Annotated in this window: 95 protein-coding genes; 47 read left to right on the top strand and 48 right to left on the bottom strand. The window is 70.9% G+C overall.

Annotation, left to right across the window (positions count from 1 at the left end; translation table 11 throughout):
* Positions 1-40 precede the first annotated feature (40 nt).
* Positions 41-601, bottom strand: coding sequence for a fasciclin domain-containing protein (locus AC2D9U_RS23060; RefSeq protein ID WP_484753657.1), 561 nt, complete (start codon positions 599-601; stop codon positions 41-43).
* Positions 602-721: 120 nt separating this feature from the next.
* Here AC2D9U_RS23060 and AC2D9U_RS23055 point away from each other — a divergent pair, with 120 nt between their 5' ends.
* From AC2D9U_RS23055 to ppk2, 3 genes are all read left to right on the top strand, one after another.
* Positions 722-2,170, top strand: a complete 1,449-nt coding sequence (locus tag AC2D9U_RS23055; RefSeq protein WP_484753655.1) for a cryptochrome/photolyase family protein — start codon at positions 722-724, stop codon at positions 2,168-2,170.
* Positions 2,167-2,898, top strand: coding sequence for a metallophosphoesterase (locus tag AC2D9U_RS23050; protein ID WP_484753654.1), 732 nt, complete (start codon positions 2,167-2,169; stop codon positions 2,896-2,898). The genes AC2D9U_RS23055 and AC2D9U_RS23050 overlap by 4 nt, the downstream gene beginning before the upstream one ends.
* 109 nt (positions 2,899-3,007) lie before the next feature.
* A complete protein-coding gene (gene ppk2, locus AC2D9U_RS23045; protein ID WP_484753652.1) occupies positions 3,008-3,985 on the top strand; it encodes a polyphosphate kinase 2 in 978 nt (325 codons plus the stop codon).
* A 3-nt stretch (positions 3,986-3,988) separates the two neighbouring features.
* On the opposite strand, the gene AC2D9U_RS23040 is transcribed toward ppk2, so the two are convergent.
* The 3 genes from AC2D9U_RS23040 to AC2D9U_RS23030 are packed head-to-tail and all read right to left on the bottom strand — an operon-like array spanning position 3,989 to position 6,827.
* Positions 3,989-5,512 (bottom strand): cryptochrome/photolyase family protein, encoded by a 1,524-nt coding sequence (locus AC2D9U_RS23040; RefSeq protein WP_484753649.1) that lies wholly within the window; start codon positions 5,510-5,512, stop codon positions 3,989-3,991.
* Positions 5,509-6,108, bottom strand: a complete 600-nt coding sequence (locus tag AC2D9U_RS23035) for a DUF6134 family protein (protein ID WP_484753647.1) — start codon at positions 6,106-6,108, stop codon at positions 5,509-5,511. Before AC2D9U_RS23035 ends, AC2D9U_RS23040 begins: the two co-directional genes overlap by 4 nt.
* Positions 6,108-6,827: an SDR family NAD(P)-dependent oxidoreductase gene (locus AC2D9U_RS23030; protein WP_484753645.1), complete on the bottom strand. Its 720-nt coding sequence runs from the start codon at positions 6,825-6,827 to the stop codon at positions 6,108-6,110. The genes AC2D9U_RS23035 and AC2D9U_RS23030 overlap by 1 nt, the downstream gene beginning before the upstream one ends.
* A gap of 121 nt (positions 6,828-6,948) precedes the next feature.
* Between AC2D9U_RS23030 and AC2D9U_RS23025 the strand changes: the two genes are divergently transcribed.
* The 3 genes from AC2D9U_RS23025 (at position 6,949) to AC2D9U_RS23015 (ending at position 9,688) form a co-directional block, all read left to right on the top strand.
* Positions 6,949-7,506 (top strand): SixA phosphatase family protein, encoded by a 558-nt coding sequence (locus AC2D9U_RS23025; protein ID WP_484753643.1) that lies wholly within the window; start codon positions 6,949-6,951, stop codon positions 7,504-7,506.
* Between the two features lie 68 nt (positions 7,507-7,574).
* Positions 7,575-9,035, top strand: a complete 1,461-nt coding sequence (locus AC2D9U_RS23020; RefSeq protein WP_484753641.1) for a CHAD domain-containing protein — start codon at positions 7,575-7,577, stop codon at positions 9,033-9,035.
* 152 nt (positions 9,036-9,187) lie between these two features.
* Positions 9,188-9,688 carry a thermonuclease family protein gene (locus AC2D9U_RS23015; RefSeq protein WP_484753639.1) on the top strand — a complete coding sequence of 167 codons (501 nt, stop codon included), beginning with the start codon at positions 9,188-9,190 and terminating at the stop codon, positions 9,686-9,688.
* 76 nt (positions 9,689-9,764) lie between these two features.
* On the opposite strand, the gene AC2D9U_RS23010 is transcribed toward AC2D9U_RS23015, so the two are convergent.
* From AC2D9U_RS23010 to AC2D9U_RS22930, 17 genes are all read right to left on the bottom strand, one after another.
* Positions 9,765-11,336 (bottom strand): TRAP transporter large permease, encoded by a 1,572-nt coding sequence (locus AC2D9U_RS23010; protein ID WP_484753637.1) that lies wholly within the window; start codon positions 11,334-11,336, stop codon positions 9,765-9,767.
* The gene (locus AC2D9U_RS23005) at positions 11,333-11,881 is read right to left on the bottom strand and encodes a TRAP transporter small permease subunit (RefSeq protein WP_484753635.1); all 549 of its coding nucleotides are present in this window, start codon (positions 11,879-11,881) and stop codon (positions 11,333-11,335) included. The genes AC2D9U_RS23010 and AC2D9U_RS23005 overlap by 4 nt, the downstream gene beginning before the upstream one ends.
* On the bottom strand, positions 11,881-12,972 hold the full coding sequence (locus AC2D9U_RS23000) for a TRAP transporter substrate-binding protein (protein ID WP_484753633.1): 1,092 nt from the start codon (positions 12,970-12,972) through the stop codon (positions 11,881-11,883). The genes AC2D9U_RS23005 and AC2D9U_RS23000 overlap by 1 nt, the downstream gene beginning before the upstream one ends.
* 73 nt (positions 12,973-13,045) lie before the next feature.
* Complete coding sequence (locus AC2D9U_RS22995) at positions 13,046-13,819, bottom strand: ABC transporter ATP-binding protein (RefSeq protein WP_484753631.1); 774 nt, start codon at positions 13,817-13,819, stop codon at positions 13,046-13,048.
* Positions 13,820-14,033: 214 nt separating this feature from the next.
* Positions 14,034-16,385 (bottom strand): calcium-binding protein, encoded by a 2,352-nt coding sequence (locus AC2D9U_RS22990; protein WP_484753629.1) that lies wholly within the window; start codon positions 16,383-16,385, stop codon positions 14,034-14,036.
* A gap of 118 nt (positions 16,386-16,503) precedes the next feature.
* On the bottom strand, positions 16,504-17,343 hold the full coding sequence (locus AC2D9U_RS22985; RefSeq protein ID WP_484753627.1) for an ABC transporter ATP-binding protein: 840 nt from the start codon (positions 17,341-17,343) through the stop codon (positions 16,504-16,506).
* Complete coding sequence (nikC, locus tag AC2D9U_RS22980) at positions 17,340-18,242, bottom strand: nickel transporter permease (RefSeq protein ID WP_484753625.1); 903 nt, start codon at positions 18,240-18,242, stop codon at positions 17,340-17,342. Before nikC ends, AC2D9U_RS22985 begins: the two co-directional genes overlap by 4 nt.
* Positions 18,239-19,267: an ABC transporter permease gene (locus AC2D9U_RS22975; RefSeq protein ID WP_484753623.1), complete on the bottom strand. Its 1,029-nt coding sequence runs from the start codon at positions 19,265-19,267 to the stop codon at positions 18,239-18,241. Before AC2D9U_RS22975 ends, nikC begins: the two co-directional genes overlap by 4 nt.
* 1 nt (position 19,268) lies before the next feature.
* Complete coding sequence (locus AC2D9U_RS22970) at positions 19,269-20,876, bottom strand: ABC transporter substrate-binding protein (RefSeq protein ID WP_484753621.1); 1,608 nt, start codon at positions 20,874-20,876, stop codon at positions 19,269-19,271.
* A gap of 63 nt (positions 20,877-20,939) precedes the next feature.
* Entirely contained in the window at positions 20,940-22,979 is a 2,040-nt protein-coding gene (locus tag AC2D9U_RS22965; RefSeq protein WP_484753619.1) for a TRAP transporter permease, read from the bottom strand.
* 11 nt (positions 22,980-22,990) lie between these two features.
* Complete coding sequence (locus AC2D9U_RS22960) at positions 22,991-24,019, bottom strand: TAXI family TRAP transporter solute-binding subunit (protein WP_484753617.1); 1,029 nt, start codon at positions 24,017-24,019, stop codon at positions 22,991-22,993.
* Between the two features lie 63 nt (positions 24,020-24,082).
* Positions 24,083-24,826 (bottom strand): ATP-binding cassette domain-containing protein, encoded by a 744-nt coding sequence (locus tag AC2D9U_RS22955; protein ID WP_484753614.1) that lies wholly within the window; start codon positions 24,824-24,826, stop codon positions 24,083-24,085.
* 3 nt (positions 24,827-24,829) lie between these two features.
* Positions 24,830-25,783 carry a sugar ABC transporter substrate-binding protein gene (locus AC2D9U_RS22950; protein WP_484753612.1) on the bottom strand — a complete coding sequence of 318 codons (954 nt, stop codon included), beginning with the start codon at positions 25,781-25,783 and terminating at the stop codon, positions 24,830-24,832.
* Positions 25,784-25,799: 16 nt separating this feature from the next.
* Entirely contained in the window at positions 25,800-26,747 is a 948-nt protein-coding gene (locus AC2D9U_RS22945; RefSeq protein WP_484753693.1) for an ABC transporter permease, read from the bottom strand.
* Positions 26,748-26,793: 46 nt separating this feature from the next.
* The gene (locus AC2D9U_RS22940; RefSeq protein WP_484753610.1) at positions 26,794-28,221 is read right to left on the bottom strand and encodes a xylulokinase; all 1,428 of its coding nucleotides are present in this window, start codon (positions 28,219-28,221) and stop codon (positions 26,794-26,796) included.
* Positions 28,221-31,361, bottom strand: coding sequence for a calcium-binding protein (locus tag AC2D9U_RS22935; RefSeq protein WP_484753608.1), 3,141 nt, complete (start codon positions 31,359-31,361; stop codon positions 28,221-28,223). The genes AC2D9U_RS22940 and AC2D9U_RS22935 overlap by 1 nt, the downstream gene beginning before the upstream one ends.
* Before the next feature lie 7 nt (positions 31,362-31,368).
* Positions 31,369-42,186 carry a hypothetical protein gene (locus AC2D9U_RS22930; protein WP_484753606.1) on the bottom strand — a complete coding sequence of 3,606 codons (10,818 nt, stop codon included), beginning with the start codon at positions 42,184-42,186 and terminating at the stop codon, positions 31,369-31,371.
* Between the two features lie 321 nt (positions 42,187-42,507).
* Between AC2D9U_RS22930 and AC2D9U_RS22925 the strand changes: the two genes are divergently transcribed.
* The 10 genes from AC2D9U_RS22925 (at position 42,508) to AC2D9U_RS22880 (ending at position 51,734) form a co-directional block, all read left to right on the top strand.
* The gene (locus tag AC2D9U_RS22925) at positions 42,508-43,146 is read left to right on the top strand and encodes an invasion associated locus B family protein (protein ID WP_484753604.1); all 639 of its coding nucleotides are present in this window, start codon (positions 42,508-42,510) and stop codon (positions 43,144-43,146) included.
* 52 nt (positions 43,147-43,198) lie between these two features.
* Positions 43,199-44,038, top strand: coding sequence for a sulfotransferase family protein (locus AC2D9U_RS22920; RefSeq protein WP_484753602.1), 840 nt, complete (start codon positions 43,199-43,201; stop codon positions 44,036-44,038).
* A gap of 94 nt (positions 44,039-44,132) precedes the next feature.
* Positions 44,133-45,173: a TRAP transporter substrate-binding protein DctP gene (gene dctP / locus AC2D9U_RS22915; protein WP_484753600.1), complete on the top strand. Its 1,041-nt coding sequence runs from the start codon at positions 44,133-44,135 to the stop codon at positions 45,171-45,173.
* A 52-nt stretch (positions 45,174-45,225) separates the two neighbouring features.
* Complete coding sequence (locus AC2D9U_RS22910) at positions 45,226-45,741, top strand: TRAP transporter small permease (RefSeq protein WP_484753598.1); 516 nt, start codon at positions 45,226-45,228, stop codon at positions 45,739-45,741.
* 3 nt (positions 45,742-45,744) lie between these two features.
* Positions 45,745-47,040 (top strand): TRAP transporter large permease, encoded by a 1,296-nt coding sequence (locus AC2D9U_RS22905; protein ID WP_484753596.1) that lies wholly within the window; start codon positions 45,745-45,747, stop codon positions 47,038-47,040.
* Between the two features lie 48 nt (positions 47,041-47,088).
* Entirely contained in the window at positions 47,089-47,727 is a 639-nt protein-coding gene (locus AC2D9U_RS22900) for a 4Fe-4S dicluster domain-containing protein (protein ID WP_484753594.1), read from the top strand.
* Positions 47,724-49,337, top strand: a complete 1,614-nt coding sequence (locus AC2D9U_RS22895) for an FAD-binding protein (protein WP_484753592.1) — start codon at positions 47,724-47,726, stop codon at positions 49,335-49,337. The genes AC2D9U_RS22900 and AC2D9U_RS22895 overlap by 4 nt, the downstream gene beginning before the upstream one ends.
* A complete protein-coding gene (locus AC2D9U_RS22890; RefSeq protein ID WP_484753590.1) occupies positions 49,334-50,530 on the top strand; it encodes an NADH-ubiquinone oxidoreductase-F iron-sulfur binding region domain-containing protein in 1,197 nt (398 codons plus the stop codon). The genes AC2D9U_RS22895 and AC2D9U_RS22890 overlap by 4 nt, the downstream gene beginning before the upstream one ends.
* A complete protein-coding gene (locus tag AC2D9U_RS22885; protein WP_484753588.1) occupies positions 50,527-51,351 on the top strand; it encodes a class I SAM-dependent methyltransferase in 825 nt (274 codons plus the stop codon). The genes AC2D9U_RS22890 and AC2D9U_RS22885 overlap by 4 nt, the downstream gene beginning before the upstream one ends.
* Positions 51,348-51,734 carry a cupin domain-containing protein gene (locus AC2D9U_RS22880; protein WP_484753586.1) on the top strand — a complete coding sequence of 129 codons (387 nt, stop codon included), beginning with the start codon at positions 51,348-51,350 and terminating at the stop codon, positions 51,732-51,734. The genes AC2D9U_RS22885 and AC2D9U_RS22880 overlap by 4 nt, the downstream gene beginning before the upstream one ends.
* On the opposite strand, the gene AC2D9U_RS22875 is transcribed toward AC2D9U_RS22880, so the two are convergent.
* The gene (locus AC2D9U_RS22875) at positions 51,727-53,166 is read right to left on the bottom strand and encodes an anion permease (RefSeq protein WP_484753584.1); all 1,440 of its coding nucleotides are present in this window, start codon (positions 53,164-53,166) and stop codon (positions 51,727-51,729) included. The two genes, AC2D9U_RS22880 and AC2D9U_RS22875, sit on opposite strands and share 8 nt — an antisense overlap.
* A gap of 94 nt (positions 53,167-53,260) precedes the next feature.
* Entirely contained in the window at positions 53,261-54,721 is a 1,461-nt protein-coding gene (locus AC2D9U_RS22870; protein ID WP_484753581.1) for a sulfatase family protein, read from the bottom strand.
* A gap of 109 nt (positions 54,722-54,830) precedes the next feature.
* Here AC2D9U_RS22870 and AC2D9U_RS22865 point away from each other — a divergent pair, with 109 nt between their 5' ends.
* From AC2D9U_RS22865 to AC2D9U_RS22845, 5 genes are all read left to right on the top strand, one after another.
* Positions 54,831-55,781 carry an SPFH domain-containing protein gene (locus tag AC2D9U_RS22865; protein WP_484753579.1) on the top strand — a complete coding sequence of 317 codons (951 nt, stop codon included), beginning with the start codon at positions 54,831-54,833 and terminating at the stop codon, positions 55,779-55,781.
* On the top strand, positions 55,766-56,194 hold the full coding sequence (locus tag AC2D9U_RS22860; RefSeq protein ID WP_484753577.1) for an NfeD family protein: 429 nt from the start codon (positions 55,766-55,768) through the stop codon (positions 56,192-56,194). Before AC2D9U_RS22865 ends, AC2D9U_RS22860 begins: the two co-directional genes overlap by 16 nt.
* A gap of 86 nt (positions 56,195-56,280) precedes the next feature.
* On the top strand, positions 56,281-57,258 hold the full coding sequence (locus AC2D9U_RS22855; protein WP_484753574.1) for a tripartite tricarboxylate transporter substrate binding protein: 978 nt from the start codon (positions 56,281-56,283) through the stop codon (positions 57,256-57,258).
* A gap of 31 nt (positions 57,259-57,289) precedes the next feature.
* On the top strand, positions 57,290-57,748 hold the full coding sequence (locus AC2D9U_RS22850; RefSeq protein WP_484753572.1) for a tripartite tricarboxylate transporter TctB family protein: 459 nt from the start codon (positions 57,290-57,292) through the stop codon (positions 57,746-57,748).
* A 10-nt stretch (positions 57,749-57,758) separates the two neighbouring features.
* Positions 57,759-59,258: a tripartite tricarboxylate transporter permease gene (locus tag AC2D9U_RS22845; RefSeq protein WP_484753570.1), complete on the top strand. Its 1,500-nt coding sequence runs from the start codon at positions 57,759-57,761 to the stop codon at positions 59,256-59,258.
* Here AC2D9U_RS22845 and AC2D9U_RS22840 read toward each other — a convergent pair.
* Entirely contained in the window at positions 59,246-60,169 is a 924-nt protein-coding gene (locus tag AC2D9U_RS22840) for a tripartite tricarboxylate transporter substrate binding protein (RefSeq protein ID WP_484753568.1), read from the bottom strand. The genes AC2D9U_RS22845 and AC2D9U_RS22840 overlap by 13 nt on opposite strands.
* 70 nt (positions 60,170-60,239) lie before the next feature.
* Positions 60,240-60,848, bottom strand: coding sequence for a CatB-related O-acetyltransferase (locus tag AC2D9U_RS22835; protein WP_484753566.1), 609 nt, complete (start codon positions 60,846-60,848; stop codon positions 60,240-60,242).
* 136 nt (positions 60,849-60,984) lie between these two features.
* Here AC2D9U_RS22835 and AC2D9U_RS22830 point away from each other — a divergent pair, with 136 nt between their 5' ends.
* Positions 60,985-61,704, top strand: coding sequence for a class I SAM-dependent methyltransferase (locus AC2D9U_RS22830; RefSeq protein ID WP_484753562.1), 720 nt, complete (start codon positions 60,985-60,987; stop codon positions 61,702-61,704).
* 19 nt (positions 61,705-61,723) lie between these two features.
* On the opposite strand, the gene AC2D9U_RS22825 is transcribed toward AC2D9U_RS22830, so the two are convergent.
* Together AC2D9U_RS22825 and fusA are read right to left on the bottom strand one after the other, a co-directional pair.
* Entirely contained in the window at positions 61,724-62,803 is a 1,080-nt protein-coding gene (locus tag AC2D9U_RS22825) for a glycosyltransferase family 61 protein (RefSeq protein WP_484753560.1), read from the bottom strand.
* Positions 62,804-62,890: 87 nt separating this feature from the next.
* Positions 62,891-64,975, bottom strand: a complete 2,085-nt coding sequence (gene fusA / locus AC2D9U_RS22820) for an elongation factor G (protein WP_484753691.1) — start codon at positions 64,973-64,975, stop codon at positions 62,891-62,893.
* 208 nt (positions 64,976-65,183) lie between these two features.
* Between fusA and AC2D9U_RS22815 the strand changes: the two genes are divergently transcribed.
* The 8 genes from AC2D9U_RS22815 to AC2D9U_RS22780 are packed head-to-tail and all read left to right on the top strand — an operon-like array spanning position 65,184 to position 72,809.
* On the top strand, positions 65,184-66,485 hold the full coding sequence (locus AC2D9U_RS22815) for a DUF1800 domain-containing protein (RefSeq protein ID WP_484753557.1): 1,302 nt from the start codon (positions 65,184-65,186) through the stop codon (positions 66,483-66,485).
* Positions 66,482-67,681 (top strand): DUF1501 domain-containing protein, encoded by a 1,200-nt coding sequence (locus tag AC2D9U_RS22810; RefSeq protein ID WP_484753555.1) that lies wholly within the window; start codon positions 66,482-66,484, stop codon positions 67,679-67,681. Before AC2D9U_RS22815 ends, AC2D9U_RS22810 begins: the two co-directional genes overlap by 4 nt.
* A gap of 40 nt (positions 67,682-67,721) precedes the next feature.
* A complete protein-coding gene (gene queA / locus AC2D9U_RS22805; RefSeq protein WP_484753553.1) occupies positions 67,722-68,804 on the top strand; it encodes a tRNA preQ1(34) S-adenosylmethionine ribosyltransferase-isomerase QueA in 1,083 nt (360 codons plus the stop codon).
* Positions 68,801-69,931 carry a tRNA guanosine(34) transglycosylase Tgt gene (tgt, locus tag AC2D9U_RS22800; protein WP_484753551.1) on the top strand — a complete coding sequence of 377 codons (1,131 nt, stop codon included), beginning with the start codon at positions 68,801-68,803 and terminating at the stop codon, positions 69,929-69,931. Before queA ends, tgt begins: the two co-directional genes overlap by 4 nt.
* A complete protein-coding gene (gene queF / locus AC2D9U_RS22795; protein WP_484753549.1) occupies positions 69,928-70,395 on the top strand; it encodes a preQ(1) synthase in 468 nt (155 codons plus the stop codon). The genes tgt and queF overlap by 4 nt, the downstream gene beginning before the upstream one ends.
* Positions 70,382-71,440 (top strand): tRNA epoxyqueuosine(34) reductase QueG, encoded by a 1,059-nt coding sequence (gene queG / locus AC2D9U_RS22790; protein ID WP_484753547.1) that lies wholly within the window; start codon positions 70,382-70,384, stop codon positions 71,438-71,440. Before queF ends, queG begins: the two co-directional genes overlap by 14 nt.
* The gene (queC, locus tag AC2D9U_RS22785) at positions 71,437-72,135 is read left to right on the top strand and encodes a 7-cyano-7-deazaguanine synthase QueC (RefSeq protein WP_484753545.1); all 699 of its coding nucleotides are present in this window, start codon (positions 71,437-71,439) and stop codon (positions 72,133-72,135) included. Before queG ends, queC begins: the two co-directional genes overlap by 4 nt.
* Complete coding sequence (locus tag AC2D9U_RS22780; RefSeq protein WP_484753543.1) at positions 72,132-72,809, top strand: type 1 glutamine amidotransferase; 678 nt, start codon at positions 72,132-72,134, stop codon at positions 72,807-72,809. Before queC ends, AC2D9U_RS22780 begins: the two co-directional genes overlap by 4 nt.
* On the opposite strand, the gene AC2D9U_RS22775 is transcribed toward AC2D9U_RS22780, so the two are convergent.
* The 8 genes from AC2D9U_RS22775 to AC2D9U_RS22740 form a co-directional block, all read right to left on the bottom strand.
* On the bottom strand, positions 72,781-73,446 hold the full coding sequence (locus AC2D9U_RS22775; RefSeq protein ID WP_484753541.1) for an RraA family protein: 666 nt from the start codon (positions 73,444-73,446) through the stop codon (positions 72,781-72,783). The genes AC2D9U_RS22780 and AC2D9U_RS22775 overlap by 29 nt on opposite strands.
* A gap of 9 nt (positions 73,447-73,455) precedes the next feature.
* A complete protein-coding gene (locus tag AC2D9U_RS22770; RefSeq protein WP_484753539.1) occupies positions 73,456-74,424 on the bottom strand; it encodes a tripartite tricarboxylate transporter substrate-binding protein in 969 nt (322 codons plus the stop codon).
* 27 nt (positions 74,425-74,451) lie between these two features.
* Complete coding sequence (locus AC2D9U_RS22765; RefSeq protein WP_484753537.1) at positions 74,452-75,402, bottom strand: substrate-binding domain-containing protein; 951 nt, start codon at positions 75,400-75,402, stop codon at positions 74,452-74,454.
* Positions 75,396-77,549, bottom strand: a complete 2,154-nt coding sequence (locus AC2D9U_RS22760; RefSeq protein ID WP_484753535.1) for a xanthine dehydrogenase family protein molybdopterin-binding subunit — start codon at positions 77,547-77,549, stop codon at positions 75,396-75,398. Before AC2D9U_RS22760 ends, AC2D9U_RS22765 begins: the two co-directional genes overlap by 7 nt.
* The gene (locus tag AC2D9U_RS22755; RefSeq protein ID WP_484753533.1) at positions 77,546-78,004 is read right to left on the bottom strand and encodes a (2Fe-2S)-binding protein; all 459 of its coding nucleotides are present in this window, start codon (positions 78,002-78,004) and stop codon (positions 77,546-77,548) included. Before AC2D9U_RS22755 ends, AC2D9U_RS22760 begins: the two co-directional genes overlap by 4 nt.
* A complete protein-coding gene (locus AC2D9U_RS22750; RefSeq protein ID WP_484753531.1) occupies positions 78,004-78,969 on the bottom strand; it encodes a tripartite tricarboxylate transporter substrate binding protein in 966 nt (321 codons plus the stop codon). Before AC2D9U_RS22750 ends, AC2D9U_RS22755 begins: the two co-directional genes overlap by 1 nt.
* Positions 78,970-79,036: 67 nt before the next feature.
* Entirely contained in the window at positions 79,037-79,618 is a 582-nt protein-coding gene (locus tag AC2D9U_RS22745) for an NAD(P)H-dependent oxidoreductase (protein ID WP_484753527.1), read from the bottom strand.
* The gene (locus AC2D9U_RS22740) at positions 79,618-80,052 is read right to left on the bottom strand and encodes a cupin domain-containing protein (RefSeq protein WP_484753524.1); all 435 of its coding nucleotides are present in this window, start codon (positions 80,050-80,052) and stop codon (positions 79,618-79,620) included. Before AC2D9U_RS22740 ends, AC2D9U_RS22745 begins: the two co-directional genes overlap by 1 nt.
* 95 nt (positions 80,053-80,147) lie before the next feature.
* On the opposite strand from AC2D9U_RS22740, the gene AC2D9U_RS22735 reads away from it, so the two are divergent.
* The gene (locus tag AC2D9U_RS22735; RefSeq protein ID WP_484753522.1) at positions 80,148-80,720 is read left to right on the top strand and encodes an NAD(P)H-dependent oxidoreductase; all 573 of its coding nucleotides are present in this window, start codon (positions 80,148-80,150) and stop codon (positions 80,718-80,720) included.
* A gap of 160 nt (positions 80,721-80,880) precedes the next feature.
* Here AC2D9U_RS22735 and AC2D9U_RS22730 read toward each other — a convergent pair whose 3' ends face one another.
* From AC2D9U_RS22730 to AC2D9U_RS22715, 4 genes are read right to left on the bottom strand one after another with little or no spacing between them, the layout of a single operon-like run.
* Positions 80,881-82,209, bottom strand: coding sequence for a cytosine deaminase (locus AC2D9U_RS22730; protein WP_484753517.1), 1,329 nt, complete (start codon positions 82,207-82,209; stop codon positions 80,881-80,883).
* Positions 82,206-83,066: an ABC transporter permease gene (locus AC2D9U_RS22725; RefSeq protein ID WP_484753514.1), complete on the bottom strand. Its 861-nt coding sequence runs from the start codon at positions 83,064-83,066 to the stop codon at positions 82,206-82,208. Before AC2D9U_RS22725 ends, AC2D9U_RS22730 begins: the two co-directional genes overlap by 4 nt.
* The gene (locus tag AC2D9U_RS22720) at positions 83,063-83,812 is read right to left on the bottom strand and encodes an ABC transporter ATP-binding protein (protein ID WP_484753511.1); all 750 of its coding nucleotides are present in this window, start codon (positions 83,810-83,812) and stop codon (positions 83,063-83,065) included. Before AC2D9U_RS22720 ends, AC2D9U_RS22725 begins: the two co-directional genes overlap by 4 nt.
* A 25-nt stretch (positions 83,813-83,837) precedes the next feature.
* Positions 83,838-84,857: an ABC transporter substrate-binding protein gene (locus tag AC2D9U_RS22715; protein ID WP_484753508.1), complete on the bottom strand. Its 1,020-nt coding sequence runs from the start codon at positions 84,855-84,857 to the stop codon at positions 83,838-83,840.
* A gap of 272 nt (positions 84,858-85,129) precedes the next feature.
* Here AC2D9U_RS22715 and AC2D9U_RS22710 point away from each other — a divergent pair, with 272 nt between their 5' ends.
* From AC2D9U_RS22710 to AC2D9U_RS22700, 3 genes are read left to right on the top strand one after another with little or no spacing between them, the layout of a single operon-like run.
* Entirely contained in the window at positions 85,130-86,209 is a 1,080-nt protein-coding gene (locus tag AC2D9U_RS22710; RefSeq protein WP_484753504.1) for an ABC transporter ATP-binding protein, read from the top strand.
* Entirely contained in the window at positions 86,206-87,246 is a 1,041-nt protein-coding gene (locus tag AC2D9U_RS22705; RefSeq protein WP_484753501.1) for an extracellular solute-binding protein, read from the top strand. Before AC2D9U_RS22710 ends, AC2D9U_RS22705 begins: the two co-directional genes overlap by 4 nt.
* Before the next feature lie 28 nt (positions 87,247-87,274).
* Positions 87,275-88,981 carry an ABC transporter permease subunit gene (locus tag AC2D9U_RS22700; protein WP_484753497.1) on the top strand — a complete coding sequence of 569 codons (1,707 nt, stop codon included), beginning with the start codon at positions 87,275-87,277 and terminating at the stop codon, positions 88,979-88,981.
* Between the two features lie 3 nt (positions 88,982-88,984).
* Here AC2D9U_RS22700 and AC2D9U_RS22695 read toward each other — a convergent pair whose 3' ends face one another.
* From AC2D9U_RS22695 to AC2D9U_RS22680, 4 genes are read right to left on the bottom strand one after another with little or no spacing between them, the layout of a single operon-like run.
* Complete coding sequence (locus AC2D9U_RS22695; protein WP_484753495.1) at positions 88,985-90,646, bottom strand: DEAD/DEAH box helicase; 1,662 nt, start codon at positions 90,644-90,646, stop codon at positions 88,985-88,987.
* Positions 90,647-90,680: 34 nt separating this feature from the next.
* Complete coding sequence (locus AC2D9U_RS22690) at positions 90,681-91,514, bottom strand: HpcH/HpaI aldolase/citrate lyase family protein (RefSeq protein WP_484753493.1); 834 nt, start codon at positions 91,512-91,514, stop codon at positions 90,681-90,683.
* Positions 91,511-92,743 (bottom strand): CaiB/BaiF CoA transferase family protein, encoded by a 1,233-nt coding sequence (locus tag AC2D9U_RS22685; RefSeq protein WP_484753491.1) that lies wholly within the window; start codon positions 92,741-92,743, stop codon positions 91,511-91,513. Before AC2D9U_RS22685 ends, AC2D9U_RS22690 begins: the two co-directional genes overlap by 4 nt.
* Positions 92,740-93,825 carry a 4-oxalomesaconate tautomerase gene (locus AC2D9U_RS22680; RefSeq protein WP_484753489.1) on the bottom strand — a complete coding sequence of 362 codons (1,086 nt, stop codon included), beginning with the start codon at positions 93,823-93,825 and terminating at the stop codon, positions 92,740-92,742. The genes AC2D9U_RS22685 and AC2D9U_RS22680 overlap by 4 nt, the downstream gene beginning before the upstream one ends.
* A gap of 119 nt (positions 93,826-93,944) precedes the next feature.
* Between AC2D9U_RS22680 and AC2D9U_RS22675 the strand changes: the two genes are divergently transcribed.
* Genes AC2D9U_RS22675 through AC2D9U_RS22665 form a run of 3 tightly spaced genes read left to right on the top strand, consistent with a single transcriptional unit; the run spans position 93,945 to position 96,738 of the window.
* The gene (locus tag AC2D9U_RS22675) at positions 93,945-94,916 is read left to right on the top strand and encodes a Bug family tripartite tricarboxylate transporter substrate binding protein (protein WP_484753487.1); all 972 of its coding nucleotides are present in this window, start codon (positions 93,945-93,947) and stop codon (positions 94,914-94,916) included.
* An 11-nt stretch (positions 94,917-94,927) separates the two neighbouring features.
* Positions 94,928-95,710, top strand: a complete 783-nt coding sequence (locus AC2D9U_RS22670) for a class II aldolase/adducin family protein (RefSeq protein ID WP_484753485.1) — start codon at positions 94,928-94,930, stop codon at positions 95,708-95,710.
* A gap of 5 nt (positions 95,711-95,715) precedes the next feature.
* Positions 95,716-96,738, top strand: a complete 1,023-nt coding sequence (locus tag AC2D9U_RS22665) for a C-terminal binding protein (RefSeq protein WP_484753483.1) — start codon at positions 95,716-95,718, stop codon at positions 96,736-96,738.
* On the opposite strand, the gene AC2D9U_RS22660 is transcribed toward AC2D9U_RS22665, so the two are convergent.
* From AC2D9U_RS22660 to AC2D9U_RS22645, 4 genes are read right to left on the bottom strand one after another with little or no spacing between them, the layout of a single operon-like run.
* Positions 96,739-98,055, bottom strand: a complete 1,317-nt coding sequence (locus AC2D9U_RS22660; protein ID WP_484753481.1) for a TRAP transporter large permease — start codon at positions 98,053-98,055, stop codon at positions 96,739-96,741.
* A complete protein-coding gene (locus AC2D9U_RS22655) occupies positions 98,052-98,549 on the bottom strand; it encodes a TRAP transporter small permease (RefSeq protein WP_484753479.1) in 498 nt (165 codons plus the stop codon). Before AC2D9U_RS22655 ends, AC2D9U_RS22660 begins: the two co-directional genes overlap by 4 nt.
* Positions 98,546-99,592: a TRAP transporter substrate-binding protein gene (locus AC2D9U_RS22650; protein WP_484753477.1), complete on the bottom strand. Its 1,047-nt coding sequence runs from the start codon at positions 99,590-99,592 to the stop codon at positions 98,546-98,548. Before AC2D9U_RS22650 ends, AC2D9U_RS22655 begins: the two co-directional genes overlap by 4 nt.
* 23 nt (positions 99,593-99,615) lie before the next feature.
* Positions 99,616-100,551, bottom strand: coding sequence for a fatty acid desaturase (locus tag AC2D9U_RS22645; RefSeq protein ID WP_484753475.1), 936 nt, complete (start codon positions 100,549-100,551; stop codon positions 99,616-99,618).
* Between the two features lie 218 nt (positions 100,552-100,769).
* Here AC2D9U_RS22645 and AC2D9U_RS22640 point away from each other — a divergent pair, with 218 nt between their 5' ends.
* Positions 100,770-102,203 carry an NAD(P)-binding domain-containing protein gene (locus tag AC2D9U_RS22640; protein WP_484753473.1) on the top strand — a complete coding sequence of 478 codons (1,434 nt, stop codon included), beginning with the start codon at positions 100,770-100,772 and terminating at the stop codon, positions 102,201-102,203.
* Between the two features lie 5 nt (positions 102,204-102,208).
* On the opposite strand, the gene AC2D9U_RS22635 is transcribed toward AC2D9U_RS22640, so the two are convergent.
* Entirely contained in the window at positions 102,209-102,895 is a 687-nt protein-coding gene (locus AC2D9U_RS22635) for a GntR family transcriptional regulator (protein ID WP_484753471.1), read from the bottom strand.
* A gap of 73 nt (positions 102,896-102,968) precedes the next feature.
* Between AC2D9U_RS22635 and tcuA the strand changes: the two genes are divergently transcribed.
* The 9 genes from tcuA to kce all read left to right on the top strand — a co-directional run bounded on the left by tcuA (position 102,969) and on the right by kce (position 113,345).
* Positions 102,969-104,366, top strand: a complete 1,398-nt coding sequence (tcuA, locus tag AC2D9U_RS22630) for an FAD-dependent tricarballylate dehydrogenase TcuA (RefSeq protein WP_484753469.1) — start codon at positions 102,969-102,971, stop codon at positions 104,364-104,366.
* Positions 104,353-105,471 (top strand): tricarballylate utilization 4Fe-4S protein TcuB, encoded by a 1,119-nt coding sequence (gene tcuB, locus AC2D9U_RS22625; RefSeq protein WP_484753467.1) that lies wholly within the window; start codon positions 104,353-104,355, stop codon positions 105,469-105,471. Before tcuA ends, tcuB begins: the two co-directional genes overlap by 14 nt.
* A 75-nt stretch (positions 105,472-105,546) precedes the next feature.
* Entirely contained in the window at positions 105,547-106,539 is a 993-nt protein-coding gene (locus AC2D9U_RS22620) for a Bug family tripartite tricarboxylate transporter substrate binding protein (protein WP_484753465.1), read from the top strand.
* Positions 106,540-106,553: 14 nt separating this feature from the next.
* Complete coding sequence (locus tag AC2D9U_RS22615; RefSeq protein ID WP_484753463.1) at positions 106,554-108,089, top strand: sulfatase family protein; 1,536 nt, start codon at positions 106,554-106,556, stop codon at positions 108,087-108,089.
* Between the two features lie 4 nt (positions 108,090-108,093).
* On the top strand, positions 108,094-108,726 hold the full coding sequence (locus AC2D9U_RS22610; RefSeq protein WP_484753461.1) for a glutathione S-transferase family protein: 633 nt from the start codon (positions 108,094-108,096) through the stop codon (positions 108,724-108,726).
* Positions 108,727-108,840: 114 nt separating this feature from the next.
* On the top strand, positions 108,841-111,138 hold the full coding sequence (locus AC2D9U_RS22605; RefSeq protein ID WP_484753459.1) for a DUF3141 domain-containing protein: 2,298 nt from the start codon (positions 108,841-108,843) through the stop codon (positions 111,136-111,138).
* 126 nt (positions 111,139-111,264) lie between these two features.
* Complete coding sequence (locus AC2D9U_RS22600; protein ID WP_484753457.1) at positions 111,265-111,411, top strand: hypothetical protein; 147 nt, start codon at positions 111,265-111,267, stop codon at positions 111,409-111,411.
* 63 nt (positions 111,412-111,474) lie between these two features.
* A complete protein-coding gene (locus AC2D9U_RS22595) occupies positions 111,475-112,425 on the top strand; it encodes a 3-hydroxyacyl-CoA dehydrogenase (protein WP_484753455.1) in 951 nt (316 codons plus the stop codon).
* Positions 112,422-113,345 (top strand): 3,5-dioxohexanoate:acetyl-CoA acetone transferase, encoded by a 924-nt coding sequence (gene kce / locus AC2D9U_RS22590; protein ID WP_484753453.1) that lies wholly within the window; start codon positions 112,422-112,424, stop codon positions 113,343-113,345. Before AC2D9U_RS22595 ends, kce begins: the two co-directional genes overlap by 4 nt.
* Positions 113,346-113,580 lie beyond the last annotated feature (235 nt).

Below are 113,580 nucleotides of genomic sequence, written 5' to 3'. Positions count from 1 at the left end.
GCGCCGCGACCCATCTGAAGGCATATCGCTCCAGCAGGACTCAGGGCACGATGATGCCGGTCATCACATGGATGATGCCGTTCGCGGCCTCGACATCCGGCCGCTGGATGCGCGAGGAGCGCAGGCCGACACTCGCCACCCCCGCGCCCTGACCGCCGCCGCCGGCGGATTCGACGCTGGGCCGCTCGGCATTGCGCGGATCCACCGTGATCCGGCTGCCGTTGCGGGTGGTGAAGGTCTTGGGCGCGCCGCCCATGCTCGCGATGGTGTGCCGCCCTTCGACGATCAGGTGGTTCATCACGGCGGCAAGGCGCGTGGGTTCCGTGCCCGACATCAGCGAATCGCGGGTGAAGACCGGCAGGTCGCCCCAGCCGGAATTGGTGAAGGCGAAGACCGTAAAGGGCCCCGGCTGCCGCAACGTCTGCAGCGCACCACTCGGCCCCGCGGCGGCGAGGAAGCGTTCGAAGGAACTGTCCGTGGACAGCACGTCGACGATGCTGCGGTTCGGCTGGCTGACCACATCCGGTGCGCTGCCGCAGGCGGCGACAAGGCCGGTGAGACCGAAGGCAAGCAGGCCCCGGCGGTTTGGCGAAAGATTCATGTTGCTTGACCTCCCCCCGGGATGATTCCCGGTGTCGGAGCCTAGGTTGTCTCTCGCCCGCGGATCAATGGCGGCGCCCTGCATGCTCGCCTTTCCCGCCCGGCGCGCTACATCTGCGCCATGACCTCTTCCACCATCCTCTGGTTCCGCCAGGACCTTCGCCTTGCCGACCATGCCGCGCTGGCGGCGGCCCTGGCCGAGAAGGCCCCGATCCTCCCGGTCTTCGTGCTCGATGAGCCCGCGCAGGGCGACCATGCCCCGGGTGCGGCGACCCGCTGGTGGCTGAAACAGAGCCTCGCGCGGCTGGGTGAGGCCCTGGCCGCGCGCGGCGCGCCGCTGCTGCTGGCGCGCGGGCGGGCGGAGACCGTGCTGCCCGCACTCGCCGCGCAGATCGGTGCCACGACCATCCATGCCGGCCGCTGCACCGAGCCGGGGCTGCGCGCCCAGGCGCAGCGCGTGCATGAGGCGCTGGAAGCCGCTGGCCGCAAACTGCGCCTGCACACCACCATGATCCTGCAGGAGCCGCACCGCATCGCCTCGGGCAGCGGCAAGCCCTATGCGGTCTATTCGCCCTTCGCCAAGGCGATCTTCGCCCTCGGCGACCCGCCCGCCCCCCTCCCCGTGCCGGCGGCGATTCCGGGCCTGCCCCTGCCCGCGGGGGGTGAGACGCTGGACTCGCTGCGCCTCTACCCGGTGCCGGGCGAGCCCGACTGGGCGGCGGGCTTCACCGGGATCTGGCAGCCGGGCGAGGCGGGCGCGGCCGAACGGCTCGCCCGCTTCGTCGCCCGCGCGCTCGGCCGCTACGATGCGGATCGCAACGCGCCGGGCATCGAGGGCTCCTCGGGCCTCTCGCCGCATCTGCGCTGGGGCGAGGTCTCGCCCCGCCAGGTCTGGCACGCCGCGCGCGCCGCGGGCGCCCCGGCGGGCGCCACCGAGACCTTCCTGAAGGAGATCCTCTGGCGCGAATTCGCGCATCATCTGCTCTGGCACCGCCCCGAGATGCCCGACCGCGCGCTGCGCAGCGAGTTCGATGCCTTCCCCTGGGTCGAGGACGCGGCGGCGCTCACCGCCTGGCAGCGCGGGCAGACCGGCTATCCCATCGTCGATGCCGGCATGCGCCAGCTCTGGCGGACAGGGTGGATGCACAACCGCGTGCGCATGATCGCGGCGAGCTTCCTGGTGAAGCACCTGATGCAGCCCTGGCAGGCCGGCGAGCGCTGGTTCCGCGACACGCTGGTGGATGCGGACCTCGCCTCCAACAGCGCCTCCTGGCAGTGGGTGGCGGGCTGCGGCACCGACGCCGCGCCCTATTTCCGCGTCTTCAACCCGGTGCTGCAGGGCGAGAAATTCGATGCCGGCGGCGCCTATGTGCGGCGCTTCGTGCCCGAACTCGCGAAGCTTCCCGACGCCTATGTCCACAAGCCCTGGGAGGCCCCGCCCGTGCTGCTGGCCGGGGCGGGCGTGGCGCTCGGGCGCAGCTATCCGCGCCCGGTCGTCGAGCATGGCGCGGCGCGGGCGCGGGCGCTGGCGGCCTTTGCGGGGTTGCGCAAGGGGCCGGAGGCGGCGTGAGCATCCCGCACTCCAATCACTGGCGCGGCTTCGCGGGCCTGCGCGTCATCGCCGATGTGCATGGCGATGCGCAGGCCTTCGAGCATGCGGTGGCGGGCGCGCTGGCCGAGGACATGTTCGTGCTCCAGCTCGGCGATCTCACCGATCACGGCCCGGACAGCCCGGGCGTGCTGCGGCGCATGTTCGCGCTGATCGACGAGGGGCGCGGGCTGTTCCTGCTGGGCAATCACGACCACAAGCTGCGCCGGGCGCTGACCGGCCAGCGCGTGCATGTCCCACCCGAGGGGCTGGGGCGCACCCTCGCGCAGCTCGAGGCCGCACCGGACCGCGAGGCACTGGTCACGCGCGCGGTGGCGGAGATCGCCCGCGCCCCGGCCTGGATCCGCGATGGCGGGCGGCTCTTCGTGCATGGCGGCTTCCATCCAGGGATGATGCACAGCCCGCCCCCGCCCGAGGCCGGCGCGGGCAAGGCGCATGGGCTGCTGACGCGCGCGCTCTACGGTCAGGTGACCGGGCGTATCCGCAGCGATGGCTACCCCGACCGCGTGCATGACTGGGTGGACCGCATCCCGGACGGGATGATGGTGGTCTGCGGCCATGACCGGCGCAGCACCGATGGAAGGCCCTTCATCGCCGAGGGGCGCGGCGGCGGGCGCTGCGTGTTCCTCGATTGCGGCGCGGGCAAGGGCGGGCACCTCGCCTGGCTCGACCTGCCGGCCTGGGCGTGAGGCCGGCCGGTTCATCACGGCTTCGTGAGGCCTGTCACCGAATTGACATGGATCGTTTTTTCCCCGCGTCGGCGGCGCCACCTTGGCACCGAGCGCAAGGAGAAGAGCCATGATCGACGAGATCCGCCCGCCGCAGCCCGAACTGGCCGAGGGCCCGGAAGCCGCGCGCAGCATCGGCGGTGCCGCAGCCGAGCTGACCCGCCCCGCGCGCCGCCCGGCCGCGCTGCGCCATGACCCCGAGGCCGTGCGCCGTGCCTTCGAATCCGGCGAATACCCCTACGCCACCATGCTCACCGAGAAGGAATACATGGCGCGCGTGCGGCCGCTGCAGGTGGAGCTGCTGAAGGCGCAGGCCTGGGTGCGCGAGAGCGGCGAGCGCATCATCACCCTCTTCGAAGGGCGCGACGCCGCCGGCAAGGGCGGCACGATCAAGCGCTTCATGGAACATCTCAACCCGCGCGGCGCGCGCATCGTCGCACTCGAGAAGCCCTCGGACCGCGAGCGCACGCAATGGTACTTCCAGCGCTACATCGAACGCCTGCCCGCCGGCGGCGAGATCGTGTTCTTCGACCGCTCCTGGTACAACCGCGCGGGCGTGGAGCGCGTGATGGGCTTCTGCAGCCCTTCCGAATACCTCGAATTCATGCGCCAGGCGCCGGAGCTGGAACGCATGCTCACGCGCGCGGGGCTGCGCCTGTTCAAGTTCTGGTTCAGCGTGACACGGGACGAACAGGCCAAGCGCTTCAAGGCGCGCGAGACGGACCCGTTGAAGCAGTGGAAGCTCTCGCCGATCGACACGGCGAGCCTCGACAAATGGGACGACTACACCGAGGCGAAGGAGGCGATGTTCTTCTACACCGACACCGCCGACGCGCCCTGGACCATCGTGAAGTCGAACGACAAGCGCCGCGCGCGGCTGGAGGCGATGCGGCACTTCCTGCATGCGCTGCCCTATACGGGCAAGGATGAGTCCGTGGTGCATGCGCCCGATCCGTTGATCGTGGGTGGCGCGGCGCATGTGGTGAAGCGCCACGCGCATATCCTCGGCGCCGCGCTGCACCCGGAGCAACGCCGCGCGGCAAGGTGAACTCTACAGCGCGTCGAGGAACCTCGCCGCCTCGGCGCGCATCGCCGCGACCTTCGCGCGGTCCATCTTCGCAAGCGTGCGCAGCGGCATCGCCATGCGGGGATTGCGCGCGAAGCGCTCGGCATGGCGCGCCATGAAATCCCAGTAGAGGAAGTTGAAGGGGCAGGCCTTCGGACCCGTCGCCTGCTTCACGTCATGCGCGCAGCCGCGGCAATGGTCCGACATGCGGTTGATATAGGCCCCCGAGGCCGCATAGGGCTTGGAGGCCATGATGCCGCCATCGGCATGCAGCGCCATGCCATGTGTGTTGGGCAGCTCCACCCACTCATAGGCGTCGGCATAGACCACCATGTACCACTCGTTCACCGCCGCCGGGTCGAGCCCGGCGAGCAGCGCGAAATTGCCGGTGACCATCAGCCGCTGGATGTGATGCGCATAGGCGAGGTCACGCGTCTGCGTGATCGCCGCGCGCAGGCAGGCCATGGAGGTGCGGCCGGTCCAGTAGAAATCGGGCAACGCGCGCTGCGCCGCCAGCGCGTTGGTCTCCGCGTAGTGCGGCATCTTCAGCCAGTAGAGGCCGCGCACATATTCGCGCCAGCCGAGGATCTGGCGGATGAAGCCCTCCACCGCATTGAGCGGCGCATGGCCCTGGCGGTAGGCGCGCTCCGCCGCGCGGCAGGCCGCCATGGGGTCGAGCAGCCCGCAATTCAGCGACGTGCCGATCAGCGCGTGGAAGAGTGTGGGCTCGCCCTCCGCCATCGCATCCTGGTAGTCGCCGAAGCGCGGCAGGCGATGCGCGATGAAATCGGCCAGGGCCTGCTCGGCCTGCGCGGCGGTCACGGGCCAGCCGAATTTCGTGGTCGTGCCGAAATGATCGGGGAATTCGCGCTCGACCAGCGCGATCACCTCCTGCGTGATGGCGTCGGGTGCGAAGCGCAGGGGGCGGGGGGGAAAGACGTCGCGCGGCAGGGCGGCGCGGTTGTCGTGGTCGTAGTTCCACTGCCCGCCCGTCGGCTCTTCCGGCCCTTCCATCAGCAGCCGCGTCGCGCGGCGCATCTCGCGGTAGAAATACTCCATGCGGAGTTGCTTCTTCTCGCCCGCCCAGGCGCGGAAGCGATCGAGCGTGCAGAGGAAGCGGCTGTCGTCGCGGATCTCCACGGGCAGGCCGGTGGCGGCGGACCAGCCGCGCATATCCTCCAGCACGCGCCACTCGCCCGGATGGGTGCAGATGATGCCCCGCGCCCCATGCAAGCGCGCGGCGCGCGCCACCTCGCCGGCCAGGGACTGCGTGTTCGCCGGATCGTCGAGCCGCACATAGGCCACCGTGAGGCCGCGCGCGCGCAATTCATCCGCGAAATGGCGCATCGCCGAGAGCACCAGCGCGATCTTCTGCTTGTGGTGCGGCACATAGGTGCATTCGCGCCGCACCTCGGCCATCAGCACCACGTCGCGCGCCGGGTCGAGCCCCTCCAGCGCGGAGAGCCCCGCGCTGCACTGGTCGCCCAGCACCACCCGAAGCAGCGTCATGCGCGCTCGTAGCGCACGGCCGAGCCATCCTCGCCCGTCGTGGCGAAGCCGATCCAGGTACCGCCCGGATCGTAGAGCACCTCCGCCCCCTCGCCGCCGATCAGCCTGACCTGCGTGCCGCCGGCCACCGCGCTGCGACGCAATTCGGGCGCCACGGGCTCGCCGCGCCGTGGGTCGAAGAGCGGCACGCTCTCGGTCAGCGTCGCGGCGCGCCACCAGGTCAGGGGCGCGGCGTTCACGGGCAGCCGTGCCTCGCCCGCCGTGCCACGCAGCAGCAGCGCATTGCCCTCGGCGCGCGCCTCGCAGAAGCCGGGCGTGCCGTTGCGGTCCAGCCGCGAGGTCAGACCCAGCAGCCGCGCGCCCTGCCAGCGTTCCTGCGTGTCATGCGCGTAGCGGAAGACGGTGAAGCCGGCGAGGCGGACGGTGATCCGCACCTCGCTCTCCGCCACCAGCACCGGGCCGTCGTCGCGGAAGCGCACGACATGCGTGCCCACGGCGCTGCCGCCGCGGATCACGCGGAAACTAAGGCCCCCGGGCGCGGCCTGCACCAGGGAAGGCAGGCCGAGCAGCCCCGCCACCAGCGCGCGCCGGCGCATCACCCGCGCCCCGCGAGGCTGCCGCGCCCGCCATCGACGCCGATCACCTGCCCGGTGATCCAGCCCGCCGCCTCCGACAGCAGGAAATCCGCCAGGGCGGCGGAATCCTCGGCCTCGCCGAGGCGCGGGATCGGGTGCTGCTTCGCGATCGCCTCGGCCATCTGCGGGCTTTTCGTCAGCGGCTCCGCGATGCCGGTGCGGGTCAGGCTCGGGGCGATGCAGTTCACCCGCACGGCCGGTGCGAGTTCGGCGGCGAGAGCGACGGCCAGCCCCTCCACCGCCGCCTTGGCCATGCCGATCGCGACATGGTTGCCGAAGCCTTTGCGCGCCGCGACTGAGGAGAACAGCACGACAGCCCCCTTCCCCGCCACCAGCCCTGGCGCCGCCGCCTGCACCGAAAGCGCCGCCCCCAGCGCGTTCAGCCGGAAGGTGTCGTCCATCTCGGCGGCGCTGAGCCGGGCGAGCGGCTTCATCAGGATCGACCCGACGCAATAGGCGAGCCCCGCCAGCGGGCTGCCCGCCGCCTGGATCGCCGCCTTCAACGCCGCCGCGTCGGTCGCATCCGCCACCGCATGCCCCGCGCCGAGTTCCGCCGCCAGGGTGGCGAGCCGCGCGCCATCCCGCCCGACCAGGAAGGGCTCACCGCCCCTCGCAGCGATCCGCCGCGCCAGCGCCGCGCCGATCCCCCCCGTCGCCCCGACAATCACATAGCGCGCCATGCCTGATCCCGATCCGAATACCGCTGCCAAGGTGGGATACTCCCGCCCGCTGCAAAGGGGGATTCCCCGGCGCCGCGGATGGGGAGACAGCCGCGCCCCGCCATGCCACACTGGCCCCGCCATGCGCCAATTGCTGTTGCTCCGGCACGCGAAATCCTCCTGGGATGATCCGCGCCTTTCGGACCACGCGCGGCCGCTCAATGCGCGCGGCAAGCGCGCCGCCTTGGGCATGGCGGCGGCGATGCGCGAACTCGGCCTTTCGCCCGACATCGTGCTGGTCTCCTCCGCCCGGCGGACGCTGCAGACGCTCGAGGCCCTCTCGCCGCTCGAGGGCTCGCCGCTGATCGAGCCGATGGACGACCTCTACCTCGCCAACTGGCCCTCCCTGCTCAGCGTGCTGCGCGGCCTGCCGGAGACGGCGCGCAGCGTGCTGCTGATCGGGCACAATCCCGGCCTGCATGAGCTGGCGATGGCGCTGACCGGCCCCGCCGGCATGGCCTCGGGCCGGCCCGAGACGCAGCGCCTGGCCGAGGGCTACCCGACCGCGGCGCTGACCGAGTTCGGCGTTGCCCTGCCCTGGCGCGCGCTCGAGGCCGGCGGCGGCCGGCTTGTGCGTTTCCTCACCCCGGCCGATCTGCCCTCCGCCGAGGCCGGCGACACGACGGAGATATCCGCCTGAACGCCCCGCCCCCCGCCGCCCAAGAGAAGGACGCGGCGGAGGCCGCCGCGACACCCCGCGACCTGACGTTGGAGGCCGATCTGCCGCCGGCGCTGGCGGAGCGCCTGCTGCGCCTGCCGAGCCTCGCGAGTCGCCGCCAGGGCCGCAGCCGCGGCGCCGCCCTCGGCCTGACCTGGCTCGACACGGCGGATGGCGAGTTGGCGGAGCAGGGGCTCGCGCTGGAACAGGCGCGGCGGGGCGGGCGCCGGCTGCTCGCCGTGCTGCCGCCCGAGGACGCCCCCTGGTGCCCCGGCACGCCCGAGACGACGCGGCGCGGCCTCGCCCCGGGCGAAAGCCCCGAGGAAGCGGGCGAGGCGCCGCTGGTCGCCCTCGCCGCCTTCGAGGGCCGGCGCACCACGCTGCCCTTGGCCGAGGGGGTGGAGGCCGTGCTGCTGCAAGGCCGGCTGCGCGCCGTGGCCGATGAGGCGCCGGTGCTGCGGCTGCGCCTGACCGGCCCGCCCGCCGCCGTGCTGGCCACTTTCGCCGGGCTGGCGCGCGAGGCGCCCGCCCTGCCGCCGCGCTGCGCCCTGCCCGAGATGGCCCGCGCCCTGGCGCGGCAGGAATCGCCCCGCCCGCGCCGCCTCGGCGCGCCGCTTCTCGACCCCGATCTGGGGGTGGAGGAGGCGCTCTGCCTGCTGATCGGCCATCTGACCGAGGTGCTGCTCTGGCACGCGCCGATCGCCGCCGAGGGGCGCGACCCGGTCGGGGTGCACCAGATGCGCGTGGCGATCCGCCGCCTGCGCTCGGCGCTGCGCGCCTTCCGCCCCGCCGCCGATGGGCCGAGCCTGCGGCGATTCGACACCGCGGCGCGGGACCTCGCGAATGTGCTCGGCCCGGCACGGGACTGGGACGTGTTCCTGGCCGGGCTCGGCGCCGAGATCGCTGCCGCCCTGCCCGATGACCCGCGTATCGCCGCCCTGCTGCGCGCCGCCGCCCAGCGGCGGGAGGCCGCCTATGCCGCGCTGCGCGCCACCCTGGCCGGGCCGGGCTTCCGCGCCCTGGTGTGGGAAGCCGTGGCGCTGCGCGAGTTGCGCCCCTGGCGCGCCGAGGGCGATGCCGATGCCGCCGCGCGCCGCGCCCGCGACCTGCCCGATTTCGCCGCGGGCGTGATCGAGAAGCGCTGGCGCAAGCTGACCGAGATCGGCCCCGAGATCGGCGACCTGCCCGATGACGAATTCCACGCCCTGCGGCTGGAGGGCAAGCGCGTACGCTATGTGGCGGAACTCTTCGCGCCACTCTGGGCGAAGAAGCGGGGCAAGCGCTTCCTCGCCCGCCTCGCCGAGGTGCAGGAGGCCTTCGGCCTCGCGAATGACGCCGCCGTGGCGCGCGCCCTGGTCGCCCCGCTCGGCGCCAAGGGCGGGGGGGCCAGCCCCTGGGCGGTGGGCGTGGCGGAGGGCTGGGCACTGGCCCGCGCGCGGCGCGCGCGCAGCCGCGCGACGGGCGCCTGGGAGGAGCTGCTCGCGGGTGAACCCTTTTGGAGTCAAGGGTGAAGCGGGCGTTCTTCGCAGCAATTCTTGGTTAAGAGTTATTATAAATGAATGGGTTGCGCGTTTCGGTGGCGCTTGGTTAAACCCTTCCTGTGTTCGGACGCCGCCGCCTTTTCCGCCCCCCTTCCGCCCCTCGCCGCTGGCGCGCGCCGGTGATGGCGATGGCTGGCGTGCTGATCGTGGGCGCCCTTTCGGGCATCGGCCTGCCGCCGGACCTGATGGGCTCCGCGCCCCGCGAGCAGGATTGGTCGGCGCTGGCGGCCGAGGTGCGCATCGTCGATGGCGACACGCTGCGGCTCGGCGACCGCACGCTGCGCCTGTCGGGCGTGGATGCGCCGGAGCGCGGGCAGGTCTGCACGGATGCGGCCGGCGCCGGCTTCGATTGCGGCGCCGCGGCGGCCGAGGCGCTCTCCCGCCTGGTGAATGGGCGCTCGGTGGTCTGCCGGGTGCATGGGCATGACCGCTTCGGCCGCGGCCTGGGCGTCTGCCAGGCCGGCGGGGCGGAGTTGAATACCGGCCTCGTCGCCTCCGGCTGGGCCATCGCCTATGGCGACAGCCCGGTCATGCTGGCGAATGAGGCCGCGGCGCGGATCGCCGGGCGCGGCCTCTGGGCCGGCGGCTTCGTCCGGCCCGAGGAATGGCGCCGGCGGCAATAGAGAAATATGCGTTCAGATGGGATCATCTGAACGCATTTCTTGCTCTAGCTTCAATGATTTCCAGAGCATGAGCTGATCAGAAGAGCTGCGCGGGCAGCCAGGTGGCCAGGCCCGGGAAGGCCAGCACCAGCAGCAGCGCCAGGAGCTGCAGCAGCACGAAGGGGATGATCCCCCGATAGATGTCCCCGGTCGTGACCAGGCCTTTCGAGACTCCCCCGAGGTAGAACAACGAGAAGCCGAAGGGCGGCGTGAGGAAGCTGGTCTGCAGGTTCACCGCCACCATCACGCCGAGCCAGATCGGGTCCATCCCCATGCCGAGCAGGATGGGCGCGACGATCGGCATGACGATGATGGTGATCTCCACGAAATCGAGGAAGAAGCCCATCACGAACATCACCAGCATCACCGCCAGCAATGCGCCATACATGCCGCCCGGAATGGTGGAGAGCGCGGCATGCACCATCTCGTCGCCCCCCAGGCCGCGGAACACCAGGGCGAAGAGCGTCGCGCCGATCAGCGTGCCGAAGATCATGGCGGTGATGGTCATGGTGGCGTGGCAAACCGGGCCGAGGACCGCGCCGCGCCAGCAGCGCCGCAGCGAGACCACCAGCCCGAAGGCAAGCACCGCCGCCGCCGCGGTGGCCCCGGCCATGGCGAGCTGGTCCTCCAGCGGTGCCGCCTGGCGGCCCAGCCGCAGGTCGAATTGCTGGCCGAGCAGCGCCATCACCAGCGCCGCGAACCCCGCCGCATAGATCGGCCAGGGGCTGCCGCCCCCCGCGCGCAACCCGGCGAGCAGCGTCGCCCCCACCGCGCCCACCGCGGCGGCCTCCGTCGGCGTGGCGATGCCGCCCAGGATCGAGCCCAGCACCGCCACGATCAGCACGATCGGCGGCACCAGCGCGCGCATCAGCTCGGCGCGGGTCACGCGCCCCACCTCCTCCCGCGGGATGGCCGGGCCAAGGGCAGGGTTCAGCCAGCAGGCGATGAGCTGATAGGCGATGTAGAGGCCGACCAGCATCAACCCCGGAATCATCGCGCCCGCGAAGAGCTCGCCCACCGAGACGGTCTCGACCGAGAACTTCCCCTGCGCGAGCTGCGCCTGCTGGTAGGCTGCGCCCAGCACCTCGCCCAGGATCACCATCACGGTGGAGGGCGGGATGATCTGCCCCAGCGTGCCCGCCGCGCAGATCGTGCCACAGGCGAAGGGCTTGTCGTAGCCCCGCCGCAGCATGGCCGGCAGCGCCATCAGCCCCATCGTCACCACGGTCGCGCCGACAATGCCCGTCGAGGCCGCCAGCAGCGCGCCGACCAGCGAGACGCTGATGGCGAGCCCGCCGCGCACCGGGCCGAACAGCCTGCCCATCGCCTCCAGCAGATCCTCGGCGATGCGCGAGCGCTCGAGCATGATGCCCATGAAGACGAACAGCGGAATGGCCACCAGCACGTCGGAGGTCATGGTGCCCATCACGCGCTGCGCCAGCGCGCCGAGCAGGAAATGGTCGAAGACGCCGAAGAAGATGCCCAGCGCGCCGAAGAGGATGGCGCAGCCGGTCAGGATGAAGGTCACCGGCAGGCCGGTGAGGATCAGCCCGCAGAGGCTTGCAAACATCAGCAGGTCGAGCACCGACCCGAGCCCGGTGTGGTTCATCCGTGCGCGGCCCCGTCACGCGCGGGAAAATGCGTCTCCGCCGCGCCGGCCAGCACGGCCAAGCAGCGGATGCCGATGGCCACCGCCTGCAGCGCCAGCAGGATCGCCATGGCCGGAATCAGCGACTTGAAGAAAGGGGTGAGCGGGAGGCCGCCATATTGCATCGGCCCTTCCCCCAGCGACCAGGATGTCCAGGCGAAGCTCCAGGAGGCCCAGAGCAGCAGCGCGCAGAAGGGCAGCACGCCGATCAGGATGCCCAGCAGATCGACGAAGGCACGCCGCCGCGCCGACCAGTTCGCGTAGAGGACATCGACGCGCACATGGCCATCGACCAGGAAGGTGTAGCCGATGGCCAGCATGAACAGCATGGCGTGCAGGTAGATCACGCCCTCCTGCATCCACACATAGGAGGAGCCGTAGGCATAGCGCAGCAGCACGACGACGAACTGCACCAGCACCACGCCCAGCGCGCACCATCGCACCACGCCGCCCAACTGGCGGGAGGCCGCATCGATCACCCCCGCCAGGCGCAGCGCGGCCCGCATCAGCCCCAGCGGATCGGCAGCGCGCGCGCGCTGAAATTCCCCGCATAGCTCTGCAGCATGTAGGCCTGGCTGCGGTTGCGGAATTCCGCGTAGCTGTCGGCGATGCGCTTGACCATCGCATCCGAGCTGCCGCGGTATTCGGCCAGCATCTCGCCGGCATGGTTGCCCAGCGCGATCAGGATGTCGCGCGGCACCTCGCGCACCTGCACGGCGTGGCGGGCCACCAGATCGGCCAGGGCGCGCGGGTGGTTGGCGTCGTATTCGGTGGTGATCTCTTCCGACACGCTCTGGCAGGCGAAGCGCACGGCGGCCTTCAGATCGTCCGGCAGCGCGTTCCAGCGGCCGAGGTTGATGCCGATCTCCTCCGCCGAGGAGGGCTCCTGCACCCCGGGGAAGTAGTAGTTCTTGGCCACCTGGTGCAGGCCCAGCGGCGCGTCGGAGAAGGGGCCGAGGAATTCGGCCGCGTCGATGGTGCCGGACTGCATGGCGGCGAAGATCTGCCCCGCCGGCAGCGTGACCACCGAGGCACCGGCACGGCGGAACATCTCCCCGCCGAGGCCCGCCGTGCGGAAGCGCAGGCCGCGCAGATCCTCGATGCTGCGCAGTTCGCGCCGGAACCAGCCGAACCATTGCGGGCCGCTGTCGCCGGTGTTGAAGGGCTTCACGCCGAAGCGGGCATAGACCTCGTCATACAGCGCCTGGCCGCCGGCATGCATCATCCAGGCCTGCCGCTCCCATACCGTCATGCCGTAGGGGAAGCTGCCGAAGAAGCCGATGCCGGGCGACTTCGAGATCCAGAAGCTCGGCACGCCGTGGTAGAGATCCGCCGTGCCGGCCGCCACCGCATCGAAGGCGCCGGGCGCGGGCACGACCTCGCCGGCCGCGAACAAGCGCACGGTGATACGCCCCGCGCTGACGGCGCCGATCCGATCCGCCACCTTCTGCGCGGCGACACCCGGCCCGGGCAGGTTGCGCGGCCAGAGTGTCACCATGCGCCACTCGATCCGCCCCTGGCTGAGCGCCGGCGTGGCGAGCCCCGCGGTGGCGGCGCCGCCGATGGCGGCTTGGGTCATCAGGTTGCGGCGCTTCATGCGGGGCCTCCTCGGGGCGGGCGGGTGATCGTCGCGCCATTCAGCACGGCACCTTGCGGGCCGGCAAGCGGCATCAGTCGTAGGTCACCATGCCGCGCGCCACCTCGCGGTCATAGCCGCGGCTGGCGAGCAGCAATTGCTGCGTATAGGCCTGCGCCGGCGCCTGCCGGCGCAGCGTCTCCACCGCCATCTCCTCCACCACCGCGCCACGATTCATCACCGCCAGCCGGTCGCACATATGGGCGATGACGGCGAGGTTGTGGCTGACGAGCAGGTAGGTGAGCCCGCGCTCGTCGCGCAGGCGGCGCAGCAGGTTCAGGATCTCGGCCTGCACGGAGACATCGAGCGCGCTGGTCGGCTCATCCAGCAGCAGCACCTTGGGCTCGAGCATCAGCGCGCGGGCGATGGCCACGCGCTGGCGCTGGCCGCCCGAGAGCTGGTGCGGATAGCGGAAGCGGAAGGCGGGGCCGAGGCCCACCTGCTCCAGCGCGCGCGGCACGCGCTCATGCGCATCGCCGATGCCGTGGATGGCGAGGGGCTCGCTCAGCGCGCGGTCGATGGTGTGGCGCGGATGCAGCGAGCCATAGGGGTCCTGGAACACCATCTGCACCAGACGCGGGAAGCGGGCGTCGCGCGCCGCGACGTCGATGCCGGCCACCTGCGCCGTGCCCTCGAAGCGCGGATTGAGCCGCGCCAGCACGCGCAGCACGGTCGATTTGCCCGAGCCGCTCTCCCCCACCAGGCCAAAGCTCTCGCCCGGCGCCACGGTGAAGGAGACGCCGCGCACGGCGGCCACCGCGGCGGCGCCACGACCGAAGGTCACGACCAGATCCTTGACGGCGATCACGCGGCTTTCCTTCATCCCGGTGGCAGGCCCCGGAGCAACATGCGATCCGACAGGTCGCAGCACCGCCGCGACGCTGGGTGCATGGCCTGCCCTGGACACACTGACTTCCAGCGCACGCGCCGCGTTCGGGGGAACGCGGCGCATGCTCTGGTCGTCTACACCAGGAAAGGCCGGCGCTGAAGCGGCGCCGGCCGAGGGGCGGCCGGGGACGCCTTCAGGCGATCAGCACGATGTCGCTGGCCAGCAGGCCCGGCGCGCCGACCAGCGTGGCGATGCCGATGCTGGCCGCGCCACCCGCCCCATCCGCATCCCATCGCAGCTCGCCGCTCGTGGTGTTGTAGACGAACTGCCCCACGCCCGCGGCGCTCGTTGTGGTGCCCGCGGCATTGGCGGCAAAGCGGCCCGTCGCGCCCACCGACATGCCCTGCACCAGCCCGCCGCCAAAGCCGGCGGCGGAGATGGCGATGTCGTCGGCGCCGGCGACGAAATCGCGGATCACATCGCCCGCATCGGCCGGCCGGGCGAAGAGGAACACGTCGTTGGAGGTGCCGCCCGTGAGGTCATCCGCGCCCGAGCCCCCCTCGAGCGTGTCCGCACCGCTGCCGCCCGAGAGCGAATCCGCCCCGTCATGGCCGCGCAGCAGGTCGTTGTGCGCGCCCCCATCGAGCGTGTCGTTGCCGTCATTGCCCAGCAGCGTGTCCGCACCGTTCATGCCAAGCAGGAGGTCAGCCCCGCCGCTGCCGCCCATTCGGTTCGCGCCGCTCGAGCCGGTACCGACCAGGCCACCCGTCATCAGCTCCAGATGCTCGAAGCGCGAGGCCAGGGTCCAGTCGATGAAGCTCTTCACGGTGTCGATCGAACTGTCGGTCTCGATCAGCACGTCGCCGGCATTGTCGACCACATAGGTATCGTTGCCGGAGCCGCCATACATGGTGTCGGCGCCGGTACCGCCGTTCAGCGTGTCGTTGCCGCCCTTGCCGCGCAGGTCGTCATTGCCCTCGCCGCCATCGAGCAGGTCGCGGCCTTCGCCGGTCGCCAGGAGATCGTTGCCGCCATTGCCGGAGAAGACGAGGTCCTTGGCCGCATCGCTGGGGGCCACGGCGGTATCCGCTTCGCTGGAACCCCAGAACTGTGCGTTGAACTCGCTGGTGGCACGGCCAAAATTGCTCGAACCACCCGTGGCGTGGACGATCATGTAGAGGTCGATGACCGCGACCGACTTCAGCTGCCCGGGGCGGATCGTGAGCGCCGTGTCGAGGCCCAGCACGCGCTCCACTCCGTTGAGCACGACGCCGCGAAGATCGACGTTGAGACCGGTCACCCGGACAGTGTCCAGGCCATCCCCGCCGATCACCGTGTCATTGTCGGTGCCGCCGGTCAGGACGAAGCTGTCGTCGCCTGCCCCGCCCTCCATGCGGTCAGAACCGGTGCCGTCGAAGAGCCAGTCCTCGCCGACCCCGCCGCGCAGCGTATCGGCGCCGGCGCCCCCCTGGAGCGTATCCGCATTGGCACCGCCATCGAGAAGGTCGTTGCCATTGCCGCCCTCGATCAGGTCGGCGCCGATATAGCCCCAGATGCTGTCCGCCCCCTCGCCACCGCGGATGACACTGTTCCAGCCACCGCCGAGGATGCTGTCATCGCCCGCCCCGCCATCGATCAGCCCGGGATTGCTGGCACTGCCGGGGGCGCCGACCTTGTAGAACTCCTTGAACAGGGCTTCGCCCCAGCTGCGGATCTCATCGGGCTTGTTCCAGCCGATCGTGGCGTTCCAGGAGGCGGTGGCGAGCGGCACCGGATCGAAGGCCAGCGGTGCGATGATGGTGTCGTTGCCATCCGCGGCGTAGAGCGCCGTGAAGCCCTCCACACGCTGGTTCGTGAAGTCGATCAGGCCGGAATCGGCCATGTGGAGACTGCCGGCGCGGATCGTCTGGAAGCTGTCGAGCTGCGCTGTGGTCAGGCGGATGCCGCCCGCCGTGACGTAGTTGGTCTGATAGCCATAGGAGCCGCCGACCCAGCCATTCATGTGCACCGCGCCGTGCAGCGCCTCGACGCCGAAGATCGGCATGGCGGTGATGTCGACCACCTCCTCCTTGCCGTAGAAGGCAAGCAGCGTGTCGTAGCCGATGCCGCCATCGATCATCAGGTCCACGCCGGTGGTGACCAGGATGTCGTCGCCTTCGCCACCATAGAGATAGTCCGGACCGTCGGCCCAGTAGTTCAGCGCGGTCGGGCTGCCCGAGCCGAAGCTGTCGAGCACGTCGTTGCCGGCCCCGCCGATCAGCGTGTCGGAGCCGAGCATACCCAGCAGATGGTCGTCCCCATCCTGGCCGAGCAGGCTGTCGGCGCCGAAATCCGCGCCACCTTCCAGCGTGTCGTTGCCGTTTCCGCCCTCGATGGTGTCGCCGCCATCGCCGCCCGAGGCGTCATCATTGCCGTCGAAGCCGAATATCCAGTCATTGCCGCCATGGCCAAGCAGCGTATCCCAGCCTTCCATGGCGAGGATCGTGTCGTTGCCAGGGCCGGCCTCGATGCGTTCAGAGGCGGCAGTGCCGACGAAGAGGGACATGGCAGAGCTTCCTTGCTGGAATGGGGTGCGCCGCGACGCTAGCGGCCTGCCATTTCAGTACGGATGCGCCCTGTTTCCCTTTGTTTCGCGATGTTGCGCGCTGCCGGCAGCGCCCGCCTCAGGGGCCGTCGCGCCAGGAGGGGTCCCGGGTCAGCACGGGCAGCTCCGCCCGGCTCTCCTCGATGCGCGGCATGCTGGCAAGCAGGCCGCGGGTGTAGGGATGGGTCGCCTCGTGCAGCGCGGCGGCGCGGCATTCCTCCACCACCCGCCCGGCATACATCACCAGGATGCGGTCGCAGAAGCTGGCGACGAGGTTGAGGTCGTGGCTGATGAAGATCAGCCCCATGCCGCGCTGCGTCACCAGATCGTCCAGGATGGCCAGCACCTGCATCTGCACCGTGACGTCGAGGGCGGAGGTCGGTTCATCCGCGATCAACAGGTCTGGTTCCGGGATCAGCATCATCGCGATCATGATGCGCTGGCCCATGCCGCCCGAGACCTCATGCGGGTAGAGATCGTGCACGCGCTCGGGGTTGCGGATGCGCACCGCCTCCAGCATCGCAAGCGTGCGCGACCGCGCCTCGGACTTGCTGACGCGGTGATGCGTGCGGAAGGCCTCGGCGATCTGCGCACCCACCGTCATCACCGGGTTCAGCGCGAATTTCGGATCCTGCAGCACCAGGGATATCCGCCGGCCGCGAATGGCGCGCAGCTGGCGCGGTGAGGCGCCGAGCAGATCCTGGCCCTCGAAGGCGAGGCGCTTCGCGGACAGCCTCGCGGAGGGCACCAGCAGGCGCATCAGCGCCCGACCGGTGAGCGACTTGCCGGACCCGCTCTCCCCCACGATGCCCAGCTTCTCGCGCCCCAGGGTGAAGGACACGCCGCGCACGGCATCGAAAACGCCGTTCGGCGTGGGGAAGCTGATGCGCAGATCCTCGACCTCGACCAGGCTGGTCATGACTTGCGGGGGTCCAGCACGTCGCGCAGCCCATCGCCCAGCAGGTTGAAGGCCAGGCTGACAACGAAGATGGCCAGCCCGGGCAGGGTCGCGACCCACCACTGATCGAGGATGTAGCGCCGGCCCGACGACACCATGGCCCCCCACTCCGCCATCGGCGGCTGCGCGCCGAGGCCGAGGAAGCCCAGGCCCGCCGCGGTCAGGATGATGCCAGCCATGTCGAGTGTCACGCGCACGATCAGGCTTGAGGTGCAAAGCGGCATGACGTGGCCGAACAGGATGCGCGGCGTGCCGGCCCCCTGGATGCGGGCGACCGCGATGTAGTCGCTCTTGCGGATGGTCAGCGTCTCGGCACGGGCGATGCGTGCATAGGGCGGCCAGGAGGTCAGCGCGATGGCAATGATCGCATTCTCGATCCCCGGCCCCAGGGCGGCGACGAAGGCCAGGGCGAGGATCAGGCTCGGAAAGGCGAGGAAGATGTCCGTGATGCGCATCAGCACCGCATCGACCGCCCCGCCGATGTAGCCAGCCGCCGTGCCGACGATAAGGCCGATCGGGGCGGCGATGAGGGCCACAAGCACCACGATCATCAGCGTGATCCGCGCCCCATAGAGCACGCGCGAGAGGATGTCGCGGCCGAACTCATCCGTGCCGAACCAATGCGCCCGGCTGGGCGGCAGCAATCGCCGCGCAAGGTCCTGCTCGTAGGGATCATGGGGCGCGATGAAGGGCGCGAGGGCCGCCAGCAGCACAAGCGCCACGACGATGCACAGGCCAAGCACCGCAAGGCGGTTGCGCTTGAACTGCAACCAGCCGCGATAGACCTGGCCGAGCTGTGCCTCCCGGCGCGAGGAGGGCGTGTCCGACAGCAGCCTGCTGCGCCAGGTGTTGCTGCTCATCGGGCGCGCGGGTCCAGCAGGCGATAGAGAAAGTCGGACAGCATGTTCAGCCCCACAAACACCACCCCGACCACGATGGTGCTGCCCAGCACCGCATTCATGTCCGCGGCCAGCAACGCGGTGGTCAGGTATCGGCCAAGCCCTGGCCAGGCGAAGACCGTCTCGGTCAGCACGGCGCCTTCCAGCAGCCGCGCATAGGACAGGGCGACCACCGTCACGAGCGGCACGGCGATATTGCGCAGCGCATGCACCCAGATGATCCGCGCCTCGGAAAGGCCCTTGGCGCGGGCGGTGACCATGTATTCCTGGCTGAGCTGATCGAGCATGAAGCTGCGCGTCATGCGCGCGATGTAGGCCACGGAGAAATAGCCCAGCACGGCGGAGGGCAGGACGACGTGGGAAAAGGCGTTCCAGAACACCTCCCACTCATCGGCCAGAGCCGCGTCGATCAGGATCACCCCCGTGACGGTGGGCACCACGTCCTCGAAGAACACACCCAGCCGGCCGGGCCCCGAGACCCAGCCCAGGATGCCGTAGAAGACCAGCAGCCCGATGATGCCGAGCCAGAAGATGGGAACGGAATATCCCACCAGCCCCAGCACCCGCACGATCTGATCCGGCCAGCGATCCTGCCAGACCGCGCCCGCGATCCCCATCGGAATGCCGAGCACCATGCCGATCAGCGTCGCGAATGTCGCCAGTTCCAGCGTCGCCGGGAAGACCCTGATGATGTCGTCGGCAACGGGTCGGTTGGTGACCAGCGACGTGCCGAAATCGCCCGTCGCAACCTTCTGCACGTAAAGGAAGAACTGCTTCCACAGCGGCTGATCGAGGCCAAGCTCGATCCGCACCGCCTCATAGACGTCGCGCGGTGCCTGGTCGCCGACGACGGCCAGCACCGGGTCGATGGGCACGACCCGGCCGATGAAGAAGGTGACCGCCAGCAGGCCAAGCAGCGTGATGGCAAGCTGGACGCCGAGCTGCCCAGCCTCCCGGACGCCGCGCCCGGCCTGGGTGGCGAACATCTCAGCTCTTCTGCGCGAGCCAGTAGATGGCCGACAGGCCGGGCGAGCTGGCCATGTAGCCTGTCACGTTGCTGCGCACGGCGGCCTGAACCTGCTGCTGCGCGAAGATCGCGAAGGGCGATGCCGCCAGGAATTCCTCCTGGATCTGCCGATACATCGCCGCCCGGGCGTTGCCATCACGCTCGGCCATCGCCGCCTCGGTCCGCGCGGTCAGGGCAGGAATATCCCAGGCATTGCGCCAGGTCAGCTTGCCCGGATTGGCGGTGCCGGGCGGGTTGTGGGCGAAGCTGTCCGCATTGTAGTGCGGATCGGGATAGCCCAGGCCCCAGGTGCCGATGAACAGCTGGTGGTTGCGCGCCCGGAACTTCGCCAGCACCTGGGCGCCGGTCGCCGGCAGCACCTCGAGCCGAACGCCGCCGCGGGCGAAGCTCGCCTGCAGGGTCTGCGCGACGTCGAGATTGGGGAAGACATTCGCCGAGTCGATCGTCAGCGAAATGCCGTTGGGGTGCCCTGCCTCGGCCAGCAGCGCGCGGGCGCGATCCGGGTTGTAGGTGAAGGGCCGGCTGTCGAGTTCGCCCAGAATGGCGCGCGGGATGAAGGTCTGGTGCGGGAAGACCTGCCCGGCGAGCAGGTTGTTGGCGATGCCCTCGTAGTCAACGAGGAACTTCAGCGCCTCGACCACCTTCGGGTTCGACAGGATCGGGTTCGAGAGGTTCGCGCTGAAATACATGATGGTGGCGCGCGGCACTTCATGGATGGTGAGGTTCGGCCGGCCCCGCAGCGCGGCGATGTCGGTCGGCGTCAGGTTCCGGGCAATGTCCACGTCGCCGCGCTCCACCAGCAGGCGCTGCGTGGCGGCTTCGGGCACATGGCGGACGATCACGCGCTGCAGGTTGGCCCGCCCACGCCACCAATTGTCGTTGCGCTCCAGCGTGTAGCTTTCGTTGGGCTGGTAGCGCGCGATGCGATAGGCGCCCGACGCGGCCGAATTGCGGTTGAGCCAGGTATTGCCCATGTCCTCGCCCGCATTCTGCTGCACGAGGCGGCTATCCACCACCGAAGCGATGGTCGCGGTGAACAGGTTCTGGATCAGGGTCGGCGCATAGGCGCGGTCGAAGGTGACCGCGACCTCGAACTCGCCGGTCTGCCGCACGGTCTGTTCGACATTCTCGCGCGTCAGGCCGACCGATCGATACATGAAGGCAGGCGTGCGGTTGATCAGCAGCGGGCGACGCAGCGAATAGACGACGTCGGCCGCCGTCAGCGGGTTGCCCGAATGAAAACGCACGCCCTGGCGGATGCGGAAGGTGAAGGTCCGCCCGTCTTCGGAAATGGTGAAGGATTCCGCAAGGCCCGGCTGCAATTCGGCGCTGGGCTTGGTGGGATCAAGCGTGAAGAGCTGATCATAGACGTTCTTGAGCAGGTCGCTGCCGACAATCTCGAAGGAATGATGCGGGTCGGTCGCGACCAGATCTCCAATCTGGTCGGCGATGACCAGCGTGTTGCGCGGAGTCTGCGCCGCGGCAGGGCGCGGCAGGCCAAGGCCCGCTGCCCCCGCCAGCGCGGCAGTGCCGCCGATCAGCCCACGCCTGTTGATGTCGCCCAGCATGCCCGGCTCTCCCCTCGCTCGCGGGGGGCATTGATGCTTTGTCATCTGCCCCTTGCGGCGGGATTAAGTGGCGCGGGGGGCGCCGTCAACGGTGCTGTGGCCGCGCCGCCCCTTCAACCAGTTGAAGGCCAGGATCGGCACCGCGATCGCGACCCCGACAGCGGTCAGCGGTCCGTTGGGCGAGATCATCAGCAGCGCCGCGAGCACCAGGCCGAGCTGCGCGCCGAGACCCATGTGGGTGAAGGCGTAGCCGGTCAGCCCGATGCCCAGCACCAGCACCCCCACCGCACAGGTGATGGTGACGAAGAGGAAGGCGCCGAGCGAGAAGTCATCCACCATGATCAGCATGACCGGCGCATAGGCGAAGACGAAGGGCACCGTCGCCTTCGCCGTGCCGAGCCGGAAGGCGGTGAGGCCCGTGCGGAAGGGGTTGGAGCCCGCGATGCCCGCCGCCGCATAGGCCGCCACGCAGACCGGTGGCGTGAGGTCCGCGAGGATGCCGTAGTAGAGGATGAACAGATGCGCGGCCAGCGGCGGCACGCCGAGCTGCACCACCGCCGGCGCGGCGATCGCGGCGAGCACGATGTAGAGCGCGGTGGTGGGGATGCCGCAGCCCATCACGATGCAGATCAGCGCCACGAAGACCAGCGTGAGGAACAGCGTCAGGCCCTGCAGGCTACCGAAGCCCGCAGGCAGGATGTCCAGGACCGGCGTGAAGAAGGCGGCCGCATTGGCGGCGGCCTGCGTGACGATGAAGCCGATGCGGAAGCCCGCGCCGGTCAGCGTCACCACGCCCACCACCATGCCCACTGCCGCCGCGGCCGCGCCGACGGCCAGCGCGTAGCGGGCCCCCATGTCCAGCGCATCCCACAGATCGCGCAGCGTCAGGCGGTTGCGCGGGTTGAGGAAGCCCACCACGACGCAGGCGGTGATGCCGACGAAGGCCGCCAGATAGGGCGTGTAGCCATCGACGATGACCCAGACCAGCAGCACCAGCGGAATCACCGTGGGCCAGCCATCGCGGATCGTGGGCCAGAGCCGGGGGATCTCACTCTCATCCATGCCGCGCAGACCCAGGCGCTTGGCCTCGAAATGCACCTGCACGAAGACGCCCCAGAAATGCATCGCGGCCGGCACGGCGGCGGCGATCAGCAGCGTGGTCAACGAGATCTCGAGGAACTCGATCATCACGAAGGCGGCCGCGCCCATGATGGGGGGCGTGATCTGCCCGCCCGCGCTCGCCGCCGCTTCCACCGCGCCGGCGAAATGCGGCTTGTAGCCGACCTTCTTCATCGCCGGGATGGTGAGCGAACCGGTGGTGACGGTATTGGCGATCGACGAACCGCTGATCGAGCCGAACATGGCCGAGGACAGCACCGCGACCTTGGCGGGCCCGCCCGGATAGCGCCCTGCGATCACCGCTGCGATGTCGATGAAGAACTGGCCAAGACCCATGCGGGTCGCGATCACGCCGAACAGCACGAAGTGGAAGACGAAGGTGGCGACGACCTTGGCCGGGATGCCGAAGATGCCTTCCTGCGTCAGATAGACATGGTTGACGAAGCCCGCCCAGTCCGAGCCCGGATGCGCGAGCACGCCCGAGAGGTGGTTGCCGTAGAGCGCGTAGAGGATGAACAGCCCCACGATGGCCGGCAGCACCCAGCCCATGGCGCGGCGCGTGGCTTCCAGCGTCAGCACCACCATGATCGTGCCCATCAGCACGTCGGTGCCGGAGGGATTGCCGATGCGGAAGGTGAGGTCGTCGAAGATCAGCGGCAGGTAGATGGTGGCCACCACCACCGCGCCCGCCAGGATCCAGTCCAGCAGCGGCACGCCGCCGATGCGCGGGCCGAAGGAGAGCAGCCCGCCCGGGAACATCACGAAGATCAGGCTGAGCACGGCAGCAAGGTGGATGGCCTTGTGCCAATGCTCGGTCAGGATGCCGAAGCCGGCGGTGTAGTAGTGGAAGACCGAGAGAGCGACGAGCGCGGCTGAGATCAGCTTCGCGGTGAAGCCGGTGAGGGTGCGGAAGCGCAGCTCGGAATCGGCTTCCCGTTCGAGCTGCGCCGCGCGGTCCAGGTCGAGCTTCGTGCCCGTGCTCATTGCCTTTTCGATCAGCGCAGGATGCCGGCCTCGCGGTAGTAGCGTTCAGCCCCAGGATGGAAGGGCACCACGCCGCGCCCGGTCAGCGCGCCCTCCTTCACGATCTCCTTGCCCTTGGCATGGCCGCGGTCGAGCAGCCCACGCGTGGTGTCGCTCCAGAGCGACTTGGTGATGGCATAGACCGTCGCCTCGGGAATGCTGTCGCGCACGGCAAGGATGGCGCCCACGGTCAGGGTCGGCACATCGGCGGTGATGCCCTCATAGGCGCCGCGCGGGATCACGCCCGTGCCGTAGAAGGGCGCGCGCTCGATCACGCGCTGCGCCTCGGCGCCGCCGATCGGCAGGATGCGGCAGCCGGTGCGGCTGCAGAACTCGGTGAAGGCCGCGGCCGGGTAGCCGACCACGGTGATGGTGGCATCGAGGCCGCGATCCTGCATGCGCTCCGTCCCCTGCGCCTGGTTGAGGAACTCGGCGGTGAAATCACGCCCGGCGCGCATGCCGTTGGCGTCGAGGATCATCTCGCTGCCGATGCGCGCACCCGAGGCCTGCAGGCCGATGGCGATGCGCCTGCCGCGCAGGTCGGCGAAGGTCTGGATCGGGCTGTCACGGCGCACCACGGCGTGGATGTGCTCGGGGAACAGATGCGCGACGAAGCGCAGGCGCTCGAGCTTCGGGCGGCCCTCGAACAGGCCGGTGCCGGTATAGGCCCAGTGCAGCACGTCGGACTGCGTGAAGCCGCTCTCGGCATTGCCGGACTGGATCAGGTTCACGTTCTGCACGCTGCCCTGCGTGGCCTGCGCCACGGCGACCATGCCCGGTACGCCATCGGTCGCGCCGGCGACGTTGCAGGGGGCGCCCGGCGGGCAGGAGATGGCGTTCGCGATGATGCCGCCGATCGGGTAGTAGGTGCCGCCGGCGGAACCCGTGCCGATGCGAAAGAAGGTCGGTGCCTGCGCGGCGGCGCCGAAGCTCGTGGCGAGCGCACCGGCAGCGGCGGCCGCGCCGAGGGCGCGGCGCGAGATCTTGGCATGGTCGGTCATGTCGGTCTTCCTTCCTCCAGGTGGGGCGAGCCTAACGCAGCGCGGCGGGCGCGCAACCCGCCTTCAGGCAGCGGCAGATGCCGCGCCCTGCGTGATGAGGAAGGCGAGGTCCGCCGCACTCAGCCCCGCGACGGGCCGATCGGCGATCTTGCGCCCGGCCTTGAGCACCACCACGCGATCCGCCACCGCCACCACATCGGCCATGGCATGGCTCACCAGGATCACCGTGCGCCCTTCCGCATGCAGGCGGCGGATGAGGTCGAGCACCTGCGCGCTCTCCCGCACGCCGAGTGCCGCGGTCGGTTCATCCATGATGATCACCCGCGCCTCCCAGCGCAGCGCGCGGCAGATCGCCACCGCCTGGCGCTGCCCGCCGGAGAGGCGCTCCACCGGCGTGTCCATGTCGGCGATGTCGATGGCGAGGCGCGCAAGGAAGCCGCGACTCATCTCGGCCATGCGGCGCTTGTCGAGCAGCCCGAAGGGCGGGCGCGTGAGTTCGCTGCCGAGAAACACGTTCTGCCAGATGCTCAGGCGCGGCGCGACGGCGAGGTCCTGGTAGATGGTGGCGATGCCGCGCTGCAGCGCCTCCTGCGGCCCGCGCAGGCGCAGCGGCTGATCGTCCAGGCGCATCGTGCCCGAGGTGGGCAGTTGCGCGCCGGAGAGGATCTTCACGAGGCTCGACTTGCCCGCGCCATTGTCGCCGCAGAGCGCCAGCACCTCGCCCGCCCGCACGTCGAGATCGACATCGCGCAGCGCCGTGACCGCGCCATAGGCCATGCCGATCCCGCTGAGCGCGAGCAGGGTCATGCCTTACAGGAACCGGCGGACGTTGTGCTGGTCCACCAGCTGCGCATCCATGAACAGATAGGGCCCGCTGGTCATCACCGTCGCGGGCTCGCGGTTCAGCACGATGCGCTCCACCGCCTCCACCGCGCGGCTCCCCATCGTCTCGAAGGGGATGGTGACGGTGGCCATCAGCGTGCTCTCGGGATCGGCGATGCGACGATAGGTCTCCTCCCCGCCATCGATCGAGACGAACTTCACCTGGCCCTTGCGGACGCCGCGCGCCTTCAGCAGGTCGTCGATCACGAAGGCCTGGCCATCGAAGCTGGCCCAGATCCCCTGGGTCTGCGTCGCATGGCGCAGCAACAGCGCCGAGAAACCCTGGCGCACATCGTCGCGCCAGCTTTGGGTGCGCGCCATGGTGTGGCTGCCCAGCACGCGCACGCCGGTGTTCTCGCTCAGCACCACGTCCAGCACCTTGCCGCGGATGCGCGTGCCGACATTGCCCTCGAAGCGCTGGGTCAGGATGTTGCCCTGGTAGCCGAGTTCGCCCAGCAGCCAAAGCGCGGCATCCGCGCCCACCTTGTACTCGTTCACCTGGATGTCGAAGAGCGTGTGCGGCGAGGCGCCGGCCATGATGGTGATCACCGGGATGCCGGCCGCCTTGGCGCGCTGGAACTGCGCTTCCATCTCTACCGGGCGCGACATGCAGGCGATGATGGCGCGCGGGCGGCGGCCGATCAGCGTGTCCAGTTGCTCGGCATGGCGGGGCAGCGCGCCCTCGCTGTTCAGCACATTGGCGGTCCAGCCCTTGGCGCGGGCGGCGGCGGCGGCGGCATTGGCGGCGCGGGCATGGGTCTCGCTGCTCATCTGGAAGCCGATGATCGCGATCTCGGGCGCCTGGGCCAGCGCCGGCGTGGCGATGGCGGTGGCGAGCGCGGCGCCGCCCAGCAGCAGGTCGCGGCGGGTGGGCTGTGTCATGGCGTGCTTGTCTCCCTCAGCGGCGGAAATTCAGCTTCTTCACGAAAGGCGCGCGCCCGGTACCGCTGGCCGAGAGAGCGACTGAGGCGAGGATGATCGCGCCGAGCACGATGTCCTGCCAATAGTATTCCGCGCCCAGCAGCACGAGCCCGTTGCCGAGCACCTTCAGCGTGAAGGCGGCGAAGATCGTGCCCGGGATGTTGGGCCGGCCGGGCTCGAACATCGTCATGCCCAGCAGCACGGCGGCGATGGCATAGAGAAAATGGTCATTCGCCATGCCCGGCGCGGCCGAGGAGAGCGAGGCGGCGAGCAGCACCGCCGTCAGCCCCGCGCAGGCGCCGGCCAGCGTCAGCGCAAGCCGCTTCATCGCCAGGGTGCGGATGCCGGCCAGTCGCGCCGCCTCGTCGGCTTCGCCGGTGGCGACCAGGTGCGCGCCGGTGCGCGTCCACTTCACCAGCAGCCAGGCCGCCGCCGCGACCCCGGCCAGCCACCAGACCAGGTTCGGCAGGCCGAGAAGGCTCCCGCGCGCGAGGCCGGTGAAGGAGGTCGGCCAGCGGCCGACGAAGGCCACGCCCTGGGTCAGCATGAAGCCGAGCCCCTTGGCGATGGCCGCCACACCCAGAGTCGCGATCAGCGAGGGCACCTTCAGCACCGTCACCGCGATGCCGTTCGCCACCCCGCAGGCCAGCCCCGTGCCGAAGCCCGCCGCCACCGCGATCCAGGGCGCGACGCCGCCATGCACCAGCGCCCCCGTGACCACGGCGGCGAGGGAGGCGACCTCGGCCACCGAGAGATCGATCTCGGCCGTGACCAGCGCCAGGGTGAAGCCGACCGCGAGGATGCCGAGGAAGGCGGTCTCCTTGAACACCACGGCGAGGTTGCCGGCGGTGAGGAAGACCGGGCTGGCCAGCGCGAAGCCGGCCACCAGCACGATCCCGGCCACCGCGCCGCCATACCTGGTCACCAAGCCCCGCATCGCCTGCCCCCTCGCGGGGCGCAGCATCGCCGCCTCAGCGCAAGCCGGCAAGCGCGTGGGAGAGCGGCGCGACCTGCGCCTCCGCCGCGCGGAAGATCTCGTGCAGCCGGCTGGCCAGGGCGTGGCGGGCCGGATCCGGCTGGAAGGTGGCGCGCGGGCGGCAGAGCGCATCCTGCAGGGCCACGAGGTCGCCGCCCTCCAGCGCCGCGAAACCGGCGATGGCGCCACCCAGCAGGCCGGGCTCGGCGGCCTCGGTCAGCACCACGGGCCGGCCGAGCACATCGGCGCGCAGCTGCGCCCAGCCGGGCAGCGCGCCCCCGCCGCCCAGGCGGAGTTCCACCGCCCGGCGACCGGCAGCGGCCTCGGCCCGCTCCAGCACGGTGCGGGCGTTGAGCGCGATGCCCTGCATCACCGCGCGCGTCATCTCCGCCGCGCCATGGCCCCGCCGCAGGCCGAGGAAGGCGCCGCGCCGGGCGGGGTCCCAATGCGGCACGCGCTCACCTTCCAGGCTGGGCAGGAAAAGCAGCGGGAGCGGATCGCCGGGCACGGGATCCTCGGTGGCCACGCCCATCTCCCGCAGCCAGGCCAGCGCATCCGCACCATGCTGGCTCGGCCCGCCGATCTGCCACAGCCCGTCCCAATCGACCGTGAGCAGCCCCTCGCCGCTGGCGGGCGCGCCGTGCAGCAGGCCGAGCACCTCGGTGGTGCCGGAGATCGCATAGGCATGGCCCGGCCGCAGGGCGCCGAGGCCGAGCACCGCGGCCCAGGTGTCATGCGCCATGGCCAGCACCGGCACCCCCGCGAGGGCCGCAAGCGCCCCGGGCAGGCCCGGCCGCACCCGGCCCATCACCTCGCCCGGCCCGAGGAGGGGCGGCAGCAGCCCCGCCGACAGGCCGAGGCGCGGCAGCAGATCGGCGCTCGCCGCCAGCCGCGCGCTCGAGATCCGGTCGGAGGCGACGCGCCCGGTCAGGCGGCGGTTCAGCTCATCCTTGGGCTCCAGCACCGCCACGGCGCGGGCCAGGGTCGCGGGCTCGGTCGCGCCCAGCCAGGCGAGCCGCGCCAGGGGGTGGAAGGCGTTGACCTGGGCGGCTTCCGGGTGACCGGGCGGGATCGCCGCGCGCAGGCCCGGCAGGGCGGCCTCGGCCCGGCGATCCTGCCAGAGCAGGGCCGGGCGCAGCACCGCCCCGGCGCCGTCCACCAGCACCAGCGATCGCGTGAAGGCGGTGATGGCGATGGCGCCGATGCGGGCGAAATCCGCTGGCGCCGCGGCCCGCAGCGCGGCGGCGCCGGCGATCAGCCCCTGCCACCAGGCCTCCGGCTCGGCCTCGGCCGCCCCCCCCTCCGAGAGGGGCTGCGGGTGCGCGGCGCCGTGCAGGCCGCGCAGCGCCCCGTCGCGCCCGAGGATCGCCACGCGCAGGCTCGACCCGCCGAGATCGACGGCGAGCACATGCGGAGCCGCCATCAGATGATGACGAGATCCGCCGCCGTGAAAGCGAGGCCCGGGCTCAGCGTGGCGATCAGCGTGACGCCCCCTGCCGTGACGCCATTGGCATCCCAGGCGAGCGCGCCGCTGCCGGCATCATAGGTGAACTGCCCCACCCCGGCGGCGGAGGTCGCCGGCCCGAGGGCGAAGCGCGCCCCCATCGCCATGCCGGCGGTCAGCCCACCACCCCAGCTCGCGCCCACGATCTCGATCCGGTCGAAGACGGGGTCGAAATCCAGGATGGTGTCGCCTGCCTCGGCCAGGACCGCATAGCGGAAGGCATCCGCGCCGGTGCCGCCCGAAAGGGTATCGGCGCCGAAATGCCCGCTGATCGTGTCGTTGCCTGCCCCGCCCTCGATCCGGTCGGCGCCCTGCAGGCCGTTGAGGAAATTGTGGCCGGCATTGCCGAGCAGCACATTGGCGGCCGCATTGCCCCAGCCGATCAGCGCGCCCGCGCCGGTGAACACCAGGGTCTCGACCCCGTTCGCCAGCACATGGTTGACGCTGGACTGCACGGTGTCCGCGCCACCGCCCCCGAACTCCGAGACGAAATCGCCGGCCGCATCAATGATGTAGAGATCATCGCCCAGCCCGCCGCGCATCGTGTCGTTGCCGAGGCCGCCGAACAGCGTATCCGCACCCTCCCCGCCGATCAGGACATCGTGCCCCGCCCCGCCATCGAGCCGGTCATTGCCCGCCCCGCCGTCGAGCGTGTCGCCGCCGGTGCCGGAGGTCAGCCAGTCATTGCCCGCATCGCCCTGCAGCAGGCTGCGGTCGCCGCCCGCGACGACCAGGCGGTCCTCGCCCTCGCCGCCCTGCAGGGTATTGCCGAAGCCGCCGCTGCCGGTGAGCGTGTCAGCCCCCGCGCCGCCCTGCAGCACGTTCCAACTGCCGGTCACGCTGATCCGGTCCGCGCCCTCGCCGCCGAGGATGGTGCTGGCACTGGTGGTCAGCGCCGCGACATCGTCGCCCAGGCCGAGATCGATGTGGTGGTTGCCCCCGCCCACGCCGGCCGTCACCACGCGGTCATGGCCGGCGCCCGCCGTGATGCGGTGCTCATGCCCGGTGCCGAGGCGGATGATGTCGTCGCCATCGCCCGAGGCGATGGTGCTGTTGCCCGGGCCGGCCAGGATGGTGTCCGCCCCATCCCCGGTGGTGACGAGGTTGTTGAAGCCGCGCAGCGCGATGATGTTGCCGCCATCACCGGCATGGATGGTGGAATTGCCCTCACCGGCCGTGACGCTGTTCTGCCCGTCGCCCAGCGTGATGACGTTCAGCCAGCCGCCCAGCACGATGAAATTGTCGCCATCGCCGAAGGTGACGGTGCTGTTGGTGAAGGGCCCGGTCAGGCGGTTGTCGCCATCGCCCGCGGTGATGACGTTGAGCGAGCCGCGCGCATGGATGGCGTTGTCGCCATTGCCGCCATCGACCGTGGCGTTGCCGAGGCCGGCATCGATGCGGTCATTGCCCGGCCCGCCCTCGATGTAGTTGCCCCAGCCGCGCGCGGTGATGACATCATCGCCCCAGCCGCCGAAGACGCGGTTGTCGCCGCCGCCGCTGACGATGGTGTCGTCGCCGCGCCCGCCGATGACGCGCTGGTACCAGCCCGGCCGGATCAGCACGTCATTGCCCTCGGTGCCGACCAGCGTCGGCAGATCGGGGCCGGAGATGGTGAAGCGCACCGTGCCGATGGCCTGGTAGATGCCATCCGTCAGCACGTAGCGGAAGCTGTCGGTCGGCCGCAGCGCGTTGAAGCCATCGGCCTCAAAGAACAGCGTCCCCGCCAGCGTGTCGAGGGTCGCGATGCCCTCGGTCGTCTCCTGCAGGATGGTCTCGATCCGCACCAGCGCCTCGCGCCCCGGCACGGCGGTGCGGAAATTGGCCAGGATATGGGCGAAGATGTCGGAAGAGAGCGTGCCCTCCGGCAGCGGGCCGAAATCCAGGATGGGGTCGAGGATCTCGATCGGGATCGGATAGGCGGTGACGATGGCGGTGGTGGTATCGGACGCGATGTCGATGCCGTCGTTGATCGAGAGGTAGAAGATCGTCAGGACCGACTCGCCGATCGCCACCTGGCCTTGGGTCGGCGTGAAGACCAGCGCCTCCAGCGCCGCCTCCAGCGCCGGGCGGTCGCCGGTGAAGGTCCATTCGCCTCGAAACGCGTCGTAGCTGCCCAGCCCCCCGGCCGCGAGACTGCCATTGGCGGGGGCCGAGAGGATGACGGTGGCGGTCAGCAACTGCGCGCCGATCACGCCCGGCTCGGCGTCGGGATCGCTGATATCGATGGAGAAGAAGGGGTTGAGCGATTCATCGTCGCCCAACTCGGCCAGCGGCTCGATGTTGTAGATACCGGGCCGCTCCTGCACGCCGGTGATGATGATGTTGAAGCTGGCCGTCACCGCGTCGTCATTGGTGCCGTCATCGGCCGTCAGCGTGATCGGCACGGGCAGGCTGAAGCCCTCGGCCACCAAATTCGCCTGCGGCACGAAGGCGAGCGCCGCCGCCGCCGCGCGCACCGCGGCGGGGGTGCCGGTGAAGGTCAGGCTGGCCATGCCGCCAGCGTCCACCACGGCATCGGGGCCGCCGAAGAATCGGCCCAGCCGCGCCTCCCACTGCACGGTCAGCGTCAGCGTCACGCCCGGATCGGGATCATCGAGCACCAGGTAGAGGAAGGGCTCGAGGTAGAGGATATCGGCGATGCTCGGATCGGGGCTGGGCAGCCCGCCGATGGTCGTCGGCAGGTCCGCCTGGCCGATCGGCATGGTGACGCCGGAAGACAGCGCGTCGCCGCCGGCCAGGATGGTCAGGCCGAACTCCACCTCCTCCACCGTGCCCAGCGCCACGGTGCCGAGATAGGTGAATTCGACGGCGGCGATCATCGCCTGCAGCGCCTCGGAATTCGCGGCAGTGAGGACGATGGTGGAGAAGCCCGGCAAGGGCTCGTCCGCCGTGCCGACAAGGGGCGCCACCGGGGCCACGAGATCGGTCGCGTAGATGATCCGCGCGCTGGTCGCCGCCCCGCCCACCAGATCGATCGCCTGGAAGGGACGGAAGGGCAGGTTCGCCGGGGCCGGCAGGCCGGGCGTGGGCAGGTCGAGGGTGGGAAGGGTGCCGCTCATTGTCTGATCACCACCGCACCACGATTCGGCCGAAGCCGCCGAGACTTTGTGTTCCCTCGCCGAGATCGCCGATCACGCCGAAGCCGAAGCCGAGCCGCTCATTGGGCGAAAGCTGCATGCCGAGGTTGAGCTGCAGCCTGTCGCGCGCCGTGCGCGGGACCACGAGGTTGAAGGGCTGGTCCGGCGAGAGCGCGAAGGCCGAGGTGCTGGTCAGGCTGTCACGGCTTTCATGCACCCAGGCGGCGCGGAGATAGGGGGTGAGCGAAAGCCCGCCCTCCAGCGCGAAGGTCTGGTCGTAGCGCAGGCCGACCGAGACCGGCACTGAATAATCCGAGCGCGCCTGCTGGCTCAGCCCGAGCACGCCATCCGCCCCCGTCGCCGCGCGCGACTGTTCCGTCGAGCCATCCTGGCGCCAGCCATTCAGCCCGATGCCCGCGAAGGGCGTGAGGTTGAAGCGCCCGCCGAAGGGGCTCTCCAGCTCGAAGCGCGAGCCGAATTCCAGCATCGCATGGGCGTTCTGCACCCCGGCGTTGGAGCGCGCATATTCGGACTGGTCCTCAAGCCCGATGATGCGCGCCTGCTTCGATTCATGGCGCCCATAGCCCAGCACGCCCGACAGGTAGAGCGGGCCGGAGCGCCACATGGCATAGGCGCCGACATGCCCGCCCTCCAGCTCGCCGCGTGCGAGCAGGTTGGCCGCGCCGTAGCTGCCGTTGGAATAGCCACCGACGCTGCCGATCACGAGGTTGGGCGCCACCTGATGGTCGAAGCCCATCATGAAGCCGCCGATGTCGGACTCGGCACTGGCCCCCAGCGCCGCCGCGGTGTTGAGCCGCCCGGAGGCGCCGAGCGGCATCGCCCAGATGCGGAAGGGCGATTCGAAGGTGTCGGCCGCGCTGTTCATGCCCAGCATCGGCTCACCCGACATCGAGCCATTGCCCTCGCCGAAGGCCGCGGCGAGGTCGAAGGGCGCGAGCGAAGCCGCCGCCGGCACGCCGCGATCGGCGGCGCGCTGCATCATGTCGAGCCGCTGCGTGATGCCGTTCATGAACTGGAAGGAGGCGCTCTGCGCGGCGAGCAGCGCGCCCACCCCGCCATCGCCGCCCAGGCTGTTCATGGAAGCCGCGTAGCTCGTGGCGTTCGACGCGCCATAGACGGAAGAGGAGTAGTTGGCGAAGCCGGTCGGGTTGGCGCTCGCCGCGCGCCCGAGCGTGGTGGCAACGGCGCGCTGGTTGGTGCTCAGCGGCGCCGCTGGCGCAGTGGTGGTCAGCGTCACCGCCAGCACCACGTCGTTCGCATTGGGGTATTGCAGGCCCCAGCTGGTGTTCAGCGTCTTCGGCGAGACCAGGTTCAGCGGCCCGGTCAGGCTCGTGCCGCCCGCCGCGGAGAGGATGGTGGCGCTGTGCGTGCCGGGCGCGATGGCGCTGCCCGGCATCATCTCCGCCCGCACCTGCCCGGCCAGGCGCGCCTGACCCGAGACGTTCAGGCGGTCCGCCGTGATGCCGGCGGGCTGGCCCGCGACATCCACGAAATTCACGCCGCCCGCGACCTGGGTGAAGTTGCCGGTCAGCGCCGTGGTGCCGATGCGCCCGCGCCCGGCCACCGCCACGCCGCCCGCATTGGTCAGCGTGCCGCCGGAGAGGTTGACGGTGCTGCCCATGTTGAACAGGCCACCCACGCGGTTGTTGAAGGCCGCCGCGCTCGGCCCGGCATCGATGCGCCCGGTGATGATGCCCGAGTTCTCGATGCCGATGTCGCTGCCGCGCGCGCGCACCGCGAGGCCCGCGATGCCGGGATCGATCCGCCCGGCATTGGTGAGCCGCAGCGTGCCGCCCGCCATCGCAACGCCCGTGGCCGCGCGCACATCGCTGCCGGCCTGCAGGTCGACCGTGACCGGCCCGGCCAGGCTGCCCGCGCTCTCGGCCCAGATGCCCATGGCCTCGCTGCCAGAGGCGAAGATCCGCGCCGAGTTGGTGACGAAGATCGCGCCCCCACCGCCAAGCCCGCCGCCCAGCACCGCCGCGTCGCGCACCAGCCCGCCGCCGCCGCCGATGCTCTGCGCGACGAGGCCATGCGCGCCGGAGCCGGAGACGCTGATGGCGCCGCTGTTGGTCACGCGCACCTCGCCGCCCGTGCCGGTGCCCGGCAAGGCGATGGCCGGCACGGCGCTTCCCGTGACGAAGCCGCCGCCGCCGCCGATGCTCTGCGCGACGAGGCCATGCGACCAGGAACCGGTCGTGCCGATCCGCGCCGCATTCGTCAGCGTCACCGAACCGCCCGCGCCGGTGCCGCCGCCCAGCGTCGCGCCCGGCACATTGGCGAGCACCGCGCCGCCGCCGCCGCCGATGCTCTGCGCCAGCACGGCCGGCGCGCCAAATCCACTGGTGGTGATCTGGCCAGCGAGGTTGAGCATCACGCCGCCCCCACCGCCCGTGCCCTGGCCCAGCGTCGCCGCGCCACTCGCCATGCCCACCAGGCCGCCGCCGCCGCCGATGCTCTGCGCCACGAGGCCGGCGGTGTGGCCCGTGATCTCGGCCTGAGCCGCCGCCGTGACGCTGACCAGCCCGCCCAGGCCGCCGCTGCCGGCGAGGAAGATGCTGGGCGATTCCGGATTGTCGGGATCGATGCGCTGCATGCCGGAGACGCCGGCGCTGCCGCCGCCGAGTTGCACCGCCCCGCCGGCCTGCAGCACCACGCCGCCGCCGCCCGCGACACTCTGCGCCAGCACGCCGAAGCTCTGCGCGGAGAAGACTTCGCCCAGGCTCTCGATGGTCACGCGGCCCGCCGCAGCCGGGGTCCTCGCCTGGCCGTTGGCCAAGGTCACCAGCTGGCCCGCCTGCGGGCCGAGCGTTCCGCTGAGGCCGAGCAACGCCTCGCCCCCGTTGCGGACCAGGAAGCCGCCGCCGCCGGCGACGGATTGCGCGATGATCGCCGGGGCGAGCGCCCCGGTGGCAATCGCCGTGCCTCCGGCCAGGGTGACATCGCCGCCCGCCCCGCCGGGATCGACCAGATTGCCCAGCACCGAGGCGCCGATCGCGGTCATGCCATTGCCGAAGGCCGCGCCGCCGCCGCCGCCGATGCTCTGCGCCACCAGCGCCGCGCTGCGCTCGCCAAAGGTCCGGACCGCACCGGTGTTGCGGAGGATCGCCGCCCCACCCGCGCCGGCGGTCACGCCGCCGCCACCCAGGTCGACCATGCCGAGCGTGCCCAGGCCGAGCCCGCCGCCACCCGCGATGGATTGCACCAGGATGCCCACGCTGTCCGCGCCAAGCGTGCGGACCGTGCCGGCATTGCGCGCCTCCGCCATGCCGGCCGCGCCGGTGGTCATGCCGGTGGCGCCGATGCTCATCATGCCCGGCGTCAGGGTCAGGATGCCGCCGCCGCCCGCGATGGACTGCACCAGCACGCCGCCCGCGCCCGTGCCGCGGGTCAGCACCTCGGCCGTGGCATGGGCGATATCGACCAGCGCATTGCCGCCGATGCCCAGCGCGCCATCGCCGCCCAGCACCGCATTGCCCGAGCCACTCGCCTCGCCCAGCGAGGCGCCGCCGCCACCGCCGATGCTCTGCGCGACCAGGCCGAAGGCGTCGGTGCCGCGCGTCTCGACCGAGGCGCCCTCGTTCAGCCGCACCGTCACCGTGCCGCCATTGCCCGAGGCGCCGGTGGTCGCCCCCGTGCGCACCGTGATCGCATTCGGGTCGAAGCCGAGCGAGCCGTTGAACTTGATGTCGGCAAAGCCGGCACCGCCACCGCCGCCGATGGATTGCGCCAGCACGCCGAAGGCGCCCGCGCCGGTGGTCAGGATGGCGCCGCCATTGAGCGTGACGCGCACCTCCCCGCCATGGCCGCTCGCGCCGCCGGTGCTGCCGAAATCGAAGATGCCCGTGCCGGTGCCGGCACCGCCGCCACCGCCCACGCTCTGCGCCAGGATGCCATGCGCGCCCACACCCGAGGTGCGGATCAGGCCGCTATGCGTCACCTCCGCCAGCCCGCCATTGCCGCCCGAGGCGCCATCGGCGCCGAAGGAGAAGAGCGGACGCTTGGTGACGCGCAGGACCTCGTCCAGCGGTGCGCGGATAAAGGCGAGGCCGGCCGCCTTCCAGTCCTGCACCCGTTCGAGCCACTCCGCGGGCGAGACCAGGGCATAGTCGGCCACGACCGCGGCCCATTCATCGACCTGCCGCGCCCAGGCCGCGAGTTGGCTCTCATCGCCGGTCGCCGGACGCGGCGGCGGGGGCGGGGCCGGTTGGCTCAAGGCCGGCGGCGCCGGCGGATCGACCGGCGGCGGCAGAAGCTGCGCGATGGGCGGCACGGTGAACAGCGCCACGCCGCCGCCACCACCCACCGATTGCGCCACGATGCCCCAGGAGCCCGTGCCCTGGGTCACGATGGCGCCGGAATTGATCACCCGCGCCGTGCCGCCATGGCCATTGCCGCCGCTATCCGCGCCGATGGCAATGACGCGGTTGCCCGGCTCGGGCTCATCGCGCAGGCCGCTCGCCCCACCAAGGCCGCCGCCGCCACCGATGCTCTGGGCCAGCACGCCGGCGCTGAAGCCGCCGCGCGTGACGATCCCCGCGGCGTTGTTGACTGTCACGGTCCCGCCATCACCGCCGCCGCCGCCTGAGCGCCCGATGACGATGATCGCGCCGCCGCCGCCGCCCGCACCGCCGCCGCCGCCAACCGACTGCGCCACCAGCGCCGAGGCATGCTCCCCGCTGGTCGAGAGGTTGGCGCCGGCCAGGTTCATCACGCTGACGCTGCCGCCATGGCCGCCGCCGGTGCCCTCGCCGCCGATGCCGGTCGTGCCGGTGAAGCCGGCGAGACCCATGCCACCCGTGCCGCCGCCGCCGCCGATGCTCTGCGCGAACAGGGCCTGGGACCAGTCGCCCCGTGTGGTGACGGCGCCCGCATTGCTCAGCAGCACCGCCCCGCCATTGCCGCTCGCGCCCCCACTGCCGCCGACGGCGATCTTGAGGTTGCGCGTGATCTTCGTGCGGTCGAGGCCGGAGAGCTTCAGCCCGACAGCGAATGCGAAGCTCCTGCCGGTCGATACAAGCCCGGTCAGCCCGACCCGGCCATCGCCGCCCGTGCCGCCACCGCCGCCGATGCTCTGCGCCAGCACGCCGTGGGAGGCGAGGCCCTCGGTCAGGATCGTGGCCCGGTTGGTGATGGTGGCCGCGGCGCCATGCCCGGCCGTGCCACCCTCGCCACCCACCCCGATGGAGATCTGCCAATTCTTCAGGTCGGGTGAATCCGCGCCGGGGGCGACGGTCGGCGCCTTGCCGAGCGCGTAGGACATGGCGTTGGCCGCGCCGCCCGCGCCGCCGCCGCCGCCGATGCTCTGGGCGAAGATGCCATGCGCGCCGGCGCCGGTGGTGAAGATGTCGCCCGTATTGGTCACCTGCACGGCGCCCGCAATGTTGCCGTCGCCGCCCTTCCCGCCGATGGCGACGGTGACGGCGATCTGCTGCTCCTCCGGCACGCCAAGGCGCAGCACGCCGCTGATCGCGCCCCCGCCCACGCCGCCGCCGCCGCCGATGCTCTGCGCCAGGATGCCCATGGCGTTGTTGCCGGCGGTGCTCAGCCGCGCCGCGTTGTTGACCACCACGCGCCCGCCGATACCGCCATCGCCGCCCTGACCGCCGACCGTGATCGTCGCGTTGTAGGAAGTCTCCTTGCCCTGCAGGCCGAAATAGGTGGCGATCGCCATGCCGCCCATGCCGCCGCCGCCACCGATGGATTGCGCCACCAGCGCATGCGCATCGAGGCCCGTGGTCGTGATGTTGCTGACCGCGCCGGGGGCCGAGAGGGTGCGCAGTTCCGCAAGCCCGCCATCGCCGCCCGCCCCGCCCGAGCCGCCGATGGAGAGCGTGCCCACCTTGCCGCCGCCGGTGGGCGAGGTGTTGACCGTGCCGGCGAAGGACAGGCCGCCCACGCCACCGCCGCCGCCGATGCTCTGCACCACCACGCCGCGCGCGGCATCGCCGCTGGTCGCGATGGCCCCCTGGAAGACGCCGCGTGCCGTGCCCGCATCGCCGCCCGACCCGCCCGAGCCGCCCAGCGAGAGCGTCATCGTCGTGCCCTGGCCGGCCATGAGGCTGCCGGCGACCGAGAAGCCGCCCGTGCCGCCGCCGCCGCCGATGCTCTGCACCAGCACGGCATCCGAGGCCTGGCCGCGCGTCTGCACCGCGCCGACCACCGTGGCATTCACCACGCCACCCGCGCCGCCGCCGCCGCCAACGCCGCCCACCGCGGCCGAGCCGCCGAGGCTCATCACCGCGCTGCGGCTGCCCGTGGCGGCCGAGAAGGTGACGGCCACCGCGCCGCCGCCATCGCCGCCGCCGCCGCCGATGCTCTGCGCGACCACGCCGCGCGCATGCCCGCCCTCACCGGAGAAGCCGGCGGCGCGCAGCAATTCGAGCCCCGCGCCCTCATCCTCGAGGTTCACCGCGAGGCCCGTGGGCGCGGGGGCCACGCCGCCCGTCGCGATGCGATCGACCACCGTCAGCGTCACCCGCCCACCGGCCCCGCCCGCGCCGCCGCTGCCGCCCACCGCCACCGCGACGCCGCCCGACTGGTCGCCACGCCCGATGGTCAGCGAGCCCGCGAGCCCGCCATTGCCGCCGCCGCCGCCGATGCTCTGCGCGACCACGCCATGCGCATTGGCGCCCTGGGTCGTGATCGTCGCCGTATTGCCCGAAGGCAGGCGATACTCGGAGAGCGCGCGCACCGGGCTCTGCCCGGGCACCGGCGCCGCCGCGTTGAAGCGGCGCGTCACGTTCACATCGCCGCCGGCACCACCACCGCCGCCCGACCCGCCGAGCGTGACGCTCGCGGTGGTGCCGAAGCCGATGGCGCCCGAGAAGGCCATGCCGCCATTGCCGCCGCCGCCGCCGATGCTCTGCGCGAAGAGCGCCGTGCTGTTGGCGCCCTCGGTCGCGAGATAATTGGCCGAGACGACACTGACCGTGCCGCCCGCCCCGCCCGCCGTGCCCCCGCCGCCGAGCGACAGGCCAAGCCCGGCGCCGCCCGAGCTGCCGGTGGAGCTCAGCCCGATGGCCATGCCGCCATCGCCGCCGCCGCCGCCGATGCTCTGCGCGAAGAGCGCATGCGCGCCATCGCCCGCCGTGGTGACCACGCCCGTCTGCTGCAGCAGCACGCTGCCGCCCGTGCCTGCCGCGCCGCCGCGCCCGCCGACCTGCGCCTGCATGGCGACCGAGGTGCCGGAAATGCCCGCGCCGACCGCGATGCCGCCATTGCCGCCGCCACCGCCCACGGATTGCGCCATCACGCCATGCGCGAGGTCGCCGAAGGTCGCGATGCGCCCGGCGGTGGCGACGTTCACCGCCCCCGCCACGCCGCCGCCGCCGCCCGTGCCGCCGATATTCGTGCTGAAGGCCGCGCCCTTGCCGGCGAAGCCGAGCCCGCCCGCGAAGCCGCCCTGGCCGCCGCCGCCGCCGATGCTCTGCGCCAGCACCGCCACGCCGAGGTCGCCCGCCGTCGTCACATCGCCCAGCGCGCGCAGCGTCACCGCGCCGCCAAGCCCGCCCTCGGCCCCGCCGCCGCCGATGTTCAGCGTCGCCGAGCCGCCCTTGCCGGCGCCCCCGATGCCGAGCGCGAAGCCGCCATCGCCGCCGCCGCCACCGACCGACTGCGCCAGCAGGCCGATGGACCCATCGCCCCAGACCAGCACCGAGCCGCCGCGCTGGGTGAGTTCCACCCGGCCGCCATGGCCGCCCGAGGCACCCGAGCCGCCCAGGCCGAGCGTGGCGCCCACGCCGGTGACCGCGCCGGCGAGATTGCCCGTGAAGCCGCCGCTGCCGCCGCCGCCGCCAATGCTCTGCGCCACCATCCCGTGCGCGCGTTCGCCATCGCGCAGGCCGCTGCCCGTGTCGAAGGTGCCGGTGATGATGGTGCCGGCGCGATCGAGGATGACGATGTTGCCATGCCCGCCCGTGCCGCCCGTGCCGCCGAGGCCGACCGCGACCGAGGCCCCGGTGTTCACCACCGCGCCGCCGACCGCGAAGCCGCCCATGCCGCCGCCGCCGCCGATGGATTGCGCCGCCACCGCGATGGCGCCATCGCCGCGCGTCTGCACCCGCCCATTGCCGCCCACCGTGACGGAGGAGGCGGTGCCGCCCGTGCCCCCGCTGCCGCCGAGCGTGACCGTCGCCGCGCCGTAATTGGCGCCCGCCAGGCCGAGCGCGAAGCCGCCATCGCCGCCGCCGCCGCCCACCGATTGCGCCAGCACGCCGATGGCGCGCTGGCCGAAGGTATCGACATCGCCGTCGACCCGCACGGTGACGCTGCCGCCAAAGGCGCCGCTCCCGCCCGAACCGCCCAGCGCCAGGCCCATCGCCGCGCCGCCGGCGCCGGCGAAGCTGCCGGCCATGCCACCCGAGCCGCCGCCACCGCCCACGCTCTGCGCCAGGATGCCATGCGCACCATCGCCGCGCGTGACGATGCCGTAGAGAATGCCCGGCGCCGGGCTTGCCGGCGTCAGCGCCTGGTGGCGCACCACCACCGTGCCGGCCGAGGCGCCGGGCCCGGCATTGCCGCCGAAGGAGAGGGCGAGCGCGCCGTTGAGGGAGACGGCCCCCGCCACCGCGAGGCCGCCATTGCCGCCGCCGCCGCCGATGCTCTGCGCCACGATGGCGTGGCTCAGTCCGCCCAGCGTCTCGATCGGGGCGCGGTTGGTGACGCTGACATCGCCACCCATGCCGCCCGGCCCGCCTCTGCCGCCCAGGGCCACGCTGCCCGAGACGATGCCGCCGGCCGCGGCCGCGACCGCCAGCCCGCCATTGCCGCCGCCGCCGCCGATGGATTGCGCCATCAGGCCAACGGCCCCGGCACCCCCGGTGAAGATGTCGGCCGCGCCGTCGAAGGTCACCGCATTTGCCCGGCCGCCGATATTGCCCGAACCGCCGAGGCCGACCGAGAGCGCCGCCGTCTTGCCGCCGCTCAGCGAGATCGCCGTGCCGCCATTGCCGCCGCCGCCGCCCACCGATTGCAGCAGCAGGCCCGTGGACCCCGCGCCGGTGGTGGTGACCAGGCCGCGATAGCGGGAGAGCACGTTGCCGCCATCGCCGCCCGGCCCGCCCGTGCCACCCAGGGAGAGGCCGAAATTCACCGGCCCGACGCCGGCCGTCATCGCGAAGCCGCCCGAGCCGCCGCCGCCGCCGATCGATTGCAGGTGCACGCCCAGCGCCGAATCGCCGCGCGTGATGATGGAGGTGCCGTCGAGATTGGGAGTCGGGTTGATCGCCACGGCGTTGAGCCGCACGGTCGACGCCGAGCCGCCCCGGCCGCCGCTGCCGCCGAAGGCCAGCTGCACGGTAAGCCCAGCCGCCACCGCGCCACCGCCCGCACCGCCGCCGCCGCCCACGGATTGGGCGAAGATGCCGGTGGCGCCGACGCCCGAGGTCTCGACCTGGCCGTGGCTCTGCACCGTCACGGCCCCGCTGTTGCCACCGCCGCCGCCGGAGCCGCCGGCCGAGAAGAGGCCGGTGGAATTGCCGCCGCGCCCGCCGCCGCCGCCGACCGACTGCGCGAAGATGCCCTGGGCGAATTCGCCGCGCGTGATCAGGCGGTAGCTGTTGGTGACCGACACGGCGCCGCCCGCGCTGGTGTCGCTGCCCTTGCCGCCGACCGCCCCGATGCCGCCGCCCGAGCCGCCATCGCCGCCACCGCCGCCCACCGACTGGGCGTAGAGACCGACCGCGTTGCGGCCGAGCGTCTCGACGAAGCCGTGATTGGCGACGCTGACGGCACCACCGCCGCCGCCGCCCGAGCCACCCGCGCCGAGGCCCGCGATGCCCTTGCCGTCGCCGCCCGCCCCGCCGCCGCCGCCCAGCGAGAGGCCATAGACGCCATGCGCCGCCTCGCCCGCCGTGAAGACGGCCGCGCCGCGCTGGTTCACCAGCGTCACCGACCCGCCCGGCCCACCATATTTGCCGTCGCCGCCGCCGCCATAGAACAGCCCCGCGCCATCCCCGCCATCGCCGCCCTGGCCGCCGACCGACTGGCCGAGCACGCCGATGCCGCCGGCGCCGCTGGTCCGGACCTCGCTGAGGTTGCGCAGGATGACGGTGCCGCCCGTGCCGCCGGCGCCGCCGGCCGCGCCGCTGCCGCCGAGCGTGTTGCTGTCGCCGCCCGTGCCGGCGATGCCGCCGCGCGACGTCGCCGCGATGCCCACGATGTTCGTGCCGCTGACGTTGATGACGGTGTTGACGCGCAGTTCCACCGCGCCGCCATCGCCCGAGGCACCGCCGCGCCCGGCACTGCCGCCGAGGCCCGTGATGGTCCCGCCACCGCCGCCATTGCCGCCATAGGATGTGGCGAAGACGCCCGCCCCCTGGGAGGAGGTGCCGAGCGTCGCCGGCCCGTTGAGCAGGATCGACCCGCCGATGATCGCCGCCGTGATGGCCCCGCCATCGCCGCCGCGCCCGCCATGCCCGGCGGAGCCCGCCACCGCCATGTCGCCACCGGATCCACCCCGGCCGCCGCCCGAGATCAGGATCGTGCCCTGGGAGGGCGTGCCGGGAAGGGGCGCGAAGGTCTCGGTGATCGGGGCCGGCGTACCGCCGCCGCCGCCATTGCCGCCGCCGATGCCCACGCCACCATCGCTGCCATTGCCACCATTGCCGCCGACGGTGACGCAGACCACGCCGTTCGCGAGCACGTTGCAGGCTGCCTGGGCGGGGGCTGCGGGACGCAGGAACAACCCGGCGGCCACCAGGGCGGGCAGCAGGCAGGACGAGGCCAGCAGCCCGGCCCGGCGAGCGGGCAACAGGTTCGGCACCAGAACGACCGGGCGATTCATGCGCAGATTCCCAGAAAGACGCCGGAGGACGCTGGCCCACCTCACATGGCCGCCCCGGGGGCGCCGTCTCTTCAGATGGGAAGGGTCCGAAGGGCGGCGGGCAGGACCTGGAAGATGTGCCGAATAGTAACCGAAGGTTGAATGGTTTAAGGGAACGGCAGGATGCGCCCCGAGTCAAGGCGATCCTTACTTTTTCGCGATCCCTTGAACACGGACGCGTGATCTGGGCACGATGACACCCTCTGCGGAGAGTCGCAAAAAATGAGAATGTCTAGCAATATGGCGCATCTCGGCCTGGGGATTGCCCTTCTCGGCGCCGGGATGTCTGCCGCCCTGGCCCAGCGCCCCGCGACGCCCGCGCCGGCGCCCGCCGCCGCCACCGCCCCCACGCCCGCCCCCGCGACCGGCCCTGCCGCCGCGTCCGCGCCCACGCCCGCCGCCGCCCCGGCCGAGTCCGGGCGCAACTGGGTGCTCGCCTGCGCCGAGGGCCCCGCCCCGCGCGACTGCCGCCTTTCCACCACCGCCCTGCTCCAGCCGAGCAACCAGCGCCTGGCTCAGGTCATCCTGACCCGCCAGCCCGAGACCCGCTCGCTCGGCCTGGTGTTCCAGGCCCCGCATGGCGCCGCGCTGCAGGCCGGCCTCGCCTGGCAGGTGGATGAGGGAGAGGTCCAGCGCCTGGCCTTCCAGAGCAGCGATGCCGAGGGGCTCTACACCGGCGTGCCGGTGGCCGATGACCTGCTCGCCGCGCTGCGCCGCGGCACCACGCTGCGCCTGACCTTCGTCATCGCCGCGCGGCGGGAGGCGCTGACCGTGCCCGTGCCGCTTGCCCAATTCGCCGAGGCCTCGGCGGAGTTCTTCGCCGCCGAGCGCGTGGCAGCCCCCCCCACGGCCGCCGCGCCGGCCCCCTCGCCAGCCCAGGCGCCGGTCCCCACCCCGGGCGCGGCGCCGCCGCGCCGATAGGTCACGCCGCCGCGCTTGCGGGGCCCGGCGCCGCGGTGGCAGCCTCGGCGTCATGTCCGATCCTGAACGCCCCGCCACCCCGCGCCGCGCCTTCCTGGTGCTCGGCATGCACCGCTCCGGCACCTCGGCGCTGACCCGCCTGATGGCGTTGCACGGGCTGCAATTGCCGGCGCGGATCATGCCGCCGCTGCCGGAGAATGAGCGCGGCTTCTGGGAGGCGCCGGAGGTGGCGCGGCTCAATGACCGGTTGCTCGCCCAGCATGGCCTGACCTGGAGCGACCCCGCGCCGCTGCGGCGAGAGGCGCTGGTGGGCCGGCCGAGGCGCGAAGCGGTGGCGGAGATCACGGCGCTGCTCGGCACGCTCTTCCCCGGAAGCGCGGATTTCGTGCTGAAGGACCCGCGGATGTGCCGCCTGCTCGGCCTGTGGTTGCCGGCGCTCGAGGCTTTCGGCGCGGCGCCCGTGGCGGTGTTCGCCGTGCGCCATCCGCTGGAGGTCGCGGCCTCCCTCGCCGCGCGCAACGGCCTGGCGCGCCCGCAGGCGCTGCTGCTCTGGCTCACCCATGTGCTGGAGGCCGAGCGCGCCACGCGCGGCCTGCCCCGGCTGGTGGTGCATTACGACGACCTGCTGCGCAACTGGGCCGGCGCGACGCGCGGCCTGCGGCAGGATTTCGGGCTCGGCCCGCCCGACCGGGCGGCGATCGAGGCCTTTCTCAGTACCGGGCTGCGCCACGCGCAGAGCTATCTGGAGACGCTGCTGCGCGACCCGGGGGTGCCGGCGCCGGTCAAGCGGGTCTATGCCGAGTTCCGCCGCGCGCCCTTCGAGAGCGGGCTGGACCCGGTGCCCTTCAACCAGGCGGCGCGTGACCTCGCCGCCCTGCAGGGCGGCGCCTGAGCCCCCCTTGCGGAACCCCAGCACTGGCCCGCATGCTCCGCCCCCTCAAGGGCCGGCCGGCAAGGCGCGGCCGGCAAACGGGGAAGGAGACCACATGAGCCGCCTGATCACGCGCCGCACGAGCCTGATGCTCGGCGCCGCCACCCTCGCCGCGCCGACCGTGGCGCGCGCCCAGACCCAGTACAAGAGCGAGTACAAGCTCTCCGTCGTCGGCAACCGGCCGATCCCGCTGGCCGATGGCGCCTTCAAATGGGCCGAGCTGGTGACGCAGCGCAGCCAGGGCCGCATCAATGTGCGCGTCTATCCGGGCAGCCAGCTGGTGGGCGGCGACCAGACGCGCGAGCTGGTGGCGATGCGCCAGGGCGTGGTGGACATGGCCGTGTTCAGCACCATCAACATCTCGCCCCAGATCCGCGAGATGAACCTCTTCTCCCTGCCCTTCCTGCTGCAGGACAGCCGCGGCTTCGACGCCATCATCCGCGGCGAGATCGGCCAGGAGCTGTTCCGCATCCTGGCCACGCGCGATGTCGTGCCGGTGGCCTGGGGCGAGAACGGCTTCCGCGAGATCTCCAACAGCCGCCGCCCGATCCGCACGCCCGAGGACATGCGCGGCCTCAAGATCCGCTTCGCGGCCGGGGCCATCTTCTCCGAGATCTTCACCGCGATGGGCGCCAACCCGGTGCAGATGTCCTTCGCGGATCTCCAGCCCGCGCTCTCCACCGGCGCGGTGGATGGGCAGGAGAACCCGATCAACCTCTTCCTCGCCTTCCGCATGGACACGCTGGCGCAGCGCCAGCTCACCATCTGGAACTACGTGGCCGATGCGGGGATCTTCCTGCTCTCGAAGCAGGTGATGGACAGCTTCACCCCCGCCGACCGCGACCTCGTCATCGCCTGCGCGCGCGAGGCGGCGGAGGAGCAGATCGTGGCGGGGCGGCGCGGCCTGGGTGCGGGGGGCGACCGCTCCTCGCTCGACGAGCTGGCGCGCCGCAACGTCACCGTCACCACGCTGAGCGACGCCGAGAAGCAGGCCTTCGCGCGCGTCACGCGCCCGGTCTTCGACAAATGGGCGCAGACCGTGGGCAGCGACCTCGTCCGTCGCGCCGAGGCCGCGATCCGCGGCGCGCGCGCCTGAGCAATGACGGGCGGGCGGCCTCGCGCCGCCCGCCCCTCCACGGATACCCCGCATGACCGAGCACGCCGACATCCAGGCCCCGGGCCTCAAGCTCGGGGAGGCACCGCCGCGCATCCCGGTGACCATCGAGGGCGTGATCGGCGCCACGATCATGGGCGCGCTGGCGCTCATCACCTTCGCCAATGTCGTGGTGCGGTATTTCACCAATGTCTCCTTCGCCTTCACCGAGGAATACTCGGTGGCGCTGATGGTGGTGATGGCCTTCATGGGGGCGGCGGCGGCCTTCGGCGCGGACCGGCACATCCGCATGACCTTCTTCACCGAGAAGCTGCCCGTGGCGGCCGCGCGGCGCGTGGAGCAGGCGGTGCTGCTGGCCTGCCTGGGCATCTTCGCCGCCATCGCCTGGTTCGGCGCCTGGTACACCTGGGACGAATACCGCTTCGAGGTGATGTCGCCCGGCCTCGGCGTACCGTCCTGGTACTACACCATCTGGATGCCGCTGCTCTCGGTGGTGATCTGCCTGCGGATCCTGGGTCGCATGGTGCGCGTCTTCCAGGCGGGGCGCTGAGCCATGGCGCTCGAGGGTTCGCTGATCCTGCTGGGCGTGTTCTTCACGCTGCTCTTCGTCGGCGTGCCGATCGGCGTGTCGCTTGGCCTGGCTGGCTTCCTCGTCATCGCCATCGAGGGGCTGGGCGTGATGGCGCTGCCGACCAACATCTGGACGGGGATCGCGAAATACCCGCTGCTGGCGCTGCCGATGTTCGTGCTTGCCGGCATGGTGTTCGAGCGTGCGGGCGTGGCCGCGCGGCTGGTGACCTTCGCCGCCGCGCTGGTCGGCCAGCGCACCGGCGCTCTGGCGATCGTGGCCGTGCTGGTCTGCATCGTGCTGGGCGGCATCAGCGGATCAGGGGCCGCTGATGCAGCCGCGGTGGCGGCGGTGATGCTGCCGGGGATGCTCAAGCAGGGCTATCCGCGCCCCTATTGCGCGAGCCTGATCGCCGCGGCCGGTTCGACCGCGGTGCTGATCCCGCCCTCGATCCCCTTCATCGTCTATGCCGTGCTGGTGCCGGGCGTATCCGTGCCGGCGCTGTTCCTGGGCGGCGTGATCCCCGGGCTGCTGGCGGGGCTTTCGCTTCTGATCCCGGCGATCCTGCTGGCGCGCATCCACGGCTTCGGCCTGCCCATCGCGGATGAGGAACGCCCGCCGCTCTGGGCCAGTTTCAAGGAGGCGATCTGGGGGTTGCTTGCGCCCATCGTGATCCTGGGCGGGTTGCGCTCGGGCGCCTTCACGCCGACCGAGGCGGCGGTGGTCGCGGTGTTCTACGGGCTCTTCGTGGGCATCTTCATCTACCGCGTGATGACCTTCCGCCAGATCTACGAGGTGCTGCGCGACAGCGCGGAGATCAGTGCGGTGATCCTGATGATCGTGGCGCTGGCCAGCATCTTCGCCCATGCCGGCAGCACGGTCGGCGCCTTCGATGCACTGGCCAAGACGCTGGTCGGCATCACCGGCAATGAGGTGGTGATGCTGCTGCTGATCACCGCGCTGGTGCTGGTGGCCGGCATGCTGATCGATGCGATCTCGATCTTCCTGGTCTTCCTGCCGATCCTCCTGCCCATCGCGAAATCCTTCAACTGGGACCTGACCTGGTTCGGCATCGTGCTGACCATGAACGTCGCCATCGGCGCCTTCACGCCGCCCATGGCCGTGAACCTGATGATCACCTGCAAGGTGGCGGGCTGTTCGATGGAATCGACCATCCCCTGGGTGATATGGTTCGTGCTGGCCATGACAGGCGCCTTGATGCTGGTGACCTTCGTGCCGGAACTGGCGCTGTTCCTGCCGCGGGTGATGGGCGATCTGTGATCCAATCTTCCCTGGCGCAACGCCCGGGGAGTTGGCAGGCTGGACGACATGACCGAAACGCCGATCAACCTTACCATCGATGGCCACGCCATCGCCGCCGCGCCGGGCGCCTCGCTGATCCAGGCCTGGATGTCGGCGGGGCTGCCGCTGACGGAGAATGTCGGCTGCATGGGCCAGGGCGTGTGCGGCGCCTGCCGCGTGCTGGTGAAGCGCGAGGGCGAGCGCATCGCCCAGGCGGCGCTGGCCTGCGAGACGCGCGCCGAGCCGGGCATGCAGGTGGCCTTCGTCGATCATTTCCCGGCCCGGCGCGCGCATGGCTATGACCTTGCCGCCATGGGCGATTCCTGGTCTGCGCTGGGGGCCATCGACAGCGTCTTCCCCGAGGCGAAATCCTGCCGCCATTGCGGCGGCTGCGACGCCGCCTGCCCCAAGGGGATCGAGGTGCAGAAGGCGGTGACCCTCGCCGTCGAGGGCCGTGCGCTCGCCGCCGGTGCGCTGTTCGACCATTGCATCATGTGCAACCTCTGCGTCGCCGCCTGCCCCGAGCACATCGCGCCCGCGCATCTCGGCCAGTTCCTGCGGCGGATGAGCGCGAGCCTCTCGTTGCGCCCCGGAGACCTCGTGCTGCGCCTCGCGGAAATCGAGGCCGGGCGACAGGCCATCGACCTCGAGGGGCCGCAGCCATGATCGCCTGGGAGGCCGCGCTCACCGCGCCGCGCAGCAAGGATGCGCCGCCGCCGGGCCCGGCGAAGGAAGACCTGCTCCGCCGCTTCCACCCGGACCACGCCGAGGGCGCGATGACGCCGCTGCGCGTCGGCCCGAGCGCGGGCCAGCCCTGCCCCACCGCGCTTGCAGCACTTCTGCACGCCAATGCGCTGATCCAGGATGTGGACATCGCCGGCAGCGCGATGCGCGACGCCGATGTGCTGGTGATCGGCGCCGGCGGGGCGGGCTGCGTCGCCGCGCTGACCGCGGCGCGCGAGGGCGCGCGCGTGCTGCTGGTGAGCAAGCTGCGCATGGGCGACGGCAACACGGTGATGGCCGAGGGCGGCATCCAGGCCGCCATCGGCGCCGATGATTCGCTGCAGAAACACTATGAGGACACGCTGCGCGCCGGGCATTTCCGCGCCGAGCGCGCGCTGGTCGCCGCCATGGTCTCGGATGGGCCGGATGCCATCCGCTGGCTGATCCAGCAGGGCATGGGCTTCGACCTTGCCGAGGGCGAGGAGCGCGTCGGCGGGCGGATGCTGCGCAAGAAGCCGGGCGGGGCCACGGCGGCGCGGCTGCTTTCCTACCACGACTACACCGGCCTCGAGATGATGCGCGTGCTGCGGGAGGCCGTGCTGCTCACGCCCGGCATCACGGTGCTGGAGCGCCACCCAGCCATCGAATTGCTGACGGACCCGCATGGCGCCTGCGCCGGCGCGGTGCTGCTGGACCTCGAGCAGCGCCGCCTTGTGCTGGCGCGCGCGGGTGCGACGGTGCTGAGCACGGGGGGCGCGGGGCGGCTGCATCTCTCGGACTTCCCGACCTCCAACCATTACGGCGCCACCGCGGATGGGCTGGTGCTCGCCTATCGGCTCGGCGCGAAGCTGCGCGAGATGGAGAGTTTCCAGTACCACCCGACGGGCATCGCCTGGCCGCCGCACCTCGCCGGCACGCTGATCAGCGAGGCCGCGCGTGCCGCCGGGGCCACGATGCACAACGGGCTCGGGGCGCGCTTCGTCGATGAATTGGCGCCGCGTGATGTCGTCGCCGCCGCGATCCTGCGCGAATTGGCGGAAGGCCGCGGCGTGGAGCGCGAGGGCTGCGCGGGCGTGCTGCTCGACACGCCGGGGCTCGAGGCGGCGCAGCCGGGCATCCTGAAGAAGCGCCTGGTCACGCTCTCGCACCTCGCGCAGCGCGCGGGCTTCGATCCCGCGCTGGAGCCCTATCTGATACGCCCGACCTTGCACTACCAGAATGGCGGCATCGCCATCGACGAGGCCGGGCGCACCGCGGTGCGCGGGCTGCTCTGCGCGGGTGAGGCCTCGGGCGGGCTGCATGGGCTGAACCGGCTGATGGGCAATGCGCTGCTCGAACTCGTCGCCTTCGGCCGGCGCGCTGGCCGCGCGGCGGCGGCGGCGGTGCGCGAGGAACGCCCGCGCGGCGTGGGGCTCACCCATCTGGCGGATTGGGAGCGCGGCCTGGTGGCGGCGGGGCTGCCGCTCGACAGAAGCGCGCCGATTCTCTTTCCGCCCTATGGCAATGTCGATCTGCCGGCGCTGCTGCGCGAGGCCGCGAGGATCCCGGCATGAAGATCCTCACCAACCCCGCGCTGTGCGTCGGCGCCGATCTCGAAGCGCATCTCGCGGCCGGGCCCGGCGGGCTGCGCGCGGCGCTGGCTGATCCTGGCGCCATCATCGCCACCATCGAGCGCGCGGGGCTGCGCGGGCTCGGCGGCGCGGGCTTTCCCACGCACCGCAAATGGCGCGCGGTGGCCGAGCAGCCCGGCCCCGGCAAATGGGTGATCTGCAACGGCAACGAGGACGAGCCCGGCACCTTCAAGGATGCCTTCCTGCTGGCGCGCACGCCGCACCAGGTGATCGAGGGCGCGCTGGTTGCCGCCCTGGCGGTGGGGGCCTCGCAGGTCGCGCTCTATGTGAACCCGCGCGACACGGCGATGCTCGCCACGCTGCGCGAAGCCGTGGCCGCCTGGCGCGACCATGCCCTGCTGGCGCAGGTCGCCGCGGTGATCGGCGAGGCGATGAACCTGCATGTCGTCGAGAGCAGCGGCCTCTACATCGGCGGCGAGGAGACGGCGGCGGTGGCCTCTGTCGCGGGCGGCTTCCCCTTCCCCGCGCTCAAGCCGCCCTACCCGGCGCAATCGGGCGTCCACGGCAAGCCCACGCTGGTCAACAATGTCGAGACGCTGGCCCAGGCCGGGCATATCCTCGGGCGCGGCGCGGCGACGGGGACGAAGCTGTTCTCGCTCTCGGGCGACGTGCTGCGCCCGGGGCTGCACGAACTGCCCTTCGGCACCACGCTGCGCGATCTGGTGATGACGCATGGGGGCGGCATGCTGGGCGGGCGGCGCTTCAAGGCGGTGTTCACGGGCGGCCCCTCCAACACCCTGCTCACCGAGGCGGATTTCGACGTCGCGATGGATTTCGACAGCCTGCGCGAACGGGGATCGCGCCTCGGCACGGGGGCGATGATCGTGGTCGGCGAAGGCACCAGCATTCTCCGCAAGACAGCCGAGTATGTCGGCTTCTTCGCGGAGAGCAGCTGCGGCCAGTGCCCGCCCTGCAAGATCGGCACTTTCCAGATCGCGCGCCTGCTCGCCCGGATCGAATCCGGGCATGGCCATGCCGGCGATATCGAGGCGCTGCGCAACCTGGCCGCGCTGCTGCCGGGCAGCGGGCGCTGCGGGCTGGTGGATGGCGCAGCGACGGTGCTGGCCTCCAGCCTCAAGACCTTCCCGGATGAATACGCGCGCGCCATAGGATGACGCCGATCGATCCCCTCGCCGCCAATCGCCTGAACTGGGATGACCGCGCGGAGATCCATCTGCGCAACAGCACGGGCTTCTACGGCATCGACGCCGTGCGCGCGGGCGACACAGCGCTCGACCCCATCGTCGATGCGGAGCTTGGCGACATCGCCGGGCTGCGCGTGGCGCATCTGCAATGCCATTTCGGGCTCGACACCATTCGCCTGGCGCGGCGTGGGGCCATCGCCACGGGGCTCGATTTCTCGCCGCGCGCCATCGCCGGCGCGCGGGCGCTGGTGGCGGAGCTGGGCGAGAAGGTGCGCTTCGTCGAGGGCGATGTGCATGAGGCGCGCGCGCTGCTCGAAGGCGCATTCGACCTGGTCTATGTCACCTGGGGCGCGCTCTGCTGGCTGCCGGACATGACGCGGTGGGCGCAAGTCGTGGCGTCGCTGCTCGCCCCCGGCGGGGCGCTCTACCTCGCGGATTCGCATCCGGCGATGACGGCGCTGGAACAGGAGGGCGCGCAGCTTGTGCTGCATCGGCCCTGGCGCGTGCCCGTCGACGCGCCCTTCATCTACGATGACGAGACCACCTATACCGGCGCACCCGACAAGCTGGCGCACACCCGCGCCTATGAGTGGACGCATTCCTTCAGCGCCATTCTTGGCGGGCTGCTCGCGGCGGGCTTCCGGCTCGATTTCCTGCATGAGCATGAAGCCCTGCCCTGGCCGCATTTCCCGATGATGGAACCAGCCGGCGCGGGCATGTTCCGCCTGCCGGCCACGATGCCGGCCATGCCGCTTTCCTTTTCGCTCCGCGCCACAAGGATGGCCCCATGACGATCCTCGACCAGGCCGTCCAACCCATCGAGGAATGGCGTCCGGGCGTGCGCACGCGCATGCGCGTCTCCGCGCTGACCGGCTCGGCGCAGCTCTGCGTCTTCGAACAATTCGTCGATCCCGGCCAGGGCGCGCCCACGCATCGCCACGATGTGGAGGAGGTGCTGAGCGTGCTGGCCGGCACGGCCGATGTCTGGGTCGGCACGCAGCACCACGCGCTCACCGCCGGGCACTGCGTGGTGGTGCCGGCGGGCGAGCATCATGGCTTCCGCAACACCGGCACGACCACGCTGCATGTGCAGGCCATCCTCGCCGCCGCCAGCTTCGAGGCCGCCTATGAGGACGGGCGCGAGACCTCCCGCCGCTGGTTCGCCCTCAGCTGATCAGCAGGATCCAGGGGATGCCCACCACCAGCATCACCACCAGGAACAGCGCGCCGAAGATCGCCCCCAGCCGCCAGTAGTCGCCGCCGGGCAGATAGCCGCTGCCGTAATAGACCGGGCTCGGCCCCGTGGCGTAGGGCGTGAGCACGCCCATGATGCCGAGCGTGAGGCAGAGCGCGAGGGTGAGCGACTTCATCTCCATGCCCGGGATCGCCGCCCCCACCGTCAGCATCACCGGCAGCAGCGCCGTGACATGCGCGGTGACCGAGGCAAAGACGTAGTGCGAGAGGTAGAACACCACCACCAGCGCGACCAGCGCGAGCGTCGGCGGCACGCCCGCCACGGCCCCGCCGACAAGGCCCGCGAACCAGGCCACGAAGCCCACCTGCGCGAGTCCCCCCGCCAGGGCCACCAGCGTCGCGAACCAGGCCAGGGTGTTCCAGGCCTGCTTGTTGGCCAGCACATCGTCCCAGGTGACGATGCCGCTCAGCACGATGCCGGCGAAAACCGCCAGCGCCACCGTCGTGCCGTTGAAGGTCGGCTCGCCGAAGACCCAGAGCAGCAGCGCCGCCGCCACCAGCACGCCGAGCGTGATTTCCTTGCGGGTCAGCCCGCCCATCTTGGTGAGTTCCGTGCCCGCCCAGGCCACGACCTCGCGGCCCTCCTTCACCTCGGGCGGGTACAGCTTGAAGGCCAGCAGCGGCACGGCCAGCAGCAGGATCACGCCCACGGGCAGGAAGGCGAGGAACCACTCGAACCAGGTGATGCTCACCCGCGCCGTGCGGCCCGCGAGTTCCACCGCCAGCAGGTTCGGCGCCAGGGCGGTAAGGAACATGGAGGAGGTGACGCAGGTGGCGGCCAGCGCCGTCCACATCAGATAGCCGCCGACGCGCCGCGCGGAGGGATCGTTCGGATGGCTGTCGTAGAGCGGCGGCAGGTTGCGCACCACCGGGTAGATGGTGCCGCCCGAGCGCGCCGTGTTGCTCGGCGTGAAGGGCGCGAGCGCGAGGTCCGCCAGCGCGATGGCATAGCCGAGCGTCAGCGTCCGCCGCCCCATGCCGCGCACCAGCAGCAGCGCGATGCGCCGGCCCAGGCCGGATTTCTCATAGCCCAGCGCGAACATGAAGGCCGCGAAGATCAGCCACACCGTGCCGTTGCTGAACCCCGAGAGCGCCCAGGTCAGTGAGGCATTCGCCGGGCGGAATCCAGGCCGTGCCAGCTGTTCGGGGCTGTAGAGCACATACGGGGCCAGCAGGGCCACCAGCGTCACCCCCACCAGCCCGATCAGCGCGCCGGGCAACGGTTCCAGCACCAGCGCCACGACCACGCCGGCGAAGATCGCGAAATACAGCCAGGCATGGGGGGCGAGCCCGGCGGGGGCAGGAATCAGGGCGATCAGGAGGGCCAGCGCCACGGGCGCGGCCAGCTTCATCCAGTGCGGCATGCTCGATCCCTTGCGTGCATGGTCTCAAGGCTAACGGCGGAACAAGCGTTGCGTCCTTGATCGGGCGCAAGTCACGCGGTGGTCATGCCCAGTTGGGGCGCACGCCCGGCGGTGGCGAATAGGGCAGGTCGCCGCGCGCGCGCACCGCTGCCTCCCCGCCATTCGCCGCCAGGATCGCCGCCTGCCGCGCCTTCACCCGCGCATCGATTTCCGCCGGATCCTCGCCAAGCCGCTCGCGCAGCGCGACCTCCATGCGCGCGATCAGCAGCGCATTCGCCGGGTCGAGCGCCAGGTCCACCAGTTCCTCCGGATCAGCGCCGAGGTCGAAGAGCTGCGGCGGGTAGGTCGCGTAGCGGACGTATTTGTAGGGCCCGTCACGCAGCATGAAGGCGGCCTCGCGCGATCCGCTCGCATGGTATTCCGACAGCACGGTGCGATCCGCCTCCGCCCCCTGCGCGATGTCGAGCAGCGAGGTCGAGCCCGCGGGTGGGGCCGCCGCCACGCCGGCGAGGTCGAGCACCGTGGCCGCCACATCCGTCAGGCTCACCGGCGTGTGCACCACGCGCGCCGCGGGCACCTCCGCCCCGGCGAGGATCATCGGGATGCCCACACTCTCCTCATACATCACGCTCTTGCCCCAGAGTCCGCGCGCGCCGACATTGTCGCCATGGTCGGAGGCGTAGAGCACGCGCGTGCTGGCCCCGAGCCCGCAATCCTCGAGGCAGTCGAGGATCTTGCCGACCTGCTCATCCATGAAGGAGACCAGCCCGTAATAGCCCGCCATCATGCGCTGCGCGGTGGCGATGTCCTGCACGTAGGAATCATAGGGGATGGTCCTGGCGTAGTCGGCGATGGCCGGATGCGTCGGGCGCTCTTCCGGCGCGTAGAGCTTGGGCAGGCCGACGACCTCGGGCGGGTAGCGGTAGAAATGCTCGGGCGGCGCGATCAGCGGGAAATGCGGCGTCACAAGGGAGACGAAGAGGATCCAGGGGCGCTCGGCGGCGGCACTCGCCTTTCCGCGCAGGAAGATCTGCGCCGCAGCGGTGATGTCGCGGTCATAGCGCGTGTAGTCGCTCTCGCCCGGCCCGGCGGTCGCACTCATCTTGGAGGCCCCCTTGCGGGGCGGGGCGGTCTCGTCGCGGATCAGGGAGAGCAGGTCGCCCTTGCCCTCCACCACATGCATCGCAAGCTTCTCCGCCGAGAAGCCGTGGTCATCCCCCCCCAGGCCGCGGAAATGCAGCTTGCCGATCGAGACCACCTCATGCCCCGCCGCGCGCGCCAGGTGGTGCCAGGAGGGGATGGCGCCGTCATAGGGGTCGGCATTGTCGTTGTAGCGGCCCATGGCGTGCAACGCCTGGCCGGTGGCGAGCGCGGCGCGGGCGGGCACGCAGATCGGGCTGGGCGTATAGGCCGAGGCGAAGCGCACCCCGCGCGCGGCCAGGCGGTCGAGGTTGGGCGTGCGCACGAAGGGATGCCCCGCGCAGCCCAGCGCCTTCGGGCTGTGCTCATCCGACAGGATCACCAGCAGATTCTGCTTCGTCATGGCCGGCATCGGCTTCCTCCGTCGTCGTTGTCGCATGGTGTGCGTGAAGGGGCGCGCGCGGAAGGGGCCTTCGCGCTACACTCGCGCCGAACCGCCCCGAGAGGCCGCCATGCAGGACCTGTCCCTGGTCACCATCGTGCTCGTTGTCCTTGTGCTGCTTGCGCTCGTGACGGTCGCGCAGGGCATCCGCACCGTGCCGCAGGGCGAGGTCTGGTCGGTCGAGCGATTCGGCGCCTTCACCCGGCTGCTCGAGCCGGGGCTGAACCTCATCATCCCCTTCGTGGACCGGATCGGCCGCCGGCTGAACGTCCAGGAGGTGGTGCTCGACATCCCCGAGCAATCGGTCATCACCAAGGACAATGCGACGGTCGCGGTGGATGGCATCGTCTATTACCGCGTCATGGATCCCTCCAAGGCGGCCTATGCGGTGCAGAACCTGCAGCAAGCGCTGGTGGCGATGGCCATGACCAACATCCGCGCCGTGATCGGCGAGATGGACCTGGACCAGACACTCTCCTCGCGCGATCGGATCAACACCTCGCTGCTCACCATCCTCGATGGCGCGACGGAGCCCTGGGGGGCGAAGGTCAGCCGTGTGGAGATCCGCAAGATCGAACCGCCCGAGAACCTCATCCGCGCGATGAACCTGCAGATGACCGCTGAGCGCGAACGCCGCGCCGCCGTGGCCAAGGCGGAGGGCGAGAAGCAGGCGCTGGTGCTGCAGGCCGAGGGCCGGCGCGACGCCGCCATCCGCGACGCCGAGGCGCGCGAGGCGCTCGCCCAGGCCGAGGCCAACGCCACGCGCATGGTGGCCGAGGCCGCGGCCGGCGCGGGGGCGGATGCGCTGCGCTACTTCATCGCTGACAAATACGTGAAAGCCTTCGAGGCGATGGCCGCCAACCCGTCTTCGCGCCTCGTCATCGTGCCGATGGAGAGCGCGGGGCTGGCCGGCGGCATCGCCCAGGCGATGGAGTTGCTGCGCGGCCCGCCATCAGGCCCGCCCCCGGATCCCCCTGGCACCCCGCCCGCCAATGGAGGCACGCCATGGCGCCAGGGCTGATCTGGATCCTCGCGGGGCTGGTGGCGCTGGGGGCGGAGTTGGTGCTGCCGGGGGTCTACCTGCTCTGGGCGGGGCTGGCCGCCATCGGCACGGGGCTGGTGCTGCTGGTGGCGGCTCCGGGCTTTCCCGCGGCGGTGGCGATCTTCCTCGCGCTGCTCGCGCTGGGCATCCTGGCCTCGCTGCGCTTCCGGCCGCGCAATGCGCTCGGCCGGCGCACCAATGCGCCCGAATCCGGCCTGGCGGGACGCGAGGCCGAGGTGCTCTCCACCGAGGGCGGGCGGCTGCGCGTGCGGCTCGGCGACAGCGACTGGTCGGCGCGCCTGCCGCGCGGCGTGGAGCCCCCTGCCCCCGGCAGCCGCGTGCGGGTGGAAGCCGTGGACGGCACCGTGCTGGTGGTGCGCCCCGCCGGTTAGCGGCGACCTTGCCGGGCCGCGGCAAGACAGCCTAGCCTGCGCGGCGGAAGGTCGTTGAAACGGCCACGCAACGGAGGAAGCCCCGCATGTCCCAGATCACCCGTCGTGGCGCGCTCGCCGCCGGCGCCGCGCTGCTCGCCACCCCGGCGCTCGCCCAGGCGCGCTGGCCGAACCGCCCGATCCAGCTGATCGTGCCCTGGGGCGCGGGTGGCGGCACGGATGCCACGGCGCGCATCGTCGGCAGCCTGCTGGAGCGCGACCTCGGCCAGCCGGTGAACGTGGTGAACCGCACCGGCGGCAGCGGCGTGGTGGGCCATTCCGCCATCGCGACCGCGGCGCCCGATGGCTACACCATCGGCATGATCACGGTCGAAATCGCCATGATGCACTGGCAGGGCCTGACCGAGCTGCGCCCCACCAGCTACACGCCCCTCGCCCTGATGAACGAGGACCCGCCCGGCGTCACCGTGGCGCAGAACTCGCCCTTCGCCGACATCAAGGCGCTGGCGGACGCGATCAAGGCGCGCCCGGCCGGCACCTTCAAGGCCAGCGGCACCGGCCAGGGCGGCATCTGGCACCTGGCGCTGGTGGGCTGGCTGCAGGCGATGGGGCTGCGCGGCGACCATGTGCGCTGGGTGCCCTCCAACGGCGCGGCGCCGGCGATGCAGGAACTCGCGGCCGGGGGTGTGGATATCGTCACCGCCTCGATCCCCGAGGCGCGGGCGATGATCGATGCGAATCGCGCCAAGGCGCTCGCCATCATGGCCCCCGCCCGCAACCCGATGTTCGCGGCCGTGCCGACGCTGAACGAGACGCTCGGCATCAACTACTCCACCGGCGCGTGGCGTGGCATCGCGGGCCCGCGCAACCTGCCGGCCGAGGTGCAGGCGCGGCTGATCGAGTCGCTCAAGAAGGCCTATGACAGCCGCGAGTTCCAGGACTTCATGGCCTCGCGCGGCTTCGGCGTGGTCTGGGGCGACCAGGCGGCCTTCACCACCTTCATGGCCAATGCCGACCGCGGCATGGGCGAGGCGATGCGCGCCGCGGGCCTGGCGCGCGGCTGAACGGGCAGCACGGCAGGGCATCGCGATGCGCTTGAACGATGCCCTGCTGGGCGCCCTGCTGCTGGGCTTCGCGGGGTGGGTGTGGTGGCTGACCACCTTCTTCCCCGCCTTCCCCGGCCAGGATTTCGGGCCGAACCTCTTCCCGCGCATCCTGGCCGTGGGCATCGCGATCTGCGCGGCACTGCTGGTGCTGCGCGGGCTGCGCGCACGCGGCGGGCTGGTGGTGTTCGAGCCCTGGCTGCGCCAGCCGGCGCGGCTGGCCTCCTTCCTCGCCATTCCGGGGGCGGCGCTGTTCTACATCCTGGTCTCGGACGCGCTGGGCTTCATCCCGACCGCCTTCCTCATGCTCTCCGCGCTGTTCCTGTGGTTCCGCGCGCGGCCCCTGGTGGCGCTGTCCTCGGCGGTCGCGGTGACGCTGGCGGTGCATTGGTTCTTCGCCGGCATGATGCGCGTGCCGCTTCCTCGCGGCCTGATGGACGCGCTGCTGTGAGGCCCCGCTGATGGACGCGCTCATCCAGGCCTTCGGGCTGGTCTTCGACCCCTATGTGCTGGCGGTGATCGGTGTCTCCGCCATCTTCGGCATGTTCGTGGGCGCGATGCCGGGGCTGACGGCGACGATGGCGACCGCGCTGCTGGTGCCCGTCACCTTCTTCATGCCACCCGTGCCCGCGCTGGGCGCGATCGTGACCGCGACCGCCATGGCGATCTTCGCCGGCGACATCCCCGCGGCGATGCTGCGCATGCCGGGCACGCCGGCCTCGGCCGCCTATACGGACGAATCCTATGCGATGACGCAGAAGGGCGAGCTCAACCTCAATATGGGGGTGAACCTCGTCTTCTCCGTCGCGGGCGGGTTCATCGGCGTGGCCGTGCTGATCGCCGCCGCGCCGGCGCTGGCGGAGGTGGCGATCAACTTCTCCTCCTACGAGTATTTCTGGCTGGCCTGCCTCGGCCTGACCTGCGCCGTGTTCATGAGCAACGCCGACCCGGTGAAGGGCTTCCTGTCGCTGTTCATCGGGCTGCTGCTGGCGAGTGTCGGCATCGACCCGGCGGCGGGCTATCCGCGCTTCACCTTCGGCGATGTCGACCTGATGTCGGGCATCAACTTCGTGCCCACCATGATCGGCATGTTCGCGGTGAGCGAGCTGATGCGCGGCGCCGTGACCATCGATGCGGCGACGCACATGGTGACGCAGCAGGTCGGCAACATCTTCCGCGGCGTCGGCGGCGTGTTCCGCCGCTACTGGTTCAACTTCCTGCGGGGCAGCGCGATCGGCACCGCCATCGGCGCGCTGCCCGGCGCGGGCGCGGATATCGCCGCCTGGATCAGCTATGCCGTCTCGAAGCGCTTCTCGAAGGAGCCGCAGAAATTCGGCACCGGCAACATCGAAGGCATCGTGGACAGCACCTCGGCCAACAATTCGGCGCTGGGTGGGGCGTGGATCCCGGCGCTGGTCTTCGGCATCCCCGGCGACAGCATCACCGCCATCGTCATCGGCGTGCTCTACATGAAGGGGATGAATCCGGGCCCGACCGTGTTCACCGAGAACCCGCAGCTGATCTACGCGGTCTTCCTGATCTTCCTGCTGGCCAACGCCATCATGCTTCCGCTCGGCTGGGCGGCGATCAAGGGTGCGCGGCAGATCCTGCGCGTGCCGCGCAACCTGCTGCTGCCGGTCATCCTGCTGTTCTGCATCGTCGGCAGCTTCGCCATGACCAACAGCCTCTACGGCGTGGCGCTGATGCTGGTGATGGGCGTCTTCGGCTGGTTCCTGGAGGAGCACGGCATCCCGGTCGCGCCCCTCATCCTCGGGCTCGTGCTCGGCGAGATGCTGGAGCAGACCTTCGTGCAGTCGATGATCAAGGCCGACGGCCACTGGATCGAGTTCTTCATGCGCCCCATCGCCGGCACGCTCGGCGTGGCGACGCTGCTGATCTGGGCGGTGATGCTGGCGCGCGGCCTGCGCGGGCGCGCCAGCCCGCTCGTTCAGTCCACCTGAGCGCCGCTGAGCCGCACGGCCTCGGCCCATTTCGCCTGCTCGCTGCGCAGGAAGGCAGCGAAGGGGGCCGGGCCCATGCCGACCGCGATCGAACCATCCGCCGTGGTGCGCGCCCGGAAGGCCGGGTCCGCCAAGGCGGCCTGCATCGCCGCATCGACCCGCGCGATCACCTCGCCCGGCGTGCCGGCGGGCGCCATCAGCGCGAACCAGGAGGTGAGGTCGAAGCCCGGCAGCGTCTCGGCCAAGGCGGGCACATCCGGCAGCGCGTGGTTGCGCGCGGGCGAGGTGACGGCGAGGCCCTTCAGGCGGCCCGACTTCACCAGCTCGGTCGCGGTCGAGAGGGTGGGGAAGCCGAACTGCACATTCCCCGCCATGACGTTGTTGACGATGTCGGGCGCGCCGCGGAAGGGCACATGCACCGCCTGCACCCGGGCAGCGGCCTTGAACATCTCCGCCGCCAGATGCGCGCCTGAGCCATTGCCGCCGCTGGCGTAGTTCTGGTCGGGCCGCGCGCGCAGCCCCTCGATCAGCGCGGCCGCGCTGGCCGGGCCGTTGGGCGGGACGATCAGCAGATGCGGCATGGCGAAGGCCACCGTGATCGGCGCGAAGTCACGGAAGGCGTCGAAGGGCAGCGTGCGGCGCGTCAGCGCCTGGTTGATCACCAGCGAATTGGTGCCGAGCATGATGGTGTAGCCATCCGGCGCGCTGCGCGCCCCCGCCTCGAAGCCGATATTGCCGCCCGCGCCGCCGCGATTCTCCACCACCACCGGCTGGCCCAGCGCGGGGGCGATGCGCTCGGCGATCTGGCGGGCGATCACATCGGGCGCGCTGCCGGGGATGAAGGGCACCAGCAGGCGGATGGGCCGGCTGGGCCAGGCGCCCTGCGCCCCGACACGCGGTGCGGCCAGCATACCCGCCCCAAACGCCATCACCGCGCGACGCCGCATGGCCGATCCCCCCCTCATGTCCTTGGCAGGAAGGCTAGCCGGGCTTCGCTTCCCCGGACAAGCGCGCTTCGCCCGGCCCCCTGGCGCGGCCCTGCGCCAGATCGAGGAACTCATCTAGGCGGTTGGAGAGCAGCAGCGCGTAATTCTCCCGCAGGCGGGCCTCGGGCCAATCCCACCAGCGCACATCCTGCAGGCGCTCGATCTGCGCCTGGGTGAAGCGCATCCGCAGCACCCGCGCCGGGTTGCCCGCCACGATCGCATAGGGCGGCACGTCGCGCGCGACGACGGCATGGGCGCCCACGCAGGCGCCATCGCCGATGGTCACGCCCGACATCACGCTCACCCCGCGCGCCAGCCAGACATCATTGCCGATCACCACATCCCCGCGTGAGGCCGGGTGCCCCTTGAAGCCCCGTGCTGCCGGATCGAAGCTGCCGAAAGGGTAGGTGGTGATCCAATCCGTGCGATGATCGCCGCCGAGATAGACCACGACGCCGGCCGCGATGGAGCAGTAGCGCCCGATGGTCAGCCGGCCGGAATTCGCCCATTGGAACACCTTGGGCGCGCCGTAGCTGTGATCGCCGATGGACCATCCATGTTTCGCCGCCTCGGCAGCCAGCACATCCTTGGTATAGGCGGTCACGGACGATGGCTCCCCCAGCCCGGCGATGGAGCCGCAATGGAGCCGCGCCCCAGGCCCCGGTCAAGCACGGGCCAGCACGTTGACGCTGGCGGGGTGGAACGGCATGAGGGGCATCCCGCCGCGACAGGAGTGCGACATGGTGCCGAATCCGCAGGAATCCTCCGCGCCGCTCACCCACTCCGCCCGCCGCATCAACCACCTTGCAGGCATGAACGGCGCGCGCAGCTATCTCGAGATCGGCGTCAGCGAGGGCAGCACCTTTTTCGGTGTCCAGATCCCGAACAAGACCGCCGTGGATCCACGCTTCCGCTTCGATGTGGCGGCGCGGCGCGCGGCGGGCCAGGACTTCCATGCCATCCCCTCGGACGCCTTCTTCACCATGCCCGAGCACAAGGCGCGGCGCTTCGACGTGATCTTCCTCGACGGATTGCACACCTTCGAGCAGACCTTCCGCGATTTCTGCGCGCTCAGCGGCAATGCGCATGACGACACGATCTGGATCATCGACGACGTCTACCCGATCGATGTCTACTCCGCCCTGCGCAACCCCAAGGACGCCGCCTTCTACCGCAAGGAGAAGGGCCGGCCCGGTGCCTCCTGGCATGGCGATGTCTACAAGGTCGTGCTCGCCATCCACGACTTCTTCCCGAATTTCTGCCTGCGGACCTTCTCGGCCGGGGGCAACCGCCAGACCGTGCTGATCCGCCGGCCACGTGCGGGCTTCGCGCCGGTGCTGGGCAACCTGGAGGCGATCTCGCGCGCCGACTATTTCTGGATGCGCGAGAACGAAGCCTTTTTCGGCCTGCTGCCGGAGCCCGAACTGTATGCCTGGGCGGCGGAGACGCTCGCCCTCTGAACGGTGCGGCGCCCGAGGCTCAGCCGCCCAGCGCCTCGCGCAGCACACTGCTGGTGAGATCGACATCGACGGTGAAGTCGTCGTGTCCGCCGCCGCGATCGGTCCGGGGCGGGCCGAAGATGGACCAGTAGCGGTGATCGCGAAGGCAGCAGAGGTCCCAGAAGAAGAATTCGCGCCCGCGCGTCGGCAGCAGGCACACCACATCCCCGCCCGGCGGCATGAAGACGATGTTGGTGAGGTCCGCGCCACTGACGCCCACCACCACCCGCGCGGCGGCGAAAGCCTCGATCTGCTCGGCGAAGCTCATCCGTCCTGGCTCGATCACGCGGAAGCCAAGGCTCGTCGCCGCCTCTTCAACCGCCTCGAGGTTCAGCAGCACGCGCTTGGCCGTGCTGGTGCGCCGCACGAAGAGCAGGTCGCCGGCCGGGCGTGGCGGGGCCAGCGCGGCCAGTGCCTCGATCGCCGCCGGATGCTTCATGTAGGAATGTGTCGACGCCGGGCTGAGCATCAGCAGTTCCGGCAGATGAAGGCCACGCGGCGGCAGCCGGCGCAGGGCGGCAGGCTCGAAGCCCGCCCGGCTTGCACCCTCCTCCGCCACACCGAGCATGGGGCCGCGCTGGTCGGCCACCACCAGATCGGCCCGCAGGCCAGGCCGCACCTGGCCGAGGAGGAGCAGCGCGCCCAGATGTTCAGCGAGGAAATGGCCGTAATTCGTCGAGCCAGCCCGCGTCAGCAACACCGCCGGGCGGCGCGGCTGGGGCTGGTCGGCGGCGCTCGGCATCGGCTCGGCCAAGGCTGCGGCGCGGCCAGCCACGTTGAGATTGTGCAGCGATTCGGCGACGACGCGCCCATCCGGCAGCCAGACGATTCCGGGCGGTGCGACAAGTGCTTCGCCCAGATTGTGCAGCAGGATCGCCGGCGCCTCCTGCTCCGTCGTCTCCCAGCGTGACTCCAGGGCGCGCCGGTCACCGAGGTCGAGCAGGTCGAGATTGGCGAAGGCCGGCGGGCGGCGCGGATAGGTCGCGGCGGGCGCGATGGTGATGGCATCTGGCGCCGCCTCGGCGAGGCTGACGGTGCGCTCCTGCTCAGGCTGCGACACGAAGGGCACCCCGTTCTTCCCCCCTGCAACGCAAGACGGCGCGGGGGTGTCCCCCCGCGCCGCTGCCGGACGCCGACCCGTGAGGGATCAGGCGGACTTCTTCATGATCTCGTCGGCCACGTTGCGCGGCACGGGATCGTAGTGGTGGAACTGCATCGAGAAGCTCGCGCGGCCCTTGGTCATGCCGCGGAGGTTCGAGATGTAGCCGAACATCTCCTTCAGCGGCACATGCGCGCGCACGATGACCGAGGTGCCGGCCATGTCCTGGCTCTGGATCACGCCGCGGCGGCGGTTGAGGTCGCCCACCACGTCGCCGACATGGTCGGAAGGCGTGGTCACTTCCACGTCCATGATCGGCTCCAGGATCACCGGGCCGGCCTTCTTCATGCCCTCGCGGAAGCAGGCCTTGGCGGCGATTTCGAAGGCGAGCGCGCTGGAGTCGACGTCATGGTACTTGCCGTCCACCAGCGAGTACTTGAAGTCCACCGTCGGGAAGCCGGCGAGCACGCCCGTATCGGCCTGCACCTTGATGCCCTTCTCGACCGCCGGGATGTATTCCTTCGGCACGGCGCCGCCGACCACGGCGTTGGCGAATTCGACGCCCGTGTTGCGCTCCTTCGGCTCGAAGACGATCTTCACCTCGGCGTACTGGCCCGAACCGCCCGACTGCTTCTTGTGGGTGTAGGTCTCGGTGTGGCTCTTCGTGATGGTTTCACGATAGGCCACCTGCGGCGCGCCGATGTTCGCGTCCACGCCGTATTCGCGCTTCAGGCGATCCACGATGATCTCGAGATGCAGCTCGCCCATGCCGGAGAGGATGGTCTGGCCGCTCTCCTGGTCCGTGCGCAGGCGCAGCGAGGGGTCCTCGCCGGCCAGCTTCTGCAGGCCGAGCGTCATCTTCTCGACGCCTTCCTTGGTCTTCGGCTCGACGGAGATGTCGATCACCGGGACCGGGAAGGCCATGCGCTCGAGGATCACGGGGTCGTCGTTGCTGGCCAGCGTGTCACCGGTGCCGGTGTCCTTCAGCCCAACGAAGGCCGCGATGTCGCCGGCGAAGACTTCCTTGATCTCCTCGCGCTTGTCGGCGTGCATCTGGAAGATGCGGCCGATGCGCTCGCGATGGCCCTTGGTGGTGTTCTGCACCATGTCGCCCTGGCGCAGCACGCCGCGATAGACGCGCACGAAGGTCAGGTTGCCGTACTTGTCGTTGATGATCTTGAAGGCGAGGCCGGCGAAGGGCGCGTTCTCGTCCGCGGGGATCGAGCGGCGCTCCTGCGTCTCGTCCATGCCCTCATCCGGCGCCACCTTGATGCCGGGGATGTCGATCGGGCTCGGCAGGTAGTCGAGCACGGCGTCGAGCAGCGGCTGCACGCCCTTGTTCTTGAAGGCGGTGCCGCAGAGCACGGGGCGGAACTCGCCGCTGATCGTGCCCTTCTTGATGCAGCGCTTCAGCGTCTCGATGGAGACGTCGCCCTTGTCGTAGAACTCCTCCATCGCCGCCTCGTCGATGCCGACGCAGGTGTCGAGCATCTTCTGGCGGTACTCGGCGGCCTGCTCGGCCAGCTCGGCCGGGATCTCCTGGTACTCGTACTGGGCGCCGAGCTCGTCGCCCTTCCAGATGATCGCCTTCATCTCGACCAGGTCGACCACGCCCTTGAAGGTGTCCTCGATGCCGATCGGCAGCTGCAGGGTCACCCAGTTGATGCCGAGCTTCTCGGTCAGCGTCGCGGCGGCGCGGTAGAAATCGGCGCCGGTGCGGTCGAGCTTGTTGATGAAGATGATGCGCGGGACGTTGTAGCGGTCCGCCAGGCGCCAGTTGGTCTCGGACTGCGGCTGCACGCCGGCCACGCCCTCGATGATGAAGATGGCGCCGTCAAGCACGCGCAGGCTGCGGTTCACCTCGATGTTGAAGTCGATGTGGCCGGGCGTGTCGATGATGTTGATCCGGTGGTCCTTCCACACGGCGGTCACGGCGGCGGAGGTGATGGTGATGCCCCGCTCGCGCTCCTGCTCCATGTAGTCGGTCGTGGTGTTGCCGTCATGCACCTCGCCGATCCGGTGCGACTTGCCGGTGTAGTAGAGAATGCGCTCGGTCGTCGTCGTCTTGCCGGCATCGATATGCGCCGTGATGCCGATGTTGCGGATCTTGCTGAGGTCGCTGCGCGCCACGATGGGCCTCCATACGCGAAGGCAGGCCGGACAACGGGCCGATCGCCCGTGCCGCCTGCCGAGTGTTCCGAATCAAGCCTGATGCGGCGCCGCACATGCCCTCTCTTGCGGGTTTTTGCAAGCCATCACCGCGCGAGGCCCCGCGCCGGGGTCACGCTTCGTCACGCAAAGGGGCGATACAAGGCCGGGCGGAGGCGGTATTCTGATGGTCATGAGCGTCCGCAGCCACCTTGCCGCCGCCCGTTTCGGCCTGGGACTACGCCTTGGGGAAACGCCGCCGGCCGACCCCGATGCCTGGCTTCTGGCTCAGATCGCCACACCGGCCCCGCTGGCCGAGGCGCCGGGAGTCGCCGATGCCCTGCGGGTCCGCCTGGCCCAGATCGCCGCCCGCGACGCCGAGGGCAATGTCCTGATCAATCGCGGCCCGCAATTCGACTTCAACCGCGCCCAGGCCCTGGCCTGGGCACGCCAGCGCCTGGAGACCACGCAGCCCTTCCAGGACCGGCTGGTCGATTTCTGGATGAACCACTTCACCGTCAGCCGCCGCAACGGCCTGGCGGGCCTGCTGGCAGGCTGCCTGGAGCATGAGGCGGTGCGCCCGCATGTTGCCGGTCGCTTCGCCGACATGCTGGTGGCCGTGACCACCCACCCGGCCATGGTGCTCTACCTGGACAATGCAGGCTCGGTCGGCCCGAACAGTCCCTTCGGGCAGCGCAGCCGCCGGGGCCTGAACGAGAACCTGGCGCGGGAGGTGCTGGAACTGCACAGCCTCTCCCCGGCGGGCGGCTACACCCAGGGCGATGTGGAGCAGCTCGCGCGTCTCCTCACCGGCCTCTCGGTGGAACTGACGCGCGAGCCGCTGGGCTATGTCTGGCGCCGCGCCAACCATGAGCCCGGCGCCAAGACCCTGCTCGGCCGCCGGTTCGAGGAGGGCGAGGCGGCGGTCGAGGCGGCGCTGCGCTTCCTGGGCACCCACCCGGCCACCTACCGACATCTGGCGGTCAAGCTCGCACGACACTTCATCGCCGATGCGCCACCGCCGCGCGTCGTCACCGCGCTGGCCCGACGGCTGGAGGACACGGGCGGCGACCTCGCCGCCGCCACCCGCCTGCTCGTCGCGTTGCCGGAAGCCTGGGATCCGCCGCTCAGCAAGTTCCGCACGCCGCAGGACCACGTGCTTGCAGCCTGCCGCGCCATCGGCCTGCCTCCGGATCGGCCGGAGCTGGTGACCGGGGGACTCGGCAGCCTCAACCAACCGCTCTGGACCGCCCCGCAGCCCGATGGCTGGGGCGATACCGCCGCCCACTGGACCTCGCCCGAGGCGCTGATGCGCCGCGTGGACTGGAGCTACACCCTGGCCGGGCGGGTCACGCGCACGGCGCTGCCGGATGTGACGGAAGCGGCCCTCGGCCCCCTCGCCCGTGCCGAGACGGTGGCCGAGATGCGCCGTGCCGGCTCGGTGCGTGACGCCGTGACGCTGCTGCTGGCGAGCCCGGAGTTCATGCACCGATGAACGAGACACCGCACGCCTCTTTCGCCCCGACCCGGCGCGGCCTGCTGCTGGGCCTGAGCGCGAGCCTCTTCCTCGGCGGCACCCGCGCCGCCTTCGCGCAACTGCCGGGCGAACGGCGCTTCGTTGTCGTCATCCTGCGTGGCGCGCTGGATGGGCTGCATGCCGTGCCGCCCTATGGCGACCCGGGCCTCGCCGCGCTGCGCGGCGGCCTTGTCGTGCCCGAGCCGGGGCAGGAGGAGGGCGCGCTCGACCTCGGCGGGCGCTTCGGCCTGCACCCGGCCTTCCAGAACCTGCATGCCATGTACCGGGCGAATGAGGCCCTGATCCTGCACGCCGTGGCCGGCCCCTATCGCAGCCGCAGCCATTTCGAGGCGCAGGATCTGCTCGAGGCCGGCGCGACCGACCGGCTGGACAGTGGCTGGCTCAACCGGGCCATCCGCACGCTGCCCAGCGCCGAGACTGCGCGGGCGGGGCTGGCCATCGGCACCGGCGTGCCGCTGCTGCTGCGCGGCCCGGCGCCGGTCGGCGCCTATTTCCCGCCGGGCACGACCCGCCCCTCGGAAGAGCTTATCCACCGCATCGCCGCGCTGCAGCAACAGGATCCGCGCCTCGCCGGCCCCTTCGCCGAGGGCATGCGCGCGCGCGGTTTCGCGAGCCAGGCCCTGGGCGAGCCGCAGAACGAGCCCAACCGCGGCAGCTTCCCGCGCCTCGCCGCCGCCGCGGGGCGGTTGCTGGCCGAGGCGAATGGCCCGCGCGTGGCGGCGCTGGAACTCGGCGGCTGGGATACCCACGCGCAGCAGGCCACGCGGATGCTCGGCCCGATGCGCGCGTTGGATTCCGGCCTCGCCGAGTTGAAGACGGCGCTGGGGCCGCATTGGGCGCGCACCGCCGTGCTGGTGGTGACCGAGTTCGGCCGCACCGCGCGGGTGAACGGCAACCAGGGCACGGATCACGGCACGGGCGGCGTGGCCTTCGTGCTCGGCGGCGGGGTGGCCGGCGGGCGGGTGATGGCGGATTGGCCGGGCCTGGGCGCCGATGCCCTCTTCGAGAACCGGGACCTGCGCCCCACCCAGGACCTGCGCGCCCTGGCCAAGGCCCTGCTGCGCGACCACCTGCGCCTGCCCGAGCGCGCCGTGGCCGAGGCCTTCCCCGGCAGCGCCGCCGTGGCCCCGCTGCGGGGCGTGCTGCGCGGCTGACGCTGGACAAGGCTGGGCCGCCGGGCCACATGCGGCGCCCATGCCCGAGGCCCCTCCCCCCAGCCCGCTCTCGACCGCGGATTTCGACTATGCGCTGCCAGAGCGCCTGATCGCCCAGGCCCCGGCCCGGCCGCGCGATTCCGCGCGCCTGCTGGTGGTGGGCGAAGGCCGGCTCGAGGATCGCGGCGTGCTCGACCTGCCCGGCCTGCTCGCCCCCGGCGACGTGCTGGTGGTGAACGACACGCGCGTCATCCCCGCCCGCCTGCATGCCCGCCGCGGCCAGGCGCGCGTGGAGATCATGCTCAACCGGGCCGAGGGCGGGGGCATCTGGCAGGCGCTGGTGAAGAATGCACGCCGCCTCCGCGCCGGTGACACCATCGCCATCGAGGGCGCCGAGGGCTGCACCGCGCGGGTGCTGGAAGCGCCGGAGGGTGGCTCCGTGCGGCTCGATTTCGGCCCCGACCAGGCGGCGTTGGCCGCCGCGCTGGAACGGGCGGGCGAGGTGCCGCTGCCGCCCTACATCCACCGCGAGGGCAAGCCAGGGCCGGAGGATGTGGCCGACTACCAGACCATCTTCTCCCGCGTCCCCGGCGCCGTCGCCGCGCCGACCGCGAGCCTGCATTTCACCGACCGCCTCCTCGCCGCGCTCGACGCACGGGGCATCCGCCGCGCCACCGTGACGCTGCATGTCGGCGCGGGCACCTTCCTGCCGGTGCGCGACGACGACCCGCGCAAGCATCGCCTGCACCAGGAATGGTGCGAGATGCCGGAGGCGAGTGCCGCGCTGATCAATGCGGCGCGCGCGGCGGGCAAGCGCATCGTCGCGGTGGGCACAACGGCGCTGCGCACCACCGAGACCGCGGCCCGGCCCGATGGCAGTGTCGCCCCCTTCCGTGGCCTCACCGATCTCTACGTCCTGCCTGGCCATCGCTTCCGCTGCATCGATGCGCTGCTGACCAATTTCCACCTGCCGAAATCGACGCTGCTGATGCTCGTCTCCGCCTTCGCCGGCACGCGGCGGATGCGCGCGGCCTATGCGCATGCCATCGCGCAGGAGTACCGCTTCTTCTCCTATGGCGATGGCAGCCTGCTGTTCCGCGCCGACCAGGACCTGCCCGCATGACGCTCCATTGGACCCACGCCGCCAGCGACGGCGCCGCGCGCGCCGGCACGCTGATGACCGCGCATGGCGAGGTGCCCACGCCGGTCTTCATGCCCGTCGGCACCGCCGGCACCGTGAAGGCGATGACCGCGGATTCGGTGCGCTCCACCGGCGCGCGCATGGTGCTCGGCAACACCTATCACCTCATGCTGCGCCCGGGGGCGGAGCGCGTGGCGCGGCTCGGCGGGCTGCACAGGATGATGGATTGGCACGGGCCGATCCTGACGGATTCCGGCGGCTTCCAGGTGATGAGCCTGGCGGGGCTGCGCAAGCTCGATGCCGATGGCGTCACCTTCCAGTCGCATCTGGATGGATCCAAGCACCGCATCACGCCCGAGCGCAGCATCGAGATCCAGCACCTGCTCGGCGCCGATGTGACGATGTGCTTCGACGAATGCACGCCCTTCCCCGCCACGCATGAGCAGGCGGCGGCGAGCATGCGACTCTCGATGCGCTGGGCCGCGCGCTCCCGCGCCGCCTTCACGCCGCGGCCGGGACATGGGCTGTTCGGCATCGTGCAGGGCAGCACCTATGCCGATCTGCGGGCGGAGAGCGTGCGCGCGCTGACCGATATCGGCTTCGAGGGCTACGCCATCGGCGGCCTCGCGGTTGGCGAGGGCCAGGCGGAGATGCTGCGCATGCTCGACATCACCGTGCCGCTGCTGCCCGAGGATCACCCGCGCTACCTGATGGGCGTGGGCACGCCGCATGACCTGATCGAATCCGTGAAGCGCGGCGTGGACATGTTCGACTGCGTGATCCCCACGCGCAGCGGCCGCACCGGGCGCGCCTATACCAGCCGCGGCGTGCTCAACCTGCGCAACGCGAAGCATGCCGAGGATACGCGCCCGCTCGACCCCGATTGCGATTGCCCGGCCTGCCGCAACCACTCGCGCGCCTATCTGCATCACCTCATCAAGTCGGAGGAGATGCTGGGCCCGATGCTGCTGACCTGGCACAACATCACCTACTACCAGCGCCTGATGGGCCGGCTGCGCCGCGCGATCCTGGAAGGCCGCCTGCAGGCCGAGGCCGCCGCGATCGAGGCCGGCTGGGCGCAGGAAGACACGAAGGCGGAGGCCGCATGAGCATTGCCACCGACACCACCGGCCTGACGTTGCTCGGCGCCCAGGCGCGCCAGCCCGCGACACCCGAGGAAGCGGTGCTGGAGCGCGTGCCCAACCCGCATCCCGGCCTGCGCTACTGCGTGCGCTTCGTCGCCCCCGAATTCACCTCGCTCTGCCCGCTCACCGGCCAGCCGGATTTCGCGCACCTTGTCATCGACTATGTGCCGCGCGACTGGCTGGTGGAGAGCAAGAGCCTGAAGCTGTTCCTCACCAGCTTCCGCAACCACGGCGCCTTCCACGAGGCCTGCACCATCGGCATCGCCAGGCGCCTGGTCGAAGTGACGGAGCCGGAATGGTTCCGCATCGGCGGCTACTGGTATCCGCGCGGCGGCATCCCCATCGACGTCTTCTACCAGACAGGCGCGCCGCCGGAGGGCGTGTGGATCCCGCCGCAGGATGTGGCGCCCTATCGTGGGCGCGGTTAGCGCCCCGGAGCCCCGCGGCGAGGCTGACGAGATCCGCGCCGAGGCGCTGCGCCTCGGCTTCGACGCCGTGGGCTTCTGCCGCGCGCATCTGGCCGCGGAAACGCGCGCGCGGCTCAGCGCCTTTCTCGCCGCCGGCATGCAGGGCGGCATGGGCTGGCTGGAAGCGCGCGCCGACCAGCGGGCGCATCCGCAAGCGCTCTGGCCCGAGGCGGTGAGCGTGATCTCGCTGGGTCTCAACTACGCGCCGGACTACGATCCCCTCGCACGGCTTGAGGAACGCGAGCACGCGACGATCAGCGCCTATGCCCAGGGGCGCGACTACCACGATGTGGTGAAGAAGCGGCTGAAGGCGCTCGGCCAATGGATGGTGCGGCGCTTCAAGGGCGCCGAACTCAAGGTCTTCGTGGACACCGCGCCGGTGATGGAAAAGCCGCTTGCGCAGCAGGCGGGGCTCGGCTGGCAGGGCAAGCACACGAATCTGGTCTCGCGCGATTTCGGCTCCTGGCTCTTCCTGGGCGAGATCTACACCACGCTCGACCTCGCCCCCGATGCGCCGGGACAGGACCGTTGCGGGAGTTGCGAGGCCTGCCTGCGCATCTGCCCGACCGAGGCCTTCCCCGCGCCCTACCAGCTCGATGCGCGGCGCTGCATCTCCTACCTCACCATCGAGCATCACGGCCCGATCCCGCACGAGTTCCGCGCGAAGATGGGCAACCGCATCTATGGCTGCGACGATTGCCTCGCCGTCTGCCCCTGGAACAAGTTCGCGCGGACCCACAGCGAACCTGCCTTCGCCCCGCGCGAGAGCCTGACCGCGCCGAGGCTGGCCGAACTTGCGCGGCTGAATGACGCGGCCTTCCGCGCGCTCTTCGCCGGTTCGCCGATCAAGCGCATCGGGCGGAACCGCTTCACGCGCAACGTGCTGATCGCCATCGGCAATTCCGGCGCCGCCGCGCTGCGCCCCGTCGCGCAGGATCTGTGCGAGGATGAGGACCCCACCGTCGCCGAGGCCGCGCGCTGGGCCGTGGAGAGATTGCCCGCATGAATGCCGAAAGCGCCCTCGTTCTCTTCTCCGGCGGCCAGGACAGCGCCACCTGCCTGGCCTGGGCCCTGGATCGTTTCGCAACCGTCGAGACGCTCGGCTTCGACTACGGCCAGCGCCATGTCGTGGAGCTGGAAACCCGCGCCGCCTTCCGCGCGCATCTGTCGGTGCATCCGGCCTGGGGCCCGCGGCTCGGCGCGGACCATGTGCTGAAGCTCGACGCGCTGGGGGCGATCAGCGAGACCTCGCTGACGCGCGACGTCGCGATCGAGATGGAGACCGGCGGGCTGCCCAACACCTTCGTGCCCGGCCGCAACCTGATCTTCCTGACCTTCGCCGCCGCGCTGGCCTTCCGGCGCGGCCTGAAGCACATCGTCACCGGCGTCTGCGAGACCGACTATTCCGGCTATCCCGATTGCCGCGACGACACGATCAAGGCGCTGCAGGTTGCCCTCAATCTCGGCATGGAGCAGCGCTTCGTGCTGCACACCCCGCTGATGTGGCGTGACAAGGCGGCGACCTGGGCGCTGGCGGAGTCGCTCGGCGGCGCGAACCTGGTCGAGGCGATTCGCGGCATCACGCATTCCTGCTATCTTGGCGAGCGCACGCCGCATGCGTGGGGCGCGGGCTGCGGCCATTGCCCCGCCTGCGAATTGCGCGCGCGCGGCTGGCAGCGCTGGCAGGAGGGACGCGCATGAAGATCCTCATCGTCCGCAATTCGGAAAGCGCGCCGGAGGGTGCCTTCGGGGCCTGGCTCGCCGAACAAGGCCATGCGATCGAGGTGATCAGCGGCGCCGATCTGGACGAGGCCGCCCTCGCCCGCGCCGAACTCGTCGTGCTGCTCGGCTCGCCGCACGGGGTCTATGACACGCACATCCCCTGGGTGGCACGGCAGCGTGAACTCGTCGCCGCGCGGCTGGCACAGCAGGCGCCAACGATCGGCATCTGCTTCGGCGCGCAGATGATCGCGGCGGCCGCGGGCGGCGACAGCGCGCGGATGCAGGATGGGCGCTTCTTCCGCGGCTGGTTCGGCATCGAGCAGCACGAGGACGCGATCTTCGCCGGCCCCTGGCCCCGCTGGCATGGCGATGCCATCACCGCCCCGCCGGGCGCGGAAATCCTCGCCGCCGATGCCGGCACGGTGCAGGCCTTCGCCCTGCCCGGCGCCATCGCCGTGCAGTTCCACCCCGAGGCCACGCCCGAGATCATGCAGGACTGGGCGGAGAAGTTCACGCCGCCAGGGATCGTGGACAGCGCCGCGCTCGCCGCTGACTCCGCGCGCAACTTCGCGCCCCGCACCGCGGCGCGCGAGGCGCTCTATGCGGAGTTGCTGCGCCGCGCGCTCAGCCCGCCGGACGGGTCTGCAAGGTGAAGTAGCCATGCCGGCGCCGCGCCTCGGCGAGGTCGATGCCGGCGCGGATATCGGCGAGGATCAGCTCCTCCTTCGCCTCGATCGATTCCGCGATGCCGAGCACATCGAGCGCGCGTGACTGCGGCACGACGACGACGCAGCTGTCATCCGCGCAGATCACATCGCCCGGATCAACGCGCACATGGCCGAGCACGATCGGCACGTTCACCGCATCCAGCGCCACGCGATCCTTGCCGGTGCGCGAATGGCTCGCGCGCGACCAGATCGGGTAGCCATAGTCGCGGCTCTCGCCGAGATCACGGTTCACGCCCTCGATCACCGTGCCCGCGATGCCGCGCGCCTTCGCCGCCTCGGTCAGGATGTTGCCCCACACCGTGCAATCCACGCGCGCACGGTTGTCGATGCAGATCACGTCGCCGGCTTCGGCGAGGTGCAGGAAATCCCCCACCGTGCCGCCGGCCGGGCCCACAGGCAGGTAGCGCAGCGTCACCGCCTGGCCGCAGATGCGCGCGCCCTGGAGCATGGGCCGCAGCCCATCGACCTGGCCCGGGATGCCGAGCTTGTCGAGCGCATCGGAGATGGAGGAGGTCGGCAGCCGCGCGAAACGGCCAAGGATCGCAGCTTCGAGACGTTGCATGGGATGACTTCAGTCCGGCTGGATGTTGTTGGCGCGCACGATGCCGCCCCATTGCGCGACCTGCCGCGCGAAGAAGCTGCCGAGCTCCTCGGGCGAGGAGACCACGAGGCGCGCCTGCTGCGTCTCGGTCATCACGCGGTTCGCGCGTTCCTCCTGCAGCGTCTCGCGGATCGCGGCGTTCATGCGCGCGACCTGCGCGGCCGGCGTGCCATGCGGGGCAAACACGGCCCACCAGGCCTCGGCCTCGAGCCCCGCGAAGCCGATCTCGGCCGCCGTCGGCGTCTGCGCGAGGCCGGCGAGGCGCGTCGGCCCGAACTGCAGCAGGGGGCGCAGCGAACCGCCGGTGATGTGCGGCAGCATCAGCGCCGCACTGCCGATCATCATGTCCACATGGCCGGCCACGGCATCATTCACCGCGAGCCCGCCGCTGCGATAGGGCACATGCTGCATGCGGCCCTGCGCGCGCTCGCCCAGCATGATCATCGTCAGATGCCCGATGGTGCCATTGCCGGTCGAGCCGTAGGAGACGCTGTCCGGCCGTGCCTTCGCCGCCGCCAGCGCCGCCGCCATGTCGCGGAAGGGCTTGTCCGGCTTGCACGCCACCGCATAGGGCGAGCCGCCGATCAGCATGACCGGATCGAGATCCTTCAGCACGTCGAAGGGCGGGTTGCGCAGCAGCGCGGGGATGGTCGCGTGGCTGTCGAAGGTGAGCAGCCAGGTCATGCCATCGGGCCGCGCCTTCGCCACCATGTCCGCGCCGATCGACCCCGCCGCGCCGGAGCGATTCTCGACCACCACAGTGCTGCCGAGCCGCTGCTGCAGCCCGCTCGCGACAAGCCGCGCCACCGCATCGGTGGAACCGCCCGGGCCGAAGGGGACGATGATGCGCATGGTGGCCGCCTGCGCCGCGGCGATGCGCGGTGCGGCGAGCAGCGTGGCGGCGGCGGCAAGCCCCGCGCGGCGCGTGATGGTGGTCATGCTCTTTCCTTCCCTTCTGCCGGCGCTTCACGCGCCTTGTGTGCTGGCCTCGAACAATTCTTCCGGTGCCACGTCGCGCGTGGTCAGCCCATCGGCGCGCGCGAAGCGGCACATGGCGGCGATCTCGGCGCGGTTGCGCGCGAAGCCATAGGGCCAGGGGTCGCCGCCCATCAGCGCTGTCTGCGCCGCCGCCTCCGCCGCGATCCAGGGCAGCGAGACGCGCAGCACATTCACCATGGCAAGATCCGCCAGCGCCATCGCCTTGCCGGCGTTGAAGGCCTTGAACAGCGCCAGCGTGAGGCCCGGATGCGCCTCCGCCACGTCACGGCGGATGGCGATGCAATGCATGATCGGGAAGAAGCCGCTCGCCTTGAAATAGGCCTCTTCCTCCGCCCGCGTATCGGGGAAGAGCCGTGCGACGGGCGCGCTGCCATCCAGGAAACAGGCCGGCGCGCGGGGCCCGATGAAGGCGTCGATACGCCCCTCGGCCAGCATCGCCTCCAGCGTCTCGCCCGGCGCGATCACCTGCATGTCGATCTCGCGCGGCAGGGTGATGGGCGTGCGCTCGCCGCCTGATTTCCAGGCGATGCCGCTGAGATCGACGCCGTAATGCTCGCGCAGGATGCCGCGCACCCAGAGTGCGGCCGTCTGCTGGTATTCCGGCACGCCGATCACGCGCCCGGCGAGGTCACCCGGCCCGTTGATGCCGCGATCAGTGCGCACATAGATGGCCGAGTGGCGGAAGGCGCGCGAGGGGAAGACCGGCACGCCGATGTAGCGGGAATCGCCGCGCGCGACCGAGAGGATGTGGCTCGCCATCGAGAGTTCCGTGATCTCGTAGCGGCCTTCGCGCACGGCGATGCGGAACAGCTCCTCGGGCTCACCGCCGACATAGGCGATGTCGAAGCCCTCGACCTTCACGCGCCCATCATGCAGCGGGCGCGTGCGGTCCGAGAGCGTGCTTGCCAAGGTCAGCATGAGACTTCCTCAATCGCGGAGGCGATGTTCTCGGGCGTGAACGGCCAGCGCGTGACGCGCACGCCCAGCGCATCGCGGATGGCGTTCGCGATGGCGGCGATGACGGGGCCGAGGCTCGCCTCCCCCGCGCCGAGCGGGGGTGCCTCGGGCCGCGCGATCAACTGCGTCTCGACCTCCGGCACCTCGGAGAAGCGCAGGATCGGATAGCGCTCCCAGGCGTCGGAGGTGATGCTGGCGCTGTCATGCCGCACGGCTTCGAGCAGGCACATCGAGGTCGCCTGGATCGCGCCGCCCTCATACTGGTTGATCGCGCCGTCGGGGTTGATCACCTCCCCCACATCGCCGGCGAGCCAGATGCGGCGACAGAGGATGCGCGCCGCGGCCTCGATCTCCACCACCGCGGCGCACCAGGCGCCCGTGCCCTTGTAGCGCGCGACGGCGAGGCCGTGGCCGATGCCCTCGCGCTGCACCCGGTTCGCCCAGCCCGCCATCTCGGCCGCCTTGGCCAACACGTCGCGCGACCGCGCATCATCGAGATGCCGCAGCCGATAGGCGAGCGGATCCTCCCCGCAGGCCCGGGCCAGGTCATCCATCACGCTCTCGATCGCCCAGACATTCACCAGCGCGCCGAGGCCGCGCAGCGCACTCGCGCGGATCGGCATGTCGGTGACGCGGGCGAGATCGACGCGCAGCGCCGGCACACGGTATTGCGGCACGGCGTTGCGCTGGCCGCCACCACCACCGGCCAGCGGCGGGTTGATCGCGGGCGGCACCGGGAAGGGCTCGGCCAGCATCGAGGCCGCCAGCAGCGTGGGCAGCGCGCCACGCCCGGGGCGCCCGGAATGGCCGTTGGAGGTCACACGCTGGTGCCAGCGCAGCAGCGTGCCGTCGGCGCCCGCCTCGGCCTCGATCCGCACCTGCATGGCCGGCGAGAAGGGCCCCCAGCCGAGTTCCTCCGCGCGGCTCCAGAGCACGCGCACGGGCCGGCCGGGATGGGCGCGCGCGACCAGCGCGGCGTCCAGCATCACGTCATCCGCGCCATTATGGCCGTAGCAGCCCGCACCCTCGACATGGCTCAGCAGGATCTTCTCCGCCGGCATGCGCAGCGCCTTCGCGAGATCGGCACGGAGGTTGTAGATGCCCTGGCTGTGCGTCCATCCCTGCAGCACATCGCCCTCCCACCGCGCGATCGCGCAGCAGGTACCGATGGAGGCGTGGGCGAGGAAGGGGCGGAAGAATTTGCCGGAGATTCGATGGGTGGGCGTGGGCGTCTCCGCCGCACGCTCGGTCACCACGCTCTCCTCGGCTGGCGCGGCTTCGAGCCAGGCTTCCAGCGCGGACTCCTCCGGCAGCGTCGCTGCCGCGCTCCATTGCGCCCGCAGTGCGAGGCGCGCCGCGGCGGCTTCCGCGTGATGCTCGGCGGTGGCGATGGCGGCCAGCACGCTGCCGTCGCGGAACACCGTGGCATCGCCCGGCAGCGCGCCCTCGCGCAGCGAGAGCAGGGTCGCGCCGCGCGTGGCCGGGCGCACCATGCGCGCATGCAGCATGCCGGGCAGGCGCAGATCCTGGACATAGCGCGGCGCGCCGAACACCTTGTCCGGCAGGTCGAGCCGCGCGGTGGAAGTACCCGCGAGGCGGCGCGCGGCGGCGGGCTTCGCGGCGATGCCGGGCGTGCCCTCCACCGCCAGCAGTTCGGCCTTGGCCAGCGCCCAGTAGCTGCCGAGCAGACGGCCATCGGGGGCGAGAAAATCGCCGTCCTGCACGGTGATCTCCTCGACCGGCACGCCGCTGCGCTGGGCCACGACGCCCAGGCAGATCGCGCGCGCCTCGGCACAGACATGGCGCAGCGCCATGCCGCTCTCCTGCACCGAGAGCGAGCCGCTGGTCACGGCCTCATCGGGGCTGGCGGGCGTGCTGGCGGGAACGACCCGCAACCGCGCGAGGGAGACATCGAGCTCCTCCGCCGCGATCTGCGCCAGCGCGGTGAGGATGCCCTGGCCGAGTTCGACCTTGCCGGGATGGATGCTGGCATGGCCTTCCGCGTGCAGCGTCAGCCAGCGATCGAGGCGGCGATTCACATGCAGGCTGCCGGGCAGCTTCGGCTTCTGGTCGTCGCCTTCGACGGCGTTGCGGAAAGCGAGGTTCATGCCGCCATCTCCGCCGCCGCGCGCAGCACCGCGCGGATGATCCGGTTATGCGCGCCGCAGCGGCACAGATGCGGCTCCAGCGCCGCGCGCACCTCGGCCGCACTCGGCGCGGGGTTCGCGCGCAGCAGCGCCACCGCGCGCAGCGTGATGCCCGAGAGACAGAAGCCGCATTGCCCGGCCTGCTCGGCGAGCAGCGCGCGCTGCAGCGGGTGCGGCGCCTCGGGCGTGCCGAGCCCTTCCACCGTCGTCACGCGCCGCCCGGCCACGGCCTCGACCGGCAGCGTGCAGGCATAGGCCGGCACGTCATCGACCAGCACGAGGCAGGCGCCGCATTGCTCGGCGCCGCAGCCGAAGCGCGTGCCGGAGAGGCCGAGCGGGCCGCGCAGCGCGGCAAGCAGCGGCGCCTCGGGTTCGATCTCGGGCGCGACGGCAGCGCCATTCAGCACGAAGCCCATCAGCTGGGCGTCATGCGCGCCATGCGGATGAACTCGGCCTGGCGCGGAATATCCGCACGCAGGAAGGCATCGAACTCCGCGATGGTCTTGGGCATCGGCGCGGCGCCGGCCCGGGCCTGGGCTTCCTGCGTCGCCGGCAGGGCGAGGATGCGGTTGACCTCGGCATTGATGCGCTCGCGGATCGGCAGGGGCGTGGCGGCGGGCGCCATGAGTCCGAGCCAGATCGAGGCCTCGTAACCGGGCAGCGCCTCGGCCACCGCGGGCAGCTCGGGCAGCAGCGGGCTGCGCGCAGGGCCGGTGGTGGCAAGGCCGCGCACGCGCCCGCCGGCGATCTGCTCGCGCATCGTCGGGATCGCGTCGAACATGATCGGCACCTGGCCGCCGATCAGCGCGGTGCGCGCCTCGTTCGAGCCACGGAAGGGCACATGCGTCGCCGTGGCGCCGGCCATGGCGAGGAACACCTCGCCCGCGACGTGATACGGCGTGCCGGGCCCGGAGCTCGCATAGTCGAAGCGGCCGGGATTGGCGCGCAGCAGCGCGATGAGCTCGGGCAGGTTCTGCGCCGGCAGCGAGGGATGCACGGCCAGCACATGGTGCGCGATGTTGATCGAGGCGACCGGCGCGAGATCACGCATCAGCTGGTAGGGCCGGTTCGGGATCAGCGTCTCATTCGCCGTGTGCGTGTTCGACATCAGCAGCAGCGTGTAGCCATCGGGCGCCGACTTCGCGACATGGTCCGTGCCGATCACCGCCCCCGCGCCGGGCCGGTTCTCGACCACGAAGGGCTGACCGAGCGCCTGCTGCAGCGGCTCGGACAGGAAGCGCGCCGCGACATCGGCGCTGCCGCCGAGGCCGAAGGGCACCACGATGCGCACGGGCCGAGCCGGCCAGGTGCCCTGGGCCGCGACGATGCCCGGCGTGGCAAGGCCGGCGGCCGCGCCGATGAGAAGCCTGCGTCCGATCATTGATCCCTCCCGATGCGATCGATTGCGCGGAACATCGTGCAGCCCGCACGGAAGGGCAAGGGGCGGCTCAGAAGAACGCCATGTCGCGTCGCACCCGGCCGAGGAAGGCGGCGCGCTGCGGCTCCGTCGCGCGGTTCATGTCGTAGAGCGCGTGGTAGGACACGCGCGCCTTGCCGCCGGTGATGATCCGGAAATAGCGCGTCACCGCCTTGCGCGGCGGATCGCCCATGACCATCGCCGTCCAGCGCGGCCTTCCATAGGTGCTGATGCCGGCCACGCGCCTGATGTGCAGCAGGTTCGGCTTCGCCACGCCGTCATCGAGGCGGAAGGAGACGCCGGGCAGCAGCACGCGGTCCATCCAGCCCTTCAGGATGGCGGGCAGGCCGAAGCACCAGGTGGGGAAGGACATGACCACGCCCTCGGCCTGTTCCAGCCGGCGCACATACTCCTCCACCGGCGCGCGATTCTCCGGCACGGCGTGGTAGCCGCGACGTTCCTCGGCCGAGAGCACGGGGTTGAAGCCCTCGGCGTAGAGGTCGCAGAGATCGACGCGATGCCCGGCCTGCGCCAGGCCTTCCCGCGCGGCGTCGCGCACCGCGGCATGGAAGCTCTCGGCGAGCGGATGGGCGTAGAGATAGAGCACGCGCATCAGGCGGCCCGCCCGGTCAGCACGGCGATGTCCTCAGGCGCGAGGTCCACGGGCGTGCCGTTGCGGATGAGTTCCGCGAAGCCCTCATTGGGCGCCATCAGCGTCAGGCAGTAGAGCTTCCTGTCGGTGTCGTTCACCACGACATGCTCGGTGCCCGGGCGCAGCACGAAGGCGTCGCCAGGGCCGATCGGCATCTCGGCGCCATCCGCATAGGCCTTGCCCGATCCGGCGAGGACGAAGAAGCATTCCTCGGCCTCGGCATGGGTGTTGGGCGGCGTGCGGCCGCCGGGCTCGAAGATCTCCACCACCAGCGTGAAGCGCACGCCATCGGCCAGCGGATCGAAGAGACAGGCGAAGTAGTTGCTGTCGTCGGGCGAGATGCGGAAGCCGCGCAGCTCCGCCGCGCGCTTGCCGATCACGGGGGTCATCATCATCACGCGAACTCCTGTCGTTTCGATCTTGCCCGCATGGGCTGGCCCGTTGCAGAAGGCGCGGCGAAGGAGACGAGGTGCCGCGCATGCATGTCCTGATGGTCTACGCCCACCCGCGTGCGGATTCGCTGAGCGCGGCGCTGCGCGACGCCACGCGGCAGGCGCTGGAATCGGCCGGGCACAGCGTGGAACTGCGCGACCTCTACGCTGAGGGCTTCCAGCCCGCCCTGACCGCGGAAGAGCGCGGCGCCTACCACGACACCGAGAACAACCTGGTCGGCATCGAGGACCATGTCGCGAGCCTGCGTCGCGCCGATGCGCTGGTGCTGGTGCACCCCACCTGGTGGTATGGCATGCCCGCGATGCTCAAGGGCTGGTTCGACCGCGTCTGGGCGCCGGGCGTGGCATTCCGCATCGGCACCGGCGCGATCGAGCCGATGCTGACCAACATCAAGCGCATCGGCGTCGTCACCACCTATGGCTCGCCCACCTGGCTGCTGTGGTACATCGGCCGCATTGACCGCAAGCTGCTCGGCCGCGGCATCCGCCGGCTCTGCGCCAAGGACTGCCGCGTGGAGTGGGTGACGCTGACGCGCATGGACCAGCGGACGCGCCCGGAATGCGAGGCCTTCGTGGCGAAGGTACGGGCGCATTTCGCGCGCTGGCGCTAGGGCCTGTGGACAATTGGGCTGCGGGCGCATCCGCCGGTGCTTTTCCGTGCTGGGCGCGTGGGCCATGCTCGCCGATGGATAGCCATCGGCTCCGCTGTCCGCCTTCCCAGCCCGAAAAATCCCTCGCCGGCTGCATCCCGGCCCCAATTGTCCACGGGCCCTAGTCTTTGACGCCGACGACCGCATCGAGCTCGCGGTAATCCGGCGCGCTCGCCGCCAGCACGCGGCCCGCGCGCAGCACCACGCGGTCCGATTGCGGGCGCGACACGAATTCGGTCATGAAGCGCGCGGAGAACAGCACGAGATCGGCCGGCGCGCCCACGCGGATGAGGCCGCGATCCCTGAGGCCCATCGCCTCGGCCGGCGCGGCGGTGGCGGCGCGGTGCCATCCGGCGAAAGGATGGTCGAGGTGCAGGATGCGCGTAGCCTCGCGGAACACCTCGACCATGTCGAGGTCGCCATAGGCGTAGAAGGGATCGCGCGTGTTGTCGGAGGCGACGGAGACGCGCACGCCGGCGGCGCGCAGCTCATGCACCAGGGTCACGCCACGCCAGCGCGGGGTACGGCCCGGCACGCGGTCCTGCAGGTACATGTTGCACATCGGCAGGACCACGATGTCGATGCCGGCCTCGGCCACGCGGGCGATGGTCTCGCGCGCGAAATCCTCCGGCTGGATCGAGAGCGAGCAGCAATGCCCGCACTGGATGCGGCCCTTGAAGCCGCGCTTGAGCGCCGTCAGCGCGATCTCGCGCAGCGCGCGCGCGCCGGTCTCGCCGCTTTCATCCACATGCAGGTCGATATCGAGCCCGCGCGCCTCGGCCAGGGCGAAGAAATGCTCGAGTTCCTCGCTGAAGCCGGTGGGCAGGTCATCATGGATATGGCCGGAATGGCGCGTGACCATGCCGAGCACGCCACCCGACTCCGCCACCATGTTCGCCAGCGCCTCGCCATCCGGCCCCGCGAAGCGGTCGAGCGGGCAGATGGAAGAGGCCTGGAGGTCGATCCGCCCGGCCCAGACCTCGCGCAGCTTGCGGAAGACGCGCCAGGTGCCCGCGCCATGCGGGAGGTAGGTGTCGAGATGCGTGCGGATGGCGACCGTGCCATGCGCATGGGCGCAGCGCAGCGCGAAATCGGCGCGTGCCTCGACATCCGCCTCGCTCCAGGAGGCGCTGCGATCGGCCATGACCGCGCCGATGGCCCCGGCGAAATCGCCCGTCGGGTTGCGCGTGCGCGGCCAGATATGGCCCTTGTCGAGATGCGTGTGCGCATCGACGAAGCCGGGCCAGACCTGCCCGCCGCGCAGATCCACACCATCGGGCGCACTGCCTAGCGGAGCCACGGCTGCGATCACGCCATTCTCGATGCGGATGTCGAGCCGCACGAGGCCCTCCGCATCGGCCTCGCCCACGAAGCCGGGCACCAGCACGCCGGCGGCGCGCGCATTGCGCAGCCAATAGGCCGCGCCCGCGCCCTCGAGAGCCTGCTTCATCGACGTTCCCTGGAGATGGCGCTTTCGTGCCAGTGGCGCAGCGCGAGGTGGGAGATCAGCGACATGGCGCCGAAGATCGCAATGCCGGTCAGCGAGATCAGCACCAGCGCGGCGAACATGCGCGGGATCTGCAGGTTGAAGCCGGCTTCGAGAATGCGGTAGGCGAGGCCCGAGGCCCGCCCGCCCGTGCCGGCCACGAACTCCGCCACGATGGCGCCGATCAGCGCAAGCCCGCCCGAGATGCGCAGCCCCGCGAGGAAATAGGGCATGGCGGTGGGCAGGCGCAGGCGCATCAGCACCTGCCACCGATTGGCGCGGTACATGCGGAAGAGATCGGTGAGGTTCTGGTCGGCGCTGTTCAGCCCGAGCGTCGTGTTCGACAGGATCGGGAAGAAGGCGACGATCCAGGCGCAGATCAGCAGCACCAGCCGCACATCATCGACCCAGATGATGATGAGCGGCGCGATGGCGACGATCGGCGTCACCTGCAGGATCACCGCATAGGGAAACAGCGACATCTCGATGGCGCGCGACTGCGCGAAGAGCACCGCGATCGCGAGGCCCAGCACCGCCGCCATGAACAACGCGGCGAAGGTGATCTGCAGCGTGATGAAGAGCGAGACGGAAAGGCTCTGCCAGTCCCGCGCGAGCGTCTGCGCCACCTGCAGCGGCCCGGGCAGGATATAGGGCGGGATGGCATAGGCGCGCACCGCCCACTCCCAGCCGCCCAGCGCGAGGATGCCGATGATGGTCGGCGCCAGGATCCGCACCCAGCCATCCAGCGTCAGGCCGAGCCAGGTGGGGTCACGGTTCTCCTCGATGATCGTCTCATCGGCGGCGAGCTTCACGTCGGTCATGGCGTCATCGCCCGGGTCAATGCGTGAGAGATGTCGCGGCAATGCGCGGCGTAGTCGGCGGAAGTGCGGAATTCCTCGCCGCGCGGATAGGGGGCTTCGACCGCCAGATCCTCCACCACCCGGCCCGGGCGCGCGGCCATGACGATGATGCGGCGGGAGAGATAGACGCTCTCGAACACCGAATGGGTGACGAAGATCGCGGTGAAGCGCTCGGCCTCCCACAGCGTCAGCAGGTCGTTGTTCAGGCGATGGCGCGTGATCTCGTCCAGCGCGGCGAAGGGCTCGTCCATCAGCAGCAGGCGCGGCTTGGTGACCAGCGCGCGGGCGATGGAGACGCGCATCTTCATCCCCCCCGACAGGCCGCGCGGGTAGGATTTCTCGAACCCCGCGAGGCCGACGGAGGCAAGGGCGGCGGCCGCGCGGGCCTCGGCCTCGCTGCGCGCCATGCCGGCGAGGCGCAGCGGCAGCATCACGTTCTTGAGCGTGGTACCCCAGGGCATCAGCGTCGGCTCCTGGAAGACGAAGCCGATGTCGCCCGCGCCCTCCCCGGCCAGGGCGATGCGCCCGGTGGTGGGGGGGATCAGCCCCGCCACCATCCGCAGCACCGTGGATTTGCCGCAGCCCGAAGGGCCGAGCAGGGAGACGAAATCCCCCTGCGCGATCGCCAGGTCGACGCCCCGCACGGCGACCGTGCCGTTGGCGTAGCGCTTGGTGACGCCCTCGAGCGCCACGACGGGCGGGAGCATCGGCGCCTCCCGCGGCAGGCCTGAATCAGGCAAGACCGACGCGCTTGTTCACGAAGTCGAGGCTGTAGGCGCGGGTGAAGTCCATTCCGGCCGGATAGAGGCCGACATCGCGCATCGTCTCATAGAAGCGCTGCCAGCGCGGGGCGACCATGGCGCCGATGCCCAGCGTCTGCGCATCGCCGCTGCGCACGATGCCGTTCTCGTTCATCACGCGGATGGCGTAGGCGATCTTGGCGTCGTCCATCTCGGGGTTGTCGCGCTTGATCAGCGCGTTCGCGGCCTCGATGCCCTGGCCGGTCATGTATTGCGTCCAGCCCTCGATCGTGGCGTTGACGAAGCGCTGCACCAGGTCGCGCTTCTCGGCGACCATGCGGGCCGAGATGTCGATGGTGGTGTTGTAGTTCTCGTAGCCCGCATCGGCGATGAGGAAAACCTTCGGCCTTGCCCCGCCCTGGATCGCGGCATAGGGCTCCGAGGAGAGGAAGCCCTGCTGGATAGCCATGCGATCGACCAGGAAGGGCCCGACATTGAAGGTGTAGGGGCGGATCTGCTCATCCGTGAAGCCGAAGCGGCGGCGCAGGAAGGGCCAGTAGGTGACGCGGCCCGAGGCACCGACCAGCACCGGGCGGCCGCGCATGTCCTCGAAGGAATTGATGCCGTTGCCCTCATGCGTCATCAGGATCTGCGGATCCTTCTGCATGATCGCACCGATGGTCAGGAAGGGCAGGTTCTCGCGCACATAGTTCAGCGCCTGGAAGCCGTTGGACATGATCATGTCCACACGGCCCGCGAGCAGCAGTTGCGCCGGATTCTGCTGCGGCCCACCCATGCGCAGGTCACACTCGATGCCATAGCGGCGATAGATGCCGGCGGCGACCGCATGATAATAGCCGCCATGCTCGGCCTGGGCGCGCCAGTTGGTCTGAAAGGAGACGCGGTCCAGCGTCTGGGCGAAGGGCACGCGCGCGCCGGCGACGGCGGCGACGGCCAAGGTGGTGCCGCCGGTGAGCAGAGCCCGGCGTTCGATCCGATACCGCGTGCGCATCAGGCTGGTCCCTCCGTTTCCCGGGCCGGGGCCCGGCGCGTGACGCGCCGCCCTGCCCGCATGGTGTGTCCGGCTGCCATAGAGCAAACACAGGGCCCGCCCGGCAAGGGCCTCGAATCCCCGCCGCCGGTCATGCCGATACCAATGCGGAGGGAAGAATGCGGCGGAAGTAGGCAGTCGCGACATTTTTTGGGCAGATGCCGTCTTCGCCCCCCGCTTTCCCCGCCGCACGAGGCTGGCGGCTGGCGAGCCCGGCTGCGTAGCATGACGCGGTGACGGACCCTCATCTCCTGCTCGACAGGCTGGTCAAGCGCTATGGCGCGGCGACGGCGGTCGATGGCGTCTCCCTGCCGGTGGCGCGGGGCGAATGCATCGCGCTGCTCGGCCCTTCGGGCTGCGGCAAGACCACCACGCTGCGCCTCGTAGCGGGATTCATCACCCCCGATTCGGGCCGCATCCTGCTCAACGGGCAGGCCATCGAGCGCGCGCCGCCGCATCGCCGGCCGATCGGCATGGTCTTCCAGGCCTATGCGCTGTTCCCGCACATGACGGCGGCCGGCAATGTCGGCTTCGGGCTCGAGATGCGCAACATCGGCCGGGCCGAGCGCGACCAGCGCGTGGCGGAGGCGCTGGCCATGGTGGGGCTTGCGCATCTGGCGGATCGCTACCCGGCGCGCATGTCGGGCGGGCAGCAGCAGCGCGTGGCGCTGGCGCGGGCGCTGGTGGTGCGCCCCGACCTGCTGCTGCTGGATGAGCCGCTGTCGAACCTCGATGCCGGGCTGCGCGTGGAGATGCGCGAGGAGATCGCGCGGCTGCGCGCCCAGGCGGGCATCACCACGCTCTTCGTCACGCATGACCAGGAAGAAGCGCTGGCGCTGGCGGACCGCGTGGCGGTGATGGATCGCGGCCGCATCGTGGAATGCGCCGCGCCGGCCGAACTCACCGAACGCCCGCGGCATTTGTTCACCGCCGGCTTCCTCGGCGCGCGCAGCGTGCTGGCCGGGCGCGTCGAGCACGGCGCCTTCCACGCGGGTCCGGGCCTCTCCCTTTCCCTTCCCAGCGATGCCCCGGCACGGCCGAGCCATGTCGTGCTGCGCGCGGCGCGCCTGGCGCTGCTGCCCGCCGGGGCTGCCCCTGCCCTGCCGCTCGTCGCCCCCGCGACGGTCGAGGCGGCGACGCGGCTCGATGACAGCATCCATTACGAGGTCTCGCTCGGCGCGCAGCGCATCCGCGTGCACCGGCCGAGCAGCGAGGCCGCCTTCGCGCCCGGCGCCGCCGTGACGCTGGCGGGCGGGCCGGACGCCATCGCCTGGATCGAAGATTTCTCGGACGCAACAGGAGCCCCCGCATGAGCCTCTCCCGCCGCAACCTTCTCGCTGGCGCCGCGGCGCTGGCCACCCCCGCCATCTGGGGCCGCGATGCCGTGGCGCAGATCCGCCGCGGCGATGAACTCACGGTGGGCATCTGGGGCGGGGTGCAGGAGCGCATCACGCGCCAGTACTGCGCCACGCCGCTCGAGCAGCAATATGGCGTGAAGATCAACTATGTGCTGGGTGGCACGCCCGAGCGCCGCGCCCGCGCCTATGCCGAGCGCGGCCGGCCGAGCTTCGACCTGCTCTACCTCAACATCTTCGAGAGCCGGCAGGCGGTGCGCGACAACGTCACGCTCGCGCCCAGCGCCAATGTGCCGAATTTCGCCAATCTCTACCCGCTGGCGCGCATCGGCGGCTATGGCGTGGCCTTCAACCCGGTGACCATCGTCTATGACCGCCGCATGGTCACCGCGCCGATGACCTCCTGGAAGGATTTCTGGCGCGCCGATCTGCGCGGCAAGGTGATCTGGCCGACCTATCCGGGCGCGCAGGGCACGGCCGCACTGCTCATGTCCGCAAAGGTCTGGGGCGGGTCCGAGAACAACATCGACCCGGCCTTCACCAAGATCGCCGAGCTGCGCCCCTTCGCCGCCATCCAGGGCAGCCAGGACCAGCTCTATGGCATGTTCGACCAGCAGGTGGGCGCGGCCAGCGTCGAATTCGGCAGCTTCACCCGCACCTATGCCGAGAGCCGCAACCCCAACATCGTCATCGCCGAGCCGGTGGAAGGCCAGGCGGTGGCCGCCAACTTCGCCTGCATCACCGCGGGCACCACGAAGCAGGCGCTGGCCGAGGCCTTCGTGAACCTGCATCTCAGCCCCGAATGCCAGACAGCCTACGCGCAACAGACCTACTACAGCCCGACCATCCGCAACCTCACCCTGCCGCCAGACCTCGCCGCCAAACTCATCATGGGCGAGGAAGCCGTGGGCAAGCTGATCGATTTCGACTGGGACGTGGTGATCCGCAACCAGCCGCGCTGGTCCAGCCGCTTCACGCGCGAGATCGCCGGGTAAGGTACGGCACAGGGCGAATGGTCCCGGCATGAATGGTTCCCCGCGGGCAGGGCTGCTGGCCCTGCCCTATGGCCTGTGGCTGCTCGCCGCCTTCGCCGCGCCGCTCGGCGCGGTCGCGCTGCTCTCCGTGCAGGAGAGCAGCGAGATGTTCGCGCCGCTGTCGCTCATCCCCTCCGGCGCGCAATATGCCGAGTTGATCGGCGACAAGTTCTACGTGCGCGTCTTCCTCAACACCCTCACGCTCGGGCTCTGCGTGGCGGGTGTCTCGGCGCTGCTCGCCTATCCGCTGGCGCTGTGGCTGACGCGGCTCCCGCCGCGCTGGAAGCCCTTCGGCTTCGCGGTGGTGCTGGTGCCGCTGCTGACCAATGTGGTCGTGCGCTCACTCGGCATCATCCTGCTGCTCGCGCCACGCGGCGTCGTCTCCGGCATTTCGCAGAGTCTCGGCCTGCCGCCGACAACCAACCTGCTCTTCGGCTGGTTCGCGGTGGGGCTTTCGCTGGTGCAGGTCTTCCTGCCCTACATGGTGCTCGCGCTGTATGACGTGCTCGAGGGCCAGGAGCGTCGGCTGGAGGAAGCGGCGGCGGGGCTCGGCGCCGGGCCGGCGGCGCGCTTCTGGCGCATCACCCTGCCGCTCTCCCTGCCCGGCTTGCGCGCGGGCTTCACCGTCACCTTCCTGCTGGCCTCCACCGCCTATGTATCGGCCACGCTGGTCGGCGGGCGGAAGGTCTGGGTCAGCGGCATGATCGTGCTGAAGGAAGGCATCGAGATCCTGAACTACCCGCTGGCGGCCGCGCTCGCGATGCTGATGCTCTTCGCCTCGGTCGCCATCACCATCTTGGTCAGCCGCATCATCGCACTGCTGACCCCCTGGGTATCGGACCGCGTGCCGCGCCGGCGCCTGACCTTCGCCCCCGCGTTGCGCCGGCCGGTGGTCGCGGTGGCGGAGGCCCTCGCGCCCATCGTCTCACGCTTCCTGCTGGCCTGCGCCATCGGCATCCTGCTGTTTCCGTTGCTGCTGGTCGCCGTGGCCTCGGTGAATGACAGCCCGCAGGCGACGGTGGCGCAGTTCCTCGGCTTCACCTGGAAATGGTACGCGGCCGTGCTGCAGAACCAGCGCTACCTCTCCGACGCCTGGGTGAGCCTGCAATTGGCGCTGGCCTGCGTGGCGATCTCGCTCGCCATCGCGCTGCCGGCGGCCTTCGCGCTGGTGCGCGCCGGCTTCCGGGGGCGGGAGACGCTGGGGGCGGCGCTGATGCTGCCCCTCGCCTTGCCGGGCATCGCCATCGGCCTGGGCATGTTGCGGCTGCTGCAATGGTTCAACGCGCTGCCGCCCTTCCTGGGCATTCTCGCCGTGCATGTGGTGCTGGTCGCACCCTTCATGCTCGCCTTGCTGCGCGCCTCGGTCGCGGGGCTGGATCGCGCGCTGGAGGAGGCCGCCAGCGGCCTCGGCGCGCCCCCGGCACGGATGTTCCGCCGCGTGATCCTGCCGCAACTCGGCCCGGGCATCGCGGTGGCCTGCGTGATCGGCTTCCTGCTCTCCTTCGGCGAGGTCACCGTCACCGCCTTCCTCACCACCGCGCGGCTGCAGACGCTGCCGGTGCGCATCTATGCCGAGGCCACCTTCAGCCTGGAGAACACGGTGAACGCCATCAGCACCATCTTCATCCTGATGACGGTGGTGCTGCTGGTGCTGATCAACCGGGTGATGCCGCTCGATCGCGTCTGGCGGCGCTGACTTCTACCGGCGCGGTCCCCGGGGTGGCCCCTTGGGCGGGCCCTTCGGGGCAGCGCGCATCGGCGCCCCGGGATGCGCCAGGGGCTCGATGCGGATATGGTCGTCCTCGCCGCCCGGATCGGGCCGCGCCACCACGCCGGCGAAGCGCGCCGCCGCCCAGGGCGCGATCTCGACGCGCGTCTCGCGGTCCCGCACCTCGATCCGCCCGATCTCGGCGCGCGTCAGATGGCCGCGCCGGCAGAGGAAGGGCAGCAGCCAGCGCGGATCGGCCTGGGCGTTGCGCCCGACATTGAGGCGGAACCACACGCCTTCCGCCCCGCCACCCGGCTCGCGCAGCGGGCGCGGCGGGGGCGGCGGCGGGGTCTCGGAAATTTCCTCCGGCGCCGGCAGGGGCGCGCGGAGCGCGCGGATCAGCGCGGCGGCCACCGCCTCGGGGCTGCGATCCGCCAGCAGCGCGCGGGCAAGCAGCAGGTCATCCTCCTCCGCCACCACATCGGCGGCCTCGCGCGCTTCCAGGGCCAGGCGCTCGCCATCGCGGGCGCGGATCTCTTCGGCGGTGGGGGGCGCGCCCCATTGCGCCTCGATCCGCGCATTCTGCAGCAACCGCTCGGCGATGCGCCGGCGGTTGTGCGGCACCAGCAGCACGGCCACGCCCTTGCGCCCGGCCCGGCCGGTGCGGCCCGAGCGATGCAGCAGGGTTTCCTTGTCGCGCGGCAATTCGGCATGCAGCACCAGGCCGAGATCGGGCAGATCGATGCCGCGCGCCGCCACATCCGTCGCCACGCAGACCCGCGCGCGCCGGTCGCGCAGCGCCTGGAGCGCGCGGTTGCGCTCCGCCTGGGTCAATTCGCCGGAGAGCGAAACGGCCGAGAAGCCGCGCTCCACCAGGCTGCCATGCAGGCGGGCCACCTGTTCGCGCGTATTGCAGAAGACCAGCGCGCCCGAGGCCTCGAACCAGCGCAGCGCATTGACCACCGCGGCCTCGATCTCGCGCGGGCCGACGGCCATGACACGGTAGGCGATGTCGCCATGCTTGCCCCCCACCGCGGTGGCGGCGATGCGCAGCGCGTCGCGCTGGTAGCTCTTGGCCAGCGCCTCGATCTCGCGCGGCACGGTGGCGGAGAAGAGCAGCGTGCGGCGGCTGGGCGCGGCGGCTTCGAGGATGGCTTCCAGATCATCCCGGAAGCCCATGTCGAGCATCTCGTCGGCCTCATCCAGCACGGCGGCGGCGAGGGCCGAGAGATCGAGGTTCCCGCGCTCCAGATGGTCGCGCAGCCGCCCCGGCGTGCCGACGACGATCTCGGCGCCGCCCGACAGCGCCCGCCGATCGGCCCGCGTATCCGTGCCGCCGACGCAGGCGATCACCCGCGCGCCCGCGCCGGCATAGAGCCAGCCGAGTTCCTGCTGCACCTGCAACGCGAGTTCGCGCGTGGGTGCCACCACCAACGCGCGCGGCTGGCCGGGCGCGGCGCGCGGACCCATCACCTGGGTCGCGATGGCAAGGCCAAAGGCCACGGTCTTGCCGCTGCCGGTCTGGGCCGAGACGAGCAGGTCGCGCCCGGCCGTTGCGGGGTCGAGCACCGCGGATTGTACGGGGGTGGGGGCGTCGTAGCCGCGCTCGGTCAGGGCCTTGAGCAGCGGCGGGGGAAGTTCAGGAAAGGACATGGCGCGGAGCGTTACGCCCTTTCGCCCCCCGCCGCTATTGCCGTCTTGCCTGGGCTAGGATGCGCCGGGCGCGGATCAGGATGGGTTCGTCCACCATCCGCCCATCCACGGTGAAGCTGCCGCGCCCCTCTTGCGCCGCCTCTTCCGCCGCCGCGAGCTGCCGGCGGGCGAGGTCCACCTCGGCCTCCGAAGGCGAATATCCGGCATTCAACAGGGGCACCAGGGCCGGGTGGATGCAGGTCGCACCGACGAAGCCCGAGCGCTTCGCCGCCGCGACCACGCGCGTGACATGCACCGGGTCCTTAAAGTCGGCCACCGTGCCGAGCGTGCCGAAGGGCGCCACGCCGGCCGCGACGCAGGCAAGCAGCATCTGCCGCTTGGCCAGCACCATCAGCTCGTCGTCTGAGGCCGCGCCGCATTCGGCGGCCAGGTCCTCGGCGCCGATCAACATGCCCGCGATGGAAGGGTGCGCGCGGGCGATGGCGTGCGCCTGCGCCAGCGCGGCGGCCGTCTCGAGCATCGGCACGATCCACATGCCGCTGCCGGCCAACAACTCGGCCGCGAGCACGACATGATCCGGGCCGAGCACCTTGGTCAGCAGGATCCCCTGCGCCCCGGCCGCGCGGGCGGCGCGGATGTCCGGCACCGCGATCTCCAGCGGCCGGTTCACCCGCACCAGCACCTCCGGCCCGCCGGCGCGGATCAGGGGCACGGCGGTGGCAAGCGCGGCGCGGGCTTCGTCCTTGTTGCCGGCCGGCACGCTGTCCTCGAGGTCGAGGATCACGGCATCGGCGCCCGAGCCGGGGGCCTTGGCCACGAAGCGCGGCACATTGGCCGGCACATAGAGCATCGAGCGCCAGATCTTCATCGGATGTCCCTCACCACCTTCGCATCCCGCAGCCGCGCGACTTCGGCCTCGCCGAGCAGCGGCACCAGGATGGCCGCATTGTCCTGGCCGAGCTTCGGCGCCGGGTTTCGCAGGATGCCCGGTGTCACGGACAGCCGCGGCACCTCGCCATGCATGGGCAGCCAGCCATCGGGCATCTCCGCATCCGGCACCTCGATCAGCGCCTCGCGCGCCGCGACATAGGTGTCGGCATCCAGCCCTTCGACATCGAGGATCGGGCCGATCGTCACGCCATCCGCATCGAAGCGCGCCAGCGCCTCGGCCTGGGTCATGCCCGCGATGGCGTCGCGCACCACGCCGTCCAGCTCCTCGATATGCGCGAGGCGGTCGGGGTTGGTGCGGAAGCGTGGATCCACCGCCAGATCGGGCCGGCCGATGCTCTCCATCAGCCGCACGAAGACCGCCTGGGTCGAGGTGGAGAGCGAGAGCCAGCCGCCATCCTTCGTGCGATAGGCGTTGCGCGGTGCGGTGTTGGTGCTGCGGCTGCCGCTGCGCGGCTTGGCCTTGCCGGTCAGGCGCCAATTCGCCATTTGCGGCTCCAGCACGGCGAAGATCGGCTCGAAGAGCGAGAGATCGACCACCTGGCCCTGCCCCGTCCGCTCGGCATGGCGGAGTGCGATCATCGCGGCACTCGCGCCATAGAACCCGGCATAGGCATCGGCCATGAACATCGGCGGCAGCACGGGCTCGCGATCCGCGAAGCCGTTCTGGGCAGCGAAACCCGCATAGCCCTCGACCAGCGTGCCGAAGCCGGGCTTGTGCGCGAAGGGGCCGGTCTGCCCCCAGCCGGAAATCCGCACGATGACGAGGCGCGGATTGCGCGCCAGAAGGATCTCCGGCGACAGGCCCATCGCTTCCAGCACGCCGGGGCGGAAGCTCTCGCAGAGCATCGCGGCCCCTTCGACCAGGCGGAGCACGATGTCGATGGCCTCGGGCGCGCGCAGGTCGAGGCAGAGGCTGCGCTTGTTGCGGCTGAAGGCCTTCCAGGAAGTCTCGACGCCCCCGACGCGCCAGGCGCGCAGGCTGTCGCCGGCGGGGGGTTCCACCTTCACCACCTCGGCGCCGTGATCGGCCAGCACCTTGGTGAGCACATTGCCCGCCACCAGCCGGGAGAGATCGACGACGCGCAGACCCTCCAGCGCGCCCCGCGCCTGCGCGTCGAATTCCCGCCGCCGCTTGGGTGCCCTCAAGGGATGAAGACCTCGCCCACCATGATGCGCCGCGCCGTGCGCAGCGTGCCGCCGCCCTCGATGGTCATGGAGCCATCGGCGGCGCGCGCCGTGGTGATCACCGCCTCCATCACGCCGGAGGGATGCTCGATCACCACCGTCTCGCGCACCGCATCCGTGACGCGCGCAATGCCCTCGGCCACCGTGCCCGGCAGCTTGCAGGCCGAGCCGATGCAGATGCCCCCCGTGACCGCCATCGCCTCATGCGTCGCGAGCGGCGTGAAATAGCGCGCGGCGATCGCGCCACCCGCGCTTGCCAGCCCGATGATGGTGAATTTCGGCATCACCTTGCCCGTCACATCGCCCATGCCCATGGCGCGGCCCGCCGCGCGGCGCACCACCTCGATCCGCGCCATGAAATCCTTGTCGGCGTCGAGTTCCTTCGCGGATTCCAGCGCCGTCTTGCCGAAATCCGCCGCCCGCGCGATCACCACCGGCATCGCGACATCGAGGCAGGTGACGGCCACGCCCTCGATCACATCGAGCGGCTTGCCCGTGGGCAGCAGCTTGCCCGTTGCACCGCCCACCGCATCGGCGAAGTTCAGCACGATGGGCGCGGCCGTGCCCGGCACGCCGGCGATGCGCGTCTCACCCGCATAGGTCACGCGCCGCCCGGGCGTCTGCACCACGGCCTCGACCAGCGCGCCGGTGTTGACGGCACGGATGCGCACGCGCGTCTCGCCCTCCTCGATCGGAACGAGGCCCCGCTCCAGCGCGAAGGGGCCGACGCCGGCCAGCATGTTGCCGCAGGTCGGGCCGAAATCGACGAAAGCCTTGTCCACACTCACCTGCGCGAAGAGGTAGTCCACCTGCTGCGCGCTGCCCGGCGCGGCGGGAGATACGATGGCGACCTTGCTGGTCAGCGTCGTGGCCCCGCCCAGCCCATCGATCTGCCGCGCATCGGGCGAGCCCATGACGGCAAGCAGCACCCGGGCGATCCCCTCGCGGTCCGCCGGCAGGTCGGAGGCCAGGAAATAGGGGCCGCGGCTGGTGCCGCCGCGCATGAAGGTGCAGGGAATGGCGGTTTGCAGGATCGGGTGCATGGCGCTCGCTCGGGTGAGTCTGGCCGCAGGCTACGCCGGGCCGGCCCGCGCGGGAACCGGGGTGACGCCACCGCCCCGGCGCGGCAGAGTGGCGCCAAGACCAAAGCGGAGGAAACACCATGCAACGCCGCAACGCCCTGCTTCTCGCCGGGGGGCTCCTCGCCGCCCCGCGCCTCGCCCGCGCGCAGGAGGCTCCCTGGCCCGTGCGCCAGGTGCGCATCGTCATCCCCTTCGCCGCCGGCGGGCCGCAGGACATTCCCGCGCGCATCATCGCGGACCGGCTCTCCCGCCGCATGGGCGCAACCTTCATCGTCGAGAACCGGCCCGGCGTGGGCGGCGGGCTCGGCGCGCAGCAGGTGGCGGCCGCGCCGCCGGATGGCGCGACGCTGCTGTTCATCTCCTCCTCGGTCGCGATCCTGCCCACCCTGCAGGCGCAGTTGAATTTCGACCCGCTGCGCGACCTGGCACCGCTGACCGTGGTCTGCGACGTGCCGGCCGGGCTGATGGTGCGCGCCGACAGCCGCTTCGCCAGCCTCGCCGACCTGCTGGCGCAGGCGCGCGCCAATCCGGGCAAGTTCACCTATGGCTCGGGCGGCGTGGGTTCGGCCAACCACCTCGCCGGCGCGCAATTCGGCGCGCGGGCGAATATCGACATCGTGCACGTGCCCTATCGCGGCGTCAGCCAGGCGGTGAATGCGATCTACACGGGCGAGATCGACTTCGTCTTCGGCAGCACGGTGGAGGTGCTGGCGCATCACCGCCAGGGCCGCGCGCGCCTGCTCGGCATGACGCTGGAGACGCGCGTGCCCGCGGTGCCGGACATCCCCGCCATCGCCGAACTCGTGCCGGGCTATGCGGCGCCGAACTGGTTCGCGATGTTCGCGCCCAAGGGCATGAACGAGGCGATGATGACGCGCCTGATCGGCGAACTCACCGCGATGCGGACCGATGAGGATCTGCTGGCCCGCCTGGGGGCGGCCGCCGCAATCGTGCGCATGGATGGGCCGGCCGCGCTGACGGCGCAGTTGCAGGCGGAGATCCCGCGCTGGCGGGAGGTCATCACCCGCGCCAATATCGGTCGTGAGTCGTAAGGAAGACGCGCATGGGACGCATCGGCAATCTCGGCATCGCGCCGGTCCAGGCCTCGGTGAGTGCGGCGGAGTGGCAGGCGCGGCTCGATCTCGCGGCGGCCTACCGGCTGTGCGAGGGCTATGGCATGTCCGACATGATCTACACCCACATCTCGGCCCGCGTGCCGGATGCGCCGGACACCTTCCTGATCAACCCCAACGGCCTGCTGTTCGGTGAAATCACCGCAAGCTCGCTGCTGAAGGTGACCATCGAGGGCGAGATCCTCTACAAGCCCGACCTGCCCTATGGGCTGCACCCGGCCGGCTTCACCATCCATTCCGCGCTCTATCGCGCACGCCCCGATGCGATGGCGGCGATGCACACCCATACCATCGCCGGCATGGCGGTGAGCGCGCTGAAATGCGGCCTGCTGCCGATCACCCAGACCGCGACGCGCTTCTACGGCCGCACCGCCTATCACGATTTCCGCGGCCCCGAGCGCGACCCCTCCGAGCGCGACCTTCTGGCGAAGAGCATCGGCGCGCTGAACTACTGCATCCTGAAGAATCACGGGCTGCTGACGCTGGGCGAGAGCGTGTCCGAGGCCTTCATCGCCATGTGGGGGATGGAGCGCGCCTGCCAGGCGCAGCTTGCCGCCATGGCCTGCAACACGCCGCTGGAGATGCCCTCGGAGGAGGTCATCGCCAAGAGCTGCGCCATGTATGCGCCGGGCAATTCGCGCCGCTACGGCCCGCTGGAATGGCAGGGGCTGATGCGCAAGCTGGATGCCACCGACGATAGCTGGCGGAGCTGAGCGGCGTGGCGCCGAACCTGCTGGTCATCGACCCGCAATGGACCGACCGGCCCGACATCGAGGTCGCCATCGCGGGCCAGAACGCCGTGCTGCATTTCCGCAAATCGGTGAATGGCGCGCTGGAGGACGGGTCCGACTACGCCATGGCCGATGCGGTGCTGAACTGCCGCAGCGCGCATCGCATGCCGGCCGAGACCATCGCGAAGCTCAGCCGCGCGCGCGTGATCGTGCAAGGCGGCGTCGGCTTCGCGCATATCGACCTGGCGGCGGCAGGCGAGGCCGGGATTCCCGTGCTCAACACGCCCGATTACGGCACGACCGAGGTGGCGGATCACGCCGTGGCGCTGGCACTGACGCTGCTGCGCGGCGTGCAGGCCTTCGATCGCCGGCTGCGGCGTTCGAATGCCAGCTGGGATGCGCGGCAACTGCGCGGCGTGCGGCGGCTCTCGAGCCTGCGCGTGGGCATTCTCGGCCTCGGGCGCATCGGCACGGCGGCGGCGCTGCGCTTCCAGGCCTTCGGGATGAAGGTGGGCTTCTGCGATCCCAACGTCGCGCCCGGCCACCAGCTTGCCTTCGGCTGGGAGCGTTTCGCGACGCCCGAGGCGCTGCTCGCGCGCAGCGACGTGCTGTCCATCCATGCGCCGCTGAATGAGAGCACGCATCGCCTGATCGATGCGCCCATGCTGGCGCGCCTGCCCGAGGGCGCGGTGGTGGTGAACACGGCGCGCGGGGCGATCCTCGACCTCGATGCCGTCCATGCCGCGTTGCGCAGCGGCCGGCTCGGCGCGGCCGGCATCGATGTGTTCGAGACCGAGCCGCTGGACCGCGCGCATCCCCTCATCGCGGCCTGGGCGGCCGGCGAGGAATGGCTCGATGAGCGGCTGGTGCTGACGCCGCACGCCGCCTTCTACAGCACGGCGAGCATCCTCGACATTCGCCGCCTGTCGATGACCTATGCGATCGACTACCTCACCACCGGTGCGATGGGCACCTGCGTGAACGCGATGTTCCTGCGCAACCGCCGCTGATCACCACAGCCCCGGCAGCCACAAGGAAATCGCCGGCAGCAGCGCCAGAAGCAGGATGCGGATGCCGTCCGAGGCGACGAAGCCGAGCACGCCGCGATAGGTCTCGCCCATCGGCACATCCTTCGCCATCGCGTTGATGACGAAGAGGTTGAGCCCGAAGGGCGGGGAGATCATGCCCACCTCCACGCTCATCAGCACCAATATGCCGAACCAGACCAGCACCTGCGTCGGATTCAGGCCGAAATCGAGGCTCAGCATCAGGGGCACGAAGATCGGCAGCGTCAGCAGCACCATGGCGAGGCTTTCCATGAAGCAGCCGAGGATGAAGTAGATCACCAGTACAGCGAGCAGCACGGTGATGGGCGCGACATCGAGCGCCGCGACGGCGGCCGACAGTTCGGCCGGCAGGCGCGACAGCGCGAGCCCCGCGCTGAACAACTCGGCGCCGAGCAGCACGAGGAAGATCAGCCCCGTGGTCTCGGCGGTGGAGAGCAGGCTCTCCTTCAACCCCTGCCAACGCATGCCCCCCAGCGTCACCGCCAGGAACCCCGTGGCGGCCGCCCCGATGGCAGCCCCCTCGGTCGCGCTGAACCAGCCGACGTACATGCCGGTGACGACCAGGATGAAGACCATGGCGACGGGCCAGACATCCGCCGTGGCGCGCAGGCGCTCGCGATAGGGCAGGCGCTCGGCCGGCGGGGCGGAACCGGGCGCGAGGCGCGCATAGAGGTTCACCACCAGCATGTAGCCCGCGGTCGCGATCAACCCGGGAATGACGGCGGCGACGAACATCGTGCCGATGCTCTGCTCGGTATAGATCGCGTAGATCACGAGGATGACCGAGGGCGGGATGAGGATGCCAAGCGTCCCACCCGCCGCCAGCGTGCCGGTGGCGAGCGCGGGCGAATAGCCATGCCGGCGCATCTCCGGCCCTGCCACCTGGCTCATCGTCGCGGCGGTGGCCAGCGAGGATCCGCAGATCGCGCCGAAGGCCGCACAGCCGCCGATGGTCGCAACCGCCAGCCCGCCGCGCCAATGCCCCATCCAGGCGCGCGCGCAGCGGAACAGCGCGCGGTTCATGCCGCCCTTGGTCGCGAAATCGCCCATCAGCAGGAACAGCGGAATGACCGAGAGGGTGTAGGAGGAGAAGCGGCTGAAGGTCATGGTGTTCAGCGTGGCGAAGAGCCGGTCCCAGCCCGCGATCTCGGCATAGCCCACGCCGCCCACCAGCAGCATCGCGATGCCGACCGGCATGCGCAGCGCGATCAGCACCAGCGCGGCGCCGAACATCAGGAGCCCGATCTCGAAATTGCTCATGCCGGGCGGGCCGCCTTCTTCGCGCTCTCCACCGCGACGAAGCCCGCGCAGATGGTCCAGAGCATCATGCCGATGGCCGCCCCCGCGAAACCCCACCAATAGGGGAGTTGCAGGAACATCGTCTCGCGCTCGCGGTCCCACATGTTGTAGCCGCCGATGGCCAGCCGCCAGGCGAGCACGGCCACCACCAGCGCGGCGATGGCGCGCATCGCGGCATCGAGCCCCGCGAGGCCGCGCGCGGGCAGCTTCTGGGTGAAGAAATCCACCAGCACATGCGCGCCCTTCATCTCGCAGAGCGGCAGGCAGAGCGCGACGGCGACGCCAAGCGCCATCTCCACGATCTCGGAATCGCCCAGGATCGGCCGGCCCAGCAGCGCGCCGCGCAGGACCGAGGCGGTGGTCACGCCGATGGCGAGCAGCAGCAGCGCCCCCGCCACCAGGGCGAAGGCGGTGGCGAGGCGCGTCAGCGCCCCGCGCATCGCATCCAGGCTCACGCGCGGCGCTGCGTGGCGGCGATGGCCTGCAGATCCGCGAACATCGCACGGCCATTGCGGCCGCGGCGCGTCATCTCGCCGATCCAGGCCTCATAGGCGGGCGCGACGGCGGCCTGCCAGCGCGCCTTCTCGGCGGCGTCGATGGCGATGATCTCGTTGCCCGCCGCGCGCGTGGCGTCGATCGCCTGCTGCGTCTGCGTGTCCCAGATCTCGCCCAGCTGGCGGGAAAGCGCGACGCCGGAATTGGCATCGATCACCGCCTTGAGGTCGGCCGGCAGGCGGGCATAGGAACGGCCATTCATCAGCGTCAGCAGCATGCCCTGGAACAGCCCGACGCCGGGCGGCTCGCTGTGGAACTTCGCGACCTCGTAGAGCCGGAAGGGATGCGTGATGGCCCAGTTGATGAGGAAGCCATCCACCTGGTTGCGCGCCGTCGCCTCATAGACGCCGCCCAGCGGAATGCCGACCGGCGTGGCGCCAAGTGCCGTCACCGCCTCACCGATGAAGCGCCCGGCGACGCGCAGGCGCAGGCCGCGGAAATCCTCCAGCGTGCGGATCGGCTTGCGGCTGGTGTGGATCAGCGCGCGATCCGTCGAATGGATCGAGATGATCTTGATGCCGCGATACTCGTTGTCCGCCAGGTGCTTCTCGGCGAAAGCCATGGCCGCGGGGCTCTCGGTGGCGGAGAGGCCGGTGTTCATGAAGGGCAGTTCCAGCCCCTCCGTGCCCATGAAGCGGCCCGGGGTGAAGCCCGGCACCGTCCAGATCATGTCCACCACGCCGTCCTCGAGCTGCTGCACGAGGTCGCGCGGCTGGCCGCCGAGCTGCATGGCGGGGAAGACATCGATCTTGATGCGCCCGCCCGACTGCTGCTGCACGCGTTCCGCCCAGCGATCCAGATGCAGCGTGTGGTCGAGCGCGGTGGGCGAAGAGAAGCTGTGCAGCCGGAAGGTGAATTGCGGCGCGCCCTGCGCGCGCAGCGTGGCCGGTGCGGCCAGCGCAAGCGCGGTGGTTGCGCCGATGAGGTTCCGTCGCTTCATCATGTCACTTTCTCCCCGAAACTGGTTCAGCGCGCCGGATGCGCGGGAATGAAGACGGGCTTGAGCAGCCAGCGGCGAGCGATCTCGCCATAGCCGCGAAAGACGAAATGGCCGTTATGGGCCAGCAGGCGCTCACGGTTGCGGCGCCAGAAGCCTGGAATCTCGAACCAGGCCATCTGCGGATAGAGGTGATGCACGATGTGCAAATTGTTCCACAGGAAGAGCAGGCCGAAGACCCAGTTGCTCTCGACACTCGCCGTGCGCTCGCCCGGCGTGTTGCCCCAGCGATGCTCGATGAAGGCGCGCAACAGGCCGAGGCTCAGCCCCGGCAGCACGAAGAGCAGGTAGTATTGCCACACCGGCATGCCGGCCACGCCGGCGACGAACCACAGCACCACGGCGAGGCCCGCGAAGAAGCCGAGCCACACTGGCACGTCCCGGAAATCGCCCGCGCGCAGCTTGCCGGTCTCGATGATCACCAGCTTGCGCAGCCGCAGGATGGGCCCGACGGTGAGCCGCCCGAGCAGCGTCTGGTTGAACAGCAGCACGGCGCGGAAGGCGGGCGAATAGCCGGACCAATCGGCGCGGCGGTGGTAGACGCTCTCGGTGTCCTCGCCCGGATAGGTCAGCACCGTGTTGCGGTGATGCGCCGTATGGCTGCGCTTGTAGAGCTCGAAGGGAAACCACCCGCCGATCGGCGGCCAGACCAGCGCCGTGCGCAGCCAGCGCGGGATCGAGCGCCAGCCATGGATCGCCTCATGCTGCAGGGAGAAATGCCAGGCCAGCACATAGGCGCCGCCCATCATCAGCAGCGGCCAGGGGATGCTGGCATGGAACCAGACCAGCAGGAACCAGCTGAGGTAGATCGCCACGGCCACGCCCCAGGTCGGCACTTCCCAGCGCCGCCACCAGATCGGCGAGGGCGCGAGGGCAGCGCTGCGGGGCAAGCCTGTATCGGGCATGGGGGAAGCCTCGCAAGAAGCGTGCGGGGCTGGCAAGCCCATTGCGCTGTCGGCAACGAAGCCTTCGCATCGGGCTGCGCAAGGCGCGTGCAGGCCGTGCCGGTATACACAGCATCGCAGGCCCGCGCGGCATCGGCACGGCGCCGGGCCCGCTGGCGACCCTGGCGCGGGCATGGGATCGTCCCACATCAGCGTCGTTCCTGCCGGAGTCACCCGCCTTGCCCGCACCCCGCACCCTGGCCGAGCTGGAAGCCGATGTGGCGCGCGACCTCGACCTCACCGCGCATCCGCGCATGGCCTGGATGCAGCCCAAGACGAGCGGCGGCGCGCCGGTTTTGGATGTGCTGATCGTCGGCGGCGGGCAGTGCGGCGTGGTCACCGGCTTCGCGCTGATGCGCGACAAGGTGCGCAACATCCTCGTGCTCGACCGCGCGCCGGAAGGGCGCGAGGGGCCCTGGCTGACCTATGCGCGCATGCACAATCTGCGCAGTTGGAAGGACCAGAGCGGGCCCGACCTCGGCATCGCCTCCCTCACCTACCAGGCCTGGCATGAGGCGCAGTTCGGCCGCGCGGCGTGGGATGCGCTGCGCTACATCCCCAAGGAAAACTGGAACGACTACCTGCTCTGGTTCCGCCGCGTCACCGGCGTGCCGGTGCGCAACGGCGTCGAGGCCGGGCGCATCTCCCCCACGCAGACCGATGACGGCCTGCCCTGCCTGCGCGTCGAGACCAGCGCGGGCGCGATGCTAGCGCGCAAGGTCGTGCTGGCCACCGGGCAGGAGGATGCGGGGATCTGGTGGATGCCCGATTTCGTGCGCGCCCTGCCCACGCCGCTGCGCGCCCACACCGCCGATCCGATCGACTTCGCCGCCCTGCGCGGCAAGGTCGTCGCCGTGCTCGGCGCCGGTGCGAGCGCCTTCGACAATGCCGCCTGCGCGCTGGAGGCCGGCGCGGCGGAGGTGCACCTGTTCTGCCGCCGTGCCGAGCCGATGGTGGTGCAGCCCTATCGCTGGCTGACCTTCGCCGGCTTCCTGCGGCACCTGCATGAAATGCCCGATGAATGGCGCTGGCGCTTCATGGCTTATGTGCTCGGCCTGCGCGAGGGCTTCCCGCCCGACACCTATGACCGCGTGATGCGCTTCCCGCATTTCCAGATGCATGTCGGCCGCCCCTGGACCGATGCGCGCGTCGCGGCGGATGGCCGCGCCGTGGTGGCGACATCGCGGGGCGATTTCACGGCGGATTTCCTCATCTGCGGCACCGGCGTGCGCATGGACCCTGGGCTGGTGCCGGGGCTCGCGGCGTGCGCGCACAACATCGCGCGCTGGTCGGACCGCTACACCCCGCCGGCGGAAGAGGCGAATGCGCGGCTGGGCGAATTCCCCTATCTCGCGCCCGACTACGCCTTCACCGAGCGTGTGCCGGGCGAGACCCCCTGGATGCGCGACATCCACCTCTTCGGCATCGGCTCCACCATGTCCTTCGGGCCGGCGGGCGCTTCCATCAACGCCATGAACATCGCCGTGCCGCGCCTGGCCGCGGGCCTCACGCGCGGCCTCTTCGCGGCTGAGTTGCCGCGCTACTACGCGGATCTGCGCGCCTATGACGTGAAGCAGGTGGAGCTGGACGTCACGCGCCTCGCCGCGGAATAGGCAGGTCAGCCGCCCGGCGCGGCGAAGGGCACGCCCACGGTCTGCACCAGCCAGGCGAGGCGATGGCGCTGCGCCGCCTGGGCATGCGCCCGTGCCGCTGCCTCCGCCGCATCACCGTCACGCACGCGCAGCGCCGCCAGCAGCGCCCGATGCTCCGCATGGGCCTGCCGCGCGCGGTCGCCATGCGTCAGCAGCGAGGGCAGCAGCGCCATGGTGGCGGCGATCTGCTCCAGGCTGCGCAGCAGATAGCGGTTATGCGCGGCGAGGTAGAGCAGCCCGTGCAGGCGCTGATTCGTCTCGGCCAGGGCGCGCGCATCGGCGAAGAGCGCGGGTTCGCCCGCCACCAGTTCCGCCATCGCGCCGATCTCGGTCGGGGTCGCATGCTGCGCGGCGAGGCGCGCGGCGGCGGCTTCCAGCACCTCGCGCATCACATAGAGCTCCACCACCTGCTGGTGGTCGGGGCGCGTCACGCTGAGGCCGCGCCGCGGCTCATGCGTCAGCAGCCCCTCGGCCTCCAGCCGCGCGATGGCCTGGCGGACCGGGGTGCGCGAGACGCCGAAGCGCGCCGCGAGGTCGGTTTCCGTCAGGCGCAGGCCCGGGGTGAGCGTGCCCTCGCGGATGGCGGCGCGGATGCGGTCATAGGCTTCCTGGCCGAGATCGCGCGGCGGCAGGGGGGTGGGGATCACGTCCATCGGGCGTTTCTAGCCCATCTGGACATCACTGGATACAACTGGATACAAGAGGGGCATCCCCAGGGGAGGCCCCATGCCGGATTTCGCCCGAATCTACGACGTGCTGGTGGTGGGCGGCGGCAATGCCGCGCTCTGCGCCGCCATCACGGCGCGCCGCGCCGGCGCCTCGGTGCTGCTCTGCGAGGCCGCGCCCCCGCCGATGCGCGGCGGCAATTCGCGCCACACGCGCAACCTCCGCGCGCTCCATCCCGGCCCCACCGCGGTGCTGACCGACAGCTACCTGGAGGAGGAATACTGGGACGACCTCAACCGCGTCACCGGCGGCAAGACCAATGAGGCTCTTGCGCGGATGTGCATCCGCGCGAGCCAGCACGCCCCCGATTTCCTGGCGAGTTGCGGCGTGGTGTTCCAGCCCTCCCTCTCGGGCACGCTGTCCCTGTCGCGCACCAACGCCTTCTTCCTCGGCGGCGGCAAGGCGCTGGTGAATGCGCTGTATCGGGAAGCCGAGAAGCTCGGGATCGTGCTGCTGACCAACACCGAGGTGCAGCACATCAAGGTCGAGGAAGGCTTCGCCACGGAGGCCATCCTCTCCCATTGCGGCTTCCCCGAGCGCGTGCGCTTCAAGGCGCTGGTCGCGGCGAGCGGCGGCTTCCAGGCCAACCGCAACTGGCTGCGCGAATACTGGGGCGATGCCGCCGACAATTTCCAGATCCGCGGCACGCCCTATGCCCAGGGCACCGTGCTGAAGGACCTGCTCGCCCAGGGGGTGCAGGAGGTGGGCGACCCGACGCAGTTCCACGCCGTGGCCAATGACGCGCGCGCGCCGATGCAGGATGGCGGCCTCGCCATGCGGCTCGACTGCGTGCCCTTCGCCATCGTCGTGAACCGCAATGTCGAGCGCTTCTACGATGAGGGCGAGGATGTCTGGCCGAAGCGCTACGCCATCTGGGGCCGGCTGATCGCGCAGCAGCCCGGCCAGGTGGCGCTCGCCGTCACCGACAGCCAGGCGGTGAAGAATTTTCTGCCCTCCGTCTATCCGCCCTACAAGGCGGACAGCATCGAGGAACTCGCGCATGTCGCGGGGATGGATGCCGGCAAGCTCGCGCGCGTGGTGGCCGAGTACAACGCGGCCGTCCGGCCGGGCACCTTCACGCCGATGACGCCCGATGATTGCCGCACGGAAGGGCTGAGCCCACCGAAAAGCCACTGGGCGCGGCGCATCGACCAGCCGCCCTTCTACGGATACCCGCTGCGCCCGGGCATCACCTTCACCTTCCTCGGCGTGAAGGTGAATGAGCGCGCGCGCGTGCTGATGGCCGATGGCAAGCCTTCCGCCAACATGTTCGCGAGTGGCGAGATCATGTCCGGCAACATCCTCGGCCAGGGCTACCTGGCCGGCTTCGGAATGACCCTCGGCACGGTGTTCGGCCGCATCGCCGGTGAGGAGGCCGCGCGCCATGCAAGAAACTGAAGCCCGCCCCGAATCGGAAGCCATGCAGGAAGCCCGCCGCCAGATGGCGGTGTGCAATGCCTGCCGCTATTGCGAGGGCTATTGCGCGGTCTTCCCCGCCATGGCGATGCGCCGCGAATTCGAGGTCGCGGACCTGACGCACCTCGCCAATCTCTGCCATGGCTGCAAGGGCTGCTACCACGCCTGCCAATATGCGCCGCCGCATGAGTTCGGCATCAACATCCCGGCGACCTTCGCCACCATCCGCGCCGAGAGCTATGCCGAATACGCCTGGCCCGCCGGCATGGGAAAGCTGTTCGAGCGCAATGGCACGCTGGTGGTCGCGGCGGCGACCCTCGGCGTCACGCTCGCGCTGCTGCTGGCGATGGCGCTGGTCGATCCGGCGGTGCTCTACACGGCGCAGACCGGCACGGGCGCCTTCTTCCGCGTCATCCCGCTCTGGCTCATCAACCTGCTGGCGGGCTCGACCTTCCTCTTCGCCATCCTCGCGATGAGCATGGGCGCCCTGCGCTACTGGCGCGCGACGGGCGGCATGGCGGGGCGGCTCTCCCCGGCCCCGGCGAAGGAGGCGGCGGTCGATATCCTGACGCTGCGCAACCTCGGCGGCGGCGGGCATGGCTGCAACGATCTCGATGACAGCTTCGCCCAGCAACGCCGCTGGCTGCACCAGGCGATGTTCTACGGCTTCATGCTCTGCTTCGCGGCAACGAGCACGGGCGCAGTCTATCACCACGTCTTCGGCTGGCATTCGCCGCATGCCTTCTTCTCGCTGCCCGTGCAGCTTGGCACCTGGGGCGGCGTGCTGATGTGCATCGGCACGGCGGGGCTGATCCGCGTGAAGATCATCACCGACCCGGTGCCGGTCGCGAAGAAGCTGGTCGGCGGCGAATACGCCATGCTCGGCCTGCTCTTCCTGATCGCCGCCACGGGCCTGCTTCTGCTGGCCATCCGCCACACCGGCGCGATGGGCGTGATGCTGGCGCTGCATTTCGGGCTGGTGCTCGCGCTCTTCGTCGTCGCGCCCTACAGCAAGATGGTGCATGGCCTCTATCGCGGCATCGCGCTGCTGCGCAACGCGCAGGAGAAGCGGGGCCGCGCCACATAGCGTTTGACAGGCGCGGCTGGGGCTTCCAGGCTTCCTCCCAAGCGGTCCGCAAAGACCGCAAGGAGGAAGTGCGAGATGGCCATGCAACATCACGCCCTGCGTCGGCGTGCCCTGCTGGGTGCGCTGATGGCGGGCGGCACGTCCGGCGCGCTGCGCGCCCAGCCCGCCCCCTACCCCTCGCGCCCCGTGCGCATCCTGGTCGGCGCCGCCGCCGGCGGGGCGACCGACATCATCACCCGGATCCTGGCCGAGGCTATGGGGCCGGACTTCCCGCGCGGCTTCGCCATCGAGAACCGCCCCGGCGCAGGCGGCAACATCGCCGCCGAGGCGGTGGCCCGCGCCGCCCCCGATGGCTACACGCTGCTGATGGGCGACCAGGCGCAGACCGCCATCAACCCCGCCCTCTACCGCCGCGTCGGCTTCGACCCGGCACGGGACTTCGCGCCGATCGGCCTCGTCGCCGAATTCCCCTTCGTCGTCGTCATCAACCCGGCCATCCCGGCGCGCAGCCTGGCCGACTTCGCCGCCTGGGCCCGCGCCCAGCCCGAGCCGGTGCTCTATGGAAGCCCCAATGCCGGCAGCCCGCACCATCTGGGCATGGAGGCCCTGGCCAAGCGCCTGAATTTCCGGGTGAGCCACGTGCCCTATCGCGGCGGCGCGCCGGCGGTGGTCGATCTGCTCTCGGGCCAGTTGCGCGTCGGCTCCATCGGCCTGCCGCCGCTGGTGCCGCATCTGCGGGAGGGCAGGCTGCTGGCGCTGGCCGTCAGCACGCCCGAGCGCTCGCCCCTCGCCCCCAGCGTGCCGACCATCGGCGAGGCCGCGGTGCCGGGCTTCGCCATGCCGGTCTGGTACGGGATGCTGGCGCCCGCCGGCGTGCCCGCCGAGGTGATCCGCCACACCGAGGCCGCCCTTGCCCGTGCCCAGGCCCGGCCGGAGGTGATCTCCAGGCTGGCCGAATCCGGCCTGACCGTGCGGCGTGGCGACGCCGCGACCTTCCGCAGCTTCCTGGCCAGCGAGATGGCCTTCTGGGGCGAAGCCGCCCGCGCCTCCGGCGTCACGATCGAATAGGGAATCCCCGCACCTTGCGCGACAAACGCCCCAACATCCTCTTCATCACCACCGACCAGCAGCGCGCCGATTGCCTCGGCGTGATGGGCCGCAAGGTGCACACCCCGCATATGGACCAGCTGGCGCGGGAGGGCGTGCTGTTCCGCGGCTGCATCACGCCCAACCTGGTCTGCCAGCCGACGCGCGCCTCGATCCTCACCGGGCTGCTGCCGCGCACCCATGGCGTCTGCGACAATGGCATCGACCTGCCGGCCGAGCCCGCGAAGCACAGCTTCGCCGCCGAGCTGGCCCGCGCCGGCTACGACACGGCGCTGATCGGCAAGGCGCATTTCGCCACCGCCCACACCTTCCACCCAACCGGCTCGCCGGAATGCCGGCACAGCATGCATCTCTACGGGCCGAACTGGACCGGTCCCTATATGGGCTTCCAGCGCGTGCAGCTGATGGTCGAGGGGCACAACACCTTCCCGCCCATGGCGCCGCCCTACGGCCAATCCTACGAGGCCTGGTACCACGCCGATGGCCGCGGGGCGGAGAAGGATGCGCTCTATCGCACCAATGCCGGGCCCGACGTGAAGGGCGCGCCGCAGACCTGGCATTCCGCCCTGCCGCCGGCCTGGCACAATTCAACCTGGGTCGGCGACCGCACCGTGGCCTTCCTGAACGAGGCGCGGGACCGGCCCTTCTGCCTCTGGGCCTCCATCCCCGACCCGCACCACCCCTTCGACTGCCCCCTGCCCTGGAGCCTGCTGCACCGGCCGGACCAAGTGGATCTGCCGCCGCATCGCAGCCTCGACCTCGACCGCCGCCCCTGGTGGCACCGCGCGAGCCTGGAGGGCGTGCCCAACCTGGCCGACAAGGAGCTGCGCGAGTTCCGCGCCAAGCACAGCCGCACGCCGGTGCTGAGCGACGAGCAGCTCGCCGAGGTGATCGCCAACTACTACGGCATGATCTCCCTGGCGGACCACAACATCGGCCGCATCCTGATCGAGCTGCACCGCCTGGGCCTGGAGGAGAACACGCTGGTCGTCATCGCCTCCGACCATGGCGACTGGCTGGGCGACCATGGGCTGCTGCTCAAGGGGCCGATTCCCTATGAGGGCCTGCTGCGCGTGGTCTGCCTGATGCGCGGCCCGGGCCTGCCGAAGGGGGCGGTGTGCGATGAGCCTGTCTCCTCGCTCGATTTCCCGGCGACCTTCCTGGAGATGGCCGGCGTCTCCCAGCCCGGGCACTGGCACAGCCGCAGCCTGCTCGGCGTGGCGCGTGGCCGGGAATCGCGCGACTTCGCCTATTCCGAATGGGACCTCTCCGACAGCCGCTGCGGCGTGCCGCTGGAACTGCGCACCGTGCGCACGGCGCGCGACAAGCTGACCATCGAGGCGATCTCGGGCGCGGCCGAGATGTATGACCTGCTCAACGATCCGCATGAGATGACGAACATCGCCGACGACCCCGCCCATGCCGCGCGCCGGCGCGAGCTGGAGGCGATGATCGCCGCCCGCCCCGACGACGCGCGCCCCGAGCGTCTGCCCGCCGTCGGCATGGCCTGAGGCGATGCTGCATTTCTACGGCTGGGCCACGCCCAATTCGCAGCGTGTCTCGATCATGCTGGAGGAATGCGGCCTCGACTACGCCGTCACGGGCGTGAACATCCGCGCGCGCCAGCAATTCGCGCCCGAGATCCTGGCGCTGAATCCCTATGGCAAGATCCCGATCCTGGTCGAGCAGCGCCCGGGCGCCGCGCCGCTGGTGCTGTTCGAGAGCGGGGCCATCCTGCTGCACCTGGCGGAGCGGCATGGCGTGCTGCTGCCCGCTTCCGGCGAAGCGCGGGCCGCGGTGCTGAGCTGGCTGATGGTGGCGCTGACCTCGATCGGCCCCTTCACCGGCCAGGCGCATCACTGGACCGAACTCGCCCCCGAGAAGCCGGAGGCCGCCCGCGCGCACACCACCGCCCTGGTCGAGCGCGCCTATCGCCTGCTGGATGGGCGGCTGCGCGCGCATCCCTACCTCGCCGGCGCGGATTGCTCGATCGCCGACATCGCCGCCTATCCCTGGATCGCGAAGCACGACTGGGCCGAGCGGCGGCTGGAGGACACGCCCCACCTCGCCGCCTGGTTCGCCCGCATGGGCGCCCGCCCGGCGGTGCGGCGCGGCATGGCGGTGCCGGCGGGGGCGAAGCTGGCCTGACCCGGATGGCCGCAACTTAACGGACATGACAGCCGCGCCGTGCTATGCTGCATTGCAGCAGGCGCGAACTCAGGCGCCGCAAGCAAGAACGCCATAATCACGGAACCGCCCCACATGACCGCCGTTCCTCCCCCGCCCGGCCGCGAACTGCTGACCAAGGGCGCCGAGAAAATGTCCCGCGCGCTGGAACAGACGCGCGTCATGACCGAAGTCATCGGCCGCCAGGCGAAGAGCCTGACGCCGGTGCCCAGCGATGCGGGGCTCAGCGCGCTGACGCAATTCTGGGGCCGCAGCCCCTTCGCGCTGATGCAGGATGCGATGGCCTACAGCATCGATGCCGCTCAGCGCGGCGTGCTGTTCTGGGACACGATGCGCCGCGCCGGCAACACCTTCGTCGAGCATGAGGCGGCGGGCTGCCCGCCCGTCCTGGTCTTCGAATGGGACATGGTGGTGGATGGCCGCACCCTGCCGCGGCCCTGCAACTACGCGCTGGTGCGCATCCGCCCGCCCGAGGGCGCGCCCGCGCCGGACCCCACCATGCGCCCCTTCGTCATCATCGACCCGCGCGCGGGCCACGGGGCCGGCATCGGCGGCTTCAAGTCGGACAGCCAGGTCGGCGTCGCGCTGCGCCGCGGCCATCCCGTGTATTTCGTCATCTTCTTCCGCGACCCCGAGCCCGGCCAGACCATCCTCGACATCACCCAGGCCGAGGCGACCTTCCTGCGCAAGATCCATGAGCTGCACCCCAAGGCGGCGAAGCCGGTGGTGATCGGCAATTGCCAGGGCGGCTGGGCGGTGATGATGCTCGGCGCCTCGGAGCCCGACCTCACCGGCCCGTTGGTGCTCAACGGCGCGCCGCTTTCCTACTGGGCGGGCGAGAAGGGGCGCAACCCGATGCGCTACACCGGCGGCCTCGCCGGCGGATCCTGGCCGGCCGCGCTGCTGGCCGATCTCGGCAACGGCAAGTTCGACGGCGCCAATTTGGTGGCGAATTTCGAGAGCCTCTCGCCCGGCAACACCTGGTTCCGCAAATACTACAACCTCTATGAGCGCGCCGACACCGAGCCCGAGCGCTTCCTGGAATTCGAGCGCTGGTGGGGCGGCTACTTCCTGATGAACCGCGACGAGATCCGCTGGATCGTCGAGAATCTGTTCATCGGCGATCGTTTCGCGCGTGGCGAGATCAGCTCCGGCCAGCGCGGCGCGGGCGGGCCCACCTTCAACATGCGCGCGGTGAAGTCGCCGATCATCGTCTTCGCCTCGGCCGGCGACAACATCACGCCCCCCGCCCAGGCGCTGCGCTGGATCGCCGACGTCTATCGCGACGAGCAGGAGATCAAGACGCTCGGCCAGACCATCGTCTATCTCGTGCATGACGACATCGGCCATCTCGGCATCTTCGTCTCCGGCAAGATCGCCAACAAGGAGCACAACGAGATCGCCAACACGCTCGAGCTGATCGAGGCGGTGGCGCCGGGCCTCTACGAGATGCGCATCACCGGCGCCGAGGGCTCGGGGCTCAACACCGGCTACCAGGTCGAACTTGTCGCACGCACGCTGGCCGATATCCGCGCCGCCACCGGCGAGGCCGAGAACGAGGCCTTCCCCGCCGTGGCGCGCATCGCCGAGATGAACCAGACCATCTACGACATGGTCGTCTCCCCCGTGGTGCGGCAGATCACCACCGAGCGCGGCGCCGCCTTCCGCCGCAAGCTCAACCCGATGCGCCTGCGCCGCACGCTGGTGAGCGACAAGAACCCGCTGATGCACGCCCTGGGTCCGATGGCCGAGCAGGTGCGCGCCAACCGCGCGCCGGTCGCGCCCGACAACCCCTTCATCGGGCTCGAACGCGCCATGGCCGACAGCATCGAGCACGCGATCGATTCCTGGCGCGACCGGCGCGACGCCTTCCAGGAGATCGCCTTCCACGCCGTCTATGGCACCCTCGCCGCCTTCGGCGTCGCCTCCGATCCGGCGGAGGAAACCCCGCCCGCGCCGCCCACCACGCTCGGCGACACGCCCGAGGCGCGCGCCGCCCTCGCCCGCCTCGCGGAGGGTGGCTACGCCGAGGCGGTGATCCGCATGATGATCCTGCTGGCCCGCGCGCGCGGCGGCGTGCGGCGCAATCGCCTCGCCCGCTCCAACGCGCTGCTGACCGGCGAGGCGCCCTTCGCGCAGATGACGCCCGAGGCCCGCCAGGCCCTGATCCGCGAGCAGACGCTGATCGTGGAGGTCGCCCCCGACGCCGCGCTCGCCGCCCTGCCCCGCCTGCTGCACGACAAGGATGAGGCGCGCCACGCGCTCGCGGTGGTCGAGGAAGTGGCCGGGCCGGAGGAGGATCTCGGCGAGCCCGCGCAGGCCATGCTCGCGCAGCTGAGGCGGGTTCTTGGCGCCGGAGATCCGGGGAGCTGATTAACGGTTGCTCAAGCCGGACGCTGCAAGCTCGCGGCGTGGCTGCCAGGATGGCGGCAGGAAGGCAAGAGGACTCACCCCATGACGCCGCGCAATGTCGGCCTCGGCCGGCCCATGCCTGATCTTGTGTCTGCTTCGCTCCTCACCGCCGGCAAGAGCGGTGAGGTGCATCTCCTCGCCCGCGACGGGCAGTTCATGACGTTGAAGACCGATGAGGCGACGGCGCGCAAGCTCGCGCTCTCGCTGTGGACGGTGCTGGAACGCCCCGGCTGACCGCCACCCCGGCTTGCGCGCCCTCGGCCTGGGCCTATCGTGCCCGGGGATGGGGGAAGCGCGATGACGGGCAGGCGGGTGGCGATTGTCGGTGCGGGGCTGATCGGCCGTGCCTGGGCCATGGTCTTCGCCCGCGCCGGCTGGCAGGTGGCGCTGCATGATCCCGTGCCGGCCGCGCTGGCGGCCGCGCCCGGGCTGATCGCCACCGGCCTCGCCGATCTGGCGCGCCACGGGCTCTGCGCGGATGCCCCCGCGGCGCTGGCGCGGGTGCGCGTGGCCGCCGGCCTTGCCGATGCGCTGGCGGAGGTGGATTTCGTGCAGGAGAACGGGCCGGAGGACGCGCCGACCAAGCGCGCCATCTTCGCCGAACTCGATCGCCTCGCCCCACCCGGCGCTCTGCTGGCCTCCTCCACCAGTGCGATTCCGTGTTCGAGCTTCACCGAGGGGCTGGCGGGGCGCGCGCGCTGCCTTGTCGCGCATCCGGTGAACCCGCCGCATCTCGTGCCGGTGGTGGAGCTTTCCGGCGCGCCCTGGACCGCGCCGGAGACGCTCACCACCGCGCGCGCGATCTTCGAGTCTGTCGGCCAGGCGCCCGTGACCGTGCTGCGTGAGATCGAAGGCTTCATCCTCAACCGCCTGCAGGGCGCGCTGCTCGCCGAGGCCTTCCGCCTGGTGCAAGAGGGCTATGTCAGCCCGCAGGACCTGGACACCACCGTCGCCGAGGGTCTCGGCCTGCGCTGGTCCTTCCTCGGTCCCTTCGCGACCATCGAGCTGAACGCGCCGGGCGGCATCGCGGATTACTGCGCGCGCTATGGCGGCTTCTTCGGCCGGGTCGCGTCCAACCCGCCCTCCCCCGCCGTCTTCGGCGCCGAGGGCGTGGCGAAGATCCTCGATGCCTGGGGCGCGGCGCCGACGCGCGCGGAGGTGGCGGCACGCAGCGCCTGGCGCGACCGCCGCCTCGCGGCCCTCGCCGCCCATAAACGCAACCAGGAAGAACCGGAGAGCAGCACATGAGCCGGAAAGTCATCATCACCTGCGCGGTGACCGGGGCGATCCACACGCCATCTATGTCCCCGCATCTGCCGATCACGGCGGAGCAGATCGCGGACGCCGCGATCGGCGCGGCGGAAGCGGGTGCTGCCATCGTGCATCTGCATGCGCGCAACCCCGTGGATGGGCGGCCCGACCAGTCGCCGGAGGCCTTCGCGCCCTTCCTGCGCGTCATCAAGCAGCGCAGCGATTGCGTGCTGAACCTCACCACCGGCGGCGCGCCGACCATGACCATCGAGCAGCGCGTGCGCCCCGCCGCGACCTTCAAGCCGGAGGTCGCCTCGCTGAACCTCGGCAGCATGAATTTCGGCCTCTTCGGCATGCTGAACCGCTTCAAGAGCTTCCAGCATGAGTGGGAGCCCGCCTACCTCGCCAACAAGGACATCATCTTCCGTAACAGCTTCGCCGACATCGAGTACATCCTGACCACCTGCGCGGGGAACGACACGCGCTTCGAGTTCGAGTGCTACGACACCTCGCATCTCTACAATCTCAAGTACTTCTACGATCAGGGGTTGGTGAAGGCGCCGCTCTTCATCCAGACCGTGTTCGGCCTGCAGGGCGGCATCGGCTCCCACCCCGACGACGTGATGCACATGAAGCGCACGGCGGACCGGCTGTTCGGCGACGCCTACAAATGGAGCGTGCTCGGCGCCGGTGCGGCGCAGCTGCGCATCGCGGCGATGTCCGCGGCGATGGGCGGCAACATCCGCGTGGGGCTGGAGGACAGCCTCTGGGCCGGCCCCGGCAAGCTCGCCGAGAGCAATGCGGTGCAGGTGCGCCTCGCGCGCCAGATCATCGAAGGCTTGGGCATGAGCGTCGCGACGCCGGATGAGGCGCGCGAGATCCTCAGCCTCAAGGGCGGCGATAAGGTGAATTTCTGAGATCGCCCTCAGGCGCCGGGCGCGCGCTCCGCGCGCTTGGCTCGCCGCACTTGCGGCGGCGGCCATTCGGCCGCTCGGCCCTAGAGCAATATGCGTTCAGATGGGTCGCGGCGCTGCCGCGACGCTGAACGCATTTCTTGCTCTGGCTTCAATGACTTCTAGGTGTTTAGTCCCGGCATTTGGTGGTGCGGATTTTGTGTGAAGCGGTCGGGCTGGTCTGCCCACGCCTTGCAGA

The sequence above is a fragment of the Roseomonas sp. TF40 genome, assembly GCF_057219975.1.
This window is presented reverse-complemented; position numbering and strand designations above follow the sequence as displayed.

What these genes read in the sequence shown, in the direction of transcription:
- AC2D9U_RS22855 (WP_484753574.1), top strand. Translation starts at nt 56,281, where the DNA reads ATGTCCCAGATCACCCGTCGTGGCGCGCTCGCCGCCGGCGCCGCGCTG.
- AC2D9U_RS22715 (WP_484753508.1), bottom strand. Translation starts at nt 84,857, where the DNA reads ATGCGCACGCGGTATCGGATCGAACGCCGGGCTCTGCTCACCGGCGGC.
- AC2D9U_RS22845 (WP_484753570.1), top strand. Translation starts at nt 57,759, where the DNA reads ATGGACGCGCTCATCCAGGCCTTCGGGCTGGTCTTCGACCCCTATGTG.
- AC2D9U_RS23030 (WP_484753645.1), bottom strand. Translation starts at nt 6,827, where the DNA reads ATGGCGCGCTATGTGATTGTCGGGGCGACGGGGGGGATCGGCGCGGCG.
- AC2D9U_RS23060 (WP_484753657.1), bottom strand. Translation starts at nt 601, where the DNA reads ATGAATCTTTCGCCAAACCGCCGGGGCCTGCTTGCCTTCGGTCTCACC.
- AC2D9U_RS22910 (WP_484753598.1), top strand. Translation starts at nt 45,226, where the DNA reads ATGACCGAGCACGCCGACATCCAGGCCCCGGGCCTCAAGCTCGGGGAG.
- queA (WP_484753553.1), top strand. Translation starts at nt 67,722, where the DNA reads ATGCCCGAGGCCCCTCCCCCCAGCCCGCTCTCGACCGCGGATTTCGAC.
- AC2D9U_RS22905 (WP_484753596.1), top strand. Translation starts at nt 45,745, where the DNA reads ATGGCGCTCGAGGGTTCGCTGATCCTGCTGGGCGTGTTCTTCACGCTG.
- AC2D9U_RS22815 (WP_484753557.1), top strand. Translation starts at nt 65,184, where the DNA reads ATGAGCGTCCGCAGCCACCTTGCCGCCGCCCGTTTCGGCCTGGGACTA.
- AC2D9U_RS22705 (WP_484753501.1), top strand. Translation starts at nt 86,206, where the DNA reads ATGAGCCTCTCCCGCCGCAACCTTCTCGCTGGCGCCGCGGCGCTGGCC.
- AC2D9U_RS23055 (WP_484753655.1), top strand. Translation starts at nt 722, where the DNA reads ATGACCTCTTCCACCATCCTCTGGTTCCGCCAGGACCTTCGCCTTGCC.
- AC2D9U_RS22695 (WP_484753495.1), bottom strand. Translation starts at nt 90,646, where the DNA reads ATGTCCTTTCCTGAACTTCCCCCGCCGCTGCTCAAGGCCCTGACCGAG.
- AC2D9U_RS22925 (WP_484753604.1), top strand. Translation starts at nt 42,508, where the DNA reads ATGTCTGCCGCCCTGGCCCAGCGCCCCGCGACGCCCGCGCCGGCGCCC.
- AC2D9U_RS23035 (WP_484753647.1), bottom strand. Translation starts at nt 6,108, where the DNA reads ATGCGCCGGCGCGCGCTGGTGGCGGGGCTGCTCGGCCTGCCTTCCCTG.
- AC2D9U_RS22810 (WP_484753555.1), top strand. Translation starts at nt 66,482, where the DNA reads ATGAACGAGACACCGCACGCCTCTTTCGCCCCGACCCGGCGCGGCCTG.
- AC2D9U_RS22760 (WP_484753535.1), bottom strand. Translation starts at nt 77,549, where the DNA reads ATGAACCTCGCTTTCCGCAACGCCGTCGAAGGCGACGACCAGAAGCCG.
- AC2D9U_RS22830 (WP_484753562.1), top strand. Translation starts at nt 60,985, where the DNA reads ATGGTGCCGAATCCGCAGGAATCCTCCGCGCCGCTCACCCACTCCGCC.
- AC2D9U_RS22870 (WP_484753581.1), bottom strand. Translation starts at nt 54,721, where the DNA reads ATGACGAAGCAGAATCTGCTGGTGATCCTGTCGGATGAGCACAGCCCG.
- AC2D9U_RS22890 (WP_484753590.1), top strand. Translation starts at nt 49,334, where the DNA reads ATGAAGATCCTCACCAACCCCGCGCTGTGCGTCGGCGCCGATCTCGAA.
- AC2D9U_RS22735 (WP_484753522.1), top strand. Translation starts at nt 80,148, where the DNA reads ATGGTCTACGCCCACCCGCGTGCGGATTCGCTGAGCGCGGCGCTGCGC.
- AC2D9U_RS23005 (WP_484753635.1), bottom strand. Translation starts at nt 11,881, where the DNA reads ATGCGGGCCGCGCTGCGCCTGGCGGGGGTGATCGATGCGGCCTCCCGC.
- AC2D9U_RS22970 (WP_484753621.1), bottom strand. Translation starts at nt 20,876, where the DNA reads ATGCTGGGCGACATCAACAGGCGTGGGCTGATCGGCGGCACTGCCGCG.
- AC2D9U_RS22965 (WP_484753619.1), bottom strand. Translation starts at nt 22,979, where the DNA reads ATGAGCACGGGCACGAAGCTCGACCTGGACCGCGCGGCGCAGCTCGAA.
- AC2D9U_RS22880 (WP_484753586.1), top strand. Translation starts at nt 51,348, where the DNA reads ATGACGATCCTCGACCAGGCCGTCCAACCCATCGAGGAATGGCGTCCG.
- tcuA (WP_484753469.1), top strand. Translation starts at nt 102,969, where the DNA reads ATGCCGGATTTCGCCCGAATCTACGACGTGCTGGTGGTGGGCGGCGGC.
- AC2D9U_RS22955 (WP_484753614.1), bottom strand. Translation starts at nt 24,826, where the DNA reads ATGACCCTGCTCGCGCTCAGCGGGATCGGCATGGCCTATGGCGCGGTC.
- AC2D9U_RS22620 (WP_484753465.1), top strand. Translation starts at nt 105,547, where the DNA reads ATGGCCATGCAACATCACGCCCTGCGTCGGCGTGCCCTGCTGGGTGCG.
- AC2D9U_RS22860 (WP_484753577.1), top strand. Translation starts at nt 55,766, where the DNA reads ATGGCGCCAGGGCTGATCTGGATCCTCGCGGGGCTGGTGGCGCTGGGG.
- AC2D9U_RS22930 (WP_484753606.1), bottom strand. Translation starts at nt 42,186, where the DNA reads ATGAATCGCCCGGTCGTTCTGGTGCCGAACCTGTTGCCCGCTCGCCGG.
- AC2D9U_RS22940 (WP_484753610.1), bottom strand. Translation starts at nt 28,221, where the DNA reads ATGGCGGCTCCGCATGTGCTCGCCGTCGATCTCGGCGGGTCGAGCCTG.
- AC2D9U_RS22865 (WP_484753579.1), top strand. Translation starts at nt 54,831, where the DNA reads ATGCAGGACCTGTCCCTGGTCACCATCGTGCTCGTTGTCCTTGTGCTG.
- AC2D9U_RS22780 (WP_484753543.1), top strand. Translation starts at nt 72,132, where the DNA reads ATGAAGATCCTCATCGTCCGCAATTCGGAAAGCGCGCCGGAGGGTGCC.
- AC2D9U_RS22920 (WP_484753602.1), top strand. Translation starts at nt 43,199, where the DNA reads ATGTCCGATCCTGAACGCCCCGCCACCCCGCGCCGCGCCTTCCTGGTG.
- AC2D9U_RS23040 (WP_484753649.1), bottom strand. Translation starts at nt 5,512, where the DNA reads ATGACGCTGCTTCGGGTGGTGCTGGGCGACCAGTGCAGCGCGGGGCTC.
- AC2D9U_RS22975 (WP_484753623.1), bottom strand. Translation starts at nt 19,267, where the DNA reads ATGTTCGCCACCCAGGCCGGGCGCGGCGTCCGGGAGGCTGGGCAGCTC.
- AC2D9U_RS22740 (WP_484753524.1), bottom strand. Translation starts at nt 80,052, where the DNA reads ATGATGATGACCCCCGTGATCGGCAAGCGCGCGGCGGAGCTGCGCGGC.
- AC2D9U_RS22610 (WP_484753461.1), top strand. Translation starts at nt 108,094, where the DNA reads ATGCTGCATTTCTACGGCTGGGCCACGCCCAATTCGCAGCGTGTCTCG.
- AC2D9U_RS22675 (WP_484753487.1), top strand. Translation starts at nt 93,945, where the DNA reads ATGCAACGCCGCAACGCCCTGCTTCTCGCCGGGGGGCTCCTCGCCGCC.
- AC2D9U_RS22840 (WP_484753568.1), bottom strand. Translation starts at nt 60,169, where the DNA reads ATGCTGGCCGCACCGCGTGTCGGGGCGCAGGGCGCCTGGCCCAGCCGG.
- AC2D9U_RS22650 (WP_484753477.1), bottom strand. Translation starts at nt 99,592, where the DNA reads ATGATGAAGCGACGGAACCTCATCGGCGCAACCACCGCGCTTGCGCTG.
- AC2D9U_RS22990 (WP_484753629.1), bottom strand. Translation starts at nt 16,385, where the DNA reads ATGTCCCTCTTCGTCGGCACTGCCGCCTCTGAACGCATCGAGGCCGGC.
- kce (WP_484753453.1), top strand. Translation starts at nt 112,422, where the DNA reads ATGAGCCGGAAAGTCATCATCACCTGCGCGGTGACCGGGGCGATCCAC.
- AC2D9U_RS23015 (WP_484753639.1), top strand. Translation starts at nt 9,188, where the DNA reads ATGGCGATGGCTGGCGTGCTGATCGTGGGCGCCCTTTCGGGCATCGGC.
- dctP (WP_484753600.1), top strand. Translation starts at nt 44,133, where the DNA reads ATGAGCCGCCTGATCACGCGCCGCACGAGCCTGATGCTCGGCGCCGCC.
- queF (WP_484753549.1), top strand. Translation starts at nt 69,928, where the DNA reads ATGAGCATTGCCACCGACACCACCGGCCTGACGTTGCTCGGCGCCCAG.
- AC2D9U_RS22755 (WP_484753533.1), bottom strand. Translation starts at nt 78,004, where the DNA reads ATGGGCTTCGTGCTGAATGGCGCTGCCGTCGCGCCCGAGATCGAACCC.
- AC2D9U_RS22605 (WP_484753459.1), top strand. Translation starts at nt 108,841, where the DNA reads ATGACCGCCGTTCCTCCCCCGCCCGGCCGCGAACTGCTGACCAAGGGC.
- AC2D9U_RS22635 (WP_484753471.1), bottom strand. Translation starts at nt 102,895, where the DNA reads ATGGACGTGATCCCCACCCCCCTGCCGCCGCGCGATCTCGGCCAGGAA.
- AC2D9U_RS22690 (WP_484753493.1), bottom strand. Translation starts at nt 91,514, where the DNA reads ATGAAGATCTGGCGCTCGATGCTCTATGTGCCGGCCAATGTGCCGCGC.
- nikC (WP_484753625.1), bottom strand. Translation starts at nt 18,242, where the DNA reads ATGAGCAGCAACACCTGGCGCAGCAGGCTGCTGTCGGACACGCCCTCC.
- AC2D9U_RS22750 (WP_484753531.1), bottom strand. Translation starts at nt 78,969, where the DNA reads ATGATCGGACGCAGGCTTCTCATCGGCGCGGCCGCCGGCCTTGCCACG.
- AC2D9U_RS22885 (WP_484753588.1), top strand. Translation starts at nt 50,527, where the DNA reads ATGACGCCGATCGATCCCCTCGCCGCCAATCGCCTGAACTGGGATGAC.
- AC2D9U_RS22900 (WP_484753594.1), top strand. Translation starts at nt 47,089, where the DNA reads ATGACCGAAACGCCGATCAACCTTACCATCGATGGCCACGCCATCGCC.
- tgt (WP_484753551.1), top strand. Translation starts at nt 68,801, where the DNA reads ATGACGCTCCATTGGACCCACGCCGCCAGCGACGGCGCCGCGCGCGCC.
- AC2D9U_RS22700 (WP_484753497.1), top strand. Translation starts at nt 87,275, where the DNA reads ATGAATGGTTCCCCGCGGGCAGGGCTGCTGGCCCTGCCCTATGGCCTG.
- AC2D9U_RS22875 (WP_484753584.1), bottom strand. Translation starts at nt 53,166, where the DNA reads ATGAAGCTGGCCGCGCCCGTGGCGCTGGCCCTCCTGATCGCCCTGATT.
- AC2D9U_RS22670 (WP_484753485.1), top strand. Translation starts at nt 94,928, where the DNA reads ATGGGACGCATCGGCAATCTCGGCATCGCGCCGGTCCAGGCCTCGGTG.
- AC2D9U_RS22745 (WP_484753527.1), bottom strand. Translation starts at nt 79,618, where the DNA reads ATGCGCGTGCTCTATCTCTACGCCCATCCGCTCGCCGAGAGCTTCCAT.
- AC2D9U_RS23000 (WP_484753633.1), bottom strand. Translation starts at nt 12,972, where the DNA reads ATGAAGCGCCGCAACCTGATGACCCAAGCCGCCATCGGCGGCGCCGCC.
- AC2D9U_RS22770 (WP_484753539.1), bottom strand. Translation starts at nt 74,424, where the DNA reads ATGACCACCATCACGCGCCGCGCGGGGCTTGCCGCCGCCGCCACGCTG.
- AC2D9U_RS22680 (WP_484753489.1), bottom strand. Translation starts at nt 93,825, where the DNA reads ATGCACCCGATCCTGCAAACCGCCATTCCCTGCACCTTCATGCGCGGC.
- AC2D9U_RS22935 (WP_484753608.1), bottom strand. Translation starts at nt 31,361, where the DNA reads ATGAGCGGCACCCTTCCCACCCTCGACCTGCCCACGCCCGGCCTGCCG.
- tcuB (WP_484753467.1), top strand. Translation starts at nt 104,353, where the DNA reads ATGCAAGAAACTGAAGCCCGCCCCGAATCGGAAGCCATGCAGGAAGCC.
- AC2D9U_RS22595 (WP_484753455.1), top strand. Translation starts at nt 111,475, where the DNA reads ATGACGGGCAGGCGGGTGGCGATTGTCGGTGCGGGGCTGATCGGCCGT.
- queC (WP_484753545.1), top strand. Translation starts at nt 71,437, where the DNA reads ATGAATGCCGAAAGCGCCCTCGTTCTCTTCTCCGGCGGCCAGGACAGC.
- AC2D9U_RS23010 (WP_484753637.1), bottom strand. Translation starts at nt 11,336, where the DNA reads ATGAACCACACCGGGCTCGGGTCGGTGCTCGACCTGCTGATGTTTGCA.
- AC2D9U_RS22985 (WP_484753627.1), bottom strand. Translation starts at nt 17,343, where the DNA reads ATGACCAGCCTGGTCGAGGTCGAGGATCTGCGCATCAGCTTCCCCACG.
- AC2D9U_RS22775 (WP_484753541.1), bottom strand. Translation starts at nt 73,446, where the DNA reads ATGCAACGTCTCGAAGCTGCGATCCTTGGCCGTTTCGCGCGGCTGCCG.
- AC2D9U_RS22660 (WP_484753481.1), bottom strand. Translation starts at nt 98,055, where the DNA reads ATGAGCAATTTCGAGATCGGGCTCCTGATGTTCGGCGCCGCGCTGGTG.
- AC2D9U_RS23025 (WP_484753643.1), top strand. Translation starts at nt 6,949, where the DNA reads ATGCGCCAATTGCTGTTGCTCCGGCACGCGAAATCCTCCTGGGATGAT.
- AC2D9U_RS22725 (WP_484753514.1), bottom strand. Translation starts at nt 83,066, where the DNA reads ATGACCGACGTGAAGCTCGCCGCCGATGAGACGATCATCGAGGAGAAC.
- AC2D9U_RS22765 (WP_484753537.1), bottom strand. Translation starts at nt 75,402, where the DNA reads ATGCTGACCTTGGCAAGCACGCTCTCGGACCGCACGCGCCCGCTGCAT.
- AC2D9U_RS22645 (WP_484753475.1), bottom strand. Translation starts at nt 100,551, where the DNA reads ATGCCCGATACAGGCTTGCCCCGCAGCGCTGCCCTCGCGCCCTCGCCG.
- AC2D9U_RS22960 (WP_484753617.1), bottom strand. Translation starts at nt 24,019, where the DNA reads ATGACCGACCATGCCAAGATCTCGCGCCGCGCCCTCGGCGCGGCCGCC.
- AC2D9U_RS22720 (WP_484753511.1), bottom strand. Translation starts at nt 83,812, where the DNA reads ATGCTCCCGCCCGTCGTGGCGCTCGAGGGCGTCACCAAGCGCTACGCC.
- ppk2 (WP_484753652.1), top strand. Translation starts at nt 3,008, where the DNA reads ATGATCGACGAGATCCGCCCGCCGCAGCCCGAACTGGCCGAGGGCCCG.
- AC2D9U_RS22730 (WP_484753517.1), bottom strand. Translation starts at nt 82,209, where the DNA reads ATGAAGCAGGCTCTCGAGGGCGCGGGCGCGGCCTATTGGCTGCGCAAT.
- AC2D9U_RS22950 (WP_484753612.1), bottom strand. Translation starts at nt 25,783, where the DNA reads ATGACACAGCCCACCCGCCGCGACCTGCTGCTGGGCGGCGCCGCGCTC.
- AC2D9U_RS22895 (WP_484753592.1), top strand. Translation starts at nt 47,724, where the DNA reads ATGATCGCCTGGGAGGCCGCGCTCACCGCGCCGCGCAGCAAGGATGCG.